The 115,343-nt window shown below is 60.3% G+C and carries 105 protein-coding genes, 2 tRNA genes and 1 riboswitch (2 of these 108 cut by a window edge); of the genes, 48 read left to right on the forward strand and 59 right to left on the reverse strand.

Annotated features, from left to right (window positions below; all coding sequences use genetic code 11):
* The 7 genes from acs to VOY09_RS03925 form a co-directional block, all read left to right on the forward strand.
* Positions 1-725, forward strand: the final stretch of a protein-coding gene (gene acs / locus VOY09_RS03895; RefSeq protein ID WP_322893077.1) for an acetate--CoA ligase. It extends 1,240 nt beyond the left edge of the window; 725 of the gene's 1,965 nt are visible here — the last part of the coding sequence; the start codon falls outside the window, past its left edge; its stop codon occupies positions 723-725.
* Complete coding sequence (locus tag VOY09_RS03900; protein ID WP_322893078.1) at positions 722-1,408, forward strand: adenylate kinase; 687 nt, start codon at positions 722-724, stop codon at positions 1,406-1,408. The genes acs and VOY09_RS03900 overlap by 4 nt, the downstream gene beginning before the upstream one ends.
* A 69-nt stretch (positions 1,409-1,477) precedes the next feature.
* The gene (locus tag VOY09_RS03905) at positions 1,478-1,738 is read left to right on the forward strand and encodes a DUF4212 domain-containing protein (protein ID WP_322893079.1); all 261 of its coding nucleotides are present in this window, start codon (positions 1,478-1,480) and stop codon (positions 1,736-1,738) included.
* 21 nt (positions 1,739-1,759) lie between these two features.
* A complete protein-coding gene (locus VOY09_RS03910) occupies positions 1,760-3,577 on the forward strand; it encodes a sodium:solute symporter family protein (RefSeq protein WP_322893080.1) in 1,818 nt (605 codons plus the stop codon).
* Between the two features lie 114 nt (positions 3,578-3,691).
* Complete coding sequence (locus VOY09_RS03915) at positions 3,692-5,527, forward strand: DUF294 nucleotidyltransferase-like domain-containing protein (protein ID WP_322893081.1); 1,836 nt, start codon at positions 3,692-3,694, stop codon at positions 5,525-5,527.
* A gap of 27 nt (positions 5,528-5,554) precedes the next feature.
* On the forward strand, positions 5,555-6,079 hold the full coding sequence (locus VOY09_RS03920) for a hypothetical protein (protein WP_322893082.1): 525 nt from the start codon (positions 5,555-5,557) through the stop codon (positions 6,077-6,079).
* On the forward strand, positions 6,079-7,488 hold the full coding sequence (locus VOY09_RS03925) for an exonuclease domain-containing protein (RefSeq protein WP_322893083.1): 1,410 nt from the start codon (positions 6,079-6,081) through the stop codon (positions 7,486-7,488). The genes VOY09_RS03920 and VOY09_RS03925 overlap by 1 nt, the downstream gene beginning before the upstream one ends.
* On the opposite strand, the gene VOY09_RS03930 is transcribed toward VOY09_RS03925, so the two are convergent.
* The 5 genes from VOY09_RS03930 to VOY09_RS03950 all read right to left on the reverse strand — a co-directional run bounded on the left by VOY09_RS03930 (position 7,485) and on the right by VOY09_RS03950 (position 13,739).
* Complete coding sequence (locus VOY09_RS03930) at positions 7,485-8,258, reverse strand: 3-keto-5-aminohexanoate cleavage protein (RefSeq protein ID WP_322893371.1); 774 nt, start codon at positions 8,256-8,258, stop codon at positions 7,485-7,487. The two genes, VOY09_RS03925 and VOY09_RS03930, sit on opposite strands and share 4 nt — an antisense overlap.
* 5 nt (positions 8,259-8,263) lie before the next feature.
* Positions 8,264-9,592 carry an aspartate aminotransferase family protein gene (locus VOY09_RS03935; protein WP_322893084.1) on the reverse strand — a complete coding sequence of 443 codons (1,329 nt, stop codon included), beginning with the start codon at positions 9,590-9,592 and terminating at the stop codon, positions 8,264-8,266.
* 4 nt (positions 9,593-9,596) lie between these two features.
* The gene (locus tag VOY09_RS03940; RefSeq protein ID WP_322893085.1) at positions 9,597-10,022 is read right to left on the reverse strand and encodes a universal stress protein; all 426 of its coding nucleotides are present in this window, start codon (positions 10,020-10,022) and stop codon (positions 9,597-9,599) included.
* Positions 10,023-10,033: 11 nt separating this feature from the next.
* The gene (locus tag VOY09_RS03945) at positions 10,034-12,676 is read right to left on the reverse strand and encodes a TRAP transporter permease (protein WP_322893086.1); all 2,643 of its coding nucleotides are present in this window, start codon (positions 12,674-12,676) and stop codon (positions 10,034-10,036) included.
* Between the two features lie 97 nt (positions 12,677-12,773).
* Positions 12,774-13,739 (reverse strand): TAXI family TRAP transporter solute-binding subunit, encoded by a 966-nt coding sequence (locus VOY09_RS03950; protein WP_322893087.1) that lies wholly within the window; start codon positions 13,737-13,739, stop codon positions 12,774-12,776.
* 177 nt (positions 13,740-13,916) lie between these two features.
* Here VOY09_RS03950 and VOY09_RS03955 point away from each other — a divergent pair, with 177 nt between their 5' ends.
* Positions 13,917-14,777: an SDR family oxidoreductase gene (locus VOY09_RS03955; RefSeq protein ID WP_322893088.1), complete on the forward strand. Its 861-nt coding sequence runs from the start codon at positions 13,917-13,919 to the stop codon at positions 14,775-14,777.
* Here the strand turns inward: VOY09_RS03955 and VOY09_RS03960 are convergent.
* A complete protein-coding gene (locus VOY09_RS03960; protein WP_322893089.1) occupies positions 14,743-15,399 on the reverse strand; it encodes a hypothetical protein in 657 nt (218 codons plus the stop codon). The genes VOY09_RS03955 and VOY09_RS03960 overlap by 35 nt on opposite strands.
* Positions 15,400-15,535: 136 nt before the next feature.
* Here VOY09_RS03960 and VOY09_RS03965 point away from each other — a divergent pair, with 136 nt between their 5' ends.
* Positions 15,536-16,318, forward strand: coding sequence for an ion transporter (locus VOY09_RS03965; protein ID WP_322893090.1), 783 nt, complete (start codon positions 15,536-15,538; stop codon positions 16,316-16,318).
* A 2-nt stretch (positions 16,319-16,320) separates the two neighbouring features.
* Here VOY09_RS03965 and VOY09_RS03970 read toward each other — a convergent pair whose 3' ends face one another.
* From VOY09_RS03970 to VOY09_RS03980, 3 genes are all read right to left on the reverse strand, one after another.
* Entirely contained in the window at positions 16,321-17,664 is a 1,344-nt protein-coding gene (locus tag VOY09_RS03970) for a TrkH family potassium uptake protein (RefSeq protein WP_322893091.1), read from the reverse strand.
* An 18-nt stretch (positions 17,665-17,682) separates the two neighbouring features.
* Positions 17,683-18,345 (reverse strand): TrkA family potassium uptake protein, encoded by a 663-nt coding sequence (locus VOY09_RS03975; RefSeq protein WP_322893092.1) that lies wholly within the window; start codon positions 18,343-18,345, stop codon positions 17,683-17,685.
* Positions 18,346-18,427: 82 nt separating this feature from the next.
* Complete coding sequence (locus VOY09_RS03980) at positions 18,428-19,453, reverse strand: LacI family DNA-binding transcriptional regulator (RefSeq protein WP_322893093.1); 1,026 nt, start codon at positions 19,451-19,453, stop codon at positions 18,428-18,430.
* Positions 19,454-19,653: 200 nt separating this feature from the next.
* On the opposite strand from VOY09_RS03980, the gene VOY09_RS03985 reads away from it, so the two are divergent.
* The 7 genes from VOY09_RS03985 (at position 19,654) to VOY09_RS04015 (ending at position 26,671) form a co-directional block, all read left to right on the forward strand.
* Positions 19,654-19,809, forward strand: a complete 156-nt coding sequence (locus VOY09_RS03985) for a hypothetical protein (RefSeq protein WP_322893094.1) — start codon at positions 19,654-19,656, stop codon at positions 19,807-19,809.
* Between the two features lie 140 nt (positions 19,810-19,949).
* Positions 19,950-21,002 carry a LacI family DNA-binding transcriptional regulator gene (locus VOY09_RS03990; RefSeq protein ID WP_322893095.1) on the forward strand — a complete coding sequence of 351 codons (1,053 nt, stop codon included), beginning with the start codon at positions 19,950-19,952 and terminating at the stop codon, positions 21,000-21,002.
* Positions 21,003-21,013: 11 nt separating this feature from the next.
* Positions 21,014-22,066, forward strand: coding sequence for a sugar phosphate isomerase/epimerase (locus tag VOY09_RS03995; protein WP_322893096.1), 1,053 nt, complete (start codon positions 21,014-21,016; stop codon positions 22,064-22,066).
* Positions 22,067-22,069: 3 nt separating this feature from the next.
* Positions 22,070-23,209, forward strand: a complete 1,140-nt coding sequence (locus VOY09_RS04000) for a Gfo/Idh/MocA family oxidoreductase (protein WP_322893097.1) — start codon at positions 22,070-22,072, stop codon at positions 23,207-23,209.
* Positions 23,194-24,711 carry a sugar ABC transporter ATP-binding protein gene (locus tag VOY09_RS04005; protein WP_322893098.1) on the forward strand — a complete coding sequence of 506 codons (1,518 nt, stop codon included), beginning with the start codon at positions 23,194-23,196 and terminating at the stop codon, positions 24,709-24,711. The genes VOY09_RS04000 and VOY09_RS04005 overlap by 16 nt, the downstream gene beginning before the upstream one ends.
* Positions 24,712-25,698 carry an ABC transporter permease gene (locus VOY09_RS04010; protein WP_322893099.1) on the forward strand — a complete coding sequence of 329 codons (987 nt, stop codon included), beginning with the start codon at positions 24,712-24,714 and terminating at the stop codon, positions 25,696-25,698. It begins immediately after the preceding gene.
* Between the two features lie 31 nt (positions 25,699-25,729).
* On the forward strand, positions 25,730-26,671 hold the full coding sequence (locus VOY09_RS04015; protein WP_322893100.1) for an ABC transporter substrate-binding protein: 942 nt from the start codon (positions 25,730-25,732) through the stop codon (positions 26,669-26,671).
* Positions 26,672-27,040: 369 nt separating this feature from the next.
* On the opposite strand, the gene dxs is transcribed toward VOY09_RS04015, so the two are convergent.
* Genes dxs through VOY09_RS04045 form a run of 6 tightly spaced genes read right to left on the reverse strand, consistent with a single transcriptional unit; the run spans position 27,041 to position 32,242 of the window.
* Positions 27,041-28,954, reverse strand: coding sequence for a 1-deoxy-D-xylulose-5-phosphate synthase (dxs, locus tag VOY09_RS04020; protein WP_322893101.1), 1,914 nt, complete (start codon positions 28,952-28,954; stop codon positions 27,041-27,043).
* Between the two features lie 13 nt (positions 28,955-28,967).
* On the reverse strand, positions 28,968-29,840 hold the full coding sequence (locus tag VOY09_RS04025; protein WP_322893102.1) for a polyprenyl synthetase family protein: 873 nt from the start codon (positions 29,838-29,840) through the stop codon (positions 28,968-28,970).
* Positions 29,833-30,066: an exodeoxyribonuclease VII small subunit gene (locus VOY09_RS04030; RefSeq protein ID WP_322893103.1), complete on the reverse strand. Its 234-nt coding sequence runs from the start codon at positions 30,064-30,066 to the stop codon at positions 29,833-29,835. The genes VOY09_RS04025 and VOY09_RS04030 overlap by 8 nt, the downstream gene beginning before the upstream one ends.
* A complete protein-coding gene (locus VOY09_RS04035) occupies positions 30,063-30,986 on the reverse strand; it encodes a histone deacetylase family protein (protein ID WP_322893104.1) in 924 nt (307 codons plus the stop codon). Before VOY09_RS04035 ends, VOY09_RS04030 begins: the two co-directional genes overlap by 4 nt.
* 51 nt (positions 30,987-31,037) lie before the next feature.
* Positions 31,038-31,739, reverse strand: coding sequence for a response regulator (locus VOY09_RS04040; protein WP_322893105.1), 702 nt, complete (start codon positions 31,737-31,739; stop codon positions 31,038-31,040).
* Entirely contained in the window at positions 31,736-32,242 is a 507-nt protein-coding gene (locus tag VOY09_RS04045) for a MarR family winged helix-turn-helix transcriptional regulator (protein ID WP_322893106.1), read from the reverse strand. Before VOY09_RS04045 ends, VOY09_RS04040 begins: the two co-directional genes overlap by 4 nt.
* Positions 32,243-32,384: 142 nt before the next feature.
* On the opposite strand from VOY09_RS04045, the gene VOY09_RS04050 reads away from it, so the two are divergent.
* Complete coding sequence (locus VOY09_RS04050) at positions 32,385-33,254, forward strand: branched-chain amino acid aminotransferase (protein WP_322893372.1); 870 nt, start codon at positions 32,385-32,387, stop codon at positions 33,252-33,254.
* 42 nt (positions 33,255-33,296) lie between these two features.
* On the opposite strand, the gene VOY09_RS04055 is transcribed toward VOY09_RS04050, so the two are convergent.
* Both VOY09_RS04055 and VOY09_RS04060 read right to left on the reverse strand, forming a co-directional pair.
* The gene (locus VOY09_RS04055) at positions 33,297-33,479 is read right to left on the reverse strand and encodes a hypothetical protein (RefSeq protein WP_322893107.1); all 183 of its coding nucleotides are present in this window, start codon (positions 33,477-33,479) and stop codon (positions 33,297-33,299) included.
* 53 nt (positions 33,480-33,532) lie between these two features.
* Positions 33,533-34,453: a DMT family transporter gene (locus tag VOY09_RS04060; RefSeq protein WP_322893108.1), complete on the reverse strand. Its 921-nt coding sequence runs from the start codon at positions 34,451-34,453 to the stop codon at positions 33,533-33,535.
* A 113-nt stretch (positions 34,454-34,566) separates the two neighbouring features.
* Between VOY09_RS04060 and VOY09_RS04065 the strand changes: the two genes are divergently transcribed.
* On the forward strand, positions 34,567-35,592 hold the full coding sequence (locus VOY09_RS04065; RefSeq protein ID WP_322893109.1) for a fatty acid desaturase: 1,026 nt from the start codon (positions 34,567-34,569) through the stop codon (positions 35,590-35,592).
* Here VOY09_RS04065 and queG read toward each other — a convergent pair.
* The 7 genes from queG to VOY09_RS04100 form a co-directional block, all read right to left on the reverse strand.
* Positions 35,589-36,611, reverse strand: a complete 1,023-nt coding sequence (queG, locus tag VOY09_RS04070) for a tRNA epoxyqueuosine(34) reductase QueG (RefSeq protein ID WP_322893110.1) — start codon at positions 36,609-36,611, stop codon at positions 35,589-35,591. The two genes, VOY09_RS04065 and queG, sit on opposite strands and share 4 nt — an antisense overlap.
* A gap of 60 nt (positions 36,612-36,671) precedes the next feature.
* Positions 36,672-37,337: a glutathione S-transferase family protein gene (locus VOY09_RS04075; protein ID WP_322893111.1), complete on the reverse strand. Its 666-nt coding sequence runs from the start codon at positions 37,335-37,337 to the stop codon at positions 36,672-36,674.
* A 64-nt stretch (positions 37,338-37,401) separates the two neighbouring features.
* A complete protein-coding gene (gene mtgA / locus VOY09_RS04080) occupies positions 37,402-38,139 on the reverse strand; it encodes a monofunctional biosynthetic peptidoglycan transglycosylase (RefSeq protein WP_322893112.1) in 738 nt (245 codons plus the stop codon).
* Between the two features lie 81 nt (positions 38,140-38,220).
* The gene (gene gltB / locus VOY09_RS04085; protein ID WP_322893113.1) at positions 38,221-42,753 is read right to left on the reverse strand and encodes a glutamate synthase large subunit; all 4,533 of its coding nucleotides are present in this window, start codon (positions 42,751-42,753) and stop codon (positions 38,221-38,223) included.
* Positions 42,740-43,447, reverse strand: a complete 708-nt coding sequence (locus VOY09_RS04090; protein ID WP_322893114.1) for a hypothetical protein — start codon at positions 43,445-43,447, stop codon at positions 42,740-42,742. The genes gltB and VOY09_RS04090 overlap by 14 nt, the downstream gene beginning before the upstream one ends.
* Positions 43,444-44,112, reverse strand: a complete 669-nt coding sequence (locus VOY09_RS04095) for a hypothetical protein (RefSeq protein WP_322893115.1) — start codon at positions 44,110-44,112, stop codon at positions 43,444-43,446. The genes VOY09_RS04090 and VOY09_RS04095 overlap by 4 nt, the downstream gene beginning before the upstream one ends.
* The gene (locus VOY09_RS04100; protein WP_322893116.1) at positions 44,109-45,536 is read right to left on the reverse strand and encodes an NAD(P)-dependent oxidoreductase; all 1,428 of its coding nucleotides are present in this window, start codon (positions 45,534-45,536) and stop codon (positions 44,109-44,111) included. The genes VOY09_RS04095 and VOY09_RS04100 overlap by 4 nt, the downstream gene beginning before the upstream one ends.
* 218 nt (positions 45,537-45,754) lie before the next feature.
* Between VOY09_RS04100 and VOY09_RS04105 the strand changes: the two genes are divergently transcribed.
* Complete coding sequence (locus VOY09_RS04105; RefSeq protein ID WP_322893117.1) at positions 45,755-46,558, forward strand: undecaprenyl-diphosphate phosphatase; 804 nt, start codon at positions 45,755-45,757, stop codon at positions 46,556-46,558.
* Positions 46,559-46,592: 34 nt separating this feature from the next.
* Here the strand turns inward: VOY09_RS04105 and VOY09_RS04110 are convergent, their stop codons facing one another.
* Positions 46,593-47,573, reverse strand: coding sequence for a complex I NDUFA9 subunit family protein (locus VOY09_RS04110; RefSeq protein ID WP_322893118.1), 981 nt, complete (start codon positions 47,571-47,573; stop codon positions 46,593-46,595).
* 151 nt (positions 47,574-47,724) lie between these two features.
* Here VOY09_RS04110 and VOY09_RS04115 point away from each other — a divergent pair.
* Positions 47,725-47,811 (forward strand) — tRNA-Leu (locus VOY09_RS04115).
* A gap of 61 nt (positions 47,812-47,872) precedes the next feature.
* Here the strand turns inward: VOY09_RS04115 and VOY09_RS04120 are convergent.
* The 6 genes from VOY09_RS04120 to VOY09_RS04145 all read right to left on the reverse strand — a co-directional run bounded on the left by VOY09_RS04120 (position 47,873) and on the right by VOY09_RS04145 (position 53,753).
* Positions 47,873-48,796, reverse strand: coding sequence for a CehA/McbA family metallohydrolase (locus VOY09_RS04120; RefSeq protein WP_322893119.1), 924 nt, complete (start codon positions 48,794-48,796; stop codon positions 47,873-47,875).
* The gene (locus tag VOY09_RS04125; RefSeq protein ID WP_322893120.1) at positions 48,793-49,902 is read right to left on the reverse strand and encodes an ABC transporter ATP-binding protein; all 1,110 of its coding nucleotides are present in this window, start codon (positions 49,900-49,902) and stop codon (positions 48,793-48,795) included. Before VOY09_RS04125 ends, VOY09_RS04120 begins: the two co-directional genes overlap by 4 nt.
* The gene (locus VOY09_RS04130; RefSeq protein ID WP_322893373.1) at positions 49,902-50,660 is read right to left on the reverse strand and encodes an ABC transporter permease; all 759 of its coding nucleotides are present in this window, start codon (positions 50,658-50,660) and stop codon (positions 49,902-49,904) included. Before VOY09_RS04130 ends, VOY09_RS04125 begins: the two co-directional genes overlap by 1 nt.
* A gap of 83 nt (positions 50,661-50,743) precedes the next feature.
* Entirely contained in the window at positions 50,744-51,616 is an 873-nt protein-coding gene (locus VOY09_RS04135; protein WP_322893121.1) for an ABC transporter permease subunit, read from the reverse strand.
* A 71-nt stretch (positions 51,617-51,687) separates the two neighbouring features.
* On the reverse strand, positions 51,688-52,791 hold the full coding sequence (locus VOY09_RS04140) for an ABC transporter substrate-binding protein (protein WP_322893122.1): 1,104 nt from the start codon (positions 52,789-52,791) through the stop codon (positions 51,688-51,690).
* Between the two features lie 92 nt (positions 52,792-52,883).
* A complete protein-coding gene (locus VOY09_RS04145) occupies positions 52,884-53,753 on the reverse strand; it encodes a MurR/RpiR family transcriptional regulator (RefSeq protein WP_322893123.1) in 870 nt (289 codons plus the stop codon).
* Positions 53,754-53,905: 152 nt separating this feature from the next.
* Between VOY09_RS04145 and VOY09_RS04150 the strand changes: the two genes are divergently transcribed.
* From VOY09_RS04150 to VOY09_RS04180, 7 genes are all read left to right on the forward strand, one after another.
* Positions 53,906-54,715 carry an N-formylglutamate amidohydrolase gene (locus VOY09_RS04150; RefSeq protein WP_322893124.1) on the forward strand — a complete coding sequence of 270 codons (810 nt, stop codon included), beginning with the start codon at positions 53,906-53,908 and terminating at the stop codon, positions 54,713-54,715.
* Complete coding sequence (locus tag VOY09_RS04155; RefSeq protein WP_322893125.1) at positions 54,700-55,230, forward strand: TRAP transporter small permease subunit; 531 nt, start codon at positions 54,700-54,702, stop codon at positions 55,228-55,230. The genes VOY09_RS04150 and VOY09_RS04155 overlap by 16 nt, the downstream gene beginning before the upstream one ends.
* A complete protein-coding gene (locus VOY09_RS04160; RefSeq protein ID WP_322893126.1) occupies positions 55,220-56,545 on the forward strand; it encodes a TRAP transporter large permease in 1,326 nt (441 codons plus the stop codon). The genes VOY09_RS04155 and VOY09_RS04160 overlap by 11 nt, the downstream gene beginning before the upstream one ends.
* A gap of 57 nt (positions 56,546-56,602) precedes the next feature.
* The gene (locus tag VOY09_RS04165) at positions 56,603-57,640 is read left to right on the forward strand and encodes a TRAP transporter substrate-binding protein (protein WP_322893127.1); all 1,038 of its coding nucleotides are present in this window, start codon (positions 56,603-56,605) and stop codon (positions 57,638-57,640) included.
* 61 nt (positions 57,641-57,701) lie between these two features.
* Entirely contained in the window at positions 57,702-59,069 is a 1,368-nt protein-coding gene (locus VOY09_RS04170) for a glutamine synthetase family protein (RefSeq protein WP_322893128.1), read from the forward strand.
* A gap of 31 nt (positions 59,070-59,100) precedes the next feature.
* Positions 59,101-60,480, forward strand: a complete 1,380-nt coding sequence (locus tag VOY09_RS04175; protein WP_322893129.1) for an aldehyde dehydrogenase family protein — start codon at positions 59,101-59,103, stop codon at positions 60,478-60,480.
* Between the two features lie 3 nt (positions 60,481-60,483).
* Positions 60,484-61,629, forward strand: a complete 1,146-nt coding sequence (locus VOY09_RS04180; protein ID WP_322893130.1) for an iron-containing alcohol dehydrogenase — start codon at positions 60,484-60,486, stop codon at positions 61,627-61,629.
* A 67-nt stretch (positions 61,630-61,696) separates the two neighbouring features.
* Here the strand turns inward: VOY09_RS04180 and VOY09_RS04185 are convergent.
* A tRNA-Lys gene (locus VOY09_RS04185) sits at positions 61,697-61,772 on the reverse strand.
* Positions 61,773-61,901: 129 nt separating this feature from the next.
* Between VOY09_RS04185 and dapF the strand changes: the two genes are divergently transcribed.
* The 4 genes from dapF to VOY09_RS04205 are packed head-to-tail and all read left to right on the forward strand — an operon-like array spanning position 61,902 to position 65,260.
* Positions 61,902-62,684 (forward strand): diaminopimelate epimerase, encoded by a 783-nt coding sequence (gene dapF, locus VOY09_RS04190; RefSeq protein ID WP_323811265.1) that lies wholly within the window; start codon positions 61,902-61,904, stop codon positions 62,682-62,684.
* The gene (gene mtaB, locus VOY09_RS04195) at positions 62,672-63,940 is read left to right on the forward strand and encodes a tRNA (N(6)-L-threonylcarbamoyladenosine(37)-C(2))-methylthiotransferase MtaB (protein ID WP_322893132.1); all 1,269 of its coding nucleotides are present in this window, start codon (positions 62,672-62,674) and stop codon (positions 63,938-63,940) included. The genes dapF and mtaB overlap by 13 nt, the downstream gene beginning before the upstream one ends.
* 33 nt (positions 63,941-63,973) lie before the next feature.
* Positions 63,974-64,642, forward strand: a complete 669-nt coding sequence (locus tag VOY09_RS04200; RefSeq protein WP_322893133.1) for a glutathione S-transferase — start codon at positions 63,974-63,976, stop codon at positions 64,640-64,642.
* 18 nt (positions 64,643-64,660) lie between these two features.
* Positions 64,661-65,260 carry a glutathione S-transferase gene (locus VOY09_RS04205; RefSeq protein WP_322893134.1) on the forward strand — a complete coding sequence of 200 codons (600 nt, stop codon included), beginning with the start codon at positions 64,661-64,663 and terminating at the stop codon, positions 65,258-65,260.
* 3 nt (positions 65,261-65,263) lie between these two features.
* Here VOY09_RS04205 and VOY09_RS04210 read toward each other — a convergent pair whose 3' ends face one another.
* Positions 65,264-65,908: an outer membrane protein gene (locus tag VOY09_RS04210; RefSeq protein ID WP_322893135.1), complete on the reverse strand. Its 645-nt coding sequence runs from the start codon at positions 65,906-65,908 to the stop codon at positions 65,264-65,266.
* 401 nt (positions 65,909-66,309) lie between these two features.
* Here VOY09_RS04210 and petA point away from each other — a divergent pair, with 401 nt between their 5' ends.
* The 3 genes from petA to VOY09_RS04225 are packed head-to-tail and all read left to right on the forward strand — an operon-like array spanning position 66,310 to position 69,096.
* Positions 66,310-66,870: a ubiquinol-cytochrome c reductase iron-sulfur subunit gene (gene petA / locus VOY09_RS04215; RefSeq protein WP_322893136.1), complete on the forward strand. Its 561-nt coding sequence runs from the start codon at positions 66,310-66,312 to the stop codon at positions 66,868-66,870.
* Positions 66,871-66,882: 12 nt separating this feature from the next.
* Positions 66,883-68,223: a cytochrome b gene (locus VOY09_RS04220; protein WP_322893137.1), complete on the forward strand. Its 1,341-nt coding sequence runs from the start codon at positions 66,883-66,885 to the stop codon at positions 68,221-68,223.
* 9 nt (positions 68,224-68,232) lie between these two features.
* The gene (locus VOY09_RS04225) at positions 68,233-69,096 is read left to right on the forward strand and encodes a cytochrome c1 (protein WP_322893138.1); all 864 of its coding nucleotides are present in this window, start codon (positions 68,233-68,235) and stop codon (positions 69,094-69,096) included.
* Between the two features lie 49 nt (positions 69,097-69,145).
* Here VOY09_RS04225 and VOY09_RS04230 read toward each other — a convergent pair whose 3' ends face one another.
* The 3 genes from VOY09_RS04230 to thiB are packed head-to-tail and all read right to left on the reverse strand — an operon-like array spanning position 69,146 to position 72,319.
* Positions 69,146-69,838, reverse strand: a complete 693-nt coding sequence (locus tag VOY09_RS04230; protein WP_322893139.1) for an ATP-binding cassette domain-containing protein — start codon at positions 69,836-69,838, stop codon at positions 69,146-69,148.
* Positions 69,825-71,354: a thiamine/thiamine pyrophosphate ABC transporter permease ThiP gene (locus VOY09_RS04235; protein WP_322893140.1), complete on the reverse strand. Its 1,530-nt coding sequence runs from the start codon at positions 71,352-71,354 to the stop codon at positions 69,825-69,827. Before VOY09_RS04235 ends, VOY09_RS04230 begins: the two co-directional genes overlap by 14 nt.
* Complete coding sequence (gene thiB, locus VOY09_RS04240; RefSeq protein ID WP_322893141.1) at positions 71,330-72,319, reverse strand: thiamine ABC transporter substrate binding subunit; 990 nt, start codon at positions 72,317-72,319, stop codon at positions 71,330-71,332. The genes VOY09_RS04235 and thiB overlap by 25 nt, the downstream gene beginning before the upstream one ends.
* 36 nt (positions 72,320-72,355) lie before the next feature.
* A riboswitch (TPP riboswitch) is annotated at positions 72,356-72,453 on the reverse strand.
* A gap of 90 nt (positions 72,454-72,543) precedes the next feature.
* Here thiB and aroC point away from each other — a divergent pair.
* Positions 72,544-73,650, forward strand: coding sequence for a chorismate synthase (gene aroC / locus VOY09_RS04245; RefSeq protein ID WP_322893142.1), 1,107 nt, complete (start codon positions 72,544-72,546; stop codon positions 73,648-73,650).
* Here the strand turns inward: aroC and VOY09_RS04250 are convergent.
* From VOY09_RS04250 to VOY09_RS04280, 7 genes are all read right to left on the reverse strand, one after another.
* On the reverse strand, positions 73,614-74,504 hold the full coding sequence (locus VOY09_RS04250) for a DMT family transporter (RefSeq protein ID WP_322893143.1): 891 nt from the start codon (positions 74,502-74,504) through the stop codon (positions 73,614-73,616). The two genes, aroC and VOY09_RS04250, sit on opposite strands and share 37 nt — an antisense overlap.
* Positions 74,505-74,579: 75 nt before the next feature.
* On the reverse strand, positions 74,580-74,870 hold the full coding sequence (locus VOY09_RS04255) for an HU family DNA-binding protein (protein ID WP_322893144.1): 291 nt from the start codon (positions 74,868-74,870) through the stop codon (positions 74,580-74,582).
* A 131-nt stretch (positions 74,871-75,001) separates the two neighbouring features.
* Entirely contained in the window at positions 75,002-76,483 is a 1,482-nt protein-coding gene (locus VOY09_RS04260) for an AMP nucleosidase (protein WP_322893145.1), read from the reverse strand.
* Positions 76,480-78,276 (reverse strand): adenine deaminase, encoded by a 1,797-nt coding sequence (gene ade / locus VOY09_RS04265; RefSeq protein ID WP_322893146.1) that lies wholly within the window; start codon positions 78,274-78,276, stop codon positions 76,480-76,482. Before ade ends, VOY09_RS04260 begins: the two co-directional genes overlap by 4 nt.
* A 39-nt stretch (positions 78,277-78,315) precedes the next feature.
* Entirely contained in the window at positions 78,316-78,795 is a 480-nt protein-coding gene (gene tspO / locus VOY09_RS04270) for a tryptophan-rich sensory protein TspO (protein ID WP_322893147.1), read from the reverse strand.
* Positions 78,796-78,825: 30 nt separating this feature from the next.
* Positions 78,826-79,848 carry a 15-cis-phytoene synthase gene (gene crtB / locus VOY09_RS04275; RefSeq protein WP_322893148.1) on the reverse strand — a complete coding sequence of 341 codons (1,023 nt, stop codon included), beginning with the start codon at positions 79,846-79,848 and terminating at the stop codon, positions 78,826-78,828.
* Complete coding sequence (locus tag VOY09_RS04280) at positions 79,845-81,383, reverse strand: phytoene desaturase (RefSeq protein WP_322893149.1); 1,539 nt, start codon at positions 81,381-81,383, stop codon at positions 79,845-79,847. Before VOY09_RS04280 ends, crtB begins: the two co-directional genes overlap by 4 nt.
* A 108-nt stretch (positions 81,384-81,491) precedes the next feature.
* Between VOY09_RS04280 and crtA the strand changes: the two genes are divergently transcribed.
* The 4 genes from crtA to bchO are packed head-to-tail and all read left to right on the forward strand — an operon-like array spanning position 81,492 to position 85,669.
* A complete protein-coding gene (gene crtA / locus VOY09_RS04285) occupies positions 81,492-82,193 on the forward strand; it encodes a spheroidene monooxygenase (RefSeq protein WP_322893150.1) in 702 nt (233 codons plus the stop codon).
* Positions 82,190-83,194, forward strand: a complete 1,005-nt coding sequence (gene bchI / locus VOY09_RS04290; protein WP_322893151.1) for a magnesium chelatase ATPase subunit I — start codon at positions 82,190-82,192, stop codon at positions 83,192-83,194. The genes crtA and bchI overlap by 4 nt, the downstream gene beginning before the upstream one ends.
* Before the next feature lie 28 nt (positions 83,195-83,222).
* Positions 83,223-84,833 (forward strand): magnesium chelatase subunit D, encoded by a 1,611-nt coding sequence (locus VOY09_RS04295; RefSeq protein ID WP_322893374.1) that lies wholly within the window; start codon positions 83,223-83,225, stop codon positions 84,831-84,833.
* The gene (bchO, locus tag VOY09_RS04300; protein WP_322893152.1) at positions 84,833-85,669 is read left to right on the forward strand and encodes an alpha/beta fold hydrolase BchO; all 837 of its coding nucleotides are present in this window, start codon (positions 84,833-84,835) and stop codon (positions 85,667-85,669) included. Before VOY09_RS04295 ends, bchO begins: the two co-directional genes overlap by 1 nt.
* 50 nt (positions 85,670-85,719) lie before the next feature.
* On the opposite strand, the gene VOY09_RS04305 is transcribed toward bchO, so the two are convergent.
* From VOY09_RS04305 to bchF, 15 genes are all read right to left on the reverse strand, one after another.
* Entirely contained in the window at positions 85,720-86,181 is a 462-nt protein-coding gene (locus VOY09_RS04305) for a cytochrome C (RefSeq protein WP_322893153.1), read from the reverse strand.
* A gap of 109 nt (positions 86,182-86,290) precedes the next feature.
* On the reverse strand, positions 86,291-87,508 hold the full coding sequence (gene hemA, locus VOY09_RS04310) for a 5-aminolevulinate synthase (protein WP_322893154.1): 1,218 nt from the start codon (positions 87,506-87,508) through the stop codon (positions 86,291-86,293).
* 4 nt (positions 87,509-87,512) lie between these two features.
* Complete coding sequence (puhE, locus tag VOY09_RS04315) at positions 87,513-88,310, reverse strand: putative photosynthetic complex assembly protein PuhE (protein WP_322893155.1); 798 nt, start codon at positions 88,308-88,310, stop codon at positions 87,513-87,515.
* A gap of 82 nt (positions 88,311-88,392) precedes the next feature.
* On the reverse strand, positions 88,393-89,511 hold the full coding sequence (acsF, locus tag VOY09_RS04320) for a magnesium-protoporphyrin IX monomethyl ester (oxidative) cyclase (protein WP_322893156.1): 1,119 nt from the start codon (positions 89,509-89,511) through the stop codon (positions 88,393-88,395).
* Positions 89,508-89,804 (reverse strand): hypothetical protein, encoded by a 297-nt coding sequence (locus tag VOY09_RS04325; protein ID WP_322893157.1) that lies wholly within the window; start codon positions 89,802-89,804, stop codon positions 89,508-89,510. The genes acsF and VOY09_RS04325 overlap by 4 nt, the downstream gene beginning before the upstream one ends.
* 52 nt (positions 89,805-89,856) lie before the next feature.
* Positions 89,857-90,315: a photosynthetic complex assembly protein PuhC gene (puhC, locus tag VOY09_RS04330; protein ID WP_322893158.1), complete on the reverse strand. Its 459-nt coding sequence runs from the start codon at positions 90,313-90,315 to the stop codon at positions 89,857-89,859.
* A 5-nt stretch (positions 90,316-90,320) separates the two neighbouring features.
* The gene (gene puhB / locus VOY09_RS04335) at positions 90,321-90,962 is read right to left on the reverse strand and encodes a photosynthetic complex putative assembly protein PuhB (RefSeq protein WP_322893159.1); all 642 of its coding nucleotides are present in this window, start codon (positions 90,960-90,962) and stop codon (positions 90,321-90,323) included.
* Between the two features lie 54 nt (positions 90,963-91,016).
* A complete protein-coding gene (gene puhA / locus VOY09_RS04340; protein WP_322893160.1) occupies positions 91,017-91,790 on the reverse strand; it encodes a photosynthetic reaction center subunit H in 774 nt (257 codons plus the stop codon).
* Positions 91,791-91,808: 18 nt separating this feature from the next.
* On the reverse strand, positions 91,809-93,239 hold the full coding sequence (locus VOY09_RS04345) for a PucC family protein (protein WP_322893161.1): 1,431 nt from the start codon (positions 93,237-93,239) through the stop codon (positions 91,809-91,811).
* Positions 93,236-93,928, reverse strand: coding sequence for a magnesium protoporphyrin IX methyltransferase (bchM, locus tag VOY09_RS04350; RefSeq protein WP_322893162.1), 693 nt, complete (start codon positions 93,926-93,928; stop codon positions 93,236-93,238). The genes VOY09_RS04345 and bchM overlap by 4 nt, the downstream gene beginning before the upstream one ends.
* The gene (gene bchL, locus VOY09_RS04355) at positions 93,928-94,824 is read right to left on the reverse strand and encodes a ferredoxin:protochlorophyllide reductase (ATP-dependent) iron-sulfur ATP-binding protein (RefSeq protein WP_322893163.1); all 897 of its coding nucleotides are present in this window, start codon (positions 94,822-94,824) and stop codon (positions 93,928-93,930) included. Before bchL ends, bchM begins: the two co-directional genes overlap by 1 nt.
* A 37-nt stretch (positions 94,825-94,861) precedes the next feature.
* On the reverse strand, positions 94,862-98,404 hold the full coding sequence (locus VOY09_RS04360) for a magnesium chelatase subunit H (RefSeq protein WP_322893164.1): 3,543 nt from the start codon (positions 98,402-98,404) through the stop codon (positions 94,862-94,864).
* Positions 98,394-99,917: a ferredoxin:protochlorophyllide reductase (ATP-dependent) subunit B gene (gene bchB, locus VOY09_RS04365; RefSeq protein ID WP_322893165.1), complete on the reverse strand. Its 1,524-nt coding sequence runs from the start codon at positions 99,915-99,917 to the stop codon at positions 98,394-98,396. Before bchB ends, VOY09_RS04360 begins: the two co-directional genes overlap by 11 nt.
* Before the next feature lie 46 nt (positions 99,918-99,963).
* Positions 99,964-101,244 carry a ferredoxin:protochlorophyllide reductase (ATP-dependent) subunit N gene (locus VOY09_RS04370; protein WP_322893166.1) on the reverse strand — a complete coding sequence of 427 codons (1,281 nt, stop codon included), beginning with the start codon at positions 101,242-101,244 and terminating at the stop codon, positions 99,964-99,966.
* Positions 101,241-101,753 carry a 2-vinyl bacteriochlorophyllide hydratase gene (bchF, locus tag VOY09_RS04375; RefSeq protein ID WP_322893167.1) on the reverse strand — a complete coding sequence of 171 codons (513 nt, stop codon included), beginning with the start codon at positions 101,751-101,753 and terminating at the stop codon, positions 101,241-101,243. The genes VOY09_RS04370 and bchF overlap by 4 nt, the downstream gene beginning before the upstream one ends.
* A 270-nt stretch (positions 101,754-102,023) precedes the next feature.
* On the opposite strand from bchF, the gene VOY09_RS04380 reads away from it, so the two are divergent.
* Positions 102,024-102,821, forward strand: a complete 798-nt coding sequence (locus VOY09_RS04380) for a cobalamin B12-binding domain-containing protein (RefSeq protein WP_322893168.1) — start codon at positions 102,024-102,026, stop codon at positions 102,819-102,821.
* A 35-nt stretch (positions 102,822-102,856) separates the two neighbouring features.
* Positions 102,857-104,281, forward strand: coding sequence for a transcriptional regulator PpsR (gene ppsR / locus VOY09_RS04385; protein WP_322893169.1), 1,425 nt, complete (start codon positions 102,857-102,859; stop codon positions 104,279-104,281).
* On the opposite strand, the gene VOY09_RS04390 is transcribed toward ppsR, so the two are convergent.
* Entirely contained in the window at positions 104,278-104,838 is a 561-nt protein-coding gene (locus VOY09_RS04390) for an ActR/PrrA/RegA family redox response regulator transcription factor (RefSeq protein ID WP_416236729.1), read from the reverse strand. The two genes, ppsR and VOY09_RS04390, sit on opposite strands and share 4 nt — an antisense overlap.
* 136 nt (positions 104,839-104,974) lie before the next feature.
* On the opposite strand from VOY09_RS04390, the gene regB reads away from it, so the two are divergent.
* The 7 genes from regB to addA form a co-directional block, all read left to right on the forward strand.
* Positions 104,975-106,378 carry a sensor histidine kinase RegB gene (gene regB / locus VOY09_RS04395; protein ID WP_322893170.1) on the forward strand — a complete coding sequence of 468 codons (1,404 nt, stop codon included), beginning with the start codon at positions 104,975-104,977 and terminating at the stop codon, positions 106,376-106,378.
* 77 nt (positions 106,379-106,455) lie between these two features.
* Positions 106,456-108,021, forward strand: coding sequence for a PAS-domain containing protein (locus VOY09_RS04400; protein ID WP_322893171.1), 1,566 nt, complete (start codon positions 106,456-106,458; stop codon positions 108,019-108,021).
* 41 nt (positions 108,022-108,062) lie between these two features.
* Positions 108,063-108,521, forward strand: a complete 459-nt coding sequence (gene tsaE / locus VOY09_RS04405; protein ID WP_322893172.1) for a tRNA (adenosine(37)-N6)-threonylcarbamoyltransferase complex ATPase subunit type 1 TsaE — start codon at positions 108,063-108,065, stop codon at positions 108,519-108,521.
* Positions 108,514-109,482, forward strand: a complete 969-nt coding sequence (locus VOY09_RS04410) for an aminoglycoside phosphotransferase family protein (RefSeq protein ID WP_322893173.1) — start codon at positions 108,514-108,516, stop codon at positions 109,480-109,482. Before tsaE ends, VOY09_RS04410 begins: the two co-directional genes overlap by 8 nt.
* Positions 109,479-110,162 carry a nucleotidyltransferase family protein gene (locus VOY09_RS04415; RefSeq protein ID WP_322893174.1) on the forward strand — a complete coding sequence of 228 codons (684 nt, stop codon included), beginning with the start codon at positions 109,479-109,481 and terminating at the stop codon, positions 110,160-110,162. Before VOY09_RS04410 ends, VOY09_RS04415 begins: the two co-directional genes overlap by 4 nt.
* Positions 110,155-113,079 (forward strand): PD-(D/E)XK nuclease family protein, encoded by a 2,925-nt coding sequence (locus VOY09_RS04420; protein ID WP_322893175.1) that lies wholly within the window; start codon positions 110,155-110,157, stop codon positions 113,077-113,079. Before VOY09_RS04415 ends, VOY09_RS04420 begins: the two co-directional genes overlap by 8 nt.
* Positions 113,076-115,343, forward strand: partial view of a double-strand break repair helicase AddA gene (gene addA, locus VOY09_RS04425; RefSeq protein WP_322893176.1) — the 5' portion only. It continues 1,056 nt past the right edge of the window; the window shows 2,268 of its 3,324 coding nt (coding positions 1-2,268); its start codon is at positions 113,076-113,078; the stop codon falls past the right edge of the window. Before VOY09_RS04420 ends, addA begins: the two co-directional genes overlap by 4 nt.

Genomic DNA, 115,343 nt, shown 5'->3' on the forward strand with positions numbered 1-115,343 from the left:
ATACCTGGTGGCAGACCGAAACCGGCGGTCATCTGCTGACACCTTTGCCGGGCGCGACAGCGACCAAACCCGGATCGGCGACATTGCCGTTCTTCGGCGTGCAGCCGGTGATCCTTGACCCGCAAACGGGCGAGGAAATCACCACCACCGCTGCTGAAGGCGTGCTGTGCATCAAGGACAGCTGGCCCGGCCAGATGCGCACGGTTTATGGCGACCATGAACGGTTTGAGAAGACCTATTTCGCCGACTACAAAAACTACTATTTCACCGGCGACGGGTGCCGCCGCGATGCGGATGGCTATTATTGGATCACCGGTCGCGTCGATGACGTCATCAACGTATCGGGTCACCGGATGGGCACGGCAGAGGTCGAAAGCGCCCTTGTCGCGCATGCCAACGTGGCCGAGGCTGCAGTGGTCGGTTACCCGCATAACATCAAGGGTCAGGGCATCTATGCCTATGTGACCTTGATGAACGGGGTCGAACCATCCGAGGATCTGCGCAAGGATCTGGTGAAATGGGTCCGGTCTGAGATTGGCCCGATCGCCAGCCCGGATCTGATCCAATGGGCGCCCGGTCTGCCGAAAACCCGGTCCGGCAAAATCATGCGCCGCATTCTGCGCAAGATCGCCGAGAATGATCATAGCACCTTGGGCGATACATCGACACTGGCCGATCCATCCGTGGTCGACAACTTGATCGAGAACCGGATGAACAAACCATGAGCGGGGCAGAGACGATGACCCGCCCCGCCGTGTTGATCCTGCTGGGCCCTCCCGGCGCGGGCAAAGGCACGCAGGCGCGGATGTTGCAGGACCGTTTCGGTCTGGTGCAGCTATCCACCGGCGATCTGTTGCGCGCCGCTGTTGCTGCGGGGACAGAGGCCGGCAAAACCGCCAAGGCGGTGATGACCGCAGGCGGGCTAGTCAGCGATGACATCGTGCTGGCGATCCTGAAAGACCGGATGGCCGAACCCGACACCGCACAAGGCGTGATCCTTGACGGTTTCCCGCGCACGACTGTGCAGGCAGAAGCACTTGATAAACTGCTGGCCGAAAGCGGGCAACGGATCAATGCCGCCGTGTCGCTGGATGTCGATGATGCGGAAATGGTCAACCGCATTGCCGGGCGTTACACCTGCGGCAACTGCGGTGAAGGCTATCATGATACGTTCAAAACACCCGCCAAACCCGGCGTCTGCGACAAATGCGCCAGCACCGACATGGTCCGACGGCCCGATGACAAGGCTGAAACGGTGGGCCAACGGCTGGCGGCCTATCATGCACAGACCGCACCGTTAATCACATATTATGAGAAACAAGGTAACCTGCAACGGATCAATGCCATGGGCGAGATTGATCAGGTCGCCACAGAGCTGAACGCGATTATTCAACAAGCCATCGCGTAACAGGGAGGGGAAAAGTCGCAGGGCTCAACCCTGCGGCTTTCAATCGTCAACAAGGGAGGAAGCCTGAAAATGGCAGAGGAACCACAAAACAACAACGCGTATTGGGCCGCCAATGTGCGGATCATCCAGATCTCTCTGGTGGTCTGGGCATTGGTATCATTCGGTTTTGGCATCATCTTGCGCCCCGCGCTCAAGGGGATTTCCGTCGGCGGTGCCGATTTGGGATTCTGGTTTGCGCAGCAAGGCTCGATCCTGGTGTTCCTGGTGCTGATCTTTTTCTACGCCTGGCGCATGAACAAGCTCGACGCTGAACACGGCGTCGAAGAATAAGCATAAGGGACAGGGAAACCAATGGATCAGTATACACTCAACCTGCTGGTGGTCGGCGCGTCCTTTGCGCTCTACATCGGCATCGCGATCTGGGCCCGTGCGGGCACGACCGCGGAATTCTATGCAGCCGGTCAGGGCGTTCCGCCCGTGATGAACGGCATGGCGACGGCGGCAGACTGGATGTCGGCGGCGTCGTTCATTTCGATGGCAGGGATCATCGCGCTGGCACCTGCGGGCGGCTATACGCAATCATCCTTCCTGATGGGCTGGACCGGCGGCTATGTGCTTCTGGCACTGCTGCTGGCACCTTACCTGCGCAAATTCGGCAAATTCACTGTGCCGGAATTCGTCGGTGACCGCTTCTATTCCAAAGGTGCACGGCTTGTCGCTGTGATCTGTCTGATCGTCATCTCGGTGACTTACGTGATCGGCCAGATGCGCGGTGTGGGCGTGACCTTCGCGCGCTTCTTGGAAGTTTCGACCGATACCGGGCTTTATATCGGTGCGGCGATTGTTTTCGCCTATGCCGTTTTCGGCGGGATGAAAGGCATCACCTATACGCAGGTTGCACAATATTGCGTGCTGATCGTGGCCTATACGATTCCTGCGATCTTCATCTCTTTGCAGATCACCGGGAATTTCCTGCCGCAGCTGGGTCTGCTCGGGGGTTATGCGCCAACCGGCGGCGATGTCGCGTTTCTGGCCAAGCTGGACGCGGTCGTCACAGAACTGGGCTTTACCCAATATACCGCTGACACGACATCGATGCTAAACATGGTGTTCTTCACAATGTCGCTGATGATCGGCACCGCCGGTCTGCCGCACGTCATCATCCGCTTTTTCACCGTGCCGAAAGTGTCGGACGCACGTTGGTCGGCAGGTTGGGCGCTGGTGTTCATCGCATTGCTTTACACCGTGGCACCTGCCGTGGGGTCGATGGCGCGTCTGAACCTGACGACGACATTCTGGCCAAATGCTGAGACAGGCCTGGCACTGGACGGTGACGCGATTTCGCTGGAAGAGATCAACACCAATCCTGACCTTGCCTGGATCAACACCTGGCAGAACACGGGTCTGCTGGGCTTTGAAGACAAGAACGGCGACGGCCTGATCCAGTACTACAACGAAAGCAATCCAGAAATGCAGGCCATCGCGGCCGAGCGTGGCTGGACCGGGAACGAGCTGACAACCGTCGATAACGACATGATGGTTCTGGCCAACCCAGAGATCGCAGCGCTTCCGGGCTGGGTGATCGCATTGGTTGCGGCAGGCGGTCTGGCGGCGGCTTTGTCAACGGCAGCAGGTCTGTTGCTCGCGATCTCATCGGCGGTGTCGCATGACCTGATCAAAGGCTCGATCAACCCCAATATCAGCGAAAAAGGCGAATTGCTGGCCGCGCGGATTTCCATGGGCTTTGCGATTGTGCTGGCGACATGGCTGGGACTCAACCCTCCGGGCTTTGCGGCGCAGGTGGTGGCGCTGGCCTTTGGCCTTGCTGCGGCGACGATCTTCCCTGTGCTGATGATGGGGATCTTCTCTAAGCGGGTGAACAAGGAAGGCGCGATTGTCGGGATGCTGGTGGGTCTGTTCACCACCGCGATCTACATCTTCCTCTATCTGGGCTGGTTCTTCATCCCCGGCACAGCGACGCTGGAAAACATCCCCGCTAACTGGCTGTTCGGCATTGCACCGGCATCCTTCGGCACCGTGGGTGCGATCCTGAACTTCGCCTCGGCCTATGCTGTGTCCGCAGTGACCAAAGCACCGCCACGCGAAATCCAGGAACTTGTGGAATCGATCCGTGTGCCAAAAGGCGCAGGCGCGGCCACAGGTCACTAAACCAACAAGGCGGGCAGGTCACATGATCTGCCCGCCTTGCTTTTTCAGATGTCAGGCGCGCCCGCTTGTGCCAGACAGGGATAGCCAGTCAGGCTATCGTCAAGGATGCATCCGATGCCACGATCAATGACCGATCTGCGCCGCTTTCTGTCATCCCTTCATCCCTACGACAGCTTGCCGGATGCTGACCTGCACCGGATTGCTGCACAATTCACCAGACACCCCATGCAAAAGGACGAGGTGATCTATCACTTCGGCGAACCCTGCAAAGGGCTCTATGTCATCCTCGACGGCGACGTCGAAATCACTGCCGAGAATGGTGAGATTGTTTCGCGCCTGAGCAGCCGCAATTCTTTCGGCGAACGCGGTCTGATGCGCGACGGCAAGACTGGCACCGCTGCCCGCGCGCTCAGCGATGGTGAATTGCTGCTGCTGCCCTCGGGCGCATTTCACGCGCTCATCACGGCCAATCCCGACGCCCATCGGTTCTTTACCCGCGGCAAGACGCGCGAGGGCATCGACGCCACCCGCCCCGCAACCTTGGTCGAAACCCGTGTCGACCAGTTGATGGCCAGCGATCCTGTCACCTGCGCATCAGATGCGACGATCAGTGACGCTGCCAAATTGATGCGGGAACATCGCATCTCCTGCCTGCCCGTCACCCAAGGCGGCAAATTGGCCGGAATCGTCACCCTGCACGATATCAACAACCGCGTCGTCGCCGAAGGTCTGGACCCTGCACAACCCGTCGCCCGGATCATGACCGCCGATCCCCTGACCCTGCCGCCATCAGCCATCGGGTCGGACGTGCTGCATATGATGATGGAACGCCGGTTCGGCCATGTTCCCATCGTCGATCAGGGCAAATTGGTCGGCATCGTCACCCAGACCAATCTGACCCGGTTTCAGGCGGCCAATTCCGCCTCGCTCGTCCATGGTGTGGTGCGCGCGACAACGCCTGCCGATATGGCCAAGGTCACCGCGAAAATCCCGCAACTGCTGGTGCAACTGGTCGGCGCGGGCAACCGGCATGAAACCGTGACCCGGCTGATCACCGATATCGCCGATGCCGTTACCCGCCGCTTGCTGACACTGGCCGAGGCTGAATTCGGCCCGCCCCCGGTGCCTTACCTGTGGCTGGCCTGCGGATCGCAGGGGCGGCAGGAACAGACCGGCGTATCGGATCAGGACAATTGCCTGATGCTGGATGATGCTGTGACGGATGCCGACATGCCCTATTTCGCGACGCTCGCGAAATTCGTCAGCGATGGGTTGGATCAGGCGGGCTATTTCTATTGCCCCGGCGACATGATGGCGACCAACCCGCGCTGGTGCCAGCCTCTGCACGTCTGGCGCAGCTATTTCCGCCGCTGGATCGACAGCCCCAGCACAGAGGCGCAGATGCTCGCGTCAGTCATGTTCGACCTGCGGCCCATCGGCGGGACCACGTCACTGTTCGATGATCTGCACCGTGAAACGCTGGAACAAGCCGCGCGCAATTCGATCTTTGTCGCGCATATGGTCTCCAATTCACTGAAACATAACCCGCCTTTGGGCCTGCTGCGCGGCTTTGCGACCCTGCGCAGCGGCGAACACAAGAACCATATCGACATGAAGATGAACGGCGTGATCCCGGTCGTCGATCTGGGACGGATCTATGCCCTGCGCGGGCAACTTGAAAGCGTCAACACCCGCGCCCGGATCGCCAGCGCCCATGGTGCCGGGCTGATCAGCCAAAGCGGCGGGCGCGATCTGCTGGATGCTTATGATCTGATCGCGCAAACACGGCTGGAGCATCAGGCCGTGCTGATCCGCGCCGGTGCAAGGCCCGATAACTTCATGTCGCCCAGTGTCTTGTCCGAATTCGAACGCAGCCACCTGCGCGACGCTTTCGTCGTCGTGCGCACGATGCAATCCGCTGTCACCCAAGGGCGCGGTGTGATCGGATAAGAAAAGAATAATCAAAGGACCCCAAGAATGTATGTCGACATAATCACGATCATCGCCGCCGGTTTCGCCGCTGCCGGTATCGCGCTGATCCTGAACCGCCTGACCGGGCGGCGCCTGCCGCGCTGGATCGTGCCCGCGACCGCCGGTGCAGGCATGATCCTCATGAGCCTGACCAATGAATACCGCTGGTATCCGCGCACGGCGACCCTGCTGCCGGAAGGATATGAGGTGATCTCGACCGTCGATTACTCCGCCCCTTTCAGCCCCTGGACCTATGTCGTGCCTTACGTGAACCGCTTTGCCGCGGTCGATGTGGCAGGCGCGCAGCGCAACGCCAATCAGCCTGATCTGCGGCTGACCAATGTTGTTTTCTTCACACGCTGGCAATCAATGCAGACCCGGAACGCGGTGTTTGACTGCGCACAGGGGCGGTCGGCGCTGCTGGATGGCGATGCGGTCATCGATGATGACGGATCGATCCGCGTGTCGCGCTGGGATCAGACCGGGCTGGATGACCCGGCCACGGCGCTGGTCTGTCAGGCGGCCGGCTGATGTTCGACAGGGTCCGGCCACGGCAACGCACGCTTGCTTTCTTCGCACTGCTGGCCTTTGCCTGTATCGGCGCAGTTGTCGGTGCGCTGCTGCTGGCCAATGCACGGCTGGACCCTGATCACCCGCAAGCGGCCCTGCTGACCGCCGGATTGCTGGCGGGTTTCGCGATTTTTGGCATCTGTGCGGTCATGTGGCTGGTGCTTGACGATATGATCGTGCGCCCGCTGGAACGGCTGACCGCCGCGATGCAGGCCCATGCCGCCAGTGACATGCGCCGGGGAATCGACCCCGCGCCGCTGAAACACCTGGGCGATCTGGCAGCGGCGGCGGCGGCGCTGACAAACCGCCTTGCCGCCGCGCGGATGGCGACCGATCAGCATCTGGCGAAATCCACCAGCAAGCTGACCTTTGAACGCGAACAACTGACCCGGATCCTGTCGGCGATCCCTGCCGCCGTGCTGATGGTCAGCCCGGACCACCGCATCACGCTTTACGATGGCCATGCGGCAATGATGCTGGATGACCAGCACCATCTGGGGCTGGGTCAGCCGGTCTTTGACTATTTTGACGAAACCTATCTGCGCGCCGCGCTGGACAATCTGTCCGACAGCAGACGCGGCACGCTGGATCAGCAAGTGCCGACCGCCGATGGCGCGCGCATGCTGGATGTCAGCCTGCATGATCTGGGGCAAGGGCAGGGCTATATGCTGTCCTTTTCCGTGCCGCGCGGGGCGAGCCCGGCCCGGCCCGTCGTGTTTGATTTCGAGATGAACACCCGCAAACGATCTGGCGATATCATGAACCGGCGGCTGCGCGATCTGACCTATGTGGTGTTCGATACCGAAACCACCGGCTTTCTGCCCAACAAGGATGAGGTCGTGCAGATCGGCGCGCTGCGCCTCGTCAATGGCCAGCAGGCCAAGGGCGAGGTTTTGGACCTGCTCGTCAACCCCGGCCGCCCGATCCCGGCGCGATCTACCGCCGTGCACGGGATCAATGATGCGATGGTGCAGGACGCGCCCGATATGGCGCAGGCGGGGCGCAAATTTCACAGCTTCGCCCGCGATGCCGTGCTGGTGGCGCATAATGCGCCTTTCGATCTGGCATTCTTTCACCGCCATTCGGCACAGATTGGGGCGAAATTCGACAATCCGGTGCTGGATACGGTGCTTTTGTCCGCCGTGCTGTTCGGGATGACGGAAGGCCATACGCTGGATGAGCTGTGCCAGCGGCTTGGCGTGGAATTGCGCGATGAACACCGGCATACGGCGATTGGCGATGCGACAGCGACGCGGGATGTGTTCCTGCGGATGATCCCGATGTTAGAGGCGCGCGGGCTGACCACCTTTGGCGCGGTGCTGAACGAGATCCGCAAGCACAAAAGGTTGCTGCCGGATCTGAATGGTTAATGCGCGTCTCTGATCAGGCGGGCGATTTCGGCGACACGCATGGCGTTATCGGCGGCAATGCTGCCATCGGCCATATGCAGGTTGTTTTCAAATCCCACGCGGATCTTGCCGCCAAGGGCGTGAGCCGCCATCAAACATTCCGTTTCGGCCTGACCAAAAGCGCAGATCGCCCAGTCAGCTGACAGGCCCACCTGTTTCGCCATGGCCAGAAAGGGTGACAGGTCTTCCGGCGCGCTGACCTGCCCCTTGGTGTAGCGGCCCAGCACATAAAGCACGGTCAGGTTGTCAGCGGGAATGGTGCCAGCAGCGATTTCTTCGGCCAGCCAGCGGACCTGCGCTGGGTCATAGAGGATATGCTGCACCGCCACCCCCGCTTCGGCCAAAGCGTGATAGCTGCGTCTGGCGGCGGCTTGGTCGCCATCGGCCAGCATCTCGGCCAGCGCGATGGAGACAGCTTCCGGCGTGATCTGCCGCAGAAGCGCGCGTTGATCGGCGGGGGTGAAGATGCCCACAGCCTCTGTCGTGATCTGCACGGGCAGGGCGGGAACGGCGCGCCTGATCTCGGCAATCAGTTCCGCATAGAGCCCCGCATCCAGCACATGCGCGCCATCGGCGTCACGCACATGGGCGTGGATCGCACCGGCCCCGGCTGCGTGGCAGGCACGGGCAGTGGCGACGGTTTCAGCGATGGTCACCGGCAGCGCGGGATGATCGGCCTTGCCCCGCCGCGCGCCGTTGGGGGCGACCATGATGGTGGGCAAATGCGTCAGCCGGTTCATGCGGCGAGGGCGGTTTCGATGGCTATCGACAGCTTATCCGTCAACTCCCCGATCTGATCGTCACTGATGATGAAGGGCGGGGCGAGCAGGATGTGATCACCGCGCTGCCCGTCAATCGTGCCGCCCATCGGGTAGCAGATCAGGCCAGCCTCCATCGCGGCAGCCTTGATCTTGGCGTGCAATTTGCGGGAGGGATCAAACACCGCCCTGGTTTCGCGGTCCGCCACCAGTTCCAGCCCGCGAAACAAGCCGCGCCCACGGATATCACCGATATGGGGATGCTGGCCGAACCGGTCGCGCAATGCGGCGTCGAGCGTGTTGCCCGCCTGAAGCACACGCGGCAATAATTGCCGGTCACGGATCGCGCGCAGCACAGCCCCAGCCCCGGCGGCGGCCATGGCATGGCCCATATAGGTGTGACCATGCTGGAAGAAACCAGAACCACCCGCGATGGCATCGTAGATCCGCCCGGTGCAGATCAGCGCGCCGATGGGTTGGTATCCCGCCCCTAACCCCTTGGCGACGGTTATCATATCAGGGGCAACGTCATCTTCGGCGCAGGCGTAAAGATGCCCGGTCCGGCCCATGCCACACATGACCTCATCAAGGATCAGCAAAACGCCGTGACGGTCACATATCTGCCGGATGCGTTTGAGGTAGCCCGGCACGGCAGGCACAGCACCCATTGTCGCCCCTACCACCGGTTCACCGACGAAGGCCATGACAGTTTCAGGGCCAAGGCGCAGAATTTCCGCCTCCAACTCATCCGCGACGCGCAACCCGTAGTCTTCGGGCGTTTCCCCCTCCTGCCGGTCGCGGTATTCATAGCAAGGCGCGATATGGCTGGTCTCGGCCAGCAAAGGCGCGAATTGTGCGCGCCGCCAGGCATTGCCACCAGCAGCCAGCGCGCCAAGCGTATTACCGTGATAGCTTTGCCGCCGCGCAATCACCCGGTGGCGGGATGGCTGGCCGATTTCCATGAAATATTGCCGGGCGAGTTTGATCGCCGCCTCCACCGCCTCTGACCCGCCGGAGACGAGATAGACGCGGTCCAGACCTGCCGGCGCATCGGCGATCAGCAGATCGGCGAGGGTTTCGGCGACGTCCGTGGTGAAAAACCCGGTATGGGCAAATGCGATCTTGTCCAACTGGTCGTGCAAGGCGGCGCGCACATCCGGGTCGGAATGGCCAAGGCAGGACACGGCGGCCCCGCCCGAACCATCCAGATAGCGTTTGCCTGCGGCGTCGATGATATAGCAACCATCGCCTGCAACGGCCTGCGCCAATTGTCCCTTGGTCGCGCGGCCAAAGATGTGCTGTGACAAGAATCTAGCTCCGCACGACATAGACCGAGCAATGGGCGTGCCGGACCACGCGCGCGGCATTGGGACCCAGCAGATAATCGCGGAACACCGGGCGGTGCGATCCCATGACGATCACATCAACGCTCAGCTTTTCGGCGGCGCGCAGGATTTCATCATAGATCGTGCCATGCAGGATATGCGGATGCACATCGACGCTGTCGGGCACATGGGTGTTGATCCAATCGGTCAGGGCTTTGCCAAAGGCGGCAATCGCCTCTTTTTCGTAGTTTTTCTTAAAATACCCGCTGACCTGCGCCAGCCCGAAATCGGGCAAGACGCTGACGACATGCAGGATGCCATCATCACCGACCATCAACAACGCCTCGCGCAGGGCGGCTTGCCAGCTGACCGTATCGGTCAGGTCGATGGGCATCAGGATCGATCTGGGCATGGCTTGTATCCTCAGAATGCGGGTTGGGTCTGTCTGCGGCGCTGGAACAGGATCACCAGCCCCAGCAGCAGGAAGGCAGGCAGATAGAAGATTTCCTCGGGCATCCGGTCACTGGGCGTTTCCACCCGCAGAATTTCAACCTGATCATCGGCGTAGAAATCGAAACCGCGCAAAGCCTCGGAATAGGCGGTGCCGGGCATCGGTTCTTCCATCATCATAAATTCGCCCTGCGGGAGCAGGAAGAACCCGGTATCCGCCAGACGCTGCTCCGGCGGCGTGTCATCAATATCGAACCGGATCGTCGTTTGTCGCAATTCGCCGGTGGCGAAATCGGGGCCTTGCAACAGGATGCGGAAAAACTCGCCTTCTTCGGCCTCTTGCAGCACGGATTCAAACGCGGTGCCGGGGAGATTTTCAAACCGTGGCTGCACCCGGTCGAGCCAGAAATTCGGCACGAACAGCGTGAAAGCCACCAGTAGCAGCGCCGCTGATTCCCACAGGCGGGAACGGGCGAAGAAATAGCCTTGGGTCGCGGCGGCGAAGAGCAGCATAGCAAAGGTTGCGACGATGAAGACCTGTAGCGCTGTCAGGATGCCGACAGTCGTGCCCAGATCGACCCCGAACAGGATCAGCGTCGGGTTGTAAATGAACAGGAACGGCAAGGCGACAGTGCGCAGGCTATAGAAGAACGCGGTAAAGCCGGTCTTGATAGGATCGCCCCCCGATACGGCGGCAGCGGCGAAACTGGCAAGGCCCACAGGCGGCGTCACATCGGCCATGATCCCGAAATAGAACACGAACAAATGCGCCGCGATCAGCGGGATGATCAGCCCCTGATCCGCGCCAAGGTTGACGACAACGCCCGCCATCAGCGAGGACACGACGATGTAATTCGCCGTGGTCGGCAGGCCAAGGCCAAGCACAAGCGAGAATACCCCGACCAGCAGAAGCATGATGAACAGATTGCCGCCCGACAAAAGCTCGACCAGCCCGGCGAGTTCAGTGCCGATCGGTGTGCGGGTGACGGTGGCAACGATGATCCCGGCAGCACCGGTTGCAACAGCAATGCCGATCATGTTGCGCGACCCGGCGATCATGCCTTCGATCAGATCATCAAAACCGGCGCGGAACTGGCCAATCAGATCGCTTTCGCCGCGCATCAGCGCCTTGATCGGTTTCTGCGTCAGCAGAATCGCGAACATCACCAGCACGGCGTAGAATGCAGATTTCGCGGGGGATTGGCGTTCTACCATCAGGAACCAGACCAGCACGATGATCGGCAGCAGGTAATGCAGGCCCGTCGGCACAACCTGCCCCATGATGGGCAAAGTGACCTGTTCGGCATTGGGATCGTCGACTTCGAGTTCTGGCTGTTTGGAGGCGACATAGAGCGCCGCAAGATAAAGCCCCGCCACAGCCCCGAAAATCACCCAAGGGGCGATCCCCGGTGCGACACTGCGCAGCATATCCACCGCCCAGATCGCGCCATAGAACACCGCACCTGCGACAGCAAAACCGACAAAAACTTTCAACAGCATGCTTAGCAGGCTGCCGCCTTCGCCCAAGGCAGGCATGTCGTTTTTCAACGCCTCCAAATGAACGATATAGACCAAGGCGATATAGCTGATGATCGCGGGGATGAAGGCGTGTTTGATCACCTCCAGATAAGAAATCCCGATGAATTCGACCATCAGGAAGGCCGCAGCACCCATGACCGGCGGCATGATCTGCCCGTTGACGGAGGATGACACTTCGACCGCGCCGGCCTTTTCGGCAGAGAAACCGACGCGCTTCATCAGCGGGATGGTGAATGTGCCGGTGGTGACCACATTGGCGATAGACGAGCCAGAGATCAGGCCCGTCGCGGCAGAGCCGACGACAGCGGCCTTGGCCGGCCCGCCGCGCAGATGGCCCAGACCGGCAAAGGCCATCTTGATGAAATAATTGCCCGCACCGGCCTTATCCAGCAAGGAACCGAACAGCACGAAAAGAAACACGAAAGATGTCGAAACACCCAAGGGAATGCCGAACACCCCTTCGGTGGACAGCCATTGCGTGTTGATGATCGAATCCAGCGTGCGCCCGTTATGGGCGATCAGATCGGGGATCAGCCAGCCCTGGCCGAAATAGCTATAGGCCAGAAACAGCGCCGCCACGATGGTCAGCGCCGGGCCGAGCGAGCGGCGGCTCGCCTCCAGCAGGATCAGGATGCCGATGGCGCCGATCCAGATCTGCATCTGGGTCGGCAGGCCAGACCGCGCAGTGCCCGCCAATTCGCGCGAAAACGCAAAGACATAAAGTGCGGCACCCGCGCCCAAAATTGCCAAAGCCCAGTCATAAAGCGGGATATGGTCGCGCGGCGATGTCTTGGCCGCCGGATAGGCCAGAAAGGCCAGACCAAGGGCCAGCGCCAGATGCATGGGTCGCGTCTGGTCAGAGCCGAGGATTTTGACAAAAGGCAATTGCCCGAACCAGAATTGCGGTTCTGCGATCCAGACCTGAAACAAGGCCCAGAACAGGGCCAGCCCGGCGATCAACAGCGCCACCGCCCGGCTGCGGGGGTTGCGCGCACCGCTGTCGGTGGAGGCCACCAGATCCTGCAATTCTTCGTCGGTAAATCCGCGCCGATCCTTGGCCTCTGTGTCGTTGCTCATGCCGGACCTCTTGATACTGAATGACATATGTGCGCCAGACCTGCGCGGGGTCGGATATGCCCGCCAACCGATAACGGCTGGCGGGCATGAGGTCGGATTATTCCATCAGACCGGCTTCTTCGTAATACCGCACAGCGCCGTCGTGAAGCGGGGCGGAATTACCGTCATTGACCATCTCAGCGGCTTCCAGCGCCGACAGCGCCGGGTGTAATTCGCGGAACTGATCAAGGTTTTCAAAAATCGCCTTGGTGGTCTCGTAAACCACTTCTTCCGACACGGCGGTCGACGTCACGAAAGTCGCACCCACACCGAATGTGGTCACGTCTTCATCGGTGCCGCGATACATGCCACCGGGGATGGTGGCGACGCGGTAATAGGGGTTCGCCTCGATCAGACCATCGATCACATCGCCGGTCACATTGACCAGAATGGTGTCACAGGCGGTCGTGGCTTCCTGAATCGCACCAGATGGGTGACCCACGGTGTAGATCATCGCATCGATATTGTTGTCGCAAAGCGCTGCGGCCTGTTCGGCTGGCGGCAGCTCAGAAGCCACGGCGAAATCACTTGTGGTCCAGCCGATCGCATCCATCACGACTTCCATCGTCGCACGCTGGCCGGAACCGGGGTTGCCGATGTTGACGCGCTTGCCTTGCAGGTCTTCAAAATCGGTGATGCCGGAATCGGCACGCGCCACAACGGTGAAAGGTTCAGGGTGCAGCGAGAAGACAGCGCGCAGGTCTTCGAACGCGCCGCCGCTTTCAAAATCGGCCACGCCGTTGAACGAATTGAACTGCGTATCGGATTGCGCGACGCCGAATTCCAGCTCGCCCGAACGAATGGCGTTGATGTTGAAGACCGAGCCGCCGGTCGATTCCACACCGCAGCGGATGCCATGTTCGGCACGGTCGCGGTTCACCAAGCGACAGATCGCGCCGCCAGCGGGGTAATACACGCCGGTCACGCCGCCGGTCCCGATGGAAATGAATGTATCCTGTGCCTGTGCTGCACCGCCCGTCATTGCAACGGCGGCGGCTGCTGCGGCCATCCAGTTCTTGTTCATAACCTTCTCCCTTTTAGGTCAATGTCACGGCTGCCAAGGGACAGCCTGTTTTTCCGGCACCCGCACGTTGCGCAGGCATCCGGCCATGCCTTATTAGGGGTGCATCACGCGGTTTTGTCAAACCGTTAACCTGCACCGGGGGCTTGCACCTTTGCGTCCAAAACGGCACGAAGCCTTATGACACAGACATTGCTTTCCTTCGGTCACGGTTTCAGCGCGCGCGCGCTGACCGGGCTTTTGCGCCCGCAGGGCTGGCGGATCATCGGCACAACACGGTCCGATGACAAGGCCGCGCGCCTGATGGCGGAAGGGGTCGAACCGCGGATCTGGCCCGGTGCCGATCTGAGGCCAGCGCTGGATTGCGCGACGCATCTGCTGATTTCCGCAGCACCGGACGAAAACGGCGATCCGGTTTTGGCTGAATTGCAGGGCGAGATTACCCAGCGCGCCGGACAGTTCGCATGGGTCGGCTATCTGTCCACCACCGGCGTTTACGGCGATCATGGCGGTGACTGGGTGGATGAGACCACACCCCTGACTCCTGCCACCAAACGCGGCATCGCGCGGGTGCAGGCAGAGGCGGCATGGGCCGCGATCCCCGACCTGCCTTTGCATATCTTCCGCCTTGCGGGCATCTATGGTCCGGGACGCGGCCCCTTTGCCAAGGTCCGTGATGGATCAGCCCGCCGGATCATCAAGCCGGGGCAGGTGTTCAGCCGCACCCATGTCGCCGATATCGCGCAGGTGCTGGCGGCCTCCATCGCGCGGCCCAATCCCGGCGGGATCTATAACGTCTGCGACGATGACCCCGCCCCGCCCGAGGATGTGATCGGCTATGCCGCGGAACTACTGGGCCTGCCGCTGCCCCCGGCGGAGGATTTCGCGACCGCAGAGATGACCCCGATGGCGCGCAGTTTCTATGCCGAAAGCAAGAAGGTCAGCAATGCCCGGATCAAGGATGAATTGGGTGTGACGCTGATCTATCCCGATTATCGCGCGGGGCTTAAGGCCTTGCTGGCGCAGGAAAATAGCGCCTAACGACCCAAGCAATCCCGGCAAAAACGAAAAGCAGGATCAACCCGGTGGCAAGGTTGATGGCGTAAAACGTCAGCCGGTCGGCAAATGCCAGATTGTTCAGAAATGGATAGGGCAGGCCAGATGTGACGCTGCCCTGCGGCGTTGCGTTCATCGGACCCACGAACACCTCGGCCCATGTCAAATAGACCACGATCACACCGACCAACCAGATTAGCGCAGGCCCAAGACGACGGTAGCTACGGTGAACAAAAATCGTGTCGATCACCTGCAAGGCCGGGCCGACCAGATGCAGATAGATCTCCAGATGCCAGGCCGCCAATTGCCCGTCCGGCGTCACAGATGTCGGGTCTGCGAAATACAACCGCCAATACAGGATCACGACCATCGTATTGATCACCGCCGTCATGCAGACGAACCCGTCCCAACGCCGGGTGCTGCGGCCTGCTGTCAGGGCGATCATCCGGCTGGCGGCGAAGAACGACATGAACAGGGCCCAGATCGTCAGGAACCGGAACGGGCCGCCAAAGGCATCAAAACCGCCGAAAATCAGCGTGCGGATGCAATAGCCCGCCGCCAACAGAAAAACCAACCACCGATAAATCGCGACAGGGCTCAGGTTCATCAGCTCCTCATTCCCAAAGCATTTACAGCAACATCGCGGGGTTTTCTTGCCGTGGCAAGCGCGGGGATACGCCACAGGGCTTGCTGTCACGCGACGGAACGCACATATCGGGCGAGCCTTTCACATGGATGACAAAATGACCCTGCGCGCCCGCATCGCTGCTTTTCTTGACCGCCCCGTTGTGGGGCAATTCATCTTTGCGGTGATCGTGTTCAACGCGATCATTCTGGGGCTGGAAACATCGGCCATTGTGATGGCACAGGCCGGCGGTGTGATCATCGCGCTGGACCGGCTCTGTCTGGCGATTTTCGTAGTAGAACTTGGCGCGAAACTCTTTGCCCAAGGGCTGCAGTTTTTCCGGCGCGGCTGGAACATCTTTGACTTCGTGATCGTCGGCATTTCGCTGATGCCCGGCGCTGGCGGGCTGTCGGTGCTGCGCGCCTTGCGGATTTTGCGGGTCCTGCGGGTGATTTCCGTGGTGCCGTCCCTGCGCCGCGTGGTCGAGGGCTTTGTCACCGCCCTGCCCGGCATGGGATCGGTGTTTTTGCTGATGGGGCTGGTGTTTTACATCGGCGCGGTGATGGCAACGAAACTCTTCGGCGCGACCTTCCCTGAATGGTTCGGCACTTTGGGCGATTCCGCCTATTCCTTGTTCCAGATCATGACATTGGAAAGCTGGTCGATGGGCATCGTCCGCCCGGTGATGGAGGTTTATCCCTACGCCTGGGCGTTTTTCATCCCCTTCATCATGATGACGACCTTTGTTGTGGTCAACTTGCTGGTCGGTCTGATCGTCAGTTCGATGCAGGACGCCCATTCCGAAGAAAGCAATGTGGCGACAGATGCCTACCGCGATGAAGTGCTGTCCAAGCTTGCCGCGATTGAAAAGCGCCTGGATGAGGCGGGAAAGCGCAGTTAACCCTAGCCCAGATACACCCGACCTTCGGGATAGCGCACCCGCGGCACCGCGCGGGTCGCCAGAAAGAACCCCAAGGTCAGCGGGCCGACGCGCCCCAGAAACATGATCACCACGATCACAGCGCGGCCGAAATCCGTCAGCTCTGCCGTATAGCCGCGCGACAGGCCGACCGTGCCAAAGGCACTTGCCACCTCGAAACTGATGTCAAGGAAATGGCCGTCATGCGAGGCGGTCATCAGGAATACGCCAACAAAGACAAGGATCAGGCTGATCGCGGTCAGCGCCATGACCTTAAGCACCTCGCTCATCGCGATACTGCGCCCAAAGGCATGCAATTGCTGCTGTCGCCGAAAAAACGCCACGGTCGCGACGATCATCACGACGAAAGTCGTGACCTTGATCCCGCCCGCTGTCGATGCCGGGCCACCGCCGATCAGCATGAGCGAGATAAACATCATGGACGTACTGTCATGCAATGCGGCGATATCGGTGGTGTTGAACCCGGCGGTGCGGGTTGTCACCCCTTGAAACCAGCTGACGGTCAGCTTTGCCGCAGCGCTGTCGAATTGCCCCAAAGTGCCCGGATTGGTCCATTCCAGCACGGCAAATGTCGCGACGGACCAAGGGATCAGCACGGCGGTGCCGACCAGCATGATCTTGGTATGCAAGGACCACGCCCGCCAGCGTTTGCACGAAAAGATATCATGGAGCACGACATAGCCAATCCCCCCAATGATAAAGAGCGCCGGGATCACAATATTGACGATCGCATTGGTCGCATAGGGGACCAGCCCGGTGGGAAAGGTCGAAAATCCTGCATTGTTGAAGGCAGAGATCGAATGAAAAACCGCCTCCCACAGCCCCTGACCGAAACCGTATGCGGGCACAAAAACAAAGGCCAGCAAGACCGCACCGGCCACTTCGCAGATGACGACAACCTTGAGGATCGTCAGCACAAGCTGCGACAATTGACTGACAGAGCTTTGGTTCAGATCATCGCGCAGGAAAATCTTGCCGGTGATCCCGACCTGCAGGCCCAGCGCGCCAAGGATCAGCACCGCGAAGGTCATCAGCCCCAAGCCACCCATCTGGATCAGGACGGCCACGACAAACTGCCCGAAAAAGGTCAGATCAGCGCCGGTATCCAGAACGGCGAGCCCCGTGACCGTCACAGCAGAGGCCGAGGTGAAAATCGCGTCCGACCACGTAATCGGCACAGTCCGCGCAATGGGCAGCATCAACAGCATCGCGCCAAGCACAATCAGCGTGGCATAAAGCACGGCCAGAATCAGCGGCGGTGGCAATTTACCGAAAGTCTTGAAAATACGACCAGAAGCGAATGTCATGCAAAGACCCGCGAAATGTTACAGCGCATCGCCAAAGCGACGCAGTTCGGGCCGTTTACCCAGCACGATCAGCTTATCCGCTTCCTCCAGCACCAGATCCGGCACGTCGCAGGCGCGATAATCCGTGCCACGCATCAGGCCCAGCAGGCGCAGGTCAAAGCGGCTTCCGATCCCCAGCGTTTTCAGCGGCTTACCTTTCAGCCGGGCGGGGATGACGATATTGACGACAGAATATCCGTTCCCAAGGCTGACATAATCCTGCACGACCGGATTGTTCAGCATCTGCGCGATATGCCGTCCCATCTCCTGTTCCGGCAAGATCACCCGGTCAGCACCCAGTTTGGACAATATCCGGTGATGCGTCTTGTTCGATGCTTTGACCCAGATCGTCTCAACCCCCAGCATTTTGAGGTTCATCGTGGTCAGGATACTGGCCTGAATATCGCGGCCAATCGCGATCAGGGCGACATCATATTGATCAATCCCCGCTTCGCGCAGCGCAACATCATCGGTCGTATCCAGAATGACGCAGGAATCCAGCGTGTTGGACATCTGCGCGACCCGCTTTTCATCGGTATCGACGCCCATCACCTGATTGCCAAAGCGCGCCAATTCGCTGGCGACGGCAGAGCCGAAAGCCCCCAATCCGATGACTGTGAAACTACGTGTTTCTTTTGCCATGAAGCGACCCTGTCAGGCTGTGATCCGGACTCGGGATGCTGCGCCGCGGCACAGGTGTTGTCAACGGCGAAACGATATGCCCTCAGTCGGTCAGCGCCTGCACCGAGGGCCGCTCGATATAAGTCATCGGCAGCAAGCTGGATTGCGGCGCGGTGCCAGTCTTGCTGCCATAGGTCAGGGCAAAGATCGCATCCGCCATATCGCGGCCCAGTTGCTTGATCGACATCTCAAAACAGCTGATCGGCGGCGACAGATGGCGCATCAGCGGGCTTTGCCGGAATGCGATGACGGATACATCGGCACCGGGGCGCAGGCCTGCGGCCTGCAACCCGCCGTAAACGCCGCTCGTCATCGGTTCGGCGCAGACCAGAACCGCCGTGGGCCGGTCGTCGAGTGCGGCCAGACGCGCGGCGACACGGGCACCGCCGTCTTCGCTGCCATCGTCAGCGAAACACAGATCATCGGTCGCTGGCAGCCCCAGCGCGGTCATTGTCGCGCGCCAGCTGTCCTCATAGATCGACGCGAAATTGACATTTTCCTGCGGCACACAGACAGCGATCCGGCGATGGCCAAGTTCAGCCAGGCGGGTCACGGCTTGCCTTGCGCCCTCTTCAAAATCCATATCGATCCACAGATAATCACCGGGTGTGCGCGACCGGCCCAGCGTCATATAGGGCATCGATGCCTCTTCCATCATGGCAATGCGCGGATCATCCGTCAGCGTGGCGGTCAGAATGATCCCGTCCAATGTGCCACGCATCAAGGTCCGGCGCAGGAAGGCAATCGGGTCCATCGCGCTATGCACCGGCAGCACGACAAGGTCGATCCCGTCATCGAGCAAAACCGATTGCATTTCATCGACCACCTCGCTGTAAAAGTTGTCGCCAGCCAGCGCGGTCGGCCCGGTCCCGATGATTAGCCCGATTGTATTGGTGCGCCCCTTGCGCAGATTACGGCCCGCCGCATTCGCGACATAGCCCATCTCATGCGCCATCTCCAACACCCGCTGGCGGGTCTCGGCGTTCACGCCCGGCATATCATTCAGCGCCCGCGATACAGTGCCGATTGAAATATTCAGCCGCTCGGCCAACGCTTTGATTCCCGGCATGGCAGTCTTCCTTTATTATTTTCTGCCATTTTCAGCAGATAATTCTTAACGTTAGTAATCGTTTACAAAATCATTTGACAAGCAATCCTGACCCAACATAGCCTTTGTAAACGTTTACGAAGCGCCCTTGCAGGGAAATCCAGCACGCATTGCGGGAGGAAAGGAATATGCTAACCGCCGTTATGGTGGGGTGCGGAGCCATGTCAAGAGGCTGGCTACAAGCGCTGAACGCCACGTCCTTTCTGGCGCAGAATGTCCGTATGACCGGATTCGTCGATCTGGATGAAGCCACAGCAAAGCAGCGCGCCACCGAATTCGGCACCTGGCCGGTGTGGATGGCGGATCGCTGCGGGTGACGATTGAGCCCGCACTGGTGCACCTCTTTTCCCCGGACAGCGATCTTGCGCTGATGACCTGACCCGCAACAAAATTTGTCACAAAATGATTGACGTCTGTCAGCACTTTCGGCTCAATCACGGCAGGGAGGATTCGGGGGATGCGTAAACCCACGCTGCACGATGTCGCGCGGGCCGCTGGCGTCAGCTATTCCACGGCTGACCGTGTGCTGAACGCGCGCGGTGGCGTGGCGCCGAAATCCGCTGACCGGGTGCGCGATGCCATTGCCACGCTGGGCTATGAACGCGACCTGCATGCCGCCAATCTGTCGCGCGGGCGGAATTATAATTTCCGTTTCCTGCTCCCGAAGGATGATCACAGCTTTTTCCGCGCCCTGCGTGCCGCCGTGGACCGCGAACAGGATCTGCGCCGTGCTGACCGCATCCTGATCTCGGTCACCGAAATTCCCGCGCTGGACGCAGATGCTTTGGCCCGCGCGCTCGACGCCGAAGGGTCCGCATGCGATTGTCTGGCCGTCGTCGCGACCGAGGCGCCGCGCATCACTGCCGCCATCACCACCCTGCGCGCGCGTGGCATTGCCGTGGTCACGCTGGTCAGCGACGCGGCATCAGAGGCGCGCGCCGCCTATGTCGGCATCGACAATGTGATGGCGGGCCGCACCGCCGGGCGGTTATTACGTCTGGCCCATGCGACACGGCAAGGCTGCATCCTGCCCGTGCTGGGGTCGGTCAGCGCGCGCGATCACCGTGACCGGCTGGACGGGGTGAATGCGGTGGCGGCGGGGGAGACCCCCGCCCTACGGGTTCTGCCTGCGCTGTCGGTTGATGACCGCCCTGACATCATGCGCGCGCGGGTCACGCAGGCCTTGGCCGATCATCCGGACATCACCGGCATCTATTCCATCGGCGCGGGTAATCGCGGCTTAATCGAGGTGTTGGAGGCGCGGCAAACCCGCCCCCTCGTCGTGATGCATGAACTCACGCCAGTCAGCCGCGCCGGGCTGGAACGCGGTCTGGTCGATGCGGTGATCGACCAGAAACCCGCGCAAGAGGTGGCGTTGGCCATCGACGTGATGAAAGCCATCGCCGATGGCCGCGACTGGCACGACCCGGCGCGCGACATCATCCCCACGGTTTTTCTGAAGGATAATCTGCCAGCTCCGGCGGATAATCCCCAAATTTCTGCATCTTAGGAGGAGACAATATGAAAACCATTCAAGGACCCGCCCTGTTTCTGGCGCAATTCGCCGGAGATGAGGCGCCTTTCAATTCCTGGGACGGAATCACGAAATGGGCCGCCGATTGCGGCTACAAAGGCGTGCAGGTGCCATCATGGGATGCGCGTTTCATCGACCTCGCCCGCGCTGCCGAAAGCCGCGATTATTGCGATGAATTCAAAGGTGTTGCCGCCGCCAATGGCATCGCCGTCACGGAACTCTCCACGCATCTGCAAGGGCAGCTGGTCGCTGTTCATCCCGCCTATGACGAAGCATTCGAAGGGTTCGCTGACCCCTCCGTGCGCGGCAACCCTAAGGCGCGGCAGGCCTGGGCCGTGGATCAGGTGAAACTGGCGCTGACAGCCTCGCAGAACATGGGGATCAATGCGCTGGCCAGTTTCTCCGGCGCTTTGGCGTGGCCATTCGTCTATCCTTGGCCGCAGCGCCCTGCGGGACTGGTCGAGGCGGCTTTTGACGAACTCGCCGCGCGCTGGTTGCCGATCCTGAACCATGCAGAGGAATGCGGGGTTGATATCTGCTATGAAATCCACCCCGGCGAAGACCTGCATGACGGCATCAGTTTCGAGATGTTTCTGGACCGCGTGAACAACCATGCCCGCGCCAACATGCTCTATGATCCGTCGCATTACGTGCTGCAATGTCTGGACTATCTGGACAATATCGACATCTACAAAGACCGGATCAAGATGTTCCACGTCAAGGATGCCGAATTCAACCCGACAGGTCGGCAAGGCGTCTATGGCGGCTTCCAAGGCTGGGTCAACCGCGCGGGCCGGTTCCGTTCCCTGGGTGACGGGCAGGTCGATTTCGGCGCGATCTTTTCCAAAATGGCCGCCAATGATTTCGACGGCTGGGCTGTCCTGGAATGGGAATGCGCGCTGAAACATCCCGAAGATGGCGCACGCGAAGGCGCGCAATTCGTCAAGGATCACATCATCCGGGTAACAGAGCGCGCTTTTGATGATTTCGCGGATGGCGGCACCGATGATGCTGCAAACCGCCGCATGTTGGGGATCTGAGTCATGAATAAAATTCAACTTGGCATGGTCGGCGGCGGCAAGGACGCCTTTATCGGCGGGGTCCACCGGATCGCGGCACGGATCGACGGGCAGTTTGATCTGGTGGCGGGGGCTCTGTCCTCGACCGCCGAAAGATCGCGGGAAAGCGGGCAGGCCCTAGGGCTGGCGGCGGATCGCTGCTATGGCAGCTATGAGGAAATGGCAGAGGTGGAATCCGGTCGCGAGGATGGCATTCGCGCCGTATCCATCGTGACGCCAAACCACATGCATGCGGGTCCCGCGATGGCGTTCCTGAAACGCGGCATCCATGTGATCTGCGACAAACCCCTGACCGCAACGATGCAACAGGCCGAGGAACTGGCGAAAGCCATCGCCGATGCGAAGGCTTTGTTCATCCTGACGCATAATTACACCGGCTATCCGATGATCCGGCAGGCCCGCGATATTATTTCTGCAGGCGATCTGGGCGCTTTGCGCGTCGTGCAGGTCGAATATCCGCAGGATTGGCTGACCGAAGCCGCCGAACAAAGCGGCGACAACAAGCAGGCCGAATGGCGCACTGATCCTGACCGCTCTGGCGCGGGCGGGTCGATTGGCGATATCGGCAGCCATGCGCATAACCTCGCCTGTTTCGTGACCGGGCAAAAAGTGCAAAGCCTTGCCGCCGATCTGCAAACATTTGTCCCCGGCAGGCGCGTCGATGACAATGCGCATTTCCTGCTGCGTTTCGATGGCGGCGCGCGCGGCATGCTGTGGTGCAGTCAGGTCGCCCCCGGCAATGAAAACGCGCTGCGGCTGCGGGTTTACGGCGAAAAAGGCGGGCTGGAATGGGCGCAGGAAGACCCGAATTATCTGTGGTTCACGCCCTTTGGAGAACCCAAACGCCTGCTGACCCGTGGCGGCAGTGGGGCGACTGATGCGGCGGGTGCGGTGACACGCACGCCGGGCGGGCATCCTGAAGGCTATCTGGAAGGTTTCGCCAATATCTATGCCGGGGCCGCTGCGGCGATCCGCGCGGCGGATGCCGGGGAAACACCCGACCTGTCGTTGCTCCCCGGCGTCGATGCCGGTCTTGACGGCATGCGCTTTATCGCCGCCGCGATCAAGTCATCGCAGGATGATGCGGCATGGGTCACGCTGTGACGACGCCGGTGCTTGCCCTGTCCAAGGTCAGCAAGAGCTTTGGCCCGATCGAGGTCTTGCATGGCGCGGATATCGCCCTGCACCCCGGTCGGGTCCATGCGCTGATCGGTGAAAACGGGGCGGGCAAATCCACGATGATGAAAATCCTGACCGGCTATCAACCGCCCAGCGCCGGTCAGGTGATGTTGCAGGGACAGCCGGTCAGCTTTGCCGATATGGGGCAGGCAGAGGCGCAGGGGATTTCCCTGATCCATCAGGAATTCAATCTGGCCGATCATTTGACGGTCGCAGAAAATATCTTTCTCGGGTCCGAATTGCGGCGCGGCTGGTTTCTAGACAAACCGGCGATGCGGGCCAGATCGCGCGACTTGCTGGGGCGGTTGCGCTGTGATGTGGACCCGGACCGGCTGATTTCGGACCTGTCGAATTCCGACAAACAGATGGTCGAAATCGCCAAGGCACTGCTGCGCGATACAAACGTGCTGATCATGGATGAACCGACCGCCGTGCTGACCCGCACGGAAACGGCGGTACTGCTGGATCAGGTGCGCGCCTTGCGCGATCACGGCACAGCAGTGCTGTTCACCTCGCACAAGCTGGATGAGGTTGTGGCGATTGCCGATGACCTGACCATCATGCGCGACGGGTCCGTCGTCTGGTCCGGTCCCGCCAATGAGATGGACGAACACCAGATGGCCGAGGCGATGGTGGGCCGCGAAATTTCGACTCTTTACCCACCGAAGGACAGCACGAAAGGCGCGCTGGCGTTGGAGGTGGAGGGGTTCCATGTGCCCGGTTTCGCCGAAGACATCCATTTCACCCTGCGCAAAGGCGAGGTTCTGGGCATCGCCGGTCTGATCGGCTCTGGCCGGACCGAGACATTCGAGGGGCTGGCCGGGCTGCGCGACGCACATGGCACAGTGCGGATCAACGGCAACCCCGTCACGATCCGGCATCCGTGGGAAGCGCTGGCGCTGGGGCTGGCCTATCTGACCGAGGATCGCAAGACGCGGGGCCTGTTGTTAACGAAAGGGCTGCGCGAGAATCTGACGCTGCAATCTTTACACAAGTTTTCCAACTGGATGATTGACGCGAAGGCCGAAGAAGCGGCACTGAACCATGCCATCGCCGAATTCGACATTCGCGGCAGCCGTGATGTGGATGTGGGCAGTCTGTCGGGCGGCAATCAGCAAAAGCTGCTGTTCGCCAAGACGATGCTGTCGGACCCCGACATTCTGGTGATCGACGAACCGACGCGCGGCATCGATATCGGCACCAAGCAGCAGATGTATGAATTCATCCGCAAGCTGGCATCCGAAGGGCGCGCCATCGTCGTGATTTCATCGGAAATGCAAGAGGTGATCGGGCTGGCTGACCGTGTGCTGGTGATGCGGCAGGGCCGGATTGCGGGCGAATTGACGGGCGATAGCGCGACCGAAGACGCGATTGTGCGGCTGGCCATGGGCCTTGGCCAAACCACTATTCTGGAAGGGACTATTTGAATGACGATTGCTGTCACCGCCCCCCGCAAGATCAAGATGAGCGTGATCGGCCCGATTGTGGCGCTGGTCGTGCTGATCATCATGGGGGCCTTGATGAACCCCAATTTCCTGAGCGCGGGGAATATTTCCAACGTGCTGTCGCGGTCGGCCTTTATCGGGATCATCGCGGTAGGCATGACCTTTGTCATCACCGCAGGCGGGCTTGACCTGTCTGTCGGGTCGATGGCGGCCTTTATCGCGGGGCTGATGATTTTGGTGATGAATACCGCGCTGCCGGTGATGGGTATCGGCATTCCCATTGTGCTGCTGGGCATGGCTGTCGCCTTGGCGGCGGGGCTGTTCGCGGGAATGTTGAATGGCGTGCTGATCACAAGGCTGGGGATGGATGCCTTCATCGTCACCTTGGGGTCGATGGGGATTTACCGCTCTCTGGTGACATGGCTGGCCGATGGCGGAACGCTCAGCCTCGATTTCAGCCTGCGGACATTTTATCAGCCGGTCTATTATGGCGGCATCCTTGGCGTGTCCTGGCCGATCATCGTCTTTGCACTGGTGGTCATCGGAGGCGAACTGTTGATGCGGTCCACTCCCTTTGGCCGTCATTGCGCCGCCATCGGGTCCAACGATCAGGTCGCGCGCTATTCCTCCGTGCGGGTCGCGCGGGTGCGGATGCTGACCTATGTCATGCTTGGCATTCTGGTCGGGATCGCGACCATCATGTATGTGCCGCGACTTGGGTCAGCCTCTTCCGCCACCGGCCTGCTGTGGGAACTGGAGGCAATTGCCGCCGTCATCGTCGGCGGCACAGCACTCAAAGGCGGGTTTGGCCGTGTCTGGGGCACAGTGATCGGCGTGCTGATCCTGACCCTGATCGGCAATATCCTGAACCTGACCGATCTTGTTTCGCCTTATCTGAATGGTGCCATTCAGGGGGCTATCATCATTCTTGCTGTGGTTTTGCAGCGAGGACGCAAGCCGGGTCAGTGACCCGGCCAACAACTCTAGGGAGGAGTTTACAATGAAACGACTTATTTCTGCTTTGGCGATTTCAACGGCGCTGGTGACACCGGCACTGGCACAGGACACGCAGGTGATCGGTGTCTCGATCCCGGCGGCAACGCATGGCTGGGCGGGCGGCATGAATTATTTCGCCCAATCCGCCATCGACCGGCTGGAGGAAACCTATCCACAGCTGGATTTCGTGCTGGCCACAGCGGCGGACCCGTCGCGTCAGGTCAATGATATCGAAGACATGCTCGCCACGCGCAATATCAGCGCGCTCGTCGTGCTGCCATTCGAATCTGAACCGCTGACCGGCCCGGTGCAGGCTGTGGCCGATGCCGGTGTCTGGGTGACGGTCGTGGACCGTGGCCTGTCGGTCGAAGGGATCGAAGACCTTTATGTCGCCGGTGACAACCCCGGTTTCGGGCGCGTTTCGGGTGAATATATGGCGTCGCAGATGCCCGATGGCGGCGATATCGTCGTGTTGCGCGGCATTCCGACCACCATCGACAATGAACGCGTCGCAGGGTTCGAGGAAGCTATCGAAGGCTCCGGCATCAATGTGCTGGGCATGGAACATGGCAACTGGAACCGCGACACATCATTCGAAGTGATGCAGGATTTCCTGTCGCGGCATCCGCAGATCGATGCTGTCTGGGCGTCGGACGATGACATGGCCATCGGCGTTCTGGCCGCGATTGAGGCCGCAGGGCGCGATGACGTGCAATTCGTGCTCGGCGGTGCCGGGATGAAGGAAATGGTGCAGCGCGTCATGGACGGCGACGAGATGATCCCCGCCAACGTGACCTATCCACCGTCAATGATCGCCACCGCGATTGAAGTCACTGCATTGGGCGTGGTGTCTCAGACCCCGGTCTCGGGTGAGTTCATCATCGGGTCGGTTCTGGTCACACAGGATAATGCGGAAGAATTCTATTACCCTGACAGCCCGTTCTAAGGCGGGTCGCGTCTGACCGGACGCCGTTGTTCACCCCGCAATATGAGGCAGCGTTGTCAACGACAACGCCTGCCTTCTGCGGGGTGAATATGAGGGACCCTGTTATTTTCTAAGACACCCAAATATGACGTAGTTGATTGATCGCAAAGGCAATATCGCAATATTGCCAATTGGCAACTTTTGCCTTTCCCATCCCCCCGACAGCTGTGGCACGGTCCGCCAGCGGTATCGTCGAGAATGGGTGTATCGCGCGAAGTAAGGCTGTTTTGTCAGAGAATAGCACATATCCGCCGAAAGGCTGACGCCGGTTGAAAGCGATACAGTCCAGCAATACCTGCGTTCCACGACCGGGCGATCCGGCCATCAGGTTCAGGCGCGTTTGCCGAGTTGCGCAACACCCATCACGTCCAGCACCTTCGCCTCGATCTGGGCGGCGTTCATCCCGGCCACGTCATACATCGCCTTGGGGCTGGCCTGATCGATAAAGGTGTCAGGAAGCACCATTGAGCGGAATCTCAGACCGTGGTCGAAAACCCCCTCCTCCGCCAGCAATTGCGCGACATGAGAGCCAAAGCCGCCCACCGCCCCTTCCTCGACCGTGATCAGGGCGTCATGGTCAGCAGCCAGTTGCAGGATCAGATCGCGGTCCAAAGGTTTGGCAAACCGCGCATCGGCGACGGTGGGTTTAATGCCTTTGGCGGCCAATGCCTCGCAGGCTTTCGTCACCTCGGACAGCCGCGTGCCAAAAGACAGGATCGCGACCTGCGCGCCCTTTTGGATCATGCGGCCTTTGCCGATCTCCAGGGGTGTCGCATTCTCGGGGATCTCCACGCCGACACCTTCGCCGCGGGGAAACCGAAACGCGATAGGACCCGCGTCATGCGCGGCGGCGGTGGCGACCATGCGGACCAGTTCGGCCTCATCCGCCGCTGCCATCACCACGAAACCGGGCAGATTGGCGAGGAAAGCGACGTCGAACGACCCGGCATGGGTTGCGCCATCGGCGCCCACCAGCCCCGCGCGGTCAATCGCGAAACGCACGGGCAGCCGCTGGATCGCCACATCATGGACGACCTGATCGTAACCGCGTTGCAGAAAGGTCGAATAGATCGCACAGAACGGGCGCATGCCACCCGCAGCCAGACCCGCGCTGAAGGTCACGGCATGCTGTTCGGCAATGCCCACGTCGAAACAGCGGCTGGCGTAGCGGTCCATGAATTTCGACAGGCCAGTCCCATCGGGCATTGCGGCAGTCACGGCACAGATGCGCGGATCGCTGGCGGCATGTTTCAGCAGGCTTTCGGCAAAGACCGAGGTGTAGCTTGGCGCATTGCTGGCCGCTTTCGCCTGTTTACCGGTGACCATGTCGAATTTGGCGGTGGCATGGCCCTTGTCGCTGGCGCGTTCGGCGGGGGCGTAGCCTTTGCCCTTTTTCGTGATCGCATGGATCAGGATCGGCCCATCAGCGCGGGCCTTGACGGTGCGCAGGACCGACAGCAACTGATCCATATCATGCCCGTCAATCGGGCCGATATAAGAAAAGCCCAGCTGTTCAAACAGGGTGCCGCCGACCGTCATATGTTTGAGCACATCCTTGGCGCGTTTCGCCCCTTCCCGGAACGGGCCGGGCAGCAGCGACACGGCACCCTTGGCGGCGGCTTTGAATTCCTGAAACGGCGCACCGGCGTAAAGCTGCGACAGATAGGCGGACATCGCGCCCACGGGGGGCGCAATCGACATTTCATTGTCGTTCAGGATCACGATGACACGCTTACCCAGATGGCCCGCGTTGTTCATCGCCTCATAGGCCATACCGGCCGAAATCGCGCCATCGCCAATCACCGCAATCGCATCGCCGCCATCACCGCCCAGATCACGCGCGACGGCGAAACCGAGCGCGGCAGAAATCGAGGTACTGGAATGCGCCGCCCCGAACGGGTCATAAGGGCTTTCGGATCGTTTGGTGAAACCGCTCAAGCCCCCTTCCATCCGCAGCGTGCGAATGCGGTCGCGTCGGCCTGTCAGGATTTTGTGCGGATAAGATTGATGCGACACATCCCAGATGATCTTGTCCTTGGGCGCATCAAAGACCGCATGCAAAGCCACGGTCATTTCCACCACGCCCAGCCCCGCGCCCAGATGGCCACCGGTTTCCGACACCGCAGAAATCGTCTCGGCCCGCAATTCATCGGCCAGAATGCGCAAATCCGCATCCGACAAGGCTTTCATATCGGCGGGACTCTGGACCTTATCCAAAAGCGGGGTGCGGGGGCGGTTGGGCATAGGCGCGGCTTTCTTAATGGCTGCGCGCGGTCACAAATCGCGCGGCTGCTTTCAATGTCTCGGCGTCGGGTCCATAGCCAGATAGCGCATCACAGGCCTGCATGACCAGATCATCCGCGCGGCGTTTCGCCCCATCAAGGCCCAGAAGCGACACGAATGTGGCCTTTCCGGCGGCGTGATCCTTGCCCACGGCCTTGCCGACGACGCTGGCATCGCCGGTCACGTCGAGCACATCATCGGCAATCTGGAAAGCGAGGCCGAGGCAATCGCCATAGGTCTGCAACGGGGCGGTATCCGCACCCGTGATGCGCGGCCCAACCAAGGCGGCCCAGGATATCAGCGCCCCGGTCTTGCCCGCTTGCAGGGCAATGATTTGGTCGAGCGTCAGCGGCACATCGGCGGTTTCAGCCGCGATATCCGCCGCCTGCCCGCCGACCATGCCGCGCACACCGGCGGCTTGGGCCAGCGTGACCATCAGGGTAACCTTGGCAGGGTCGGCACAGTCCAGCCCCCCCAGCAACTCAAAGGCCAGCGCTTGCAAGGCATCCCCCGCCAAAACGGCAGTCGCCTCATCCCAGCGTTTATGCACGGTGGGCTGGCCGCGGCGCAGATCGTCGTCATCCATGCAAGGCAGATCGTCATGGATCAGGGAATAGGCGTGGATACATTCGATTGCGGCGGCGGCCTGCACTGCGCTGACACCATGCATCCGCGCGGTTTCCAGCGCGAGAAAGGCGCGCAGCGCCTTGCCGCCGACAACCGCATAGCGCATCGCATCCGGCACCGCGCCGGTTTGCCCGGCCAGCGCGAGGCCGATCTGCTGTTCGGTCACTTCAGCCGCCTGCGCCAAAGCATCAGGCAGGGACAGTCGCGCCAGATCAGGCATCCAGCGGCGCGGTCCCGGTCGGCTGGCCGTTTTCGCCCAAAGTAATCCGGGCGACCTTTTCCTCGGCCTCTTTCAGCTTGGCCTCGCAACGGGCTTTCAACGCCGCCCCCCGCTCATAAAGCGCGATCGACTGGTCCAGCGCGACATCGCCGCGTTCGAGCTGGCCGACAACGACCTCCAGCTCTTTGATCGCATCTTCGAAACTCATCTGGTCAACGTCGCTCATCGGCCTCTTTCCTCCAGAACTTTAACATGGGCCGCCGCAGAGGCGCCCAGCGCGGCCAAGTCATACCCGCCTTCCAGCGCCGATACCACCCGGCCCTGACAATGGGTATCCGCCAGATCGCAGAGGCGCTGCGTGACCCAGGCGAAATCATCCGCTGTCAGGTTCATCCCGCCCAAAGGATCATCACGATGGGCATCGAACCCGGCAGAGAGGATCAGCAATTGCGGTGCAAATTCATCAACACGCGGCAGAACGACGCGTTCCATGACATCGCGAAACACTTTTGAGCCTGTGCCTTCCGGCAACGGCACGTTCAGCACATTGCCAACGCCGGTTTCATGCGCGGCCCCGGTGCCGGGATAGAAGGGCGATTGATGGGTGGAACAGAACAGGATGCGGGGGTCATCCTCGACCAGATCCTGTGTGCCATTGCCGTGGTGGACGTCGAAATCGACGATGGCGACACGTTTCAGCCCGTGATGATCCAGCGCATGTTTGGCCGCGATGGCGACATTGCCGAAGAAACAAAAGCCCATCGCGGTCTCGCGCTCGGCATGATGGCCGGGCGGGCGGATCGCAGCGAAGGCATTCGTCGCCTCACCCGCCAGCACCATATCGACCGCGCGCACCATAGCACCCGCGCCGCGATAGGCGGCCTGCAACGTGCCGATGGACATATGCGTATCCGCATCCAGCGAACGCCAGCCCCTCTCCGGTGCTGCCCTGTGCAAAGCATCGATATGCGCCTGCGAATGCGCGCGCAGCAGATTATCCTCTGCCGCCAAGGGTGCTCTGACGCGCAACAGATCCATGCCGTCCAGCGCATGCAGCACCGCATCCAGCCGCGCCACCTGTTCGGGATGGCCGGGCGGGTTCACATGACCAAAGCAATCGTCATGCGAAATCAATGCTGTCGTCATGCGCGCCCCTTCTTATTTCCCAAAATACTCCCGCCGGAGGCTGAAAAGTTCCTATTCCGGCGCCAGCATATAGCCCGACCCGCGAATGGTTTGCAGATAACGCGGCTGTTTCGGATCCGTCTCGATCTTGCGCCGCAACCTTGTGATCTGGACATCGACGGCACGTTCCTGCGTCTGCCCACCCGAGCGGCTGAGTTCCTCGACCAGCAGGCTGCGCGTCACCGCCTCACCCGGACGGCCGGAGAAGATGCGCATCAGCTGGCTTTCGGTCGCAGTCAGGCGGACCAACTCATCGCCATGCCACATCTCGCCGCGTTCGATGTCATAGCGGATTGGCCCCATATGCAACACCTTGGGCAGAACCACGACAGGTTCGGCGGCAGGCACACGGCGCAGGATCGCGTTGATCCGCAAGAGTAATTCCTTCGGCTCGAAGGGCTTGACCAGATAATCATCCGCCCCGGCCTCCAACCCACTGATCCGGTCCACAGTCTCGCCCTTGGCGGTCAAGAGCAGGATCGGCGTGGTCAGGGTGCGGCGCAGATCACGGCAAAGCGCCACGCCGTCTTCGCCCGCCATCATCACATCCAGCACGATCATGTCGAATTCCAGCCCCGCCAGCACACGGCGCGCATGGGCGGCATCGCGGGCGGTGGTCACCAGAAAGCCCGCGCGCATCAGGAATTTCTGCAACAGGCTGCGGATGCGCGCATCATCATCAACAATCAACAGGTGGGCAGCATCAGCATTCATTCGATCTTGTCCTTCATCGCCTCGTAATGGCGGCGGGTCTCATCATCCATCATCGCCTCTAACACTTGCCGGAACCCGACCACAGCGGCAGGGCCAGCGGCGCGGTAGGCGGCGCGCATCCGGTCGCGCTGCGCATCTGATAATTCACGTTCCAATGCGGCACCAGCCGGTGTCAGGTGCAAATGCCGTTCGCGTTTATCCTTGCGGCCGACGCTGCTGATGACCAGACCGTCCTCGATCAGGCTGCGCAACACACGATTGAGCGATTGTTTTGTCACACCCAGCACCGACAGCAGATTATTCACCGTGGTGCCGGGGCTGCGGTGGATGAAATGGATCGCGCGGTGATGCGCGCGGCCATAGGATTTCTGCAACAGAATGCGGTCCGGGTCCGCGGTGAAACCGCGATAGGCGAAAAACATCGCCTCGATCCCTTTGCGCAGCTGTTCATCGGTCAGAAACAGCAGGTTCTGCCCCATCTGGGGACGCGCGCTATCGGACATCGGGGCCTCCTTTGTTCGGGTGGACAATACGTCAGCTTTATTGACATTCCAAGAATCGACTGTTAGCGATTTGACGAAATTGCGCAACTTTATATCCGAAACGGGTCTGGTTGTGACATATATGCAAAGTGTGGAGGATATGATGGCCGGTGCATATGACGACAGAGACGGTAAAATCTGGCTCGATGGCCAGTTGGTGGACTGGCGCGATGCCAAGGTCCATATCCTGACCCATGCGATGCATTATGCGTCATCCGTGTTCGAGGGTGAGCGGTGCTATGGCGGTAAGATCTTCAAATCGCGCGAACATTCCGAACGGCTGATCAAATCGGGGCAATTGATCGATTTCCAGATCCCGTTTTCCGTGGATGAGATTGAGGCCGCCAAACAAGCCGCTTTGGATGCCAATGGGTTGAAAGACGCTTACGTGCGCCCCATCGCATGGCGCGGTTCGGGCGAGGATATGGGTGTGGCTGCGTCGCGCAACCCTGTCCATCTGGCTGTCGCGGTCTGGGAATGGGGCAATTATTACGGCGATGCGAAGACCCGTGGCGCGAAGCTCGATATCGCGAAATGGAAACGCCCCAGCCCGGAAACTGCGCCGAGCCAAGCCAAGGCAGCAGGCCTTTATATGATCGCCACCATGTCCAAACATGCAGCCGAGGCGAAGGGCTGTTCGGATGCGATGATGTTCGATTATCGCGGCTATGTGGCCGAGGCGACGGGGGCAAATATCTTCTTCGTCAAGGATGGTGAGGTGCATACGCCTGCGGCCGATGCTTTCCTCAACGGCATCACCCGCCAGACCGTGATCGGCATGCTGCGCGACAAGGGGATCACTGTGCATGAACGCGTGATCATGCCGGAAGAGCTGGAAGGGTTCCAGCAATGCTGGCTGACCGGCACGGCGGCGGAAGTCACGCCAGTCGGCCAGATTGGAGATTACAATTTCGAGGTCGGCGCGCTGACCCGCGATATCGCGGCGGATTATGAAAAGCTGGTCCGCGCCTGAATGATCAGGGCGCCGCTGGCGCCCTTTTCCGACGCGGCAGGATCAGCGCGTTTCGCCCCGAGCGATGCGCAGGAATTCTGCGGCGCGCTTGCTCTCAGCCTCTGTCCGGGCGCGTTTCTGCAGATCAAGGCTGGCCGGGCGCGGCAAAGCATCCTTTTTCATGGCGATGAACCGCGAAATGCCAGCCTCTGACCCGGTTTTGGCGTGATCAAGTGGATGTTTCATCATGTCCTCCTCGTAGTGACGGACCAACACCATAGCACGATTCGCGTTAAAAATCAGTTACCGGTATTGCCGGTCGCCTTGCGCTGCTGGGCGCGTTGCAGGCCCAGCTTGCGTTCACGCCAGATGATCAGCACACCAGCGGCGATGACGATCCCCGCGCCAAGCAACATCGTGCCAGTCGGCACCTCATCAAAGATGAAATAGCCGATGGCCAGCGCAAGGATCATTGAGGTGTAATCAAAGGGCGCAACCAAGGACGCATCGGCAAAGCGATAGCTGGAGGTCAGGAATATCTGCCCGATCCCGCCCAACAGCCCGGCCATGACCAGCATCGCCGCGACACCCCAGCCGGGCGTCACCCAACCCCAGGGAATCGTCAGCAAGGACAGCACAGATGATGTGATCGTGAACCACAAAACGATGGCAGCAATGGTTTCGGTCGCGACCAGTTTGCGCACGAAAATCTGTGCCAGCGCCGTCATCACCGCCCCCATCAGCACGATCACGGCGCCCAAAGTCTCTGTCGTGTTCAGCCCTGCCCCGACCGACAGGCGCGGCGACAGCACGACCAGCACGCCGACCATCCCCATCGCGACCGCCGACAGCCGGAACGCGCGGACATCTTCGTTCAGGAACATCGCGGCGAAGATCACCACCAGCAAAGGGGCGGCATAGCCAATCGCCGTCACCTCTGGCAGGGGCAGCAGGCCCAGCCCGGCAAAACCCAGCCCCATCGCAGAGGTCCCGACCAGACCGCGCCAGAAATGACCCATCGGATTGGTGGTTTTCCAGCCATGACGCAATTCGCCGCGCATGGCGAGCCAGCCGAAAATGATCGGCAGGGCAAAGAACGACCGGAAGAAAACCGCCTGACCGGGTGGTACAGTATCAGATGCCGCTTTGATCAGCCCGGCCATCGCCATAAACAGGCAGACGGAAATAACCTTGAATACGATACCTCTGAGCGGTTGCATGATCATTCCCTTCCTGTGCGACAATATGGCTAGCCAGAAAGACAGTGAACCCCTATTCGCGACAGGGGCGATGCCTTTAGGGTTGCGAGACCCGGAACAACAAAGAAGAGCGGATGACAGATAACACAACGCCGAAGATCAATATGGCTCCGCGCGACTGGGTGCAGGTGCTTGCAAAATACCGTGAACCCAATAGCTGGCGCAGCAGTTTCGAACTCGCCGTCAGTCTGGTGCCGTTCATCCTGCTCTGGGTGCTGGCAGTCTGGGTGGCGCAATACAGCTATCTGGGGGCTTTCGCGATCTCGGCGCTGAATGGGCTGTTTTTGCTGCGGTTGTTCTGCATCCAGCATGATTGCGGGCATGGGTCGTTTCTGGGCAATAGGCAGGTCAGCGACTGGATCGGGCGCGCTTTGGGCGTTGTCACCCTGACACCCTATGATGTCTGGCGGCGCACCCATGCGATCCATCACAGCCATGCCGGTGATCTCGATCAGCGCGGTATCGGCGATGTCATGACCCTGACGGTCGAGGAATATCACCAGCGCACGCCGTTTGGCCGATTCCTTTACCGCGCCTACCGGCATCCTTTGGTGATGTTCGGGATCGGGCCGACCTATCTGTTTTTCCTGCAAAACCGCATCCCGATGGGGCGGATGCAGCGCGAGCGGAAATATTGGGTCAGCGCGATGGGCACGAACCTTGCCATGGTCGCGATCTTGGCACTGATCGTCTATGTTGGCGGCTTTGCGGCTTTGTTTCTGGTGTTTCTGCCGACGACGCTGATCGCGGCCTCCATCGGGGTCTGGTTGTTCTACGTCCAGCACCAGTTTGAAACAACGCAATGGGACCATGCCGAAGACTGGCAGATCCATGATGCCGCGCTGCATGGCAGTTCGCATTACGACCTGCCGCCGATCCTGCGTTGGTTCACCGCCAATATCGGCATTCACCATGTGCATCACCTTTACGCGCGGATTCCGTTCTACCGGTTGCCAGAGGTGTTGCGCGACCATCAGGACCTTGTCAATTGCAGCCGGATGAATCTGCTGCAAAGCCTCAAATGCGCGAGCCTGAATCTGTGGTGCGAAAAAACCCGACGGCTGGTGTCCTTTGCCAATGCGCGGCGGACAGCAGCCTAGGTCAGCCGGCCCAGCGCCCAGCTTGCCGCATCGGCGACGGCTGGGTCCGGGTCAGAGGTCAAAGGCTGCAAGGCCGGGATCATCGCGCGGTCACCCGAATTGCCCATCGCATAAGCGACATTGCGGACAAATCGGTCGCGGCCGATCCGCTTGATCGGCGATCCTGAGAAACGCGCGCGGAAAGCAGTATCATCCAGTGCGGCGAGCTCTACCAGCGGTGGGGCGATCAGATCATCGCGCGCTGCCAGCCGCGTATCGCGGCCAGTGGCTGCGAATTTGTTCCACGGACAGATCGCCAGACAATCATCGCAGCCATAAATCCGGTTGCCCATCATGGCGCGCAGATCGGGGTCCACCGGGCCTTTATGCTCAATCGTCAGATAAGAAATGCAGCGGCGCGCATCCAGACGGTAAGGGGCGGGAAACGCCTGCGTCGGGCAGATATCCAGACAGGCCGTGCAGGAGCCGCAATGGCTGACTTCAGCCACATCCGGATCTAGTTCCACGGTTGTAAAAATGGCCCCCAGAAACACCCAATTCCCCAGATCGCGGCCCAGCAGATTGGTATGCTTGCCCTGCCAGCCCAGCCCTGCGGCCTGCGCCAGTGGTTTCTCCATCACCGGCGCGGTATCGACGAACACCTTGATCTCGGTCCCCGGCACCTGATCAATCAGCCAGCGGCCCACGTGCTTCAGCCGCTTCTTGACCACATCATGATAATCGCGCCCTTGGGCATAAACACTGATCGCGGCGCGGTCGCGTTCTTGCAAGACCGCCAGCGGATCATGCTCCGGCGTATAGACCTCCGCCAGCATGATCACTGATTTCGCCTGGGGCCAGAGCGCCGTCGGATCACCGCGCCAGGCCATGCGTTCGGCCATCCATGCCATCTGCCCATGCATCCCCGCATCGACAAATTCCGCGAGCCGCGCCGCCGTTTCGGGCGCAGCATCGGGCCGACAGATCCCAACCTTGGCAAAGCCAGCGTCAAGGGCGAAGGAGATCAACCGATCCTTCATCCATCGTCCGAGCATAAATATCCCGGGGGAGCCCCGCAGGGGCGGGGGCAGAGCCCCTTCTTAAAAATCCAGATCCGCATAATGCGCCGCCGGTTGAAACCCGGGCACTTCATCGGCCAGCAAAGACCGGAAGGCCGGGCGGGATTTGATCTTGGCATACCAATCCTTGACCACATCATGCCGGTTCCAGTCGACATCGCTGGTGTAATCCACACAGGACAAATGCGCCGCCCCGGCAAAATCGGCCAGCGTCATGTCATTGCCCGCCAACCAGCGGCGATGTTCCAGCAGATGCGCCATGTAATCGAGGTGATATTTGATCGCCCGCGCGCCCGCTTTGACATTGGCGCTGTCGGGATAGCCGCGGCCCATCACCTTGCGATAGACACGTTCACCGATCAGTTTGGACGTGACCTCTTCATAAAACTTGTCGTCGAACCAACCCACCAGACGGCGCACTTCGTATCTTGCATCGGCGTCGCGGGGCAACAGCGGCGGGGTTGGATGCACTTCTTCAAGGTATTCACAGATCGCGGCGCTGTCAGACAGCATCTTGCCGTTCAGTTTCAGCACAGGCACCTGACCGGCGGGATTGCGGCGCAGGAAATCGGCGCCCTGTTCCCAATAGCGTTCCTCGACCAATCCGACCTCGATCTTCTTTTCGGCCAGACACAGACGGACTTTGCGCGAATAGGGGGAGAGCGGATAATGATACAGGATATTCATGGCAGACCTAGTTGGGGTGATCCCCCTTCCATGCCGCAAGCGGCGCGCAGGTTCAATGGTTGGCTCACTCTTGGAAACAATCCGCGCGACCATCCGCTGCGATCGTCTCGGCCCCGCTGATGATCTGCGCGGCGCGGTTGCGGGTGAAACTGCCGGGGTTGGACGCTGATCTTTCCTTGGGTGCAGGCAGGATCGCGGCGAGCCTTGCCGCCTGTGTCGCGGTCAGACCCGCCGCATCGACGCCGAAATAATGCTGTGCAGCGGCCTGCACGCCGAACACACCATCATCGAATTCCGCGACGTTGAGGTAGATTTCAAGGATACGCCTTTTGCTCCAGAAGACCTCGACCACCGGGGTCCAGAGCGCCTCGATGGTTTTGCGCGCCCATGACCGGCCATGCCACAGAAACACATTCTTGACGACCTGCTGGCTGATCGTGGATGCGCCGCCCGTTCCGCGTTCCATCGCGGTGCGGATCGCGTTGACGTCCAGACCCCAGTGCAGGCAGAAATTGGCATCCTCTGCCGCGACCGCAGACCGCGCCATGACCGGCGCGATGCGTTCCATCGGCACCCAATCCTGCTGCACGCCGCCCAACCTGCGGCTTTCACTGAACATATAGGCATTGGTGGGCGGGTTGATCAGCACGTAAAGCAGCGTCCAGACCAGCACGAAACCGGCAATCCCCGCGACAGACCAGAACGCCCCGCGCCGCAGTACGCGGCTGAAGCTGCGCAGCGGGGCGGGTTTGGCGGCGGTTTTACGAGACCGGCGCTTGCGAGGTTTAGGAGTGTCTGCCATCGCCCTCTATAGCCATATCGCCACCTGCGGCGTCAAGCAAAGCGAACGCCCCGCGGCTGATTTCAGCGCGGGGCGTTGCATTTATTCTGCCGGAATTGCGGCTTCTTCGATCACCAGCGGATGGGTCAGGTGACGCAGCATTTCCTTGGGGCAGACCTGCAGGAAATTGCCCTTTTCGATGTCCCAATGTTGCAGGATATCAGCACCCTTGCGGCTGCCGGTTTCCTTCACATGCCGTTCGATCAGGCCTTTCAACTGGTCATGCCAGTGATCGACCGTCACCCCACAGGTCACCAGCGTTTCCATGTTGATCAACGCAGCGGATGCGCCTTTGGGATCATAAAGATACGCCATCCCGCCGGTCATGCCGGCGCCAAAGTTGGCACCGATGGACCCAAGGATCACGGCCACACCGCCGGTCATGTATTCGCAACCATTGGTGCCGCAGCCTTCTATCACCACATGCGCGCCGGAATTGCGCACGGCAAAGCGTTCACCGGCACGGCCAGCGGCAAAGAGATAGCCCGCTGTTGCACCATATAGCACGGTGTTGCCGATGATCGTGTTTTCCGATGCCACCAGCGGGCTGACCATCGGCGGACGGATCACGATTGTGCCGCCCGACAGGCCTTTGCCCACATAATCATTGGCATCGCCCGATACTTCCAGTTTCAGCCCCGGTGCCGCAAAAGCCCCAAGCGATTGCCCGGCAGAGCCGCGCAGTTTGACCGTCAGGTGATCGGATTGCAGGCTGTTGCGCATGCCAAACTTGGCCACGATATGGCTGCTGGTCCGCGTGCCGATGCTGCGGAGCGTGTTCTGCACCGCATAATCCAGCTGCATCTTTTCGCCATCGTTCAGGAAACGCGCGGCATCCTGCACGATCTGCGCATCCAGTGTGTCATCCACGGGGTTGCGCGGGCGGTGCCGGTCATAGCGGATCTTATGCGCGCCATCGACGGTGATCAGCAGCGGGTTGAGGTCCAGATCATCCAGATGCGCCGAACCACGGCTGACCTGCGTCAGCAGATCCGCACGCCCGATCACGTCATCAAGGCTGCGTGCCCCGATGCTGGCAAGGATTTCACGCACTTCAGTGGCGTAGAAGGTAATCAGGTTCACCACCTTTTCGGCATTGCCGGTGAACTTGGCGCGCAAGGCATCGTCCTGCGTGCAGACACCGACAGGGCAAGTGTTGGACTGGCATTGCCGGACCATGATGCAGCCCATCGCGATCAGGGCGGCGGTGCCGATGCCATATTCCTCGGCCCCCATCATCGCGGCCATGACGATATCGCGCCCGGTGCGCAGACCGCCATCGGTGCGCAAGGTGATCCGTTCGCGCAGGTTGTTCATCGCCAGAACCTGATGCGCCTCGGTCAGGCCCATTTCCCATGGCAGACCGGCATATTTGATCGAGGTGCCGGGCGATGCCCCGGTGCCGCCGTTATGGCCGGAAATCAGGATCACATCGGCCTTGGCCTTGGCCACGCCCGCCGCAATCGTGCCGACACCGGAGGATGCGACCAGTTTCACCGTCACCTTGCAGCGCGGGTTGATCTGTTTGAGGTCATAGATCAGCTGCGCCAGATCCTCGATCGAATAGATATCGTGGTGCGGCGGTGGGGAAATCAGCATCACGCCTTCGGTGGAATGGCGCAGACGGGCGATCAGTTTGGTCACCTTCATGCCGGGCAGTTGCCCGCCTTCGCCGGGTTTGGCACCTTGGGCGACTTTGATTTCCAGCTCTTCACAGGCGTTCAGATATTCCGCCGTTACACCGAACCGGCCCGATGCGACCTGCTTGATCTTGGCAGACGGGTTATCGCCATTGGGTTCGGGCAGGAAATGTGCCGGATCTTCGCCGCCTTCGCCACTGTCGGATTTCGCGCCGATGCGGTTCATCGCGACGTTGAGCGTCTTATGCGCCTCTGGGCTCAGCGCGCCCAGCGACATGCCTGGTGTGACGAACCGTTTGCGGATCGCGGTGATGCTTTCGACCTCTTCAATCGGCACTGGCGTGCCAAGCGGTTTGATCGCCAAAAGGTCGCGCAGATGGATCGGCGGGTTGTTCTGCATCGCCTTGGAATATTGCTGCCACAAAGCATAGGACGCATTGTTGCAAGCGGCCTGCAACATATGCATAGTCTGCGCTTCCCAAGCGTGTTTTTCACCGGACCGGCGCGCCTTGTAAAAGCCGCCAATAGGCAGCACGTCGCTGCCACCTTTCCAGCCTTTGGCGTGCACCTCTTCCAGTTTGGTCTGGATACCCGTTGTGCCGATGCCGGAGATACGGCTGTGCATGCCGGGGAAATATTCGGCGACCATGGCGCGCGACAGGCCCACAGCCTCGAAATTGAGGCCACCGCGATAGGATGACAGGACCGAAATCCCCATCTTGGACATGATTTTCAGAAGACCTGCGTCGATGGCGGCACGGTAGCGGGCAACCGCCTCGGTCAGATTGCCGTCGATCAAGCCACGGTTCAAACGGTCGGCTATGGAATCCTGCGCCAGATAGGCGTTCACGGTTGTCGCACCGCAGCCGATCAGCACCGCAAAATAATGCGGGTCGATACATTCGGCGGAACGCACGTTGATCGAACAGAAGGTGCGCAGACCCTTGGCCGTCAGCCCCGAATGCACGGCAGATGTGGCAAGGATCATCGGCATCGGCACGCGGTCTTCGGATTGGTGCTGATCGGTCAGCACCAGATGGCCCGCGCCAGAGCGCACGGCATCTTCTGCCTCTGCCCTGATCCGTTGCAGACCGGCGTTCAGCGCGGCCCGGCCGGGGGCAAAGGTGCAGTCGATAAAGGCGACGCTTTCGCCGAAATGATGCACCATTTCGTCAAATTCAGCATTGCCAACGAAGGGGCTGTTGAGCACCAGAATTTCGGTCTGTGACGAATCCTCATCCAGCACGTTTTTGAGGTTCCCGAAGCGTGTTTTCAGGCTCATCACCCGGCTTTCGCGCAAGGAGTCGATGGGCGGGTTCGTGACCTGGCTAAAGTTCTGGCGGAAGAAATGCGACAGCGGACGATAGGTCGTGGATAGCACCGCAGACGGCGTATCATCGCCCATCGAGGCGATCATTTCCTTGCCGTCTTCAGCCATCGGCGCAAGAACCTGTTCGAGTTCTTCGATGGAATACCCCGCAGCCACCTGCCGTTTGCGCAGATCGCCACCGTCGAACAGCGCTTTTTCCGGCACGTTGCGCATCAGATCGTTCAGATCGACAACCTTTTCCACCCAATCACCGAATGGCTGGGCGGCGGCCAGTTTATCTTTCAGCTCTGTATCGCGATAAAGCCGCCCTTCCAGCATATCGACAGCGATCATCTGGCCGGGGCCAAGCGCGCCTTTTTCAACGACGCTTGCCTCATCCACCGGCACCATGCCCATTTCAGAGCCTGCGACCAGCAGGCCGTCACCTGTCACGACATACCGCAAAGGGCGCAGACCGTTACGGTCCAACCCGCCGCAGACCCAACGGCCATCGGTCATGGCAAGGGCGGCGGGGCCGTCCCAAGGTTCCATCACCGCGTTGCAATAGCCATACATATCCTGCCAGGCTTGCGGCATTTCGACGGCTTGCTGCGACCAGGCCTCTGGCACCAGCATGGTTTTGGCCATGGGGGCGTTGCGGCCTGCACGCACCAGCACCTCGAACACGGAATCCAGCGCGGCGGAATCGGATGCGCCCGATGGGATGATCGGCTTGATATCTTCAGCCGCATCGCCAAAAGCGCTGGAGGCCATGCGGATTTCATGGCTTTTCATCCAGTTGCTGTTGCCTTTGAGCGTGTTGATCTCGCCATTATGGGCCAGCATGCGGAACGGCTGCGCCAGCGACCATTGCGGGAAGGTGTTTGTCGAATAGCGCTGGTGATAGATCGCAAAGGCGGATTCGAACCGCGCATCCATCAGATCAGGGTAGAATTCCGCAACCTGTTCGGCCAGCATCATGCCTTTGTAGATCACAGACCGGCAGGACAGCGAACACAGGTAAACCCCCGCGATCTGCGCGGCGGCGGCTGCCTTTTCGATCCGGCGGCGGATGATGTAGAGTTCGCGTTCGAACTCTTCTTCGGTCATATCCTTTTCACACCGGATCAGGATCTGTTCGATCTCTGGCCGTGTGGCATTGGCCTTGTCGCCCAATACTTCGGTATTCACCGGCACATGCCGCCAGCCATAGATATAGTGACCCATGCGCAGGACTTCGGATTCCACGATGGTCCGGCAGCGTTCCTGCGCGCCGAAATCGGTGCGCGGCAAAAAGACCTGACCGACCGCGATCAGCTTATCATCATCGGGTTCGTGGCCGGTGCGGCGGACCTGATCGTAAAAGAACGGCACCGGGATCTGCACATGGATGCCCGCGCCATCGCCTGTCTTGCCATCGGCATCGACAGCGCCACGGTGCCAGATTGCTTTCAGAGCGTTGATGCCTTTTTCGACCACATCGCGCGATGGCGTGCCGTCGATGGCCACGACCAGACCAACACCGCAAGACGCATGTTCGTCATCATCACGGTAAAGGCCGTTTTCGGCCATCCATTTCCGTTTCGCTTCTTCTGCCGCTACCCAAGTCTGGTCATAGATGGTCATTGGCGTTCTCCTTCAAGATATCGGCAGATGAGATGGCGAGGCCGCAGCCATGTTTCGGGCTGGCGCTGAGAAAACCGGGTTCCCCCGGAGAGATGAATTCAACGGGAGAGCTGTCGCTGGTGACCGTCCCGCCCGCTGTGGTGACAGTGCTGGTGCCGGACAGAAACATCCGCCAGTCGCGGCTGACAAATTCATTGCCACGGCTGGACCAGATTTCAGCGCCAGATGCGTCAAAGGCGGTGATCTCATAGGCTGTTTCTTCCAGCGTCACACCGTCGATGGTGACTTGCCGCCCGGTCAGACTGTCCTGCCCGACATAGCGGGTTTCACCGACTTCGGCCGACAGGGTGCGGAAATCCCATGTGTCGCGGTTCGTTGCAAAGAGTTCGGTCAGCGAGGCGGGGTCTGCCGGGTCAGGCACCAATGTTTCGCTGATCCCCGCCATGGGATGAAAACTGGCGATCCATTGTGCCTCTGCATCAATCTGACCGGCATAGGTCAGGCCCTGTTCGTCCAGCGACACCCGGCGTTTCATGCCCGTCGCATCGCCGGTGCAGGTAAAATGATGTTCGACTTCGCAGCTTTGGTTCTGCACCGTCACAAAGGCGGTGCAGCCCGCAGGCAGCGAAAACGTCGCCGGTGCCTGCGCCACGGCAGGACCAGCGGCCAGGATCAGGGCGAGTGCGATCCTCATGGCCGGAACCCGGATTCGATGACGTTGCATTCATAGCGGGGTTGATCACCGAAAAACCCGGGCTCGCCCGGAGAGATGAATTCAACCGGCGAAGAATCCGTCACCTGTTCGGGATTGGCATCATCCCAAGCCTGTCCGAGAAAGAACAAACGATGCGTTTCGCTGACGAATTGCCGACCAGAGCCTGCGTAAATCTCGTTCCCATCGGCATCCAGCGTGCGCCCCTGGAATTCCGTTTCGAGCAGGGTTTCATCGCCAATCACAAAGGTTTCGCCGGTCAGCATGTCGAACCCGACGTGCCGTTCCGGCCCGGCATCAGTGTCAATGGTGAAATCCCAGGTATCGATGCCATTGGCAAACAGCTCATCCAAAGACGCGGGATCGGGCGCAGGCACCTGCAACATTTCATTGCCGGTGACTTTATAGCTTTCCATCCACTGGAACTGATCATCCACGCGCTGCACGCTGAACACACCCGCCTGCCCGATCAGCGCGATCCATTGATCGCCCGGTGCATCGGCTTCGCAGCTCCAAACATTGACCATGACGCAGGCACGATGCTGCACTGTCAATTTGGGCGTGCAGCCATCGGGCGCGGCAAAGCTTTGCTGCGCCACGGCGGGCGTGGCCAGCGCGAGGCTGCTGATCAGCGCGGCGCGGATCATTCTGCCGCAACCGTGGCGGATTGGCCCAGATAATCAAGGATCGCCGCCGCCGTATCGCGCCCATCCCGGATCGCCCAGACGACAAGCGAGGCACCGCGCACGATATCACCTGCAGCATAGACGCCCTCAAGGCTGGTCTTGCCGGTGGTGAAATCCGCCCGGATCGTGCCCCAGCGGGTGACAGCCAGTTCCGGCACGCCCCAAAGGGTCGGGATATCTTCAGGTTCAAAGCCAAGCGCCTTGATCACCAGATCGGCATCTTCGACGTAATCGGCACCCTCAATCACCTCTGGCACCTGGCGGCCTGTCGCATCGGGCGCGCCAAGGCGCATTTTCTGCACCTTCACACCGGACACTGATTCACCTTCAAAGCCCTGTGGTGCTGCAAGCCAAATGAATTCGACACCTTCTTCTTCGGCATTCGCGGTCTCGCGCTGCGATCCGGGCATATTGGCGCGGTCACGGCGATAGAGACATTTGACGCTTTCGGCACCCTGCCGCACGGCGGTGCGCAGACAATCCATGGCGGTATCGCCGCCACCGATGACGACGACACGCTTGCCTGCGGCATTCAACGCGCCGCTTTCATATTCCGGCACGTCATCGCCGAATGATTTGCGGTTGCTGGCAGTCAGGTAGTCGATGGCATTGACGATGCCTTCCGCCTCGGAATCCGGCAGGTCGCGGGTTTTATAGACGCCGGTGGCGATCAGCACGGCATCATGTTTGCCCCGGATCGCATCAAAGGACAGGTCTTCGCCCACATTACAATTCAGCACGAATTGCACACCGCCATCTTCCAGCTGCGCGATGCGCTGCATGACAATGTCTTTTTCCAGTTTGAAACCGGGGATGCCATAGGTCAGCAAGCCGCCGCCACGGTCATAGCGGTCATAAACCGTCACCTGCACACCTTGCCGGCGCAGCATATCTGCGGCAGCCAGACCACCGGGGCCAGCGCCGATGATGCCAACGCTTTCATGGCGTTCGGCGTGCGGGCGGATCGGCTTGACCCAGCCGTTTTCAAAGGCGGTGTCGGTGATGTATTTCTCGACCGACCCGATAGTCACAGTGCCATGGCCGGATTGTTCGATCACACAATTGCCTTCGCACAGACGGTCCTGCGGGCAAATGCGGCCACAAATCTCTGGGAAGGTATTCGTCGCCTGGCTGATCTCATAGGCTTCCTGCAACCGGCCTTCGGCGGTCAGGCGCAGCCAGTCGGGGATGTTGTTGTGCAGCGGACAATGCGTCTGGCAATAGGGCACGCCGCATTGTGAACAGCGGCTGGATTGCTCGGCAGCCTTGTCGCGGGCGTAGTCGGCATAGATTTCGTTGAAATCCTGCTTGCGCAAATTCGGCGGGCGTTTTTCCGGCATGTCGCGGTCAACGACTGTGAACTTGAGCATCTTCTGGCCAGCCATCTGCCGTCCTCCCGTTTATCAGAGCAAGTCAGGTTCTAGAGCGTCAACCTAAGAATGAAAAGGCAGTAATGCTGACCTATTATCAAGTTTTTTCGGCACCATACCCACGAATGGCGCATAAATATACGAAATATAGGTCCGCATGCTGACCTATATGTGCTCTTCCCTCTGTTTCCCTAGCCGATAGGGTGCGCTCAGCGAATCAGATTGGGCAGCGCATGACCACCTTCAACCTTATACTCATCGCCATTATCCAAGGTGTGACAGAATTCCTACCCGTGTCTTCCTCCGGCCATCTGATCCTGCTGCCCAGCTTGACCGGGCTGGATGATCAGGGGCTGGTGATCGATGTCGCCGCCCATCTGGGCACGCTGGTCGCTGTGATCCTGTATTTCTGGGCCGATGTGCGGCTGGCCATCTTTGGCACATTCCGGCTGCTGCGCGGCAAGGTCGATACGAAAGGTGCATTTCTGGCGCTTTGCCTGCTGATCGCAACGGTGCCGGTCATCATCGTAGGTCTGATCCTGAAGGCTACCGGGCTGGCCGATGCGATGCGCGGGATCGCGGTGATCGGCTGGACCATGCTGATCTTCGGCATCGTGCTCTATATCGCCGACCAGAAAGGCGAGACGGTCAAGACTGCCGAACGCTGGACGATGAAAGATGCCGCGATCATGGGGCTGTGGCAAGCGGTGGCGCTGATCCCCGGCACTTCGCGGTCAGGGATCACGATCACCGCCGCGCGGATGCTGGGCTATGCCCGCCCGGATGCCGCGCGGCTGTCAATGCTGATGTCGATTCCGACGATCATCGCCTCTGGCGCGCTACTCAGCCTTGATGTGATCGGCACGGCAACGGCGGATGATCTGCAGAATATCGCCATTGTAGCGGTCATGTCCTGCATCGCGGCCTTGGCTGCGCTGGCGATCATGATGCGGCTGTTGCGCAGCGTCAGCTATACGCCTTACGTGATCTACCGGATCGTCCTGGGGCTGGTGCTGCTGTTCATCGCTTACAGCTGATCACCGCCCACACCTGAATACCCCGTGCAGCCGGTCAGGACCGCAGGTTCTTGGCCGATTCCTTGATCGTGTCATATTGACCGGAAGGCCGGAACCGCCACAGATAATCCGGCAGCACCGCCATCATGGCCGTGGGGTGGATGCCCAGATCGGCAAAGGTCTTGGCCCCGTCACTAACCACATTATCCACGGCAAGATTAACCACCTGATCCTTGGTCAGCGGCGGGGCGATCAGGCCGAGCGACACAGATTTCGCCACCCCGAACCCAAAAGCCATCGCCTTCGCCATCCAGAACGGGATATTCAAGATCAACCGGCGGCGGCGTATGATGCCCAGCATCTGCTGCATCAGATCGCGGAATGTCGCTGTATCCGGGCCACCCAGCTCATAGACACCGGCAGGAGCCTGCCCGAGTACAGCCTTGACCGCAGCCGCCGCAACATCATCCACATAGACCGGCTGGAACTTGGTATCAGCCCCGACCACTGGCAGGATCGGGCCAAAGCGCGACATGCCTGCGAAACGGTTGAAAAATTCATCCTCCGGCCCGAAAATCACCGATGGGCGCAGGATGACAGCATCCGGCATATGCGCCAGCACGCCCGCCTCGCCGGCGGCCTTGGTCTTGGCATATTGGCTGGCAGAGGTTTCATCAGCCCCGATGGCCGAAATCTGCACCATCCGCGCCACGCCCATTTCTGCAGCAATCCGCGCGATCCGGGTCGCGCCATCGGCCTGCACGGCGGCAAAGGTGTTCTTGCGGACCTCATCGAGCACACCGACGCAATTGACCACGACATCCGCACCGCTGGTCACGGCAGCGACGCTGGCATCATCGCGGATATTGCAGAACACAGGTTCGACCTGACCGACCGCACCGTAAGGGCGCACAAATGTCGCCTCACTCACATTGCGGACGGCGACACGGACGCGCCAGCCTTCTTTGGCCATGCGGCGGGCGATATAGCGACCGACAAAACCGGATCCGCCGAAGATTGTGACGAGCTTTGACATGACGCAGCCTTATATTCAGGTTCAGCCCCGTTTACCGCCCTGCCCCCTGCCAGACAAGGCGCAATCCTGCTGATTGAAAGATCATGCAGATTTCGTAGCGATTCCCGTTGACACCGCGCGCAGGCAGCCTTATTGCCCGCCAAGCACACCTGCCCAGGTGGCGGAATTGGTAGACGCGCTAGCTTCAGGTGCTAGTATTGGCAACGATGTGGAGGTTCGAGTCCTCTCCTGGGCACCAAAATCCCGACAATCAGATGTGACAGATCAATCGGCGTTAAGCGGTTGATGTAGCGCGAATTTCAGCTGTCCCGCCAGAATGGATTCGTCCAGGCGCGCTTGCCCCCCGCATCGATGATTGTCAGGCGCAGCCAGGGCGATGCGGCCAATCCCTTGTAAGGCAAAGTGATCCGCGTCAGGCTGTGGCCGTGGACTACCGATGTCCGTGACCCCTGCCCTTGCAACACGGCGGTGACAGCCGCGCCGCAGTGGATTTCGACCGCGTCATCGCCCCAGGTCACATGGTGAATCTCTGGTCCGGTCGAAGAGTAGAAAGCCCCGTCCTTGAGCGCGGCCAACAACGCCTCTGGCGTATTTTCCGGCGCGCGGACCATGACCCAGCCGCCGAAATGATCCGGCTCGCTGAAATGCGCGTCATCGGTGGCGCACAGTGTCACGCGACGGCCCGCGTTCAACAGATGTTCCAGCACATAGACGCCCGACCCACGGTCACAGCCTGTCACGCAGCCATGGTTATAGATTTCGACCGCATGGGCGGCTTCCATGGCCGCGGCATCTTCCAGCGAGAGTTGCGACCATTCGGGATGGGCGATGGCGACAAAGGCACCGGCATCGCGGGCGCGCCGGGCCAAGGCGGGGCCGGTTTCCTGCCCGGGATGGGCAGAAAAATCAGGCGCATCTGGGGGCGTGAAATCGGCGGGCAGGCCGACGGCGAGGATATGCCACAGCTCGCCATTCTGCATGGCACCACTGTGCAATTCAGCGCCCAGAATCGTGGTGAAAGCGTCGTTGCGATAGGGCCGCGTGTCGCTGATCGGATAGTTGAAATGGCCGATGAAATGATCGGTCAAAGCGATGAAATCATAACCTTCGGCCTGATAGCGACGGCAGACCTCTTGCGGGGCGAGCACGCCGTCGGAATTGGTGGAATGGGTGTGCAGATTGCCGCGCCAGAACCGGCCCGGCAGATCGAAAGGGTTGGTCATGCCAGTTTCTCTGTCTCGACGGTCTGACGTTGCGCGATCCCGTTGCCTGCCGCATCCAGAATGATGAAATCGCGTGCGGCGACGCTGATTTCGACCTCCGTCCCTACCGGCGGTGGCGGCGTGTCGGGGCGATTAAACGTGTCCAGCGTCAGGGCGGTATCGCCGACCATCGTCGACAGGCGGATGATCGAGCCCATGAATTGCACCTGCGCAACACGGCCTTTCAGGATCGTCTCGCGCCCCTCGGCACGGCCCAGACGCGCCGCCTCTGGCCGCAGGGCAAGGCGGATGATTGTGCCTTTCGGCGCGGTCAGTTGCTGGCTCAAGGCAAGTTGCGCGCCGTCGATGGCGACGATGCCGGCGGCGGGGTTGATCACCTCGGCATCAAAGCCGGTATGGCTGCCGACGAAACCGGCCACAAATGGCGTCGCGGGGCGGTTGTAGATATCAAACGGTGATCCGATCTGTTCCGCGATCCCGCCGTTCATCACGACGACGCGGTCGGACATCGACAAAGCCTCTTCCTGATCATGGGTGACAAAGATCGTGGTGATGCCAAGCTGCTGCTGGATCTGGCGGATTTCCTGCCGCAGGGACACGCGGATTTTCGCATCAAGCGCCGAAAGCGGCTCATCGAGCAACAAAACCCGTGGTTTCGGGGCCAAAGCACGGGCCAAGGCGACCCGCTGCTGCTGCCCACCCGACAATTGGAACGGATAGCGCGCGCCCAGATCGGGCAGGCCGATCAGGCGCAGCATGTCTGTGACGCGCTCCGCCGCTTCTGTCTTGCCCACGCCCGCGATCTTGAGCCCGAAGCCCACGTTTTGGGCCACGGTCAGGTTGGGGAACAGGGCATAGGCCTGAAACACCATACCTATATTGCGCTGGTTCGGGCGCAGATTGGTGACATCGCGCCCGTCGATCTGGACCGATCCGGCAGATGGTTCCTCAAACCCCGCCACGATCCGCAGCACGGTGGTTTTGCCGCAGCCAGATGGCCCCAGAAGCGAGATGAATTCGCCCTTTTCGACCGAGAGGTTGAAATCCTTGACCACCCGCGTCGGGCCAAAGGATTTTTCCAAATGGTTGATCTCAAGATAGGCCATCAGCGTTTTGCTCTCGTATGGGGGAACAGGCGACCGGCAAGCTGGATCAGCCCCATGCAGCCCCAAGTTATGGTAAAGGCGATCACGGCCAATGCCGCAGGTTCATAGGCGCGATTGCCGCCAGTCCAGACCATGTAAGGGCCAAAGGCCGGGCGATCCAAGAGTGCTGCAAAGACATATTCGCCCAGCACGATGGAAAAAGTCAGGAAGGCACCGGACAACAATGCGGTAAAGATATTCGGCAGCATGATGCGGAAAATGATGGTGAACCAGCTTGCGCCAAGGATCTGCGCGGCTTCGGTCAATGTCTGGACATCCAGCGTGCGCAAACCGTTGTCGATGGCGCGATACATATAGGGCAGCGCCAAAGTGGCATAGCCGAAGGCGAGCAGGATATTGGTGCCTGTCACCGACCCGGTCATCGGCAGGAAAGAGGATGTGTTGAACATCCGCAGATAGCCAAAGGCGATGACGATCACCGGGATCACCAGTGGCAGCAGCGTGATGAATTCGATCACCGGGCGCATTTTCGGCAGGCGGATACGCACCCAGATCGCGGCAGGCAGGACCAGCGCCATACCCAGCACGATCGTCACCAGCGACATCATCAGCGAATAGCCAAAGGTCGCCTGAAACTGCGGATCGCCCAGCACGGTGGTATAGGCGTCGAAACTATAGGCATCGCGCCGTTTGCGCAGCGAAAACTCGATCATCCCGATCAGCGGCAGTGCGAAATAGATCACGCCAAAGGCGAACATGACCCAAGAGAAAATCGACCCGACGCTGCGGCGGGCTTTGGGCGTGTCGGTGACAGTCATCGTGTTCAGCGCGGCTTGATCGGTCATTTCTGCCATTTCTCCGCGCGTGTGCGCAGCACGATATAGATCGCATTGGCGACGGCTGTGATGACGATCATGCCGAATGCGATGGCATAGCCAAGGTTCGGGTCCTGCAGCACGTCACCACGGATTTGCGCGAATAATTGCACGGTGATCAGGCTTTGCGATGATCCGGTCAGCGCCTGCGCCGTGGCAATCGCGCCGAAGGAATTGGCAAACAGCAGCGCGAAAGTGCCCAGAAGTGACGGCAGCAGCACCGGAATAGCTACCATCCGCCAATATTGCAGGCTGGTTGCACCCAGGCTTTGCGCGGCTTCGTCCCATTCGCGCCGCAGCCCCTCCAGCGCGGGGGTGATGATCAGGATCATCAGCGACATCTGGAAATAAAGGTAAACGAAGACCAGCCCCCAAAAGCTGATCAGGTTAAAGCCCGAGGCATAGATATTGATTCCGAACCATTCACGCAGAATGACGGTGACCAGCCCAAGCCGCCCCAATGTCGCGATAAAGGCAAAGGCCAGCGGCACACCGGCGAAATTGGCGGCGACACCGGAAAAGGTGACCATCGGCGCGCGCAAATATTTCGGCAGGCCGCCGTGGATGATCGCCGCAGCGACGAGAAAGCCCAACAGCGCGCCAAGTGCTGCGGAAAAGAAACTGACCCGGATCGACAGCCAGAAGCTGTTCATCAGCCGTGGTTCAAACAGCTTGGCCATTGTCGCCAGCGTGAACCCACCGTCCGGGCCGCGAAACGCGCCGAGCACGATATTCACCGTGGGCAGCAGCAGAAAGATCGCGGCGAAAGCCAGAAAAGGAACAACGCCAGCCCAATTGGCGGCGGTCCGTGAAATATATGCGCCGCGTGTGGTGGCCATGTGGCATCCCTTGGGGTCTTGTCAAAACCATGCCCCGGATACGTGATCCGGGGCATGAAAGTCATCAGTGCTTATTGCACCGCAGCGCCGACCACGGCATCCCACTGCGCCGTCACGACTTCGCTGTTCGCACCTTGCTGTTCCACAGTCGGGAACACGGCACGACCATAAGGTTCCTGATCGGGCAGACGGTCCAGCAGGTCTTGCGGGATTGTGCCGGCTTCGTTCATCGGGACCTGACGGGCGACGGAACAATAACCTTCCAGATAGCCAAGCTGACCTTCGTCAGAGAAGATATGTTCCATCCACAGTTTCGCAGCATTCGGATGCGGCGCATGGGCAGAGATCGCCTGCACATAGACACCGGCCAGCGAAGCACCCGATGGAATGATCACTTCAATCGGTGGGTTGCCGTCAAGGCTGTCGCGCCATGCCAGCAGGTTGTAATCCCAAGCTGCGACAATCGGTGTCTGGCCTTGCGCGATTGTGCCGGACGCAGCGGTCACAGGCACGAAATTGCCAGCAGCATTCAGTTCGGCAAAGAATTCCAGACCGAGCTCAGCAGATTCCGCACCCGGCTCACCACCGCGGGACATGCCAGCGGACAGGATCGCAAGGATCGCCTGGTTCGAGGCGCGCGGATCACCTGTCAGCGCGACAGCATTGGCATATTCCGGGCTCAGCAGATCTTCCCAATCGGTGGGCAATGTGTCGATAATATCGGTGTTCACGCCCAGCGCCATGACGCCGTAATAGGCCCCATACCACATGCCTTCGGGATCTTTGATCGCTTCTGGGATCTGGTCCCAGGTCGAGACTTTGTAAGGCTGGATCAGTCCTTCTGCAGCGGCGGCGGGGCCAAAGGACAGACCCACATCCAGCACGTCAGGCGCTTGTGGGCCGGTGTTGCCGATATTGGCGCGGATCGCTTCCAGCTCATCTGCGGAACCGGCGTCAGGGTTCAACTCGTTCACTTCAAGGAACGGATACTTTTCCTTGAAGGATGCGATGATCCCACCGTAATTGCACCAGTCGTGGGGCAGCGCGATGGTGGTCAGCATCCCTTCGGCGCGCGCGCCTTCGATGATTTCGTCCATCGATTGGGCAGAGGCGAGGCTGGCGGACAGAATTGCCGCAACGCTGACCGACCCGGTCAGCAATGTCATGAACTTCATCGAAGTCTCCGTTGCTAAAATGATTGCTGTTGTATTGGACAGCACGCTGCCGTCGTTAATCACGCAATGCAACAAATTTGTGATGACTGGTCCTAGCGCATCCGTTTGAACAACAGCATGTCCTCGTAGAACCCTTCCATCCGTTCCATGCGTTCGCGGGTGTCCTGCCAGTTTGCGTCCTGAATCGCCGACAGCAGCGCCTCGACCAATGCGACCAATGGGACGATGGTGTCCCAAGCCGATGGCACCTCAATCTGCGAGGTCAGGATATGTTGCGCCACCCCGGCACTGGGCGATACCCAGCGGTCGGTCAGCAGCACCACCTCCACCCCCTGCGCGCGGGCCAATTCGGCGAATTGCTGCATGGATGGTTCATATCTGCGGATATCGAACACAACCAAGACATCGCCCTGCGACATATCCAGCAAGGCCGGTGGCCATGTATTGGGCAGGCTCGACAGCAGCGTCACATCGGACCGCATCACATGCAGCGCAGTGGTGAAGTATTCCGCAATTGACCGGGTCAACCGCCCGCCGATCAGGTAAATCGACCGCGATTTATCGGCCAGCAGGTCACGCACGGCATCGAAGGCGCGCAAATCCTGCTGGCTCAGCGTCTGGTTCAGATTCTCGATCACCCGCATGGCAAAGCGGTTCAGCGGATGGTCAATTTCTGACATATCCGCCCATTTTTCATGCTTCGCGATGGGCGAGGCGAGTCGCTCTCCCATCTCCTCATGCAATTGCGCGCGAAATTCGGGGTAGCCGGAGAAGCCGATCTTGCGCACCAACCGCACCAGCGTGGGGGCGGACACACCCGCCTCTTGCGCGATTTCGGCGACGGAACCCAGCACAGACAGCGGAAAATTCCCCAGCATATGCGAGGTTAGCTGCCGTTCCGCACGGGTCATCCCCGGCATGGCAGCGCGCAGCCGATCTTCGAGGGTCTGAAACTGGGTCATGGCGCGGCTCCCAAGGGCGGCGGACTGAAATGCTTAATCTGATTTTGTAACTTTTGTTTCAGAAATGAAAGTCTAGAAATATACTTGACACAAAATCCGCATGTGTTGCAGCGTGATTGCATTGTTCATTTCGCCGGTAAGGGGAAACAGACGTGACACCGCAACAGGCAGATCGGGCAGGCAGCGTGACCTGTTGGGACAGCACAGGTGCTGTGACCCAGGCCAATACTGCCCCTGCCGTGATCCTGATCTGTGAACATGCGTCCAATGCATTTGCCGCCCCTTGGGCCTTCACCGATAAAGATCTGCTGGCGTCCCATGCCGCCAGCGATCCGGGGGCCCTGGGTCTGGCGCAGGCGCTTGGCCCGCTGCTGGCGCAGGATTGCGGCGGGGCAGAGCTGATCCATGCGCCGCTGTCCCGGTTGATCTATGACCTGAACCGCAGCCCCGACCGGCCCGATGCCTGCCCCGCGCAGTCAGAGGTGTACCATATACCGCTGAATGAGGGGTTGAGCGTGGCTGACAGGCTGATGCGGATGGAAAGCCTCTATCTGCCATTTCATAACCTTGTGCGCGCCCGGATCGCGCGGGCCTTGGTGCGGGGTCAGCGCCCTGTTGTGCTGACCGTGCATTCCTTTTCGCCGACATGGCATGGCGCTGTCCGCGATGTGGAATGCGGCGTGATCCATGATGATCTGCCCGTGTTGGCGCAGAGGATCGTGGCGGAATCGGGTGATCTGGGCCTGCGGACGGAACTCAACGCGCCCTATTCGGCGGCGGATCATGTCACCCATACGCTGCGCCTGCATGCGCTGCCTTACGGGTTGGACAATGCGATGCTGGAATTGCGCAACGATCTGATCGCTACGCCACAGGCGCAGGCAGAGGTTGCGACCCGCCTTGCCCGCGTGCTGACCCGCGCGATCAGACACGTGGCGGAGGTGCCATGCCCCGCATTGTGATGGCCTATCTGCATTTCGTTGAGGCGGTGAATTACCGTGTCGGGCGGCTGGCGATGTGGAGCCTGTTTGCCCTGATGGGCATCCTCGCCTGGGGGGCAATCGCGCGCGCGGGGTTTTCGCCGCAGATCTGGACCGACGAGATGGCGCAGTTTCTGCTGCTGGGCTATTTCATGCTGGGCGGTGCCTATGCCTTGCAGATGGGGTCGGCGGTGCGGATGGATCTGCTCTATGACCGCTGGTCGGACAAGACCAAGGCGGCGGTGGATTGCATCACCATTTTCACGCTCTTCATTTACCTTGGCGTCCTGCTGTGGGGTGGGATCGAAAGTACGCAATTCGCGCTGGAATATGGCGAAAGGCGGCGCGGCCTTTGGCAACCCTATATGGCGCCGATCAAGATCATCATGTGTTTCGGGATCGTGCTGATGATCCTGCAATGCAGCGCCTTTCTGATCCGCGACATCGCCACCCTGCGGGGCATCAAGATAGCGGAGCGTGACACCAATGCCCTATGAAATGATCGCCGCATTGATGTTCGGCTCAATGCTGGCCGTGATGCTGACCGGGCAGCGGATGTTCGGCGTCATCGGCTTTGTTGCCGTCGTGGCGGCGATCTGGCTTTGGGGGGATCGCGGCGGGCATGATCTGGCCTTTGCCCAGACCATCAAGCTGATGAACTGGTTTCCGCTGATGACGCTGCCGATGTTCATTTTCATGGGCTATGTGCTGTCGGAAAGCAAACTGGCGGATGATCTGTACCGGATGTTCCATGTCTGGTTCGGCCCTGTGCCGGGCGGTTTGGCCATCGGGACGATCCTGCTGATGGTGCTGATTTCCGCGATGAACGGGCTGAGCGTGGCAGGCATGGCGATTGGCGCGACAATCGCGCTGCCCGAATTGCTCAAGCGGAATTATGACAAACTGATGGTGACCGGCGTGATTCAGGCCGGGTCAAGCCTTGGTATTCTGGTGCCGCCATCCGTCGTGCTGGTGCTTTACGCGATGATCGCGCGCCAGCCGGTGACCCATCTGTGGGCGGCGGGGCTGATCCCGGGGCTGATGCTGGCCACAATGTTCATCATCTATATCTGGCTGCGCTGCCGGATGAACCCCGCCCTTGGCCCTGTGATCGACCCAGAGGAGCTGGCCAAGGTCACGCGGCGGGAAAAATACCGGCTGCTTCTGGCGGGGCTGATGCCCTTGGGCATTTTCGCCGTGATGATGGTGCCGTTCCTGCTGGGCTACACAAGGCTGGTCGAAAGCGCCGTTGTGGGCGCAATTGCCGCACTGATCGTCAGCGTCGCCAAGGGCCGGATGACTTGGGCGATATTGGAAACCTGCACCAAGAAGACACTGGCGATTTCCTGCATGTTCCTCTGGATCATCCTTGCCGCTCTCGCCTTTGGCGCGGTGTTTGACGGGCTGCGCGCGGTGGATTTCGTTCGCACCTTGTTCATGGACAATCTGGGGCTGGGTCGCTGGGAAATCCTGATCCTGATGCAGGTGTCGTTCCTGCTGATGGGCATGTTTCTGGATGATACCGCGATGCTGGTGATCGTCGCACCGCTTTATGTGCCCATCGTGCAGATGCTGGAATTCAACCTGATCTGGTATGGCGTGCTCTATACGATCACTTGCCAGATTGCCTATATGACGCCGCCTTTCGGCTATAACCTGTTCCTGATGCGCGCCATGGCCCCGAATGAGGTGACTTTGGCCGAGATTTACCGGTCTATCGTGCCCTTCGTCGGTGTGATGATCCTCGGACTCGCGATCATCATGGCATTCCCGCAGATCGCGCTCTGGCTGCCCGGCGTCTTATTTCCCTGAATTACCAAGAGCGGGCCAACCCGCCAGATTTTCAACCCAACCGGAAGGATAACAGAAATGACCACGACAAGACGGAAGTTCCTGACCACGGGTGCCCTTGGCGGTGCCGCGACGCTGGCTGCCCCCGCGGTCCATGCACAATCCACGATCCGCTGGCGGCTGCAGACCTATGCAGGCGCATCGCTGGGCGCGCAGGTCGCGAAACCTGCGATTGATATGTTCAACGCCATCGCGGGCGATGAAATGCAGATCGACCTGTTCTACGCCGACCAGTTGGTCCCGACCGGAGAGCTGTTTCAGGCCATGCAGCGCGGCACCATCGACGCCGTGCAATCAGATGATGATTCCATGGCATCGCCCACCGAAGTCACCGTTTTTGGCGGCTATTTCCCCTTTGCCAGCCGCTACAGCCTCGACGTGCCAGCCCTGTTCAACAACTGGGGTCTGAACGAAATCTGGGGCGAAGAATATGCCAATGTCGGCGTGAAACATATCTCTGCCGGGTCATGGGACCCCTGCCATTTCATCACCTCTTCCCCGATCACTTCACTGGCCGATATGGAAGGCAAAAGAGTCTTCACCTTCCCCACCGCCGGGCGGTTCCTGTCGCAATTCGGCGTCGTGCCGGTGACAGTCCCATGGGAAGACGTGGAAATCGCCCTGCAAACCGGCGAGATCGACGGCGTGGCATGGTGCGGCATGACCGAGGCGTATGAGGTTGGCTGGGCCGATGTCACATCGCATTTCCTGACCAACAACATTTCGGGCGCATGGATCGGGCATTTCTTTTCCAACATGGACCGCTGGAATGAATTGCCCGAACATCTGCAGGTGCTGATGACGACCTGCTTTGAACAATCGCATTACTATCGCCAGCATTGGTATTGGGCCGGTGAGGCGCGCTTGCGCACCGAAGGCGAAAAGCTGGAACTCACCTCGATCCCCGATGCCGAATGGGGCACGGTCGAGGCTGCGGCACGGGATTTCTGGGAAGAGATTGCAGCGGAATCCGAAACCAAAGCGCGGGTTGTCGAAGTGTTCCGCAACTACAATGCCGCGATGGATCAGGCCGGACGGCCCTATCGCTATTCCTGACAATGCGGGACGGGGGTGTGCCCCCGTCCCCAACTGCCGAGTAAATTGAAGGACGACCGAAATGCCGGGATTGATGACGTTGGACGAGCTACGCGCCGCTTTTGACGCAGGCGAAATCGACACTGTGCTGGTCGCTGCCCCCGATATGCAGGGCCGTCTGGTCGGCAAACGGTTCCATGCCGCGCATTTTCTGGACTCCGGTTACAAGGAAACCCATTGCTGCAACTACCTGCTCGCCACCGATATGGAGATGGTGACGGTCGCTGGCTATGCCTCCACCTCTTGGGAAAAGGGCTATGGCGATTACGTCATGAAACCCGATCTTTCCACCCTGCGCCTTGTGCCTTGGCTACCTGCGACGGCCTTGGTTCTGTGCGATCTGCTGGATCATCACACGCATGAAGAAATCGCCATATCCCCCCGCGCGATCCTGAAACGGCAGGTCGCCCGCGCGCAGGCGATGGGATATCAGCCAATGGCCGCGACGGAACTGGAATTCTACATATTCGAGCAAAGCTATGACGCGCTGCGCGATGGCGGCACCGACAAGCTGACCCCGATTTCGGCTTATAACGAAGATTACCACCTGTTCCAGACCACGAAGGAAGAACCGCTGATGCGCGCCCTGCGCAATGGGCTGTATGGTGCAGGCATTCCGGTTGAAAACTCCAAGGGTGAGGCAGAGGCAGGTCAGGCAGAAATCAACATCCGCTATGACCAGATGGTCACGACCGCCGATTTCCATGTCATCACCAAACAGGCGACCAAGGAAATCGCGCATGCTTTGGGTAAATCCGTGACCTTCATGGCGAAATATGACCACCGCCGCGCGGGATCATCCAGCCATGTGCATCAATCGTTGTGGACGCTGGACGGCGAGCCTGCCTTTATGGAACGCAATGCCGAATATGGTATGTCGGCACTAATGCGGCAGTACATGGCAGGACAACTGGCCCATGCGCGGGAAATCACGGCACTACTGGCCCCTTATGTGAACAGCTACAAACGGTTCTGCGTCGGCATGTTCGCCCCGACGAAAGCCGTCTGGTCGCTGGACAACCGCACCGCCGGTTTCCGCGTCTGCGGCGACGGGACCAAGGCCGTGCGGGTCGAATGCCGGATCGGTGGGGCGGACCTGAACCCCTATCTGGCTTGTGCAGGCCTATTGGCCGCTGGCCTCGCCGGGATCGAGGGCGCGATGGAACTGGAACCGGAAATGCAGGGCGACAGCTATAGCAATGCCGCTGCCCGCGAGATCCCGAAAAACCTGCGCGAGGCGGCGGATCTGCTGGAAGGTTCGGCCATGTTGCGTGCCGCCTTCGGCGATGATGTCGTTGACCACTATACCCGCGCCGCAAGGTGGGAGATTGAAGAACATGACCGCGTTGTTACAGATTACGAACGGCAGCGGTTGCTGGAACGGGGCTAGGCCCTGAGCCGGATCACAGACAGGAGTTTCAATGACCACGATCAGTTTGATTTCACCCGTTGACGGGTCGGTTTATGCCGAACGCGCAGCCCTGCCCCTGGCCGAGGCGCAGGATGCCGTCGCGCGCGCCCGCAAAGCGCAAGCCGCTTGGGCCGCCGAGCCCTTGGACACGCGGATCGCCACCGTTCTTGCCGGGGTGACAGCACTTGAAGGCATGGCCGCCGATATCGTGCCCGAACTCGCCTGGCAGATGGGCCGCCCGGTGCGCTATGGCGGCGAATTCGGCGGGGTGCGCGAACGTGCGGATTACATGGCAGGCATCGCTGCGGACGTGCTGGCCGATGACGTGGTCGAGGACAGCGCCAAATTCACCCGCCTGATCGCGCGCGAGGCGCAGGGCGTCGTGTTCGTCATCGCCCCTTGGAATTACCCCTTCCTGACAGCCATCAACACCATCGTGCCTGCCCTGATCGCAGGCAATGCCGTGGTGCTGAAACATGCAAGCCAAACCTTGCTCGCGGGCGAACGTCTGGCGCAGGCGTTCCATGCAGGCGGCGTGCCGCAGGATGTGTTCCAGAATGTCGTGCTTGACCATGCCACGACCGAAGGACTGATCGCGGATCGGTCTTTCGATTTCATCAACTTCACCGGATCGGTCGGCGGGGGTCGCGCGATTGAAAAGGCCGCCGCCGGAACGTTCAGCGGCACCGGGCTGGAACTGGGCGGCAAGGACCCCGGCTATGTCCGCGCCGATGCTGACCTGGACGCTGCTGTCGATGGCCTGATGGACGGGGCAATGTTCAATTCCGGGCAATGCTGCTGCGGGATCGAACGGATTTATGTGCATGAAAGCCTCTATGACGCCTTTGTTGAAAAGGCGGTTACCTGGGTCCGCGCCCAGCGCCTTGGCAATCCGCTGGATCAGGACACGACAATGGGGCCGATGGCCCATAAACGCTTTGCCGCCATCGTGCGCGATCAGGTGGCAGAGGCTGTGGCCCAAGGTGCGCATGCCCTGATCGACCCGTCCGAATTTCCTGCCGATGACGGTGGCGCCTATCTGGCACCGCAGATCCTGACCCATGTCACCCATGATATGCGGGTGATGCGCGAGGAGAGTTTCGGCCCTGTCGTCGGCATCATGCCCGTGAAAGACGATGCAGAGGCGATCCGCCTGATGAACGATTGCGCCTATGGCCTGACCGCATCGATCTGGACCCGCGACGCAAATGCCGCGCGCAGTATCGGGGCGCAATTGGAAACCGGCACCGTGCTGATGAACCGCTGCGATTATCTGGACCCGGCTTTATGCTGGACCGGCTGCAAGGATACCGGGCGCGGCGCGGCCCTGTCCGCGCTGGGCTATCTGGCGCTGACCCGCGCCAAATCCTACCACCTCAAAAAGGCGTAAGTCATGACATTCACTGCCAATTGGAGTTACCCGACCACGATCAAATTCGGGGCGGGCCGGATCGCCGAACTGCCTGATCTGTGCAAGGGCGCGGGCATCACCCGGCCCCTTCTGGTCACCGACAAGGCGCTGGCCAGCCTGCCGATCACCGCGCAGGCGCTGGACCTGTTGGATGCCGCAGGGCTGGGCCGCGCGGTGTTTTCCGAAGTGGACGCCAACCCGACAGAGGCGAACCTTGACGCCGGTCTGGCCGCCTATCGCGCGGGCGGGCACGATGGTGTCGTCGCCTTCGGTGGCGGATCGGCGCTTGATCTGGGCAAGCTGATCGCGCTGATGGTCGACCAACCTGTGGGCATCTGGGGTCTGGAAGATATCGGCGATTGGTGGACCCGCGCCAACCCTGACACGATCGCGCCGATCATCGCCGTGCCGACAACCGCTGGCACCGGGTCAGAGGTCGGACGCGCCGGTGTGCTGACCGACAGCGCCACGCATCGCAAAAAGATTATCTTCCACCCCAAGCTGATGCCCACAGTCACGCTCTGCGATCCCGCACTGACCGTCGGCATGCCCGCCTTTATCACCGCAGGCACCGGCATGGATGCGCTCGCCCATTGTCTGGAGGCTTATTGCAGCCCGCATTACCACCCGATGAGCCAGGGGATTGCCTTGGAAGGCATGCGTCTGGTGCTGGAAAACCTGCCCCGCGCCTATGCCACCCCCGATGATCTGGAAGCACGCGCCAATATGATGTCTGCCGCCGCGATGGGCGCTGTCGCCTTCCAGAAAGGGCTGGGCGCGATCCATAGCCTCAGCCATCCGGTGGGCGCGGTCTATAACACCCACCACGGCACCACGAATGCCGTGGTCATGCCGATGGTGCTGGACTTCAACCGTGCCGTGATCGAGGACAGGATCGACCGCGCCGCCGCTTATCTGGGCATCGCGGGCGGGTTCGACGGGTTCTACGCCCATGTGATGGACCTGCGCGCCAGCCTGTCCATCCCTGCGAACCTGACGGCGCTTGGGGTTGAGGCTTCAAAGTTGGATGAATTGACCGAAATGGCGCTGCTCGACCCGTCCTGCGGCGGCAATCCGGTCGAAATGACCCGCGACAACACGCGCGCCTTGTTTGACGCCTGCATGTAGAAAACCGCTGACTCATGGCGTAAAATACAAAAGGCTCGGGCATCACTGCCCGAGCCTTTTGATATGATGGTGAGCCGGTCGGGATCCGAACCCGAGACCTACTGATTAAAAGTCAGTTGCTCTACCAGCTGAGCTACCGGCCCACACATTCGCGCTCATTAGAAAGTCAGGGCAGCGGGGTCAACCCCCAAATGCCATCGCGGCTGGATTACTGTCTGCGCATTGTCTATATGGCCCAGATGACACAGCGCAGACCACCTTATTTACCGTTCATGAAAATGCACGGCCTGGGCAACGATTTTGTTGTCGTGGACGAACGTGGCCAAATGCCACAGGTCGATGCTGCGCTTGCGCGCGCCATGGCCGACCGGCATCGGGGCGTCGGATTTGACCAATTGGCGGTGATCACGGACAGCACCCAAGGCGATCTGCATCTGACCTTCTGGAACAGCGACGGGTCCACCTCGGCCGCTTGCGGCAATGCCACACGCTGCATCGCGCGGCTGGTGATGGACCAGACCGGGCGCGACAGCCTGACGATCATGACAGATCGCGGCACCTTGCAGGCGGTGGATGCGGGTGACGGTCTGACATCCGTCAACATGGGCCAGCCGCAGCTGGCATGGGACGAAATTCCACTGTCAGAACAAATGGATACGCTGCATCTGCCGATAGATGGCGCACCCACCGCCACCGGCATGGGCAACCCGCATTGCACCTTTTTTGTCGATGATGCCGAGGCGGTGGACCTTGCCACACAGGGCGCGTTGATCGAACAGCACCCGCTTTTCCCGCAGCGGACCAATGTGCAATTCGCACATCTGATCGGGCCCGATCATCTGCGGATGCGGGTCTGGGAACGCGGCGTCGGGGTGACGCTCGCCTCTGGCTCCTCTTCCTGCGCCACAGCCGTTGCCGCGGCAAGGCGCGGGCTGACCGGCAAAAAGGTGACCATCACGCTCGACGGTGGCGATCTGGTCATCGACTGGCGCGATGACGGCGTCTGGATGACCGGCGCGACGGCCTATGTCTTTGACGGGCAATGGCGGCTGTGATGCAGAACGCCCCGGTCTTTTCGAATCACGGTTGCCGCTTGAACGCCTATGAAACCGAAGCGATGAAGGAACTGGCCGCAAGCGCCGGTGTTCAGAACGCCGTGATCGTGAACACCTGTGCGGTCACATCAGAGGCCGTGCGCAAAGCCCGCCAGGACATCCGCAAACTACGCCGCGACCACCCGGATGCGAAAATCATCGTCACCGGCTGCGCCGCCCAGACAGAACCCGGCACTTTCGCCAAAATGGCCGAGGTTGATCTGGTCATCGGCAATACCGAGAAAATGGACCCCGCGACATGGGCCGGCATGGCCCCCGATCTGATCGGCCAGACAGAGGCGGTGCAGGTCGATGACATCATGTCCGTGACCGAAACCGCAGGCCATCTGATCGATGGTTTCGGCACCCGCAGCCGCGCCTATGTGCAGGTGCAGAACGGCTGCGACCATCGCTGCACCTTCTGCATCATCCCTTTCGGGCGCGGCAATTCGCGGTCGGTCCCTGCCGGTGTCGTCGTGGATCAGATCAAACGTCTGGTGGATCGCGGCTATGCCGAGGTGGTGCTGACGGGTGTCGATCTGACCAGCTGGGGTGCCGATCTGCCAAGCGCGCCGAAACTGGGTGATCTGGTGATGCGTATCCTGAAACTGGTGCCCGATCTGCCGCGCCTGCGGATCAGTTCCATCGATTCGATCGAGGTGGACGACAATCTGATGCAGGCCATCGCGACCGAACCCCGGCTGATGCCGCATCTGCATCTGTCGCTGCAACATGGCGACGATCTGATCCTCAAACGGATGAAACGCCGCCATCTGCGCGACGATGCGATCCGGTTCTGTCAAGATGCGCGCGCTTTGCGGCCAGATATGACCTTTGGTGCCGATATCATCGCCGGTTTCCCGACCGAGACGGAGGATATGTTCGCCAATTCGCTGGCGCTGGTGCAGGAATGCGACCTGACCTGGCTGCATGTCTTTCCCTATTCCGCGCGCCCCGGCACGCCTGCCGCGCGGATGCCCGCCGTGAATGGCAAGGCAATCAAGGACCGCGCCGCCCGGCTACGCGCCGCTGGCGACGCGCAGGTCAGCGCGCATCTGGCCGCGCAGGTCGGCAGGACCCATCAGATCCTGATGGAAAGCCCGCGCATGGGCCGCACCGCACAATTCACCGAAGTCGTCTTTGAGACCGACCAACCCGAAAGCCGGATCGTGACGGCCCAAATCACCGGCGTCGCTGACAATCATCTGTTGGCCTGATAAAACCTTCCCCGCGGGGAAGGTTTTCTCGCTTTGTTCAAAATACTCCCGCCGGAGGCATCGAATCTTTTGCAATCCCTGCCCATCCTCTGGAGCTTCCGCCGCTGCCCCTATGCCATGCGCGCAAGGCTCGCGATCCACGCCAGTGGTGTCCCGGTCGCACTGCGTGAAATCCTGCTGCGCGACAAACCGGCAGATTTTCTGGCGACCTCACCCAAAGGCACGGTGCCGGTCGTTGATACCGGCACCCAAGTGATTGCCGAAAGCCGCGACATCATGCTTTGGGCGCTGGCGCAGAATGACCCAGAGGGCTGGCTGAACATGCCGCAGCAAGGGCGCGACCTGATTGACCTCTGCGATGGGCCGTTCAAAGCGGCGCTGGATCACACCAAATATGCCGTGCGCTATCCCGATCTGGACCCCGAGGATGAACGCCAGAAAGCCATGGATTTCCTGCGTGATCTGGATGCGCGGCTGACCGTTACGCCTTTCCTTCTGGGGCCTGAACGCCGGATGGCGGATATGGCGATCCTGCCGTTCGTGCGACAATTCGCGCAGATCGAAAGGGTTTGGTTTGACGCCCAAGGGCTGTTCGGCGTTGCGCGCTGGCTGACAGATTTCACCCGATCTACGCGCTTTGCCGCCGTGATGCAGAAACATGAGCCTTGGCAAAGCGGGCAGGATCAGGTTTTGTTCCCGTGAATTGCAAAGGGTGCCGAAATGAAACTGCTGATGTCCCCCGCCTCGCCTTTCGTGCGCAAAGTGCGTGTCGTGCTGCGCGAACTTGATCTGCTGGATCAGGTGGAAGAAGTGAATGTCACCACCACACCGCTGGCATCCGATGCGACGGTGATCGCCGCGAACCCGGTCGGCAAGATCCCGGCCCTTGTGCGCCCTTCCGGCCCAGCGATCTATGACAGCCGCGTCATCACCCGGTTTTTGAACGACCAAGCCGGTGGCACATTATACCCACAGGCGCGGATCTGGGACATTCTGACGCTGGAAGCCACAGCCGATGCGATCATGGATGCCACCGTCAGCATGACCTATGAGCTCCGGTTCCGGCCAGAGGCGCAGCAATCGCCCGACTGGATCGCGGCGCAATGGGGCAAGGCCAGCCGCGCCATCGCCGCGATCAACACCCGCTGGATGAGCCATCTGCAAGGGCCGTTGAATATCGGGCAGATCGGCGTTGCCTGTGCCTTGTCTTACGTCGATCTGCGCCATGATGCGCGCGGCTGGCGCAATGGCAATGATGACCTTGCCCGATGGCACGCGGATTTCATCACGCGCGACAGCATGCAATCGACAGCGTCGTGATATTTAAAAGTTAAAGCTGACGCCCAGATTCACCGCATTGGTGAAGATGTCGCTTTCGACCGTGCCGCCGGTGTCCAGCTTGCCGGAGTTGGACGAAAACGTGCCCTTATATTCGCCGAAAACCGACCATTGGTCGGAAATCGGATAGGAAGCACCGGCGATCCAGGTCGCCGCCGGGCCGGTCAGCTGATAGCCGAATGTTTCCGATGCGCCATTGGTCACCTCGACATGCGGGATCGCAACGCCAAGTCCACCGCCCACATAGGGCGACACATCGCCCAGCGCATTGGGCCAGCGACGATAGGCATTCACCGTCAATGTGTTGAGCCCATCGGTGAATTCCAGCACGTCATAGCCATCCGGCAATTCGCCGTCCTTGGGGTAGACTTTGTTATGTGCAAAATCGAGCCCATAGCCAAAAGTCGGTGACTGCCAGCGGGTCGCCCGGATACCGTAATAGATCGGCGCGCTGGCGGACCGGCCTTCCCAATTGATCGAAAAATCGTCGTCTGCGATGACGGAATCATCTCGAATCGCCACATCGGACGCGGGCGCAGATTGGGCACCGCCGTAAAAGCTCAACTCTACCTGGGCGGAGGCCAAGGTAGGGGCAGCAAAAAAGAAGCAGCAGATTGCAATGGCACGCATAACGATTGATTCCCAGGGGCAGCAGGTGTTGTCTTCGGGCTAGAATGTAACACACAAAGTCTCAAGAAAACATTAAGTGATCGTCCGGCATCGTCATCTGTTGTGGTCACCGGGCAACAAATCCTTGAATATAAAATCAAAATAAACCGGAGTGGTGACCAATTTACAGTAACTTGGTCTAGTAAAGCGGCAACACGCAGACATCACGCCTGCCCATCGCCGGAACTGCGCGATGGAAACCCGATGTTTGCGCCAACACCCTTGGCCGTTGGCCCTGCGCCCGAATGTCCGCTGGACGCCTGTGGTGAAGGGGGCTAAACAACGGCCAATTGGACGGATGGCAACATCGGTCTAACATCTGTATGGGCAATCTGCCCGATAACGAACCGGAGATGCACCCAGTGTCACAAGCAGAAGACCATCAGGGCACACGCCGCGACTTCCTCTACTATGCCACCGCCGGTGCCGGCGTTGTCGTGGCAGGTGCCGCGGTCTGGCCCCTTGTCAATCAAATGAACCCATCCGCAGACGTTCTGGCGCTGGCCTCGATCCGCGTTGATGTCAGCAGCGTCAGCCCCGGCACGCAATTGACCGTGCTGTGGCAGGGCAAGCCGGTGTTCATCCGCGCCCGCACCGAAGAAGAAATCGCCGAGGCGAATGCGGTCGATCTGTCCGACCTGCCTGACCGTCTGTCACAGAACGCCAATCTGGCCGAAGATGCCGATGCCAGCGACGCGAACCGCGCCCTGTCAGAAGACGGTGTCTGGCTGGTTCAGATGGGGATTTGTACCCACCTGGGTTGTGTGCCGCTTGGTCAGTCCGGTGATTTCAATGGCTGGTTCTGCCCCTGCCACGGATCGCATTACGACACCTCCGGGCGCATCCGCCGTGGTCCTGCGCCGCGCAATCTTGATATTCCCGTTGCGTCCTTCGTGGACGAAACAACCATTCAACTCGGTTAAGGAGAGCGATCCATGGCTGGTATCCCCCACGACCATTACGAACCAAAGTCAAACGGCGAAAAGTGGCTGCATACGCGGCTGCCGATTGTCGGGCTGATCTATGACACATTGATGTTGCCGACGCCGCGCAACCTGAACTGGATGTGGATCTGGGGGATCGTGCTGGTTTTCACATTGGTCCTGCAGATCATCACCGGCATCGTGCTGGTCATGCATTACGTGCCGCATGTCGATATGGCGTTCGCCTCTGTCGAACATATCATGCGTGATGTGAACGGCGGCCATATGATCCGCTATTTCCACATGAACGGCGCGTCTTTGTTCTTTGTCGCGGTCTATGCGCATATGTTCCGGTCGCTTTACTATGGGTCCTACAAGGCCCCGCGTGAAGTCACATGGATCATCGGCATGCTGATGTATCTACTGATGATGGGCACGGCCTTCATGGGCTACGTTCTGCCATGGGGCCAGATGTCGTTCCACGGGACGGCCGTGATCACCGGCCTGTTCGGCGCGATCCCATTCGTGGGTGAAAGCGTGCAGACATGGCTGCTGGGTGCATCTGCCGTCGGTCAGCCTGCGCTGAACCGCTTCTTTTCGCTGCATTATCTGCTGCCCTTCATCCTGCTGGGTCTGACAATCGTCCACGTCTGGGCCTTCCACACCACTGGCAACAACAACCCCACGGGTGTTGAGGTTCGCCGCACCTCGAAAGAAGACGCAGAGAAAGACACCTTGCCCTTCTGGCCCTATTTCGTGATCAAGGATCTGTTCGCGCTGGCCGTTATCCTTGTGGTGTTCATGGCGGTCGTCGGCTTCATGCCAAACTATCTGGGCCACCCTGACAACTACATCCCTGCCAACCCGCTGGCGACGCCGTCGCATATCGTGCCGGAATGGTATTTCCTGCCCTTCTACGCGATCCTGCGCGCCTTTGACGGCGATGTCTGGCTGGTGATTGCCACCCAGTGGATCACCTTCGGGATCGTTGACGCCAAGTTCTTTGGGGTTCTGGCGATGTTCGGTGCGATTGTTGTGATGGCGCTGGCCCCATGGCTGGACACTTCGTCTGTCCGGTCCGGTCGCTATCGCCCGATGTTCAAATATTGGTTCTGGCTGCTGGTCGTCGATTTCTTTGTCCTGATGTGGGCAGGGGCGATGCCAGCGGAAGGGATCTATCCCTATATCGCGCTCGTCGGGTCGGTCTATTGGTTCGCCTATTTCCTGGTGATCCTGCCCCTGCTGGGTGTGATCGAAAAGCCGCTGACACCGCCAGCGACCATCGAAGAAGACTATAACGCGCATTACGCGCCGCAAAGTGACAGCGCCCCTGTCGCCAAACCGGCCGAGTGAGGAAGACTGATGAATATGATCCGTAAATTCACACTCGCCGCCAGTGCCGCGCTTGCCCTGACATCAGGGCAGGCCATCGCGGCGGGCGAAGGCGAAGTGACCGACTACGCCTTTTCTTTCGAAGGTCCGTTCGGCCAGTTCGACCAGATGCAATTGCAGCGCGGTCTGCAGGTCTACACCGAGATTTGCGCCGCTTGTCATGGTCTGGAATATCTGTCGTTCCGCAACCTTGGCGATGCTGGCGGACCAGAACTGCCCGAAGATCAGGTTTTCGCCTATGCCGAATTCTATGAAATCTTCGATCAGGCCCTGTTCGATGGCGAAGGCGATTTCCGTCCCGCCACACCTGCCGACAAATTCCCTGCCTCGAACCTGGCCAATGCGCCAGACCTGACCTTGATGGCCAAGGCGCGTGCCGGTTTCCACGGGCCTTATGGCACCGGGATCAGCCAATTCGTGAACGGCATGGGTGGTGCGGAATATATTGCCTCACTGCTGGCCGGGTATGAAGAAGAGCCGGAATGCGCGCTGGAAGGCGAGCCGATGGATGGCTATTACAACGTGGCCTTCGCTGCCGGTGGTTTCCCAGAAACCTGCATCGACGAGAACGGCCATCACATGGTCCCCGGCAGCTGGATCGGCATGGCACCACCGCTTTATGGCGATGACGTTGATTATGCCGATGGTGCCTCAACCGATCTTGAAGCCGTGTCGATGGATGTCGCTGCCTTCCTGATGTGGACAGCAGAACCCAAGATGATGGCCCGTCAGCAGGCTGGTCTGACCGGCGTGATCTTTCTGACATTGCTGTCGGTCCTGCTTTATCTGACCAACAAGCGTCTTTGGGCACCTTACAAGAACAAGAAAAAGTAATCGCTTTGCCGGTTACCCAAGGCCCGCCATCACGGCGGGCCTTTTGCGTTCAGCCGAGGTAATCCGCCAAAGCGGGCGAAGGATAGCTGAAGAAGGTTTCCGTCGACACAGGTGCCGTGACGGTGCCATCGGCGATAAAGACGGCCTGATCCGCGATGCGTTTCGCGTCCTCTGGATCATGGGTGACGATCAGCAACGTGCGCCCGGCAGCGCCCAGGGTCGCCTGCACCAGATCGAGCATCTCATCCTTCAACCCCGGCCCGAGTGCTGCAAAGGGTTCATCGAGCAAGACCACGGGCCGCTGTGCCAGAAGAACGCGGGCGAGTGCCGCGCGGCTTTGCTGCCCGCCGGACAAAGCCCCCGGTTTGCGATGGCCGAGGCCAGTAAGCCCCACCGCCTCCACCGCGCGATCCACCTGCGCCAGTTCATCGCGGGACAGCCGCAAGGCGGGCCGCAGCCCAAGCCCGACATTCTGCGCGATGGTCAGATGCGGGAACAGGTTATTATCCTGAAAAATCGCCGAGATCGGCCGCGCGCCGGGGGCCAGCCCGGTCAGGTCATCGCCTTGCCACAGCACGCGGCCAGAGGCTGGCGGCAGGAACCCGGTGATCGCCGCCAGCAGGGTCGATTTTCCCGCACCGGACGGGCCGATCAGGGCCGTGACCTTCCCCGCGGGGAAGGTTACATCCGCATTGAGGGTGAAATCGCCCTGCCGCAGCACCAGATTGTCACAGATCAGCATCAGCGCGCCCTCCGCGATCACAAAGCCAGAAAGCAGCAAAGCTGAGCGCCAGCAACAACAGCGCAGCGCCTGACGCCGCCTCCATCCGGAATGCCCCCATCAGCCGGAACATCGCCAGTGGCAGGGTTTCCTCGGCCTCGCCCGCGAACAAGGTGATGACTCCCAGATCGCCCATCGACAAGGCCGCCGCCAGCCCCGCACCAAAGCCCAAAGGGCGGCGGATGCGCGGCAAGACGACGATCCGCACGAAGGCCCAGCCAGTCAGGCCGAGGCTTGCGCCCAAACGTCCGAAGTCGCGCTGGATCGCATCGACCGACGGGGTGATGGCGCGCAGAGCAAAGGGCAGGGCGAGCGTTGCGTTCACCAAGATCGTAATGGGCAGGGCCAGACGGGCTGGGTTGATGAAGGGATAGACCAACAAGAACGCGCCTGTGCCGACGACCAGACCGGACGCGGCCAAAGGCAGAACGCCCAGCACAGCGATCAAGGACCCACCGCGCAGGGCAAGCCCCAGCGCCATGGTGACGCAGAGCAGGGCGGAACAGGCTGCGACGATGATAGACCGTCCCGCTGCAGCCCAGATCGAGGCTGGCATCAGCGCCAGCCCCGGCACGCCGCGCCAGATGATCATGGTCAAAGGCATTAACAAAAAGACAGCGACCAGTGCGATCATCAAATAATCCAGTAACGGCCAGCGCAGGTCCCAGCGTTGCACGACCCGGTCCAACCCCGCGCCCAATGCGTCGACACTCGTCACCCGCCAGACCAAAGCCGCCGCCGCAGCGCAAAGCCCAAACTGGATCGCCGCCAGCATCGCGGCGCGGCCCAGATCAAAGTCAAACCGCAGGGCCTGATAGATCGCCAACTCTACCGTGGTCGCGCGCGGCCCACCGCCCAAGGTCAGCGCCACGGCGAAACTGGTCAGGCAGATCAGAAAGATCACCAGAAACGCCCCCGGCACGATATTGCGCAGCATCGGCCATTCGAGCAAGCGCCCGACCGGCATGTTCAGCGAGGCCGCGAGGCGGAATCTTTCTGCCGGGATCGACAGCCAGCCTTGCAGGATCAGCCGGATCGCTAAAGGCAGGTTGAAGAACACATGCGCCAGCACGACACCATGAAAGCCGTAGATGCTGACCAGCGGCAAGCCCAGCCATGCGAGGCCGGTATTCACGACACCACTGCGCCCGAAAACAGCGATCAGCCCGATCACCGCGACGATCACCGGCAGCAGAAACGGCGCGCCCAGCAGGGTGATCAACGCTTTGCGCCCGGTGAATTGCCGCCGCGCCAAGGCCCGCGCGACGGGGATCGCCAGCAGCACGCTGAGCGTGGCGGACACCAGCGCCTGATGCAGGGTAAAGCGGATCACCACCCAATCGGCAGGCGACAACCCGCGCTGCCATTCGGCACGCCAGCCGACAGCGACCAGCGTGCCAATCGTCAGCACCAGCACCAGTGCCGCAGCGATGGCACCGGGCCAGCGTGGCGCTATTGCGACAGCGCGTTGCGCCATTCGTCCAAGGCTTCTTCACGGATCGCCGCCGCATCCTCGGGCGACAGCAACAGGGCCGTGTCGGGTGTGATCAGCGTGTCAAAGCCTGCGGGCAGGCCGTCCGCTGGCACGACAGCAGGATACATCCAGTTGGTTTCAGGGATGATCGACTGGAACCCTTCGGTCACCATGAAGGCAAGGAATTGATCCGCCAGTTCCGGCTGATCGGTGGTGGCGACTTTGGCCGCAACCTCGACCTGCATGTAATGGCCTTCGTCGAAGGCCCAAGCCACCTTGGTATCGTCGTCTTCGGCGATCACGTGATAGGCAGGCGATGTGGTGTAGGACAGGACAGCATCCGCTTCGCCTTCCAGAAACAGCCCATACGCCTCGGACCAGCCCGGCGTGACGGTGACAATATTGTCGGCAAGGTCAGCCCAAAGTTCGGCGGCAGTGTCGGGGTAGGCGGTCTTGACCCACATCAGCAAGCCAAGGCCGGGGGTGGATGAGCGCGGGTCTTGGATGACGATACGGATGTCGCTGTCGGCGAGTTCGCGCAAGGATGTGGGCGCTTCGGCCCCGGCATTGCCAACAAAGGCGAAATAGCTCCAGTCAAAGGGTAGGAAATCAGGGTCATCCCATGCGATCGGCAGATCAAGATCAGCTTCCACACCATGCGGTGCGAAGAGACCAGTTTCCCGCGCGGCTGCGGTCAGGTTGGTGTCGAGGCCGAGGACGATATCGGCCTCCGTCCGTGGCCCTTCCAATTGCAGACGCGCCAGCAGGGCCGCGCCATCACCGGTGCCGATGAATTGCACTTCGCAGCCGCAGGTTTCCTCGAACGCTGTCTTGATCGCGGGGCCGGGGCCCCATTCGCTGACGAAACTGTCGTAGGTCATGACTTGCAACACCGGGGTTTGCGCCAATGTGCCTGTGGCACAAAGCGCAAATCCCGCAGCAAGTGGCAGATAAATGTGGTTTTGCATCCTATCCTCCAAATGCGACGGGCGGATTGGGGGATAGCGGGATTGCCATACCTTCCCTCCGCCGGTCCTAACCGGTTCAGGTTCAACGGGTCTGCTTGCGCATCTCAGCCGGAATGGCACCCCGAGGTGACAGGCAGGCTAGGGTGGATGTCAGGCGGGCGCAAGGGAAACCTCTTGAGCCTATGCGGCCCGCCCGCTAGACCGTTGGCAAACGGGGGTTCGCCATGTCCATCAACAGTTTCGGTCATCTTTTCCGGTTCACCACATGGGGCGAAAGCCATGGGCCAGCCCTAGGGGCGACCGTCGATGGCTGCCCACCCGGCGTGCCGCTGGAGCCTGCGATGATCCAGCAATGGCTGGACAAACGCCGCCCCGGGCTGAACAAGAACACGACCCAGCGGAATGAACCAGACGCGGTGCAAATCCTGTCCGGTGTCTATGAAGGGCGCACGACCGGCACACCGATTCAGTTGATGATCGAGAATACCGACCAGCGGTCCAAGGATTATGGCGATATCCTGAACACCTTCCGGCCCGGTCATGCCGATATCACCTATCACCAGAAATATGGCTTGCGCGATCCGCGTGGCGGCGGGCGATCCTCGGCCCGGGAAACCGCGTCACGGGTGGCGGCGGGCGGTGTCGCGCGCGAGGCGATCAAGGCGATTGCGCCGGGTGTGCAGATCAAAGGCTATATGACCCAGATGGGGGCGAAGCAGATTGATCGTTCCAATATGGATTGGGACCAGATCGATCAGAATGATTTCTTTTGCCCCGATGCGCAGGCGGCGGCTGAATGGAACGATTATCTGACTTGGCTGCGTAAGGATGATCACAATTCGGTCGGCGCGATCATCGAGGTAGTCGCGCGCGGTGTGCCAGCGGGGATCGGCGCGCCGGTTTATGCCAAGCTGGACACGGATCTGGCCGCTGCGATGATGTCGATCAACGCCGTGAAAGGTGTCGAGATCGGCGAAGGCATGGCCGCTGCGGCCCTGACCGGGCGCGACAATGCGGATGAGATTTTCATGGGGCCGGATGGGCCGGAATATAGCTCCAACCATGCCGGCGGTATTCTGGGCGGGATCAGCACGGGGCAGGATATCGTCGTGCGTTTCGCGGTGAAACCGACATCGTCGATCCTGTCACCGCGCAAGTCGATCATGATGGATGGCTCGCCCACAGAGGTGATCACTAAAGGCCGCCACGACCCCTGTGTCGGCATCCGCGCCGTGCCGGTGGGTGAGGCGATGATGGCCTGCGTGATCCTCGATCATCTGCTGCTGGATCGTGGTCAGACCGGCGGCGTGCGCGGCGTGATCGGCGGCTGACGCGACAGCTGCACCGCCAAAATCCCTGCGGCGATGATCACGACGCCGAGCACGTCGAGCGGGCCGATGCTTTCGCCTAAAAGGATGGCGGCGACCGCCACCCCAAAAAATGGGTTGAGAAAGTGGAAGGTCGATGCCTTGACCGCACCGATCCGGCCGACCAGCAGGAACCAGACCAAGGTCGCGGCGAGGCCCGGCACCAGCACGGTATAGGCAAAGGCGACGATCAGCTGCCAGTTCCAAGTCACCACCAAGGTCTCAAATGCCAGCGCGGGCACCGCCAGCAGAACAGCGCCGACCAGCATCTGCAAACCCACGATCATCAGCACATTGCCGCCCGATGACGCGCCCATGACCGCCAGCGTGGCGATGGTCAGAGAGATCACCCCGATCACGCACAGGACCAGACCGAAGATATCGACGCCGCCACTGATCCGCGCGCCCATGATCAGGACGACCCCGACAACGCCAGCCGACAGGCCTGCGATGCCCAAGGGGCGCACCTTGGTGCCGAATACGACCCAGCCGACCAGCGCCACCAGCAAAGGCATGGTGGATGCGATGATCGCCGCCAGTGACGCCGGGATCGTCTGCATAGCGACAAAGTTCAGGCCAAGATACAACGCGTTCTGGCACAGGCCGAAGATCACGACACCGGTCCATTGCCGCTTTGTCAGTCGCGCGGATTGGCCAAGAAGCCATGCGATGCCGACACCGATCAGGCCAGAGATCAGAAACCGCAGCGCCAATGCCGACAAAGGCGGCGCATATTCGACGATGACGCGGGCAGAGGTAAAGGCAGATGACCACATGAACGCAAAGGCAAGGCCCATGACGATTGCTTTGATATCCATGTCACCTCAACGAAAAAGGGCCGCCTGTCGGGGCGACCCTTTCGTGATTTTGCGTCCGGCACAAGGCCTGATGGCTTAGCCGTTGACGCTATCTTTCAGCGCTTTCGCGATTGTCACTTTGACAACCTTGTCTGCTTCTTTTTTGATCTGCTCGCCGGTGGCGGGGTTACGCACCATCCGCTCTGGCCGCTCGCGGCAATAGATTTTGCCGACGCCGGGCAGGGTGACAGCACCGCCGCCTGCGACTTCGGATGTGATGATGCCGGTCACGGCATCCAGCGCTGTGCCCGCTGCTTTTTTGTCCATGCCGGTCTGTTCGGCAATTGCAGCAACCAGCTGCGCTTTGGTCATTGGTTTCGTCGCCATTTTCCTGGTCTCCCTTTGTGCCCCATCTGTAGGGCATGTTCCCCGCCGATATAACGGTATGTTGTGGCACACCACAACGAATAGCGCTGCCTGACAAGGCAAAAACGCACTTTTCCGCTGATTTTATTGTTTCAAAGGAAGGCTGTTTCCTCAAAACTGCGTAATTTGCGGCTATGGATGCGTTCCAGCGGCATTTCGCGGAGCAGTTCCATCGCGCGAATACCGATCATCAGATGGGCGGCGACCTGTGTTTTATAGAATTCCGAGGCCATGCCGGGCAGCTTCAACTCGCCATGCAGCGGTTTGTCCGAAACGCAGAGAAGCGTGCCATATGGCACACGGAACCGGAATCCATTGGCGGCGATTGTTGCGCTTTCCATATCCAATGCAATAGCGCGCGATTGCGACAGCCTCTGCACAGGGCCCGCCTGTTCGCGCAATTCCCAGTTCCGGTTGTCGATCGTGGCGACCGTGCCGGTGCGCATGATCCGCTTCAGTTCATAGCCTTCCAGCTTGGTCACATCGGCCACGGCAGTTTGCAAGGCGATCTGGATTTCCGCCAGCGCCGGGATCGGCACCCAGACGGGCAGATCATCGTCCAGCACGTGATCTTCGCGCAGGTAAGCATGGGCCAGCACGAAATCACCCAGACGCTGCGAATTGCGCAGACCGGCGCAATGGCCGACCATCAGCCAGGCATGCGGCCGCAGCACGGCGATATGGTCGGTCGCGGTTTTCGCATTGGACGGGCCAACGCCGATATTGACCAAGGTGATCCCGGCGCCGCCGGGGCGTTTGAGGTGATAGGTCGGCATCTGCGGCAATTTAGTAGGGGTGGGAATATCGGCATCATGGGTGGTGATTTCCACATTCCCGGTGCTGACAAAGCTGGTGTAGCCGCTGTCAGGATCGGCCAGCATCTGGCGCGCGAAGAATTCAAATTCCTCGACATAGAACTGGTAGTTGGTGAACAGGATATGGTTCTGGAAATGTTCAGCCGAGGTCGCGGTGTAATGCGCCAGCCGCGCGAGTGAATAGTCGATCCGCTGCGCGGTAAAGGGCGCAAGTGGCCGCGCGCCGTCAGGATAGGTGAAGCCCGCGCCATTGACGATGGCGTCATGCGTCGTGCTGAGGTCCGGCACATCGAAATTGTCGCGCAGGTTGAAATCCATCGACCCGTCATGCGGCACGGTCACGCCCGGATCATTGGCGACGGCAAAATGTACCGGCATCACTGTCTCGGATGCGCCGATGACAACCGGTACGCCGTGGCTTTTCAATAAAAGGTCGATCTGCTGTTCAAGATAGGCGGCGAAGAGGTCAGGCCGTGTCACGGTCGTGGCATAAGTGCCGGGTTCGGCGACATGGCCAAAGGACAGGCGGCTGTCCATCTTGGTATGGACCGAGGTCGTCAGGCGGATTTCGGGATAAAAGGCGCGGAACCGCGCATCGGGCTGGCCATCGCGCAGGGCGGCGACAAAGTTTTCCGACAGGAATTTGATCGATGTGGCGTAAAGGTCGTGCAGCCGCGCGACAGCGGCTTTGGGGTCGGTAAAGGCTTCAGCGGCGGGCAGGTCAGGTGTCCGGATGACAACCTCGGTATAAGCGTTCATGTATTTTCCTCGAACAGATCGGTAATTTCAAACTTTATCACATCCACCAAGCCCAGATCAGAAATCCGCAACGCCGGTATGACAACCAGCGCCAGCAGGGAATGTTGCATATAGGCGTTGTTGAGCGTGCAACCGCAGGCGGCCATCGCGGCGACCATGGCATCGGCCTTGGCGGCGACCTCAGCAGCGGGGCTGTCGGACATCAGGCCCGCGATGGGCAGTTCCACTAGCGCCAGTTCGGCATCGTCTTTCCAGACGGTGATGCCGCCGCCAACCTCGCCCAATCGGTTCGCGGCTTTGGCCATCAGCGTGCGGTCGGTGCCAACGACGATCATATGGTGGCTGTCATGCGCGACGGTGGAGGCAATCGCCATGCGGCCCGTGTAGCCAAAGCCGGAGACGAAACCGTTGACCACCTTGCCCGTCGCGCGGTGCCGTTCGACAAGGGCGATCTGATAGGTGTCGCCTTGGCCTTCCACAACGCCATCGACAACAGGCAGTTCGGCGGTCAGCGCCTTGGTCGGGGCTTGGTTTTCGACGACGCCGATGACTTTGGCGACGACACTGTTGGCACCATTGGGGGCTTTGACGGCGAAATCCGCGTCATCCAGATGCTTGCCCATCCGCACGGTCTGGCGCGCGTCATCGGGCCAGTCGTAATGCGGGCAATCCACGGTGATCTTGCCATCACGCGCCACGGTTTTCCCGCGCGCGATCACCTGCTCAATCGGCAGGGTCACCAGGTCTGACGTCAGGATCACATCGGCCCGCCGACCCGGCGTGATCGACCCAAGCTCTCGCTCCAGCCCGAAATGCGTGGCGGTGTTGATCGTCGCCATTTGCAGCGCGATCAGCGGATCACAGCCGCAGGCAATCGCATGGCGGACAACGCGGTTCATATGGCCTTCGTTCACCAGCGTCCCGGAATGGCAATCATCGGTGCAAAGGATGAAATTGCGCGGATCGAGGCCTTTTTCCGTCACCGCCGTGATCTGGCTTTCGACGTCATACCAAGCAGACCCCAGCCGCATCATGGACCGCATCCCGTTGCGCACGCGGGCGATGGCGTCCGCCTCCGCCGTGCCTTCGTGGTCATCGGCGGCACCACCCGCGACATAGGCGCTGAAATCATTGCCTTTATCGGGGCTGGCATAATGGCCGCCCACAGTCTTGCCCGCCCGCATCGTTGCGGCCATTTCGGCCAGCATCTGCGGGTCGCCGTTCACAACACCGGGAAAGTTCATCATCTCGCCCAGACCGATGATGCCGGGCCATGACATGGCTTCGGCCACATCCTCGGCGCTGATCTCGAACCCGGTGGTTTCCAGACCGGGGGCAGAGGGCGCGCAGGATGGCATCTGGGTGAAGATGTTGATGGGTTGCATCAGCGCCTCATCATGCATCATCCGCACGCCGCGCAGGCCAAGGACATTGGCGATCTCGTGCGGGTCGGTGAACATGGTGGTCGTGCCATGCGGGATCACGGCGGCGGCGAATTCGGCGGGTGTCAACATGCCGCTTTCGATATGCATATGGCCGTCGCAGAGGCCGGGGATCAGATAGCGGCCATCCGCCTCGATAATTTCCGTGTCAGGGCCGATGCAATGGCTGGCGTCAGGGCCGATAAAGGCGAAGCGTCCAGCGGCGATGGCGACTTGCCAGTCCAGCACCTCGCGCGTCTGGACATTGACCAGCTTGCCGCCACGGATGACCATATCGGCGGGTTGGCGGCCAGCAGCGACCGCCACCAATTGCGGGGCGCAATCGGCCCAAGATGTGATGTGATGTTCCATCCCCAAAACTGACACCGATTTTCACGGTGTTCAAGGGGGTCAGATCGCGTTCAAGTCGAGCGGTTTTTCGTTCGGGTTCAACCGCAGCATCGCGATGCTCAGCGCGGTCGCGATGGTGACCCAGACGAGATAAGGGACGAAGGCGAGGCCCGCCCAGAAATCCAGTTGGAAATGGGTGATCGTGCAGCCCAGAACAGCCAGCCACAGCGCGCCGATGATCGGCAGCGATCCTTTCAGGCGGCGCAGGCCGAAGAACACGGGCGTCCACAACGCATTGAACGCAATCTGGATCGCCCAGAAGGCCATGGCGTAACCATTGCCATCAAGACCCGCGACCCGCGCACCAGCGAAAGAGATCAGCAGATAGATTGAGGTCCAAGCCACCGGAAACATCCAGTTCGGCGGCACCCATGTGGGCTTGTTCAACCCTTTATACCAAGGGCCGGTCGGGAACAAAGCGCCGGTCGACCCGGCAGCAAAGGTGGCTGCCAGAAACAGCGCGAACAGCAGATAATCCATTATCGTCCCTTTTGCGATCCTGAACGTAGTCTAAGCGCGTTGACGCGGGTTTCCAAGGGCTGCTTGGCCTTGACGCAGATCGGCAAGGATATCAAGCACCGCCAACGACCGGCTGTTGCTGGGTTTGCTGCTGCTGGCGGCATTGACCAGAAAGGCGGTTTCATCCAGCGGTTTGGCGAAAACGATGGGGGATTTGGGGGTCACGACAGAAAACGCGCTCCGCAGTGCGGATTGCGCGACCCAGCCGAGTTTCTGCCCAGCATTGGTGCGCGCGCGCATCGAAATGCTGTCATAGCCCTGTTTGCGCAATTGTTTGCCGATGCCCGCATAGATCAGCCGCGCGGCCCAGATGCCGGTGCGCGCCTTCACAGGCAACACGTTGATCCCGGATTCAGATCGCAGGTAAAGCCTGTCTGCCTCGGTAAGCAACCGTTTGACCATGCCGCGCACGGCAGTGTCGGGCAGCGGGTCGCGGGTGAAATTCTGTGGGTCGATCCCGGCCTCGGCCAGCCAATCCAGCGGCAGGTAAATCCGGCCCATGCGGGCATCTTCACCCACATCGCGGGCGATATTGGTCAATTGCATCGCCACGCCCAGATCACAGGCCCGCGCCAAAGTGTCAGGATCGCGCACCCGCATCAGCACGCACATCATCGCGCCCACGGTGCTGGCGACGCGGGCGGAATAATCGCGGACACCGGACAGGGTGTTGTAGCGATATTCGGCAGCATCCCATGCCAGACCTTCCAGCAACGCCTCTGGCAAGGCGCGCGGCATGTCGAATGCGTCGATGATCGCGGCAAAGGCGCGGTCTTCCGGCGCATTGCGCGGGCGGCCATCATAGGCGAGGTCGAGCCGTTCCTGCAGGCGCAACACCGCACCAGCCTGATGCGTGCCTTCGTCAACTTCGTCATCGGCCAGACGGCAAAAGGCGTAGAGCGCAAGCGCCGGATCGCGGACCGAGGCAGGCAGCAGTTTTGACGCGGCATGAAACGACAGCGACCCGTGCTTGATCGCATTATGGCAATGGGCGAGGTCATCGGGCCGGATCATTCTGCGGCGACTTTCATGGGGATTTGCACGGGCGCATCGGGCACCAGTTTCGCCAGCACATGCGCGCTGGAAATCACGCCGGGCACACCGGCACCGGGATGGGTGCCTGCGCCGACGAGGAACAGGCCCTTGGCCTCTTCACTGATGTTATGGGGCCGGAAATAGGCGGATTGCAGGATGCGCGGTTCGATGGAAAATCCGGACCCGTTGGGCGACAGATAACGGTCGCGGAAATCCTCGGGCGTCAGGATCATTTCGGTGCTGATGCATTCGGCGAACCCGGGGATGTGTTTTTCGACCTCAGCCATGACCTTGGCTTTGTAGATCGCACTTTCCTTGGCCCAATCGACGGGATTGTCGAAGCCCAGATGCGGGACGGGGGACAGGACATAGAATGTATCATCGCCTTTCGGCGCGACGCTGGGGTCGGTCACGCTGGGGCGGTGGATATAAAGGCTCATGTCATCGGACAATTTGCCCTTGATGAAAATGTCGCGCAGCAAACCCTCATAGCGCGGGGCATTGGTGATCGTGTGATGGCCGATATCGGGCCACATGTCCGCGGTGCCTTTGGTCCCGAAATACCACACAAACAGGCCCATCGACCAACGCCGCGATTTCAGCTTCTTGTCGGTCCAGCGTTTGCGCGGATGGTTGCGCAGCAGGGTCTGATAGGTGTGACCGGCATCGGCATTGCTGACAACCAGGGGCGCATTGAGGATCGTGCCGTCCTTCAAGAGCACGCCTTGGGCGGCGCCATTTTCAATCAGGACCTCATCGACTTCGACATTCTGCCGGACTTGCCCGCCTTGCAGCTGGATCACCCGGACCATCGCATTGGCAATCGCCTGTACGCCGCCCATCGCGTAATGCACGCCATAGGTTTTTTCGAGATAGGCCACCAAAGCATAGATCGAGGTCACTTTGCGCGGGTCACCGCCAATAAACAGCGGGTGAAACGACAAGGCCATGCGCAGGCGGGCATCCTTGACCCGCGCTTTTGCCAGCCCGAGGATCGACCGATCCGCGCGCAGGCGTACGAATTCCGGCAAAACCTTGATCGTTTCCCAGATTCTATTCATCGGCTGGGCGACCATGCCTTCGAACCCGACCTTGTAATTGGCCTGACTGTCTTTCAGGAACCGCTTGTAACCCGCCACATCGCCGGGGCTGAGCCGCGCAACCTCGGCCAGCATCGCATCGGTGTCCTGCCGCGCGGTAAAGGTGGACCCATCGGGCCAGCGGACCTCGTAAAACGGGTCTAGCGCGCGCAGGCTGATATCCTTGTGGAAATCACGCCCGCAGGCGCGCCACAGATCTTCATAAAGCTGCGGCACAGTGATGATCGTCGGGCCAAGGTCAAAGCGGTGACCGTCCTGCGTAACGGACGACCCGCGCCCGCCCGGCAGGTCGAGCCGGTCCAGAACGGTGACGGCATAGCCCTTGGCGCCCAGCCGCATCGCCGCCGCAAGGCCGCCAAGCCCCGCGCCAATCACGATGGCTGCATTTGAATCGGTTTGATCAGGTGTCAACATATCCTCACCGTAGATGTGTAAACCCAAGTTGACAAATATTATCTGTGCAGCCTTCCCAAAAGACGGGGGCTATGTCAGACTAAGTTGACACAAACCCAAGGATGCGCCTTGCCCCAGATCGTCACATTATCCTTCTTCCGCTTCGCCGGGCCTTTGGCGCGGGCTTGGGCGCTGATGATGATGGGCGGCGCAAGGTGGCCTATGGCGCGGACGCCGGATATCGGGTTCTGGAAGCTGTGTGGTTCCGGGACGGGGGAAGGGTTTACGCCTGTTCCCAACACGGCTGTCTATGCAATTCTGGCGACTTGGCCCGATATTGCCACCGCGCAGGCACGGACCAAAGCGGGAATATTTGCCCGCTATATTGACCGCGCAACAGAGCATTGGACGGTCTTTTTACAAACCCAATCAGCGCGGGGCGCTTGGGCAGGCCAGATGCCATTCACGCCCAGCGCAGCCACGACACTGGGACCTTTAGCCGCACTGACCCGTGCCACGATCAAACCCCGCATCCTCGCGCGGTTCTGGCGGCGGGTGCCGAATATCTCGGCGATGATCGGCAAGGATACCAACGTGATCTTCAAGATCGGCATTGGCGAGGTGCCGATGCTGCATCAGGTCACATTCTCTATCTGGCCGTCCGAGGCGGCGATGGCCGGTTTTGCCCGGACCGGACCACATGCCGATGCGATCCGCGCCGTACGTGACGAAGGCTGGTTCGCCGAAGAACTTTACGCCCGCTTTGCGGTGCATTCCGATGCCGGCACGTGGAACGGTATTTCCCCCCTGACGAAACTTGAGGCTGCATGAAACACCCCTTTCCCTTTTCCGCCATCGTCGGTCAGGCCGAGATGAAACAGGCGATGATCCTGACCGCCATCGACCCATCCATCGGCGGGGTGCTGGTGTTTGGTGACCGTGGCACCGGCAAATCCACGGCCGTGCGTGCCTTGGCCGCTTTGCTGCCGCCGATCATGGCGGTGCAGGGCTGCCCGGTGAACAGCGCAAAGGTGGCTGATGTGCCGGATTGGGCGATGTTGGATGAAAAGACGCTGGTCGAGATGCCGACGCCCGTTGTCGATCTGCCGCTTGGCGCGACGGAGGATCGAGTAACCGGCGCGCTGGATATCGAAAAGGCGCTGACCAAGGGCGAAAAGGCGTTCCAGCCCGGCCTGCTGGCGCGCGCCAATCGCGGGTATCTGTATATCGACGAGGTGAACCTGCTTGAAGATCACATCGTCGATCTGCTGCTTGATGTCGCGCAATCGGGCGAAAACGTAGTGGAACGTGAAGGTCTGTCGATCCGGCACTCTGCGCGGTTCGTGCTGGTCGGCTCTGGGAACCCGGAAGAGGGCGAATTGCGCCCGCAATTGCTGGACCGTTTCGGGTTGTCGGTCGAGGTCGCGTCCCCCAAAGACATCGCCACCCGCGTCGATGTGATCAAACGCCGCGATGCTTATGAGAATGACAATACCGCTTTCATGCTGCGCTGGCAGGCCGAGGATGCGGCGATCCGTGATCAGATCCTGACCGCGCGCCGCGCGCTGGCGGAACTGACCACGCCGGACAAGACGCTGCACGATGTGGCGGAACTTTGCCTCGCGCTGGGGTCGGACGGGTTGCGCGGGGAACTGACCTTGCTGAAAGCCGCGCGCGCCTATGCGGCATGGCGCAACGATACCGCGCTGACCCGGCTGCATGTCAAGGAAATGGCGCCCATGGCCCTGCGCCACCGTCTGCGCCGCGATCCTTTGGATGAGGCGGGCAGTGGGACGCGGGTCGCGCGGATCGTGGAAGAAACCCTTGGCTGAGGCAATCTGGCACCGCGCCGTGCTGGCATTGCAGCTACTGGCGATCGATCCGGGGCTGGGCGGCATGGCCCTGCGCGCAAGGGCTGGGCCGGTGCGGGACAGGTTTTCTGGGTTGCTCGCTTGGCTGCCGGAGGTGCAACATCGGATTCATCCGGCGATATCCGACGAGGCGTTGTTCGGCGGGCTGGACCTGTCGGCCACCTTGGCCACCGGCGCATTCGTGCAGGAACAAGGGCTGTTGGCGCGGCCCGGCACATTGGTGCTGACCATGGCGGAACGGGCGACGACGCAGCTTGCCGCACGGCTTGCGATGACACTGGATGCAGGTCACGCGCATCGCTTGGTAGCGATGGATGAAGGCGCAGAGCCGGATGAAGTGCTGAACCCGAAACTGGCAGAACGGCTGGCCTTTGCGGTTGATCTGTCGGAGATCAGCATCGGTGATGCCGTGTCAGTGTCGGATTTCAACCCGAGCGCCGCAATCACCCATCTGCGGCAAGTCACCGTTCCCGATGACATTTGCGATCAACTCACCCGTATCGCTGCGCAGTTCGGCATCGACAGCCTGCGCGCGCCGCTCTTTGCTTTGCGCGCGGCAAAGGCGCATGCAGCACTGCTGGGTAAAATGTCGGTTGATGCCGATGATGTTGAGGCAGCCTGCCTTCTGGTGCTGGCCCATCGCGCAACCCAGATGCCGGGCAGCGATGAAGAAGAACAGGACACGCCAGAACCAGAACAGAACGAGACGGAACAGGATCAATCTGACACGCTCGACATGCCGGATGAGATGCTACTGGAGGCGATCAAGGCGCTGTTGCCCGACAATCTGCTCGACCGGATCGCCGCGCAAAAGGCGCGTCAGGGCAAAGGCAGCGGCTCTGGTGCCGCGCGCAAAGGCAACCGACGCGGGCGCCCGATGCCGTCACGCGCCGGGCGGCTGGGCGATGGCGCGCGGATTGATATTGTGGCGACTTTACGCGCCGCAGCCCCTTGGCAGACGATCCGCAAACAGGCGACCGGGCGCGACAATCTGCAAGTGCGCAGCGAAGATATCCGCGTCAAACGGTTTGAAGAGAAGTCCGACCGACTGCTAATGTTCACTGTAGATGCCTCTGGGTCTTCCGCGCTGTCACGGCTAGCCGAGGCGAAAGGTGCGATTGAACTGCTGCTGGCGCAAGCCTATGCGCGGCGGGATCACGTCGCACTGGTGTCGTTTCGCGGGTCTGAGGCGGAGGTATTGCTGCCGCCCACACGCTCGCTCGTCCAGACCAAACGCCGCCTTGCCGCGCTCCCCGGTGGCGGCGGCACACCCTTGGCCGCAGGGATTGTTATGGCGCTCGAACAATCCATCGCTGCCACCCGCAAAGGGCTGACGCCGACCATCGTGATCCTGACCGATGGGCGCGCCAATGTCGCACTTGATGGCGCAGGCAACCGTGTGCAGGCCGCCGCCGATGCGCAGCGCATGGCGCAGATGGTGCGCGCGCAGGGGATCGATGCTTTGGTCATCGACACCGGCAACCGGCCGGAACCGGCGCTGTCAGCGCTCGCGCAGACCCTTGGCGCGATCTACCTTCCGATGCCGCGCGCCGATGCGGCACGGTTGTCGCAAGCCGTTGCCGCAGCACTGGACGATTGATGCGCTGGCCACCGCGCGACTGGCCGCTGTCAGAATGTTCCCGCCAGATCCTGCACCGCCCGCACCGCTGGCATGTGCAGGAGGCAGGCACAGGACCGCTGATCCTGCTGATCCATGGCGCAGGCGGGGCGACGCAAAGCTTCCGGCATCTGTTTCCGATCCTGATGCAAACCCATCATGTCGTGGCCATCGACCTGCCCGGGCAAGGGTTCAGCCAGATGGGCGCACGGCAACGTTGCAGCCTTGATTTCATGGCCGAGGATATCTTGTCGCTGTGCCGCGCCGAAGGCTGGAACCCCGCAATCATCGTCGGCCATTCCGCTGGAGGGGCCATCGCGCTGCGGCTTTGGGAATTGGGGCTGCGGCCCGCGCAAATCGTGCTGATCAATGCCGCGCTCAGCAATTTCAAAGGTGTGGCCGGTTTCCTGTTCCCGATCATGGCCAAGGCGCTGGCCGCCACACCGTTCAGCGCCAGCATCGTCACCGCCACCAGCAGCCGGAACACCGTGCAGAACCTGATCAAAGGGACCGGGTCCATGCTGGATGATCAGGGCGTTGATCTTTACCATCGCCTGATCACGGATCGCGGGCATATCGACGGGACTTTGGCGATGATGGCGCAATGGTCGCTGGACGGACTTTTGGCACGGCTGCCCGCGATCAACGCTGATGTGCATCTGATCACCGGGCTGAATGACAAGGCGGTGCAGCCCGATGTCAGCCGGGAGGCCGTCAAACAATTGCCGCACGCGCGATTGACCGAATTGCCGGGCCTTGGCCATCTGGCGCATGAAGAAAACGCCGCCTTGATCGCCAGTCTGATCACCGGGCAATGAAAAAGGCTGCCAGGTTTCCCTGACAGCCTTTAATATCGTCCCAGCCGGGCTTATTCGGCAGGTGCAGCTTCCAGATCAGAGAAAGTCGCGAGGAAAGCGTAAAGGTCATAGGCTTCCTGCTCGTCACGGACCTGATAGGCCATCCGGCCACGGGCGCGGCGGTCTTCGGTCTTTTCACGGATCCAACCAGTCGGGTCCTGCACATAGCCAACGAAGTTTTCTTCGTTCCAGACTTCGCCAGCTTCACCCAAAGCGACAAGGCCATCGCTGTAGTTGAAATCAGGCTCGCTGCCGATCACGCCGCCAACGAGACCGTATTGGTTCGGGCCTGTGCGGGCGTTGCGGCCTGCAAGCACTTCACCTGCATCATCAGCAACAATGTGGCAAGCCACGCACTGACGGTTGAATTGTTCTTCACCAGCAGCGGCATCGCCAACGGTCGGTGTGAGGTCTTGAGCGAAAGCGGGTACTGCCAGAACGGCAAGTGCCGCAGCGATTGTAAATGTCTTCATATCGTCGTCCTCCAGGATCTGATTCTGTGACCGTAGCCCCAGTCAGATATTAATGTAATGCATTGCAAGAAACGGTCCACCCCTGCATGCAAAAGAAAGTGCGATGCCTTTATGCGACCGCATGTGCCAAGGCGCATTGTTTCCACAAAACACGCAGGGCATTGACCAGATGGTCAATATCTTCATCCGTATGCAGCGGCGACGGGGTAAAGCGCAGCCGTTCCGTGCCTTTCGGGACAGTTGGATAATTGATTGGCTGCACATAGATATCCCATTCGCGCATCAGATAATCTGCGAGCATCCGTGTCTTGACCGGGTCCTTGATCAGCACCGGCACGATATGGCTATCATTATGCATATGCGGGATCCCGGCACGGTCGAGTGCGGCGCGCAGACGCGCGACCTGACGGCGCTGGCGGGCGCGCTCCATCTCGGAATTCTTCAGATAGGCGATGGATGTGCGCGCTGCAGCGGCAATCGCCGGTGGCAAGGCGGTGGTGAAGATAAAGCCAGAGGCAAAGCTGCGGATGAAATCACACAAGGCCGCAGAGCCGGTGATATAACCGCCGACCACACCGAATGCCTTGCCCAATGTGCCCTCGATCAGCGTGATCCGGTCCATCAGACCCTCGCGCTCTGCAACGCCACCGCCGCGCGGGCCATACATGCCAACGGCATGGACCTCGTCCAGATAGGTCATGGCACCGTATTTTTCGCAGACCTCAACGATCTCGCGGATCGGGGCGATATCGCCATCCATGGAATAGACGCTTTCAAAGGCGACGATCTTGGGGACATCGGCAGGCAGGCTGCGCAGTTTCATCTCCAGATCGCGGTAATCATTATGCCGCCAGATCACCTTTTGCGCGCGCGAATGGCGGATACCTTCGATCATCGACGCATGGTTGCCCGCATCCGACAGGATCACGCAGTTTTCCAACCGGCTACCCAGCGTGGACAGGGCCGCCCAGTTCGACACATAGCCCGAAGTGAACAACAACGCCGATTCCTTGCCATGCAGATCGGCCAGTTCGCGTTCCAGCAGCAGATGGTCATGGTTGGTGCCGCTGATATTGCGGGTACCGCCCGATCCGGTGCCGGTGCGCTGCACAGCCTCGCACATCGCGCCGATCACGGCGGGGTGCTGGCCCATGCCCAGATAATCATTGGAACACCAAACGGTGACATCCCGGACAGCGCCATCGGCGGCGTGGTTGGCAGCACGGGGGAATTTGCCGCACTGGCGTTCCAGCTCTGCGAAATAGCGGTAGTTACCGTCGGCCTTCAGCTGGTTGAGCTGCGCATTGAAAAGGGCGTCAAAATCCATCGTCTTATCTTTCTTCTTTGGGCATGGTTTTGGGCATCGTATGTTGCTGTGGCAACATCCACCGCCAGAGTTTCGCATCAGGCAAAGGGATCACCATCAGCCAATGTTCAAGCAGGGCCAAAGCGGCCAAGGCGGTCAGCAGGCCATAGCCCACGACCGACACATCAGATCCGGCAAACCACAACCGTTCAGTGCATACGGCCAACAGGGCGGTCAGCGCGGTGATGGCCACAGGAAAGGCCAGCGTGACCGGGCCGCGGCGGAAATAGGATTTCAGATGCGCCAGACGGTCAGGCACGAATTCCATATTGATCCGCGGCACGCCGTAAAACAGGTTCAGTTTTGCAAAGATGCGGGCGACATAAAGGATCAGATAGGTCGCCATCGCCATGCGGTTATCCGCACCATTTGACGCCAGTACCAGACCCAGCAGACCCAGTGTCAGCAATAGCTCATGATGGGCCACCGTCGCAAAGGCGCGGAAAAACCGCTTCTTGCCCGACAGACCCGGCAGACAATCCTGCCGCATCGGGCCGGTGACGACACCGGCAAGGAATGCCAGTTCGATCCAGCCCCAGATCGCCAAGGCGCCGAGGAACCCCAGATAAACGCCGCCCAGTGTGGCCATATCTAACGACAGCCAGACCGCCCAGCCGCCGCCAATCAGCAAAGGCAATCCTAAAATCACCGTCGCCAGATGCCGCCCGGACCGGTCCGCCCGCCGCACGGCCAGCAAGATCACCCCGGTGGAAAACCACCAAAGAAATATTGCCGCCACAGCTGCGATCAAAGCACCGGTCATGTCTTATCTTCCGAGCATAAATATCCCGGAGGTGTGGAGGCAGCGCCTCCACCGGTTTTCACCATGAAAACCGCCCCCCGCATCAGTAAGCCGGTGCCATGATCGGGCTGGCAGGCACGTCGCTTTTCACCACAGGGATGGTCAGCAAGGACACAAAGGTCAGACCCGCTTTCACGGTCCCGCCCATGCGTTTGAACCAACCGCCGACGCCGCCTTGCTTGCGGCCAGCGACGATCTGCACATTGGCATCCTGCAACCGGTTCAGCATCGGCTGCCAGCGCGGATGATCGATATCCAGCACCATCGGGAACACCTGACGGGAAATATCCGATGTCTTGCGGAAAACTTCCTGCCCGTACCATGCCGGATCGACGCCCAGCGCCTTGTGGAATTCCGGCCGCTGGTGGTCGCGGATCCACATGGTAGAAAACACAGCTGTCAGGAAAAACTTGATCCAGAGCTTGTTCATCCGACTTTCCGTCAGCTTGGGATCGGTTTTCAGCAGCAGCGCGAAAGCCTCGCCATGCGAATATTCGTCATTGCACCATTCGCGGAACCATTTGAAAATCGGATGGAACCGGTATTCGGGATGCTCCTCCAGATGCCGGTAGATCGTGATATAGCGAGCATAGCCGATCTTTTCCGACAGATAGGTCGCGTAATAGATGAATTTGGGCCGGAAATAGGTGTATTTCTTCGCCTGCGTCAGAAAGCCAAGGTTCACGGCAATGCCAGCCTCACGCAGGGCATCGTTGATGAAACCGGCATGGCGGGCCTCGTCACGGGCCATCAGCTGGAAGAGTTCGGTGATGTCTTTGTTCGATCCGCGCCGTTTCATTTCCTTATAAAGCACGCAGCCGGAAAATTCGGCGGTGCAGGAGGAAATCAGGAAATCAATGAATTCCTTCTTCAGCTTGGGTTCCATCCCGTCCCAATCGACATGGTCCCAATCTTCGTTCTTGCGAAAATGGCCCTTGTTGGGGTCGGCTTTCATCTGGGCGATCAGCTTGTCCCAATCTTCGCGGACCGGGGTCACGTCAATCGCATCCATCTCGGCGAAATCGGTGGTGTAGAACCGCGGCGTCAGCAGCGTGTTCGACATCGCGACCTTGGTCGCTTCTTCATTGGTCAGGGGCGGCAAAGCCTCTTGGGCGGCAATCGCCTCTTCGGCGGTGGCGGCATTGGATGAATGCATGTTCATGACAGCACCTCGTCGCTAAAGGAAAATTCGCAAAGTTCCATGAATTCGAAATCGCCCGTCGCGCGGGTCCAAAGCTGTTCCAGCTTGGATGCACGGGTGATCACGGCGATGCGCTGTTCTTCAACCAATTCGCCGAAGGCGGCCATGATCTCTGGTCCTTGCACCTGCACTGTGTCGCCGGGGTTGATCACCGCACCGTTGTCCAGCCGGACATGCGCAGAGAGTTCTTCAAACCGGTGCGAAATCGTCACCGTGCAGGGTGCGGTTTCCTTTGTTCTGGTCAGTAATCCCATGTGAGTTCCCTTTCACATATTTGGCGCGCAGGGGGCTAACCTGCCCGCCGTTTCAATCCAGCAGCTTGGCGAAAGCTGCGACATTATCACGGCCATAGCCGATCAGTTCAGTGGCCATGCCAGTACTCGCGTCCAGAATGGCGATATTGCCGTTCTCGCGGCGCACCACCTGCAACGGGCCGTCGAGCGGCACGCCTTGGACCGTGCGTTCCCGGTCGATCACGCGGCCCATGACACCCAGAAAGCCTGCCATATCGTCCGAAGATGACGCAAGATGCGTGCCATCGGGGCTGGTCACCGTGTAAATCCCGGTCTTGTCACCGGTGATGATGACATCAATGCTTTGCGCAATCGGGGTCTGTTCTACGGCGGCGATGACAGGCCGGTCCGTGACCTTGGCAAAAGCAACCAGAGCGACGACCAGAAACATCAGCGCGAACATGGCGCGGGCCACGAAAGGCGGGACCAGCAGTTTTTCGGGATGTTTCATTGTTGTGGGGGCATCAACCATCACATTCACTCCGCTGCGACGGCAGAAGCGCCGCTTTTGGGTTCAACACGGCTGACCTGTGGCGTGGAAATCCGCGTCTCCGCCGCTTCCGCAAACAGCTTGGCCACGTTTTCGGCATCCGGGATGCAGCGCAGCGCCGGTTGCGTCCGCGTCATGTACCAAGGCCGGATATGCGGCCATGTCATCAGATAGGATACCCGGCTGTCACCGATCAGCTCGAACGCCAAGGTGCCGGTGCCTTTGGGTTTCAGGTCCAGCTTGGCGGTGCCGATCCATGTATAAGGCAGGTTCAGCGTCATCGTCAGCGCCGCACCGATCCGCATCGCGACGCGTTTGTTGGTCAATGTATAGATCGTGGCGCGCGCCTGCACATAGGCGACCAGATACAGCAGCCCGCAAGCGATCAGGCCCGCGACAACAAACGGCACACCATGCGCCAAGGATGTCGTCAGCGGATAATCGGCAGAAGAGGCACCGACCCGCCAGATCGTCAGCAGGATAAAATACCCGGCAACCCAGCGCAGCGACAGGGCTTCCCGCGCCAATGCACGCGGATCGGGCGATCCTTGCCACAGGATATGTTCATCCGCAGGCAACCGTTCAGGCAGTCCGGGGATCGGTTCAGAGGCGAAATCATCATGGGTCATTACAGGTTCCCTTTGGTTGGTGGGCCCCGGTGGCGAGCCGGGACCGGATATCATTCAGACTTGCGGCTCAAGACGTGCGGCAGAGGCATAAAGCGTGCCGCCCGCGTAATAGGCCGTGATCTTTTCTTCTTCGAGCATGGTGATCTGATCCGCCAACTTGGTGACAGGCACGCCGTCCCAGTTATGGGCGTAGAGCGAGCGCACAACGACGCGGTTGCCTTTGATCCGCGACATATTCATCGGGATCAGACGGGTCTTGCCGGTGCCTTCGGGGTTCAGATCGACGGTCAGGTAACGGACCAGAGATTCCGGCACATCGACCCACATATCGATGATCCGCCCGATGACTTCACCATCGCCACCGACGACAACCTTGCCGCGCGGGTCCATCCCGGCAGAGACTTTGAAGTCCGGCAGCATCGACATCGGCTTGATCTTCACATGGCCATGCGCGTCAAGTTCCGGGATATCCCGGCGCGGTGCCCAGGCAGCAGGACCAACGCCATCCATCATCGGATCACCGGTGGGGATAAAGGGCGAACCGGCCGCACGCGACGAAGCAACCAGCGCCAGATCTGTGCGATCAGGGTTCTGCCCGCTCGGCATCGCGATTTCCCCACGGCCATCGCGCAGCGCATAGATCTTGTCCTTGGGCACAGGAAACGGCCCTTGGTTCGGCGCGACATTGCCGTTGTCATCCTGCAGCGGATAACCTTCGCGCATGTTTTCGGTTTGCAGGTAATAGATCAGGCCTGCGAAGAAGATCCAGAAAGACCAGATTGCGGCGCTCGCCAGATCGAAGTTGCCAAAGAATGTAGTTCCAACCATGTTATGGTCCTTTCGGGATCAGGTTGGGAAATCTGCCAATTCCAGCTTGGCAGACCCCCGTTGTGTGACGGGCCGCAGCCGCACGAGCGGCCCCAGCACAATTAATGTGACGAAAAGAAGGGCGATTTCGGTGTGGTAGACGACCGAATAACCCGTGGCAGGCGTGGCGAGCGCCTCTCCCAAAGTGCCGTTCCCAGCGGCGTGGTTTACAAGGTCACGCATGGTGCCCCCGATAAAAATGGACAGCCCGGCACCTGTGGCTTGCGCAGCCCCCCATGCACCCAGCGCCAGACCGCGACCGGCGCGGCCGATTGTCGGCATGGTCATGGCGGCGGTCAGGGTCGACACGCCGAACAGGCCGGACCCCAGACCGATCAGCCCGGCGCCAATATAGAACATCAGATGCGATCCCATCGGCGCGGCAAAGATTACAGCGGCAAAAGCACAGACACCGATCAGGATGCCCCGCGCGCACATCCGGTAAGGATCAACCCCATTGGCCAGCCAGCGTGCGGCAAAGGCAAAACCGATCAGCGCACCGCAGGCCCACATCGCTGTCAGCAGCGTGGTGGCGGATACCGACAGGCCCATGATTTCGCCGCCGTAAGGTTCCAGCAGCACATCCTGCATGTTGAAGGCCATGGTCCCGATGAATACGACAGCCAGCAACCGTCCGGCATCGCCGCCTTTGGCCAGATCGGTCCATGCCTCGCGGAAGGTCGGGCCGGGCGCTTCGCGCTGCGCCTTGGTCATCGGAGCGACACGTTCCTGTTTCCACAATGCGATCAGGTTCAGCAGCAGCGTCACAACCGCGGTGCCCTGCACGACCTGCACCAGCCGCAGCGGGCTGTAATCGCGCAGCAAGGCACCGATGATCAACGCCGCGACCGCCATGCCGACAAGGTTCATGACGTAAAGCAGGGCAACGACCTTGGGCCGTGTCTCATCCGTCGCGCGATCCGCGGCCAGCGCCAGACCGGCGGTCTGGGTCATATGCATCCCGATCCCGGTCAGCAGAAACGCAAGACCCGCGCCGACATAACCCGCCCAATCCACATCCAGCGTTCGGTCACCCGACAGCACCAAAAGCGCCATCGGCATGATCGCCAGACCGCCGAATTGCCACATCGTCCCGAACCACAGGTAAGGGATACGTTTCCACCCGATGGCAGAGCGGTAATTGTCCGACTTGAACCCGACCAGCGCGCGGAACGGGGCCACCAGCACCGGAATAGCAATCATCATCGCCACAAGGGTCGAGGCGATGTTCAGTTCAACGATCATCACCCGGTTCAGTGTGCCCAGCAACATGACAGCTGCCATCCCCACCGAGACCTGAAACAGCGACAGCCGCAACAGCTGGCCCAGCGGCAGGTCATCGCTGACCGCATCGCTGAACGGCAGCAGGTTGATCGACATCCGCTTGAGTGATGATGCCTTGAAAATCATGTGCGTGCCCTTTCAAAGACCAACGCGGTAGAAATGTAGAAACCGGATTTGACCCGTTCGATATCGCGGAGCGTACCTTTGACCTTCGCGGTCCGGAAAGCATCGGCCACGCCTGCCGTGGTATGCGGGATCATCACCGGGCTGCGGTCAGCGGCGGGGAACAACTTACCCAAACGCCACATGACCATCAGTGCCGGGGTGCGCGGGGCCAGCGTGAATATGAATTTTCCCGCAATGCGGGGTGCGGCCCGATCCAGCAGCGCCGCGATGTCTGGCGCATTGTAATAGATCAGCGAATCCATCGCCAAAGCATGGTCAAACTGACCTGTCGTCGCGTCCAGCATATCGCCCGCGACCCAGGTGATGCTGCCGGGCAGACCCTTGGGCATCCGCTTTTCACCGATCTCGACCAGCGCGGGCGAGATATCAACCGCGACGACATTCGCGCCGCGTTGCGCCAGTACCACCGCCATCGCACCGGTGCCGCAACCTGCGTCTAATATCCGCGCGCCGCGCAGATCATCCGGCAATTGCGCCAGCATCAGCGCACGCATCCGGTCGCGGCCTGCGCGCACGGTGGCGCGCACACCCGACACCGGCGCGTCAGATGTCAGCCGTTCCCAGACCTTGGTCGCGGTGCGGTCGAAATAATGTTCGACCCGGTCACGTGTGGCGGCGTAGTCAGTCATCAATCGAACCCAAGCAATTCAAAGATTTCACGATCAGGCAGGGGGGCAGGCGCCAGCGCCTCTGTCCCGTTCCAAAGGGTTTCGGCAAGGCGCATATATTCCTTGCGCACCATCACGACCTCTTGGTCATCGGGCATTTCAAACAGGGTTTTCTTTTTCAACCGGCTGCGACGGATCGCATCCAGATCGGGCATATGCGCGATACGGTTGAAGCCCACGGTGGCGCAGTAGCGATCCACCTCGTCGGTGTCTTTGGAGCGGTTGGCAACGCAACCGGCCAGACGGACCTTGTAATTGGCCGATTTCGCCTGCACCGCCGCGATGATCCGGTTCATCGCATAGATGCTGTCAAAATCATTGGCGGTGACGATCAGCGCACGGTCGGCATGTTGGAGGGGGGCGGCAAAGCCACCGCAAACCACATCGCCCAGAACGTCGAAGATCACGACATCGGTGTCTTCCAGCAAATGATGCTGCTTCAGCAGTTTGACCGTCTGCCCGACAACATAGCCGCCGCAACCGGTGCCAGCAGGAGGGCCGCCAGCCTCGACGCATTTCACACCGTTGTAACCTTCGAAGATGAAATCTTCGGGGCGGAGTTCCTCGGAATGGAAATCCACCTCTTTGAGGATATCGATGACCGTGGGCACCAAGGTGCCGGTCAGCGTGAAGGTGCTGTCATGTTTCGGATCACAACCGATCTGCAACACGCGTTTTCCCAACTTGGAAAAAGCCGCCGACAGATTCGAAGATGTCGTCGATTTGCCGATGCCGCCCTTGCCGTAGACCGCGAAAACCTTCGCGCCTTCGATCTTGTTGTCTTCGTCCTGATGCACCTGCACCGAACCTTCGCCATCTTGACCGCGCAGGTTGGGGATTTCGTCTCTGGGGCTCATAGGAGCCTCCTTTCAGTTGTATTCATTGCGAAAGGGGTCATTCTGCTGCGATCCCTTCCATGCGATCTTCCAGGGCGTCGGCTGCGTTTTGCAAAGCAGCTAAAGTCGCCGCATCCGGTGTCCAGTATTTGCGATCTGATGCTTCCAGCAGGCGGTTGGCCATGCGCATCGAGGCTTGCGGGTTCAGTGCCGCCAGCCGTTCGCGCATGGTGTCGTCCAGCACGAAGGTTTCGGACAGGCGCTGGTAGACCCAAGGTTCAACCTCACCCGTCGTGGCGGACCAGCCCATTGTATTGGTGACTTGCGCCTCGATCTGGCGGACACCTTCATGGCCGTGCTTCAGCAGACCTTCATAGAATTTCGGGTTCAGGCTGCGGCTGCGGGTTTCCAGTGCCACCTGATCCTGCAAGGTGCGCACCTTGGCCGATCCGCGCGTCTGGTCGCCGATATAGACCGGCGCAGAAACGCCGCCCTTGGCACGTTTCACGGCGCGGGCGATGCCGCCCAGAGTGTCGAAGTAATGATCAACGGTCGTGACGCCCAGTTCGACGGATTCGAGGTTCTGATACGCCAGATCCACATCCTTCAGCGCCTTTTGCAGCAGGCCGGGGTTCTGCGTGGCCTTGCCATTGACGCCATAGGCAAAGCTTTTCCGGGCCTCATAAGCATCAGCCAATTCATCCTCGTCACCAAAGGCGGAACTATCGACCAATTGGTTGACGTTGGAGCCATAGGCACCTTCGGCATTGGAGAACACGCGCAGGGCGGCGGTTTCCAGATCGCAATTCATTTCACGCGCATAGGTCAGCGCATGAGCACGGATGAAATTCTGATCCAGCGGTTCATCGGCCTGCGCGCATTTCAACGCGGCCTCGGCCAACATCCGGGTTTGCAGCGGGAGCAGGTCGCGGAAGATGCCGGACAAGGTCATCACCACGTCGATGCGCGGGCGGCCCAGTTTCGCCAGTGTCACAAGATCGGCCCCCGCCAGACGACCAAAGCTGTCAAAGCGCGGGATCGTGCCCATCAGCGCCATCGCCTGCCCGATCGGGCCGCCATCGGATTTGATGTTGTCCGACCCCCAAAGCACCAGCGCCACAGTGCGCGGGAAGGTGGGGTGAGTTTCCAGCAGCAGATCAGCCTGCTTGCGCCCTTCGGAAATCGCAAAGGCGGTGGGCATGCGGAACGGATCGAAAGCGTGGATATTGCGGCCCGTCGGCACGATAGCGGGCGAGCGGATCAGGTCACCACCCGGTACGGGGGCAATGAAATGGCCCGACAGCGCGCGCATCAGCGCGGGCAATTCGTGGTCAACCTTCAGCAATTCGGCGGCACGGGCGGCGGCTTCACCCGCCGGCATCAGCCGGATCATATCGGCGCGGGCGGCGGCGGACATCGGCTGGCCCACGACATGGAAGCCTTCGGTGATCAGCGAGCCTTCGGTTTCCAGCAGTTTCAGCCAGAGCGTGTCGATGTTGCGCGCGTTCATATCGACCGCATTCGCCTGATCGCGGATCAGCTGTTCCAGATCGTCGCGCTGGTTATCCTCGGCTGGCATTTCGCGCCAGCGTTTCAGGCTGTCCTTGAGGTCGATCAGGCCCTTATAAAGACCCGCTGTCGTCAAAGGCGGTGTCAGATGGGTGATCGTGATCGCGTTGGACCGACGCTTGGCCAAGGACGCCTCGGACGGGTTGTTGGCGGCGTAAAGATAGACATTGGGCATTTCGCCGATCAGCCGGTCCGGCCAATCCTGCGCGCCAAGGCCTGCCTGTTTGCCGGGCATGAATTCCAACGCGCCATGCATGCCGAAATGCAGCACGACATCGGCGCTGAACGTGTCGCGCAGGTAGCTGTAGAAGGTGGCGAAAGCATGTGTCGGGGCAAAGCCGCGTTCGAACAGCAGGCGCATCGGGTCGCCTTCATAGCCGAAGGCAGGCTGGACGCCGACAAAGACATTGCCGAAATGGTGGCCGAGGATGAACACGCCACGCCCGTCAGACTGTATCTTGCCGGGGGCAGGGCCCCAGGCGGCTTCAATCTCGGACAAATGGCGGGATGTGCGCACGATAGTATCCGCACCGACATGGGCGGCAACATTGGCCTGCTGGCCATATTGTTGGGCATTGCCGTGCAGGATCATGGCGCGCAGGTGGTCCACCGTTTCGGGGGCCTCCATCGTGTAACCTTCGGATTTCATCCGGTGCAGTGTGTTGAACAGGCTTTCAAACACCGCCAGATAAGCAGCGGTGCCGACAGCGCCCGCGTTGGGCGGAAAGCCGAACAGGACGATGCCGACATTTTTATCGGCATTTTGCTTGCGGCGCAGGATCGCCAGGCGGCGGGTTTTTTCCGCCAGCGAATTGATCCGCTCGGGGCAAGGTGCCATTGCTTTGCAATCGGATTGCAACTGGCATTTATGCGCGCAGCCGTCGCAACCGTCCGGGCCGTGACGACCGGCGAAAACAGTCGGATTGGTCGCGCCGTCAATTTCTGGCAAAGCGACGAGCATGGTGGTTTCAATCGGGCCAAGCCCTTGGGCAGACCCGGCCCATTGGCCCAAAGTCTGGAATTCCAGCGGCTGGGCAGAGATATAAGGCACGTCCAGTTTCGACAGCAGCGCGACAGCAGCGTCACTGTCGTTATAGGCAGGCCCGCCGATCAGCGAAAATCCGGTGAGCGAGACGAAAGCATCGACATTGCCTTGGAAGAATTGCTCGACTGCGGGACGGCCATCAAGACCACCGGCGAAGGCGGCGATAACCCGCATGTTCTTGGCCTCGAACGCGCGGATGACGGCATCATAATGGGCGCAATCGGATGACAGGATATAAGACCGCAGCATCAGGATACCGATTGTGGCGACAGGCGCTGTAGGGCCGGGCAATTCAGCCAGGTTGGTGCTGATGTGATGGCCCGGCAGATCGGGGTGATAGACGCCGCAATCGGGATATTCGATGGGGGCGGCGATCTTGACCGGCTTCCAATCCTGCCCTTTGGCGTAACGCGACACCAGCATGCGGACCATCTGTTCGATATTGTCGTCCGACCCGCCGAGCCAATATTGCATCGACAGGAACCAATTGCGCAGGTCCTGGCTTTTGCCGGGGATCAGACGCAGGATTTTTGGCAGGCGGCGCAGGGTTTTCATCTGGCTTTCGCCGGATTTGCTGGCCTTCGCGGTCGGTTTCAACCGCTTGAGCAGCCCCATCAGCCCGCTGGCGGGCTTGGACATATCCAGATCGCCCATTTTCGTCAGTTTGACGATATCGCTGTCGGCGATGATGTTGATCATTGCATCGCAACCGGCACGGCGCGCGATCAGATCGGGCAGGATCGCGGCGGTATGTGCTTCCAGAAACAGCAGGTTGGTGACGATGATATTGGCGGTGGCAATGGATTGCTGCGCGTCGATCAAAGCGGCAGGGTTTTCGCCCCATTCCGCAGCGGCGTGGATCGTGATGTCGAGACCCGGAAAGGCCGCCGACAATTTGTCACTGACCCGCATCGCAGGCCCCGCCGAATGCGAATCGAGCGTCAGGATGACGAACCGATAGGCGCTATGATCTGTGCTATCGCGCATAATGTGCCTTTGCTTCATAAAGCGTATCAAGGCTGATCTGGTTCAGACCCTTTTCGGCTGCATAAGTTTCGGTGTTGCGCCGGGCTTTGCCGCGCACAAAGAAAGGGATTTTCTTCAATTCTTTTTCGGCATCGGACAGCCAGATGATATTGTCGTCCGTGGGCGCTGCGGATTCTTCAATCACCGCCGCGACCTTCGCCTTGGCTTTGCCGCCGTGGTGGCTGGCACCGGCATCGTCGTGAAATTCGAAATCGTCGCGGAACATCGTCAGCAGGTGTTCTTCCAGACCCATGACCAGCGGATGGATGAGCGTGTCGAAGATGACATTCGCGCCTTCAAACCCGACTTGCGGAGAATAACGGGCAGGGAAATCCTGCACATGGACGGGGGCGGAAATCACCGCACAAGGGATGCCCAAACGCTTGCCGATATGGCGTTCCATCTGTGTGCCGAGGATCATTTCGGGGCTGAGTGCTTCGATTGCCGCCTCAACCTCCAAGTAATCATCAGTGATCAGGGCTTCCAAACCGTAGGATTTCGCCAATGCGCGCACTGGACGCGCCATTTCGCGGTTATAGCAACCGATGCCGACCACCTCGAACCCCATTTCATCGCGGGCGATGCGGGCATGCGCAGCGACGTGGGTGCCATCGCCGAAGATGAACACGCGCTTGCCGGTCAGGTAGGTGCTGTCGACGGATCGCGACCACCACGGCATCCGCAGGCGGGATTCGTCGATTTTCATGTCTTGGCCGGTGATCGTCGCAATTTCTGCGATGAAATCACGGGTAGCACCGACGCCGATGGGGACGATTTTCGTGAACGGCTGGTTGTGGTTCTTTTCCAGCCAACGTGCGGCGGCTTCACCCGTTTCGGGCGACAAGAGCACGTTGAAATGCGCGGCAGGCAGACGGGCGATATCGCTTGGCGTGGCACCCAAGGGGGCCACGACATTCACATCGACGCCAAGGTCGGAGAGCAAACCGGTGATTTCTTCCACATCATCGCGGGCGCGGAACCCAAGGGCAGTCGGGCCGAGGATATTGCAGGTGATCCGCGCGGTCCGCTCCTGCGGTTTAGAAAGCGCTTTGACGATCTGATAGAACGTTTCATCCGCGCCGAAGTTTTCCTTACGGCTGTAGCTGGGCAATTCCAAGGGGATCACCGGGATGGTCAGGCCCATGATTTCGGACAGGCCAGCGGGGTCGTCCTGAATCAATTCAGCCGTGCAGGAGGCCCCCACGATGATTGCCTCTGGCTTGAACCGGTCGACGGCGTCCTGACAAGATGTCTTGAACAATGACGCGGTATCGGTGCCCAGATCACGCGCTTGGAATGTCGTATAGGTCACCGGCGGGCGGTGATTGCGCCGTTCGATCATGGTGAACAAAAGGTCGGCATAGGTATCGCCCTGCGGCGCATGCAGCACGTAATGCAGGCCTTTCATCGCGGTGGCGACGCGCATCGCGCCGACATGCGGCGGGCCTTCATATGTCCAGACGGTCAGCTTCATAGCGACCGTCCGATCATGAGTATTTGATACAAAGCGAGGGCAAGATTCATTCCGCGGCCTCCAGGTGAAGCACGGCCTTGCGGCGCAACGGGCGCGAGAACAGACCAGCCAGATCGCCTGCCTGTTCGTAGAAATGCACGGGCGTGAAGACCAGTTCGATGGCCCATTTGGTGGACAGGCCTTCGGCCTCCAGCGGGTTGGCGAGGCCAAGACCGCAGATCGTCAGGTCGGGCCGCGCGGCGCGGGCGCGGTCGAGTTGTTTATCGACATCCTGCCCTTCGGAGATTTGTGGGCCAGCGGGCAGCAGGTCGAGGTCGGGACCGTGCAAAGCATCGTGGATATAGGGGCTGCCGACCTCGATCGCGGTCATGCCGCATTCGCGGGTCAGGAAACGCGCCAGTGGGATTTCCAGCTGGCTATCGGGGAAGAAAAAGACGGATTTGCCGCGCAACACCTCTGCCGCTTGGGCGATGGCCTTTTGCGCACGGGCGCGGGGGGCGGCGGTCACAGCATCGAATGTTGCGTCGCTGACGCCGAATTCGGTGGCGATGGCGCGCAGCCAGGCGGTGGTGCCTTCGTCGCCAAAGGGGAAAGGGGCAGCCAGATGGCGGGCACCGCGGCGTTGCAGGGCGGCATGGGTTTCGCCAAGGAAAGGCTGGACCAAAGCAAAGACGGTATTGGGACCAACTGCAGTCGTGTCATCAATCCGCCGCGCGGGCAGCAGACGGACGGGGCCGACGCCCATGTCAGCCAGCAGCGACAGCATCTGATCCTCGACCACATCGGGCAATGCACCGACGACCAGCAATTCGCGGGCTTCGGTGGATTTCAGCACGGGGACCATGCAGGCAAGGCAGGCATCTTCACCTTCGGTGAATGTCGTCTCGATCCCGGAACCGGAATAATTCAGCACCCGCACATGCGGCGCATGGATCTGGGACAGGCGTTCAGCGGCTTTGGCCAGATCGATCTTGATCACTTCGGACGGGCAGGACCCGACGAGGAACAATTGCCGGATATCGGGGCGGCGTTCCAGCAGGCGGGCGACCTCGCGGTCGATTTCGACCTGCGCGTCCTTCATGCCTGCCAGATCGGTTTCTTCCAGAATCGCTGTGCCGAATCGGGGTTCGGCGAAAATCATCACACCGGCGGCCGATTGCAGCAGATGCGCGCAGGTCCGCGATCCGACCACCAGAAAGAAGGCATCCTGCATCTTGCGGTGCAGCCAGATGATTCCAGTCAACCCGCAGAACACCTCACGCTGGCCGCGTTCCTTGAGGACGGGCGCAGTCCGGCAACCGCCATTGGAAGGGGTCAAGGCGTTCATGTGCGGGCCTCCGCGTCAAGGCGGGCCATCCGCAGTTTCCACAGGAACTGACCTGCGTTGATGATGTAGGCAGCATAGGCGGCGAGCGCGACATACATCAGCGCGTCAGGGGCCATGCTGCCGGTCAGCAGAGCGATCATGTACCAGCTATGCAGCGCGATTACGCCAAAGCTGAACACATCTTCCCAAAAGAAGGCGGGGGCGAAAAGGTATTGACCAAAAACGACTTTTTCCCAGATTGCGCCGGTGATCATGATCACGATCAGAAAGATTGTCTTGATCACGATGGAGAGAGTCGCCGCCTCATACCCGGCACCCGTCGCGAGATACCGCAGCACCAGACCGAGCGAGATCAGGAAAACCAGAAACTGCACCGGGGCCAGAATGCCCTGCACCAAAGTCCAGCGAGTATTGTCACGGCGGGCACGTTCGGCGTCTGAATACAGCCGCTTTGCCGCAGGGCGACCGCGGGATGATACGCTTCCCGATGCGGTGCTGATTACGGACATGAACGTGGCCTCCACTGATTGCTTGGACCCAGACTAGGGGCGATCAGGGGGATGTGTCAACTTTAACTTACACATATGTCATGCTGTGCGTAAGTTCGTCGCACAGGCCCCTGACACCACTCATCCCCCATGTTTATCAGCGCCTTAAGCAACAGCGTCAGCGGAGTTTTGCAGCGTGTGTCAATTTTCTTTGACATTCAGGGTCACACAACGGACAATGATACCTATATTGTAGCTATGCGCAAAAGCTGGCTACAAACGGGAGCGGATATGGCTGATCGCCACAACATAGACGTCATGGGGGACAAAGGGTCCACCAAGCGTCCGAAAGGTTCCCCCCGTTCGGCTGTTGGGCTGACACTGGTGCCCAGCGTTGACCGCCAGCTTGATGACAACATTCTTGGCACGATGCGCGCCGCCGCCCTTGGCGCAGACCGAGAGAATTGCACATCTGTTCTTGACCGGGCTTTGGCCGCGGGCATTGCGCGCGACGACATTGCGGATTTTTACATCCCCGAACTTGCGCGCGAGATGGGTGTCGATTGGTGTGAAGATACGCTCAGCTTTGCGTCAGTAACGATAGGCGTGTCGCGCCTGCAGGCAATGCTCCGCGCCTTGGGTCCGGAATGGGCGGGCGATCAATCAGCCAATCCCGCGGCTCCATCGATCATGCTGATCGTCGGGCAGGATGTTTATCATACGCTGGGTGCGATGGTGCTCGGCGGGCAATTGCGGCGCAAAGGCCTGTCAGTACGCCTGATGCTGGGCGCACAAAATCATGAACTAGCTGAAAAATTAGCCAAGACAAGATATGACGCCGTGTTCATTTCATCTTCTTTGGGTGAAACCCTTGAATCACTGCGCCGGATCGTTGATGTAGTGCGCAAATCTTGCAAAACGTCATTGCCGGTCGTGATCGGCGGAACCATTCTTGAGACCGAAACATTGTATGACGTGATGTCCCTGACCGGCGCGGATTATGCGACTTCTTTCCCGAACGAAGCGTTAGAGCTTTGCGGGCTGACAACAAAATATCTGAAGATCGCGCCAAATCTGCGTGAGGTTTAGATCATGCAGGGGCACATCCCCAAAGGAACGCGACCATGACCTCGCGCGGCGCGAAATACTGGGATAGCGGCGCGATCCCTTTGATTGCTCCTGAAGTGTTGGGCGATATCATTGCGGATGTGGCCGATCTGGCCATGGTGATTTCCGAAACCGGGCAGGTCCTGTCCGTGATTGTGAACCCAGCCAATCCGTCATTCCTTGTTCTGGAACATTGGGAAGGCAAGGATATCCGCGATTCGCTCGCCGTGGAAAGCCTCCCGAAATTCGAAAGCCGTCTAAAGGAATTTCTGGATGGCAGCGGCAATGTCAAACCTGTCGAACTGAACCATTCACGCGAGGTCAGCGACTGGGATTCGCCGGTCCGCTACAGTTTCCACCGCATCGCCCCTGACGGCGCGATCCTGATGCTGGGCCGCGATCTGCGCGCGATCGCAGAAATGCAGCAGCAGCTGATCAAGGCGCAGCTTGCGCTGGAACGCGATTATGAGGTGCAGCGCGAGTTTGACACAAGATTCCGCGTATTGCTTGGCAGTATGGCCGAACCTGTGCTGTTCGTCTCTGTTCAAAGCGGCGAGATTACCGAAGCCAATGCTGCTGCCACAACCTTGCTCGACCGCTCGCGCGATGATCTGATCGGCAATCCACTGCTCAGCTGTTTTGAAAGCCGCAAACGTGGTGACCTGATCGAGGCGCTGACCACGCTCGCCATTTCCGAACGCAGCGACGGGATGAAGATCGAATTGCGTGGAAAGTCCAAGATCGTGCAGGTCGCGCCGACATTGTTCCGCGCGGCGGGTGAACGTATCCTGCTCTGCCGGATCATTCCCGATGATGACAACAGTCTGAAGGCTGACAATCTGGCCCGCAACATGCAGGACCTCTATATCAGCGGACCCGAGGCCATTGTATTTGCATCAGAAAACGGTGACGTCCTGTCCGCCAATGACGCTTTCCTTGATCTGATCGATGTCGCCCATGACATCAATGTGCGCGGTCGCAGTCTGGCCGATTACCTGCAACGCGGCAGTGTCGATCTGAAGGTCATGACCGAAAACGCCACCCGTGCGGGCCGTATGCGGATCTACGCCACCAAGATCGCGGGCCAATATGGCAGCCCCCGCGCGGTCGAGATTTCGGTGACGAAACTGCATGCCGGAACCCATTCCGTCTTTGCCTTCGTGATGCGCGATTCCAATCATGCCGACACCAGCCGCGGCGGCATGCTGCCGACGAATGACGAAAGCATGCGGTCGGTCGTGGAACTGGTGGGCAGTGCCACGCTCAAGGATATCGTCGCAGAAACCACCAATGTCGTCGAAAAGATGTGTATCGAAACCGCCGTGTCGCTGACGATGAACAACCGCGTCGCCGCAGCCGAGATGCTGGGCCTGTCGCGGCAATCGCTTTACGTCAAGCTGCGCAAATTCGATCTGCTCAGCCGCGACACCGACGACAATTAACGCGGGCTGCGTTTCGCTAGGATCCGCTGCAATGTCCGCCGATGCATCGACAGCCGCCGCGCGGTTTCGGATACGTTGCGGTCACACAGCTCATAGACCCGCTGGATATGTTCCCAACGGACGCGGTCCGCGCTCATCGGGTTTTCGGGCGGCGGCGGCAGACCATCGGTCAGTGCCAGCAAGGCATTGGTGACATCAGTCGCATCCGCAGGCTTTGCCAGATAATCAGTTGCGCCGATCTTGACCGCGGCCACGGCCGTGGCAATCGCACCATATCCCGTCAGCACGACGATCCGACTTTCCGGGCGACGCGCGCGCAGCGTTTCAACGACATCCAGACCATTGCCATCCTCCAGCCGCAGATCGACCACGGCATAAGCAGGCGGGCGGGCTGTTGCGATGGCCTTGCCAGCGGCGACCGATCCGGCCATCTCGACCTCGAACCCGCGTTTTTCCATGGCTTTTGCCAGCCGTTTGAGGAAAGCATCATCATCATCCACCAAAAGCAGCGATTTATCATCGCCAAGGTCCAATGCTTCGGTACTCATCTCGGTCATCCTTGATCTTGTTGCCAAGGAAGTAGGACGCGCCCTGCACCCGTCAACATTGCGCCGACTGCCGCCGATTGGTCGCATTGCTTGCCTGCATCGCAGCGCTTATCACAATCCCATCAGGCAAAGGGTGTCAGGGCAGATGTCCATTACCGAATTCGAAGGATTTCACGATCAGGAACGCAGCAATTGGGTGCGGCTGCGCACGCTTGTCACCCTACGTTGGTTTGCCGCTTTGGGTCAGGCAATTGCCGCAATCGTCGCGGCGCGGCTCTATGACCTTGATTTCCAATACGGATTGGTCGGTATCGTCATCGCCAGTTCGGTGCTAGCCAATATCCTGTCCTATTTCAGCAACCCCGAGAACAAACGCCTGTCCGAACGCGAGGCGACGCTTTGGCTATTCTTCGATCTGATGCAATTGGGGGTTCTGCTGTTCCTGACCGGCGGGCTGAACAATCCCTTTGCCTTGCTGGTGCTTGCGCCTGTCACGATTGCAGCGACGGTCCTGCAACTGAAAAGCACCGCTTTTCTGGGTGTGACTGCAATTTTACTGATCACATTGATCAGCCAGTTCAGCATGCCACTGACGACGCAAAGCGGCTTTATCCTTGCTCTGCCGCTGTTGTTTCAGTTCGGGTTCTGGCTGGCGCTGGTGATCGGCGTGGTCTTTCTGGCGATCTATGCGCGTCAGGTCACAACCGAAATGCATGCGATGGGCGAGGCTTTGCTGGCCACCCAGTTGGCTCTCGCCCGCGAACAGAAACTGACCGATCTGGGCGGGGTGATCGCGGCGGCAGCGCATGAGCTGGGCACGCCTTTGGCCACGATCAAACTGGTCAGCACCGAATTGATGGAAGAGCTGGAAAACCACCCCGAACTTTTGGAAGACGCCAGTCTGATCCGGTCGCAGGCCGACCGTTGCCGCGATATTCTGCATTCCATGGGCCGCGCGGGCAAGGACGACCTGCATCTGCGCCAAGCCCCGTTGGAAACTGTCGTGCGTGAAGCCGCTGAACCGCATGTCGGCCGTGGCAAGATCGTCACTTTCGAAATCCTGCCTGAAGAAGGTGCCAACCAGACCCAGCCCGTGATCAGGCGCAGGCCAGAAATTGTCCATGGTCTGCGCAACCTGATCCAGAATGCGGTCGATTTTTCCCAAAGTGAGGTATGGATCGACATGACCTGGTCGGACAGCACGATCAGCCTGCGTATTTCCGACGATGGCAGCGGCTTTCCGCAATCTGTGATCGGGCGGATCGGTGACCCCTATGTCCGCCGCCGCCGCTATGCCGAAGATGGAATCCGCCGCCCCGGATATGAAGGCATGGGGCTCGGCCTGTTTATCGCCAAGACATTGTTGGAACGCTCCGGCGCGCATCTGACCTTTTCCAACAGCCGCCGCCATGGCCATGCGAGCTGGACCGGACAAGCCACGGGTGGCGCGATCATCGATGTCGTCTGGCCGCGCGAAAAGGTGGTTTCCACGGAAAAAGGCACAACACCGGCGCTCGGGGCCAATGTGCCGATCAATCCCTGGCCGTGATGCGCGCGCAGCCTTAACCGGAATTTAACCCGCCTTATGGCATAGTCGACGGATCACCACAGGCAAGGACCAGGATCATGTCGGCAACACTTTTGACACTCGCGGCGCTGGCCGTGGCAACAGCCATGGGCGCGGCTTTGACCTATTACAGGCTTGCGCCTGTCAGGCCCGCGGTGCCGCGGGATGAACCTGTCTTGGCCGGGCCAGTGTTCCTCTTTGGCGGCGATGATCTGATCGACACCACAGCAGATGCGCAGCAAATGATCGCGCCCTATGCGCATATGTCGGACCGCGATGCGGTGCTGCACGTACTGGCACCGCATTTTCCCGCTTTGGCCGATTATGTGATCAGCCCTGTGCAACGGCGCTGTCGCATAGCGCATTGCCGTGACGATGACCTCTGGCTCGATATCGACTGGCCTGCGGGGCAATTGCGCGTCGCAGTCATGGGCACCTCGCACGCCCGCAGCCTTGGCGCACAATTTATCGACAGGGTGCATCACGATGAACTGGCACTTTTGCAGGATATTGCCCGCTACACACCGCAGCTGATCTGGCGCACGGATAAGGATGGCGCGATCACCTGGGCAAATCAGGCCTATCTTGATCTCTGGGATCAGCACAATCCGGACAGCGCCCTGCCGCTGGCACAGCGAATCCTGTTTGCAGGTCCTTGTGGGAAAACGACGGATCGATCGCCCAGCCTACGGCGGATCGCGGTGCAGGGCGCGCAACACCAGGCCGAGCTTTGGTTCGATGTCACCTCGCTCCGGCAGGACTCCGGGACGCTGCATTTCGCCAGTGACGCCAATGCCGCCGTGCGCGCCGACCAGGAACGGCGGAATTTCGTGCAGACCTTGGGCAAGACCTTTGCCGAATTATCAATAGGGTTGGCGATCTTTGACAAGCACCGGCGTTTGGCCACGTTCAACCCCGCATTGCTGGATATGACACGGCTGGGGTTTGACTTTCTCAGCGCCCGGCCGTCGATTGATACTGTGCTGGACCGGCTGCGTGAAACCCGCTTTCTGCCCGAACCAAAAGATTACGCATCTTGGCGCGATCAGTTTACCGCCGTCGAAACCGCCGCCAAAAACGGCACCTATAGCGAGGTATGGAATCTGCACGATGGTCAGGCCTTTCGCGTCACCGGCAGGCCGCATCCTGATGGCGCCTTTGCTTTTCTGTTCGAAGATATCACCGCCGATCTGTCCCTGACCCGGCGGTTCCGGTCGGATCTTGAAACCAGTCAGGCCGTGCTGGATGCGCTGCCCGATGCAGTGGCGGTGTTTTCCATGGCGGGGACATTGGTGATGTTCAACCGCGCCTATCGGCTGTTGTGGGGAATGCAGGCCGACACCGGGCTGGAACATCGTGGGCTAGAGGCTGAATTGAACGTCTGGCAATCACGCTCCATCGATACCGGCACATGGGCCGAACTGGTACAATTCATCCACCAGCAAGGCCCGCGCCAGCCGTGGACCGATGAAGCCTTGCTCGCCGATGGGCGACGGCTGCGCTGCCACATTGGCCCTATCGCAGGTGGCATGACGATGGTGCGCTTCGTGCCTGACCCGGCGGGCTTGCCCGCCCTGCGCAAACTGACCCAGATCGATCCTGCGATCCGTGTGGCAAAACGCTAATTTGGTCTTGCAGGCACTGCCACAGACCATAGAGTCCGGCCATGACATCCCGCCAGATCAGCCTTACCGATGAAGCGGCCACCAATCGCTTTGCCAGCGCGGTGGCGGCCCTGTTGCGCCCCGGCGATACGATCCTGCTGCAAGGCCCGATTGGCGCTGGCAAATCCGCCTTTGCCCGTGGCGTGATCCGCGCCCGTCTGGGCCGGATGGAGGATGTACCATCGCCGACCTTTACCCTCGTCCAGACTTATGAAGCGCCGGATGGTGATATCTGGCATTGCGATCTCTACCGTCTGACCCATCCTGATGAGGTGCTGGAACTTGGGCTGGAAGAGGCGTTTCAAAACGCGATCTGCCTGATCGAATGGCCCGACAGGCTCGGCCCCGATACGCCAGACCATGCGCTGACCCTGACCTTTGCCGCCCGGGCCGATGATCATCTGGTGACTTTCGATGCGCCACCGGCATGGCAGAACCGCCTGACAGACCTGCATGTCTGATCGGGATACCGCCATCGCCGCGTTTCTGACGCAGACAGGCCATCAATGCTGGGCACAGCAGGTGATTGCTGCAGATGCCTCCAGCCGCCGCTATCTGCGGCTGACGCATGGCGCGCAATCCGTCATCTTGATGGATGCGCCGCCTGCATCGGGCGAAGATATTCGCCCCTTCACCCGCATTGCTGGTATCCTCTCTGATGCGGGCCTGTCCGCCCCCGCGATATTGGCGCAGGATGCGGCAACAGGTCTGCTGTTGTTATCCGACCTCGGGCCCGATGACGTGGCAGACCAGATCGACCAGCACCCGACAGAGACCTTGCAAATCTACCGCGCCAGTGTCGATGTGCTGATCCATCTGGCCAAGGTCGCGCCACCGGACCTGACCCGCCTGACACCGGACCTGGCGGGCGAGATGGTGGCGATCACTGGCGATCATTACGCCCAGCGCCCGGTGCCGGAACTGGTCGCCGCAGTGACCAGCGCGATGGCGGAATTTGCGCCGATCCCTGACACTTTGGCCTTGCGCGATTATCACGCAGAAAACCTGATCTGGCGGCAGGATCAAACCGGGCTGGCAAGGGTCGGTCTGCTGGATTTTCAGGACGCTTTCATCGCGCCTTTGGGCTATGATCTCGCGTCCCTGCTGCGCGACGCAAGGCGCGATGTGCCAGAGGATATTTGCACAGCGATGACCGCATATTTCAGCACGGCAACAGGCGCAGGCCCGGATTTTCCCGCGCAACTGGCCTGCCTTGGCGCGCAGCGCAACCTGCGCATTCTGGGTGTCTTCGCGCGGCTTGCCCGGCAGATGGGCAAGACCCGCTACATTCCAATGATCCCCCGCGTCTGGGCGCAATTGCAAAAGGATTTGCGCCATCCTGCGCTGGCCGATCTGCGCACGGTGGTGGATGACCTGCTGCCCGCACCCGATGCAGCGTTACTCGCAAGGTTGCAGCCATGACATTCCCCCTGATGCTCTTCGCCGCTGGGCTTGGCACCCGGATGGGTGATCTGGTCAAGGACCGCCCGAAACCATTGGTGCGGGTCGCGGGCAAACCGCTGATTGATCATGCGCTGGCCTTTACCGACCTGCCGGAGATCGCGCCAAAGGTGGTGAACCTGCATTATCGCGCCGATCAGATACGCGATCATCTGGCGGGTCGCGATGTCGTGTTTTCCGATGAAACCGATCATCTGCGCGAAACCGGCGGCGGGCTGCGCCATGCTATGCCCTTGCTCGGCGCCAGCCCGGTGATCACGATGAATACGGATGCGGTATGGCGCGGGCCGAATCCGATCGCGCATCTGATCGCAAATTGGCGGGATGAGATGCAGGCGCTGCTGCTGATCGTCCCGAAACCCGACGCTGTCGGGCATAAGGGCGCGGGTGATTTTGCCCGCGACGCCGATGGTCGGTTGCACCGCGGACCTGACACGATCAAAAATAAGATTTACACCGGCGTGCAGATCATCCGCACCGATCTGCTGGATGAGGTCGCGCAGGAGGCGTTTTCGCTGAACCTGATCTGGGACAAGATGCAGGCCAGCGGCGGGCTTTATGGCACAATATATGACGGGCAATGGTGCGATGTCGGGCAACCCGCCAGCATCCCCTTGGCAGAGGCGATGTTGCATGTTTGACCCCACCACCGGCCCGCGCATTTTCGGCGAACCCTGCGGCGTGGATTTCGCCAAAGGCGTCGTGGACGGGTTGATGGCCCGCGCGCAAGGCATGCCGCCAGAGGATTTGGCGCGCGTTGAAATCTACGTCAACTCCGCCCGGATGCAGCGCCGGATCAGGGCGATGTTTGACGCGGGGCCGGCCTTGCTGTTGCCGCGCATCCGGCTGATCACCGATCTGGCCAAAGACCCGGTGTCGCGTGATATTCCACCTGCTGTCGCGCCCTTGCAGCGGCGTTTGCAATTGTCGCAACTGGTGGCGCGGTTGCTGGAACAGGAACCTGATCTGGCCCCGCGCACGGCGCTTTATGATCTGTCTGACAGTCTGGCCGCGCTGATGGATGAAATGCAGGGTGAAGGGGTCAGCCCCGATGCCATTGCCGCTTTGGATGTCAGCGACCAATCCGGTCATTGGGCGCGCGCGCAGCGGTTTTTGAACATCATCGGGCAGTTTTTTGATACAACGTCAGAGCCCGATACCGAGGCACGGCAAAGGCGGGTGATCGAAACGCTCACCACGCGCTGGGCCGATGCGCCGCCCAATCATCCGGTGATCGTGGCAGGCTCTACCGGGTCGCGCGGTGCGACGGCTTTGTTCATGCAGGCGGTGGCAAAGCTGCCGCAGGGGGCGATCATCCTGCCGGGTTATGACAGCGACCTGCCGGATGCCGTCTGGTCTGCGATGGATGACGGGATGACGCATGAGGATCATCCGCAATTCCGGTTCAAACATCTGATGGATGTGATCGGCTTTGGCCCGGGGGATGTGGCGCGCTGGTCCGATCTTGCACCGCACCGCCCGGCGCGGAACAGATTGATATCATTGTCCCTGCGGCCTGCGCCAGTGACCAGCCAATGGTTGCAGGAAGGTCCCGATCTGGGCTATCTGATCGCCGCAACGGACGGGTTGACGCTGGTGGAGGCCGCTTCACCACGGGCCGAGGCGGAAACCATCGCGCTGCGTCTGCGCCAAGCGGTGGAAGAGGGGATCACCGCCGCCCTGATCTCGCCTGACCGCATGCTGACGCGGCAGGTCACGGCGGCGCTGGATCTTTGGGGGATCAGGCCGGATGACAGCGCCGGTCTGCCTTTGCAGCTGTCCCCGCCGGGGCGGATGCTGCGGCATGTCGCGGATCTGTTCGGGGTGCAATTGACGGGCGAGGCTTTGCTGACCCTGCTGAAACACCCGCTTTGCCATTCCGACCATCCTGACCGGGGCAACCATCTGCGCCTGACGCATGATCTGGAACTGCATTTACGCCGACATGGGCCGCCGTTTCCGACAGGTCAGACCTTGCTGGATTGGGCCAAGAAACGCGATGGCCGCGACCTTTGGGCACAGTGGCTGGCGGGGCTGATCAGCGGGCTGGAGCTTCACGGCGACATGCATTTGTCGGACCATCTGGATGGTCATTTAGCGCTGACCGAAGCGTTCTGCGCCGGTGTCGCCAAGCCCGGTGCCGGTGGTCTGTGGGCCGAGGCGGCGGGCCGCGAAGCGCGCCGCATCTGCGACGACCTGCGCCATCATGCCGGTGCGGGTGGTGTCATGTCACCCCGCGATTATGCCGCTTTGTTCGGGAAAATCCTGTCCGCAGGCGTCGTGCGTGACCGCGATTCCGGGCATCCGCAAGTGCTGATCTTCGGCCCGCGCGAGGCGCGTGAACAAGGTGCCGATCTGACCATTCTTGGCGGCATGAATGACGGTGTCTGGCCAGAGGCACCGCCGCCTGATCCGTGGCTGAACCGGATGATGCGGGCGCAGGCGGGGCTGTTGCTCCCCGAACGCCGGGTCGGGTTGTCGGCGCATGATTATCAGCAGGCGATTGCCGGGGGTGATGTCTGGATCACGCGGGCGAAGCGATCCTCGGACGCGGAAACGATCCCGTCGCGCTGGATCAACCGGCTAGTCAACCTGCTGGGCGGCTTGCCCGATCAGGGCGGGAAGGTCGCGCTGGATCAGATGCGCGCGCGGGGGGATGTCTGGCTGGCGATGGCAGCCAAGCTGGCCGCACCTGTCGATGAGACAAAGAAAGCCACCCACCCGTCGCCTTGCCCACCAATCGCCGCGCGGCCGGACCAGTTTTCGGTGACCCAGATCAAGACGCTGATCCGCGACCCCTATGCGATCTATGCGCGCAAGGTGCTGCGGCTGGACCCGCTTGATCCGCTGACGCCCAGCGCGGATGCGCCGCTGCGGGGGAATATCATCCACGACATTCTGGAAGATTTCATCAAGCTGAACCATGCGCCCGATGACCTTGACGCCTTGCTGCGGCTGGCCGCGCAGCATTTTACCGAAAAATGCCCATGGCCCACGATCTGCGCGCAGTGGATGGCGCGGTTTGCGCTGGCGGCAGAGGCTTTTGTCGCGGCAGAGGTTGACCGCCACGCAAGGTCCGACACGCGCTTGGTCGAGGAAAAGGGCGCATTGCTGATCGCGCCGGTCGGCGTGACGCTGACCTGCAAGGCTGACCGGATCGATCTGACGCACGAGGGCACCGCAGTGCTTTATGATTACAAGACCGGCACCTTGCCCAGCAAACCGCAGCAGGAAAAATTCGACAAACAATTGCTGCTGGAGGTCGCGATGGTCGAACGCGGCGGTTTTCCCAAGGTCGGGCCGGTGCAGGTGGAAGACGCGCTGTTTGTCAGCATCAAACCCGATGCCCGCATTGTTCCCGCGCCGATGAAGGACAGCCCGACCGATGTGACCTTGGCCGAACTGACGGCGCTATTCGCGCATTGGCAGCAGCCGGGCAGCGGCTATACCGCGCGATATGCGTTGTTTTCCAAGAATGATACCGGCAGCTATGATCATCTGTCGCGCTTTGGCGAATGGGACAGCAGCGATGCGCCTGACCCGCAGGTGCTGACATGATCCGCGACGCCGCCACGCAAAGGCAGGTCGATGCCGCCAATCCGCAGGTGTCGACCTGGCTGGCCGCCAATGCGGGGTCGGGCAAGACCCGCGTGTTGACCGACCGTGTGGCGCGGTTGTTGCTGGATGATGTGTCGCCGCAGAATATCCTCTGCCTGACCTATACCAAGGCAGCGGCGGCCGAGATGCAGAACCGGCTGTTCAAACGCCTAGGCGCCTGGGCGATGATGCAGGATGATGCCTTGCGCGCCGATCTGCGCAATCTGGGTGTGGACCGGGCGATTGATGCCGAGCAGTTGCGCGCGGCGCGCACGCTCTTTGCCCGCGCGATTGAAACGCCGGGCGGGCTGAAAATCCAGACGATCCATTCTTTCTGCGCCGGTGTGCTGCGGCGGTTCCCGTTAGAGGCTGGTGTCAGCCCGCAATTCCGCGAGATGGAGGACCGCGCCGCGCAATTGCTGCGGGCCGAGGTGATGGATCAATTGGTGCAGGGCGATGCGGCGGATGTCGTGCAACACTTGCTGACGCTATTCACCGGCGATGATCTGGGCAAGCTGACGGCAGAGGTGACGCGGCACAAGGATGCGTTCCTGCGCGATGCCGATATCGCTGGCACGCTGGGATTGGGCGACAGTCCGCGCCGGGAGGAGGCCTTTGCCATCGCCTTTACCGGCGAGGAGGCGTATATCGCGGCCCAGATGGCAGAGCTGTTTGCCGATCAATCCGCGACCTATAAGAACCTGAGCCGGGAATTGCAGGCGCTGGACCTGAAAAACCCAGATTGGCCTGTGTTAGAGACGCTTTTCAAAAAACTGCTCTATGCCGATTACCAATCCAAATCACGCAACTTTCCCCAAAGCAACCATGGCAAAGCGGTGGAGGCGATGGCCCCAATCGCCGAGGCTGTCCATGATTGGATGGACCGTGTTGCTGCCGCCAAACAGCATCTGTTCGCGATGGATGCCTATGACCGGACCTGCGCGCTTTATGCCTTTGGCCGCGCCTTTGTGCCGGCTTATGAGGCGCGCAAGCTGGCGATGGGGGCGCTTGATTTCGACGATCTGATTAATAAGGCGCGCGCATTGCTGACGGATACCGCTGTGGCGCAATGGGTGCTGTTCCGGCTGGATGGCGGGATCGACCATGTGTTGGTAGATGAGGCGCAAGATACCAGCCCCGCGCAATGGGATGTGATCGAAAAACTGACGCAGGAATTCGCCGCCGGGGCCGGATCGCGACCTAACCGGGAACGGACAGTCTTTGTCGTGGGTGACAAAAAGCAATCTATCTATTCCTTCCAGGGGGCTGATCCCGCTGCTTTTGACAAGATGAAATTGCACTTTCGCAACGCGCATGCCGCAATCGAGAAAACGTTTGAGATCACGTCGCTGGATCATTCGTTCCGGTCCTCGCAGGCGATCCTGTCGGTGGTCGATGCCACCTTCACCGGCGATCAGGCGGCGGGGATGGAGGATGCTTTGTCCCATATCGCCTTCAAGGATCAGATGCCGGGGCGGGTTGATCTCTGGCCGGTGATTGAACCCACCAAGACCGAGGATAATCGCCCTTGGTATGAACCTGTCGATCAGCCCGGCGATGCCGATCACCATGTCCAGATGGCGCAGCGCATTGCGGATCAGATCAGCCATATGATCGCGCATGAAACGATCCCGGTCGAGGTGGGCAATACCGGGACCTATGAACGGCGCCGGATATCGGCGGGGGATTTCCTGATCCTCGTGCAGCGCCGGTCGGAACTTTTTTCCGAGATTATCCGCGCCTGCAAATCGGCTGGTCTGAATGTCGCGGGTGCCGACCGGCTGCGCGTTGGCGCGGAACTCGCCGTCAAGGATCTGGCGGCGCTGTTGTCGTTTCTGGCGCTAGCCGAGGATGATCTGTCACTGGCCTCGGCGCTGCGGTCGCCTTTGTTTGGCTGGTCGGAGCAGGAATTATTCACGCTGGCGCATCACAGGCCCGAAAAGGGCTATCTGTGGGAGGCTTTGCGGGGGTCGCAGCACCATGAAACGCTCGCCATGCTGCACGATCTGCGTGATAAGGCGGATTTCCTGCGCCCTTACGATCTGATCGCCCGCATCCTGATCCGCCACGACGGGCGGCGCAAATTGCTGGCGCGGCTGGGGGCAGAGGCGGAGGATGGGATTGATGCTTTGCTATCGCAGGCACTCGCTTACGAATCCACCGGCGTGCCCAGTCTGACCGGTTTCCTAACTTGGATGCAGACCGACGATCTGGAGGTGAAGCGC

Source organism: Yoonia sp. 67-2 (assembly GCF_035117555.1).
In the GTDB taxonomy this organism is placed as follows: Bacteria; Pseudomonadota; Alphaproteobacteria; order Rhodobacterales; family Rhodobacteraceae; genus Yoonia.

Coding starts and splice junctions, on each gene's coding strand:
- VOY09_RS03900 (WP_322893078.1), top strand. CDS start 722: ATGAGCGGGGCAGAGACGATGACCCGCCCCGCCGTGTTGATCCTGCTG.
- VOY09_RS03905 (WP_322893079.1), top strand. CDS start 1,478: ATGGCAGAGGAACCACAAAACAACAACGCGTATTGGGCCGCCAATGTG.
- VOY09_RS03910 (WP_322893080.1), top strand. CDS start 1,760: ATGGATCAGTATACACTCAACCTGCTGGTGGTCGGCGCGTCCTTTGCG.
- VOY09_RS03915 (WP_322893081.1), top strand. CDS start 3,692: ATGCCACGATCAATGACCGATCTGCGCCGCTTTCTGTCATCCCTTCAT.
- VOY09_RS03920 (WP_322893082.1), top strand. CDS start 5,555: ATGTATGTCGACATAATCACGATCATCGCCGCCGGTTTCGCCGCTGCC.
- VOY09_RS03925 (WP_322893083.1), top strand. CDS start 6,079: ATGTTCGACAGGGTCCGGCCACGGCAACGCACGCTTGCTTTCTTCGCA.
- VOY09_RS03940 (WP_322893085.1), bottom strand. CDS start 10,022: ATGCCCAGATCGATCCTGATGCCCATCGACCTGACCGATACGGTCAGC.
- VOY09_RS03945 (WP_322893086.1), bottom strand. CDS start 12,676: ATGAGCAACGACACAGAGGCCAAGGATCGGCGCGGATTTACCGACGAA.
- VOY09_RS03950 (WP_322893087.1), bottom strand. CDS start 13,739: ATGAACAAGAACTGGATGGCCGCAGCAGCCGCCGCCGTTGCAATGACG.
- VOY09_RS03955 (WP_322893088.1), top strand. CDS start 13,917: ATGACACAGACATTGCTTTCCTTCGGTCACGGTTTCAGCGCGCGCGCG.
- VOY09_RS03960 (WP_322893089.1), bottom strand. CDS start 15,399: ATGAACCTGAGCCCTGTCGCGATTTATCGGTGGTTGGTTTTTCTGTTG.
- VOY09_RS03965 (WP_322893090.1), top strand. CDS start 15,536: ATGACCCTGCGCGCCCGCATCGCTGCTTTTCTTGACCGCCCCGTTGTG.
- VOY09_RS03970 (WP_322893091.1), bottom strand. CDS start 17,664: ATGACATTCGCTTCTGGTCGTATTTTCAAGACTTTCGGTAAATTGCCA.
- VOY09_RS03975 (WP_322893092.1), bottom strand. CDS start 18,345: ATGGCAAAAGAAACACGTAGTTTCACAGTCATCGGATTGGGGGCTTTC.
- VOY09_RS03980 (WP_322893093.1), bottom strand. CDS start 19,453: ATGCCGGGAATCAAAGCGTTGGCCGAGCGGCTGAATATTTCAATCGGC.
- VOY09_RS03985 (WP_322893094.1), top strand. CDS start 19,654: ATGTCAAGAGGCTGGCTACAAGCGCTGAACGCCACGTCCTTTCTGGCG.
- VOY09_RS03990 (WP_322893095.1), top strand. CDS start 19,950: ATGCGTAAACCCACGCTGCACGATGTCGCGCGGGCCGCTGGCGTCAGC.
- VOY09_RS03995 (WP_322893096.1), top strand. CDS start 21,014: ATGAAAACCATTCAAGGACCCGCCCTGTTTCTGGCGCAATTCGCCGGA.
- VOY09_RS04000 (WP_322893097.1), top strand. CDS start 22,070: ATGAATAAAATTCAACTTGGCATGGTCGGCGGCGGCAAGGACGCCTTT.
- VOY09_RS04005 (WP_322893098.1), top strand. CDS start 23,194: ATGGGTCACGCTGTGACGACGCCGGTGCTTGCCCTGTCCAAGGTCAGC.
- VOY09_RS04010 (WP_322893099.1), top strand. CDS start 24,712: ATGACGATTGCTGTCACCGCCCCCCGCAAGATCAAGATGAGCGTGATC.
- VOY09_RS04015 (WP_322893100.1), top strand. CDS start 25,730: ATGAAACGACTTATTTCTGCTTTGGCGATTTCAACGGCGCTGGTGACA.
- dxs (WP_322893101.1), bottom strand. CDS start 28,954: ATGCCCAACCGCCCCCGCACCCCGCTTTTGGATAAGGTCCAGAGTCCC.
- VOY09_RS04025 (WP_322893102.1), bottom strand. CDS start 29,840: ATGCCTGATCTGGCGCGACTGTCCCTGCCTGATGCTTTGGCGCAGGCG.
- VOY09_RS04030 (WP_322893103.1), bottom strand. CDS start 30,066: ATGAGCGACGTTGACCAGATGAGTTTCGAAGATGCGATCAAAGAGCTG.
- VOY09_RS04035 (WP_322893104.1), bottom strand. CDS start 30,986: ATGACGACAGCATTGATTTCGCATGACGATTGCTTTGGTCATGTGAAC.
- VOY09_RS04040 (WP_322893105.1), bottom strand. CDS start 31,739: ATGAATGCTGATGCTGCCCACCTGTTGATTGTTGATGATGATGCGCGC.
- VOY09_RS04045 (WP_322893106.1), bottom strand. CDS start 32,242: ATGTCCGATAGCGCGCGTCCCCAGATGGGGCAGAACCTGCTGTTTCTG.
- VOY09_RS04050 (WP_322893372.1), top strand. CDS start 32,385: ATGGCCGGTGCATATGACGACAGAGACGGTAAAATCTGGCTCGATGGC.
- VOY09_RS04055 (WP_322893107.1), bottom strand. CDS start 33,479: ATGAAACATCCACTTGATCACGCCAAAACCGGGTCAGAGGCTGGCATT.
- VOY09_RS04060 (WP_322893108.1), bottom strand. CDS start 34,453: ATGCAACCGCTCAGAGGTATCGTATTCAAGGTTATTTCCGTCTGCCTG.
- VOY09_RS04065 (WP_322893109.1), top strand. CDS start 34,567: ATGACAGATAACACAACGCCGAAGATCAATATGGCTCCGCGCGACTGG.
- queG (WP_322893110.1), bottom strand. CDS start 36,611: ATGAAGGATCGGTTGATCTCCTTCGCCCTTGACGCTGGCTTTGCCAAG.
- VOY09_RS04075 (WP_322893111.1), bottom strand. CDS start 37,337: ATGAATATCCTGTATCATTATCCGCTCTCCCCCTATTCGCGCAAAGTC.
- mtgA (WP_322893112.1), bottom strand. CDS start 38,139: ATGGCAGACACTCCTAAACCTCGCAAGCGCCGGTCTCGTAAAACCGCC.
- gltB (WP_322893113.1), bottom strand. CDS start 42,753: ATGACCATCTATGACCAGACTTGGGTAGCGGCAGAAGAAGCGAAACGG.
- VOY09_RS04090 (WP_322893114.1), bottom strand. CDS start 43,447: ATGAGGATCGCACTCGCCCTGATCCTGGCCGCTGGTCCTGCCGTGGCG.
- VOY09_RS04095 (WP_322893115.1), bottom strand. CDS start 44,112: ATGATCCGCGCCGCGCTGATCAGCAGCCTCGCGCTGGCCACGCCCGCC.
- VOY09_RS04100 (WP_322893116.1), bottom strand. CDS start 45,536: ATGGCTGGCCAGAAGATGCTCAAGTTCACAGTCGTTGACCGCGACATG.
- VOY09_RS04105 (WP_322893117.1), top strand. CDS start 45,755: ATGACCACCTTCAACCTTATACTCATCGCCATTATCCAAGGTGTGACA.
- VOY09_RS04110 (WP_322893118.1), bottom strand. CDS start 47,573: ATGTCAAAGCTCGTCACAATCTTCGGCGGATCCGGTTTTGTCGGTCGC.
- VOY09_RS04120 (WP_322893119.1), bottom strand. CDS start 48,796: ATGACCAACCCTTTCGATCTGCCGGGCCGGTTCTGGCGCGGCAATCTG.
- VOY09_RS04125 (WP_322893120.1), bottom strand. CDS start 49,902: ATGGCCTATCTTGAGATCAACCATTTGGAAAAATCCTTTGGCCCGACG.
- VOY09_RS04130 (WP_322893373.1), bottom strand. CDS start 50,660: ATGTTCGCCTTTGGCGTGATCTATTTCGCACTGCCGCTGATCGGGATG.
- VOY09_RS04135 (WP_322893121.1), bottom strand. CDS start 51,616: ATGGCCACCACACGCGGCGCATATATTTCACGGACCGCCGCCAATTGG.
- VOY09_RS04140 (WP_322893122.1), bottom strand. CDS start 52,791: ATGAAGTTCATGACATTGCTGACCGGGTCGGTCAGCGTTGCGGCAATT.
- VOY09_RS04145 (WP_322893123.1), bottom strand. CDS start 53,753: ATGACCCAGTTTCAGACCCTCGAAGATCGGCTGCGCGCTGCCATGCCG.
- VOY09_RS04155 (WP_322893125.1), top strand. CDS start 54,700: ATGCCCCGCATTGTGATGGCCTATCTGCATTTCGTTGAGGCGGTGAAT.
- VOY09_RS04160 (WP_322893126.1), top strand. CDS start 55,220: ATGCCCTATGAAATGATCGCCGCATTGATGTTCGGCTCAATGCTGGCC.
- VOY09_RS04165 (WP_322893127.1), top strand. CDS start 56,603: ATGACCACGACAAGACGGAAGTTCCTGACCACGGGTGCCCTTGGCGGT.
- VOY09_RS04170 (WP_322893128.1), top strand. CDS start 57,702: ATGCCGGGATTGATGACGTTGGACGAGCTACGCGCCGCTTTTGACGCA.
- VOY09_RS04175 (WP_322893129.1), top strand. CDS start 59,101: ATGACCACGATCAGTTTGATTTCACCCGTTGACGGGTCGGTTTATGCC.
- VOY09_RS04180 (WP_322893130.1), top strand. CDS start 60,484: ATGACATTCACTGCCAATTGGAGTTACCCGACCACGATCAAATTCGGG.
- dapF (WP_323811265.1), top strand. CDS start 61,902: ATGAAAATGCACGGCCTGGGCAACGATTTTGTTGTCGTGGACGAACGT.
- mtaB (WP_322893132.1), top strand. CDS start 62,672: ATGGCGGCTGTGATGCAGAACGCCCCGGTCTTTTCGAATCACGGTTGC.
- VOY09_RS04205 (WP_322893134.1), top strand. CDS start 64,661: ATGAAACTGCTGATGTCCCCCGCCTCGCCTTTCGTGCGCAAAGTGCGT.
- VOY09_RS04210 (WP_322893135.1), bottom strand. CDS start 65,908: ATGCGTGCCATTGCAATCTGCTGCTTCTTTTTTGCTGCCCCTACCTTG.
- VOY09_RS04220 (WP_322893137.1), top strand. CDS start 66,883: ATGGCTGGTATCCCCCACGACCATTACGAACCAAAGTCAAACGGCGAA.
- VOY09_RS04225 (WP_322893138.1), top strand. CDS start 68,233: ATGAATATGATCCGTAAATTCACACTCGCCGCCAGTGCCGCGCTTGCC.
- VOY09_RS04230 (WP_322893139.1), bottom strand. CDS start 69,838: ATGCTGATCTGTGACAATCTGGTGCTGCGGCAGGGCGATTTCACCCTC.
- VOY09_RS04235 (WP_322893140.1), bottom strand. CDS start 71,354: ATGGCGCAACGCGCTGTCGCAATAGCGCCACGCTGGCCCGGTGCCATC.
- thiB (WP_322893141.1), bottom strand. CDS start 72,319: ATGCAAAACCACATTTATCTGCCACTTGCTGCGGGATTTGCGCTTTGT.
- aroC (WP_322893142.1), top strand. CDS start 72,544: ATGTCCATCAACAGTTTCGGTCATCTTTTCCGGTTCACCACATGGGGC.
- VOY09_RS04250 (WP_322893143.1), bottom strand. CDS start 74,504: ATGGATATCAAAGCAATCGTCATGGGCCTTGCCTTTGCGTTCATGTGG.
- VOY09_RS04255 (WP_322893144.1), bottom strand. CDS start 74,870: ATGGCGACGAAACCAATGACCAAAGCGCAGCTGGTTGCTGCAATTGCC.
- VOY09_RS04260 (WP_322893145.1), bottom strand. CDS start 76,483: ATGAACGCTTATACCGAGGTTGTCATCCGGACACCTGACCTGCCCGCC.
- ade (WP_322893146.1), bottom strand. CDS start 78,276: ATGGAACATCACATCACATCTTGGGCCGATTGCGCCCCGCAATTGGTG.
- tspO (WP_322893147.1), bottom strand. CDS start 78,795: ATGGATTATCTGCTGTTCGCGCTGTTTCTGGCAGCCACCTTTGCTGCC.
- crtB (WP_322893148.1), bottom strand. CDS start 79,848: ATGATCCGGCCCGATGACCTCGCCCATTGCCATAATGCGATCAAGCAC.
- VOY09_RS04280 (WP_322893149.1), bottom strand. CDS start 81,383: ATGTTGACACCTGATCAAACCGATTCAAATGCAGCCATCGTGATTGGC.
- bchI (WP_322893151.1), top strand. CDS start 82,190: ATGAAACACCCCTTTCCCTTTTCCGCCATCGTCGGTCAGGCCGAGATG.
- bchO (WP_322893152.1), top strand. CDS start 84,833: ATGCGCTGGCCACCGCGCGACTGGCCGCTGTCAGAATGTTCCCGCCAG.
- VOY09_RS04305 (WP_322893153.1), bottom strand. CDS start 86,181: ATGAAGACATTTACAATCGCTGCGGCACTTGCCGTTCTGGCAGTACCC.
- hemA (WP_322893154.1), bottom strand. CDS start 87,508: ATGGATTTTGACGCCCTTTTCAATGCGCAGCTCAACCAGCTGAAGGCC.
- puhE (WP_322893155.1), bottom strand. CDS start 88,310: ATGACCGGTGCTTTGATCGCAGCTGTGGCGGCAATATTTCTTTGGTGG.
- acsF (WP_322893156.1), bottom strand. CDS start 89,511: ATGAACATGCATTCATCCAATGCCGCCACCGCCGAAGAGGCGATTGCC.
- VOY09_RS04325 (WP_322893157.1), bottom strand. CDS start 89,804: ATGGGATTACTGACCAGAACAAAGGAAACCGCACCCTGCACGGTGACG.
- puhC (WP_322893158.1), bottom strand. CDS start 90,315: ATGGTTGATGCCCCCACAACAATGAAACATCCCGAAAAACTGCTGGTC.
- puhB (WP_322893159.1), bottom strand. CDS start 90,962: ATGACCCATGATGATTTCGCCTCTGAACCGATCCCCGGACTGCCTGAA.
- puhA (WP_322893160.1), bottom strand. CDS start 91,790: ATGGTTGGAACTACATTCTTTGGCAACTTCGATCTGGCGAGCGCCGCA.
- VOY09_RS04345 (WP_322893161.1), bottom strand. CDS start 93,239: ATGATTTTCAAGGCATCATCACTCAAGCGGATGTCGATCAACCTGCTG.
- bchM (WP_322893162.1), bottom strand. CDS start 93,928: ATGACTGACTACGCCGCCACACGTGACCGGGTCGAACATTATTTCGAC.
- bchL (WP_322893163.1), bottom strand. CDS start 94,824: ATGAGCCCCAGAGACGAAATCCCCAACCTGCGCGGTCAAGATGGCGAA.
- VOY09_RS04360 (WP_322893164.1), bottom strand. CDS start 98,404: ATGCGCGATAGCACAGATCATAGCGCCTATCGGTTCGTCATCCTGACG.
- bchB (WP_322893165.1), bottom strand. CDS start 99,917: ATGAAGCTGACCGTCTGGACATATGAAGGCCCGCCGCATGTCGGCGCG.
- VOY09_RS04370 (WP_322893166.1), bottom strand. CDS start 101,244: ATGAACGCCTTGACCCCTTCCAATGGCGGTTGCCGGACTGCGCCCGTC.
- bchF (WP_322893167.1), bottom strand. CDS start 101,753: ATGTCCGTAATCAGCACCGCATCGGGAAGCGTATCATCCCGCGGTCGC.
- VOY09_RS04380 (WP_322893168.1), top strand. CDS start 102,024: ATGGCTGATCGCCACAACATAGACGTCATGGGGGACAAAGGGTCCACC.
- ppsR (WP_322893169.1), top strand. CDS start 102,857: ATGACCTCGCGCGGCGCGAAATACTGGGATAGCGGCGCGATCCCTTTG.
- VOY09_RS04390 (WP_416236729.1), bottom strand. CDS start 104,838: ATGACCGAGATGAGTACCGAAGCATTGGACCTTGGCGATGATAAATCG.
- regB (WP_322893170.1), top strand. CDS start 104,975: ATGTCCATTACCGAATTCGAAGGATTTCACGATCAGGAACGCAGCAAT.
- VOY09_RS04400 (WP_322893171.1), top strand. CDS start 106,456: ATGTCGGCAACACTTTTGACACTCGCGGCGCTGGCCGTGGCAACAGCC.
- tsaE (WP_322893172.1), top strand. CDS start 108,063: ATGACATCCCGCCAGATCAGCCTTACCGATGAAGCGGCCACCAATCGC.
- VOY09_RS04410 (WP_322893173.1), top strand. CDS start 108,514: ATGTCTGATCGGGATACCGCCATCGCCGCGTTTCTGACGCAGACAGGC.
- VOY09_RS04415 (WP_322893174.1), top strand. CDS start 109,479: ATGACATTCCCCCTGATGCTCTTCGCCGCTGGGCTTGGCACCCGGATG.
- VOY09_RS04420 (WP_322893175.1), top strand. CDS start 110,155: ATGTTTGACCCCACCACCGGCCCGCGCATTTTCGGCGAACCCTGCGGC.